Origin of the sequence: Bacillus sp. FJAT-22090, assembly GCF_007676755.1 — a bacterium.
Taxonomy (GTDB): Bacteria; Bacillota; Bacilli; order Bacillales_A; family Planococcaceae; genus Psychrobacillus.
This window is the reverse complement of record NZ_VEBK01000003.1, coordinates 346,029-436,151: the sequence shown is the minus strand read 5'-3', so window position 1 is coordinate 436,151 and position 90,123 is coordinate 346,029. Positions and strand designations below refer to the sequence as shown.

Annotated in this window: 91 protein-coding genes, 1 rRNA gene and 1 riboswitch; of the genes, 65 read left to right on the top strand and 27 right to left on the bottom strand. The window is 36.1% G+C overall.

Features of this window, described 5'->3' with window-relative positions; genetic code table 11:
• Positions 1–126: 126 nt before the first annotated feature.
• The 7 genes from rrf to FS486_RS07005 all read left to right on the top strand — a co-directional run bounded on the left by rrf (position 127) and on the right by FS486_RS07005 (position 7,526).
• Positions 127–242: ribosomal RNA gene (gene rrf, locus FS486_RS07035) — 5S ribosomal RNA — on the top strand.
• A gap of 549 nt (positions 243–791) precedes the next feature.
• A complete protein-coding gene (locus FS486_RS07030) occupies positions 792–1,469 on the top strand; it encodes a response regulator transcription factor (RefSeq protein ID WP_144510594.1) in 678 nt (225 codons plus the stop codon).
• Positions 1,466–2,833: a sensor histidine kinase gene (locus tag FS486_RS07025; RefSeq protein WP_144510593.1), complete on the top strand. Its 1,368-nt coding sequence runs from the start codon at positions 1,466–1,468 to the stop codon at positions 2,831–2,833. The genes FS486_RS07030 and FS486_RS07025 overlap by 4 nt, the downstream gene beginning before the upstream one ends.
• Positions 2,834–2,907: 74 nt before the next feature.
• Positions 2,908–4,878: an MMPL family transporter gene (locus tag FS486_RS07020; RefSeq protein ID WP_144510592.1), complete on the top strand. Its 1,971-nt coding sequence runs from the start codon at positions 2,908–2,910 to the stop codon at positions 4,876–4,878.
• A gap of 2 nt (positions 4,879–4,880) precedes the next feature.
• Complete coding sequence (locus FS486_RS07015) at positions 4,881–5,282, top strand: hypothetical protein (RefSeq protein ID WP_144510591.1); 402 nt, start codon at positions 4,881–4,883, stop codon at positions 5,280–5,282.
• A 366-nt stretch (positions 5,283–5,648) separates the two neighbouring features.
• Positions 5,649–6,935, top strand: a complete 1,287-nt coding sequence (locus tag FS486_RS07010) for an alpha/beta hydrolase family protein (RefSeq protein WP_144510590.1) — start codon at positions 5,649–5,651, stop codon at positions 6,933–6,935.
• Positions 6,936–7,007: 72 nt separating this feature from the next.
• Positions 7,008–7,526, top strand: a complete 519-nt coding sequence (locus tag FS486_RS07005) for a hypothetical protein (RefSeq protein WP_144510589.1) — start codon at positions 7,008–7,010, stop codon at positions 7,524–7,526.
• 204 nt (positions 7,527–7,730) lie between these two features.
• Here FS486_RS07005 and FS486_RS07000 read toward each other — a convergent pair whose 3' ends face one another.
• Entirely contained in the window at positions 7,731–8,633 is a 903-nt protein-coding gene (locus FS486_RS07000) for an EamA family transporter (protein ID WP_144510588.1), read from the bottom strand.
• A 13-nt stretch (positions 8,634–8,646) separates the two neighbouring features.
• Positions 8,647–9,219: a GNAT family N-acetyltransferase gene (locus tag FS486_RS06995; protein WP_144510587.1), complete on the bottom strand. Its 573-nt coding sequence runs from the start codon at positions 9,217–9,219 to the stop codon at positions 8,647–8,649.
• 170 nt (positions 9,220–9,389) lie between these two features.
• Here FS486_RS06995 and FS486_RS06990 point away from each other — a divergent pair, with 170 nt between their 5' ends.
• From FS486_RS06990 to FS486_RS06955, 8 genes are all read left to right on the top strand, one after another.
• Positions 9,390–9,587, top strand: coding sequence for a PLDc N-terminal domain-containing protein (locus FS486_RS06990; RefSeq protein ID WP_144510586.1), 198 nt, complete (start codon positions 9,390–9,392; stop codon positions 9,585–9,587).
• A complete protein-coding gene (locus FS486_RS06985) occupies positions 9,584–10,486 on the top strand; it encodes an ABC transporter ATP-binding protein (protein ID WP_144510585.1) in 903 nt (300 codons plus the stop codon). The genes FS486_RS06990 and FS486_RS06985 overlap by 4 nt, the downstream gene beginning before the upstream one ends.
• Positions 10,483–11,265 carry an ABC transporter permease gene (locus tag FS486_RS06980; RefSeq protein WP_144510584.1) on the top strand — a complete coding sequence of 261 codons (783 nt, stop codon included), beginning with the start codon at positions 10,483–10,485 and terminating at the stop codon, positions 11,263–11,265. The genes FS486_RS06985 and FS486_RS06980 overlap by 4 nt, the downstream gene beginning before the upstream one ends.
• A 25-nt stretch (positions 11,266–11,290) precedes the next feature.
• Positions 11,291–11,995, top strand: a complete 705-nt coding sequence (locus tag FS486_RS06975) for a CBS domain-containing protein (RefSeq protein ID WP_144510583.1) — start codon at positions 11,291–11,293, stop codon at positions 11,993–11,995.
• A 124-nt stretch (positions 11,996–12,119) separates the two neighbouring features.
• Positions 12,120–12,410, top strand: a complete 291-nt coding sequence (locus FS486_RS06970) for a hypothetical protein (protein WP_260858044.1) — start codon at positions 12,120–12,122, stop codon at positions 12,408–12,410.
• Between the two features lie 230 nt (positions 12,411–12,640).
• A complete protein-coding gene (locus FS486_RS06965) occupies positions 12,641–13,093 on the top strand; it encodes a helix-turn-helix domain-containing protein (RefSeq protein ID WP_144510582.1) in 453 nt (150 codons plus the stop codon).
• A 198-nt stretch (positions 13,094–13,291) separates the two neighbouring features.
• The gene (locus FS486_RS06960; RefSeq protein ID WP_144510581.1) at positions 13,292–13,915 is read left to right on the top strand and encodes an NAD(P)-dependent oxidoreductase; all 624 of its coding nucleotides are present in this window, start codon (positions 13,292–13,294) and stop codon (positions 13,913–13,915) included.
• 15 nt (positions 13,916–13,930) lie between these two features.
• Positions 13,931–14,728, top strand: coding sequence for a metallophosphoesterase (locus tag FS486_RS06955; protein ID WP_144510580.1), 798 nt, complete (start codon positions 13,931–13,933; stop codon positions 14,726–14,728).
• A gap of 32 nt (positions 14,729–14,760) precedes the next feature.
• Here FS486_RS06955 and FS486_RS06950 read toward each other — a convergent pair whose 3' ends face one another.
• The 7 genes from FS486_RS06950 to putP form a co-directional block, all read right to left on the bottom strand.
• Positions 14,761–14,970, bottom strand: a complete 210-nt coding sequence (locus FS486_RS06950; protein WP_144510579.1) for a CsbD family protein — start codon at positions 14,968–14,970, stop codon at positions 14,761–14,763.
• A 70-nt stretch (positions 14,971–15,040) separates the two neighbouring features.
• Positions 15,041–15,784 (bottom strand): hypothetical protein, encoded by a 744-nt coding sequence (locus FS486_RS06945; protein ID WP_186321384.1) that lies wholly within the window; start codon positions 15,782–15,784, stop codon positions 15,041–15,043.
• Between the two features lie 2 nt (positions 15,785–15,786).
• Positions 15,787–16,314: an RNA polymerase sigma factor gene (locus FS486_RS06940; RefSeq protein ID WP_144510577.1), complete on the bottom strand. Its 528-nt coding sequence runs from the start codon at positions 16,312–16,314 to the stop codon at positions 15,787–15,789.
• A 121-nt stretch (positions 16,315–16,435) separates the two neighbouring features.
• The gene (locus FS486_RS06935; protein ID WP_144510576.1) at positions 16,436–17,035 is read right to left on the bottom strand and encodes a response regulator transcription factor; all 600 of its coding nucleotides are present in this window, start codon (positions 17,033–17,035) and stop codon (positions 16,436–16,438) included.
• Positions 17,032–18,168 (bottom strand): sensor histidine kinase, encoded by a 1,137-nt coding sequence (locus FS486_RS06930; protein WP_144510575.1) that lies wholly within the window; start codon positions 18,166–18,168, stop codon positions 17,032–17,034. The genes FS486_RS06935 and FS486_RS06930 overlap by 4 nt, the downstream gene beginning before the upstream one ends.
• A 73-nt stretch (positions 18,169–18,241) precedes the next feature.
• Positions 18,242–19,294 carry a Delta(5) desaturase DesA gene (gene desA, locus FS486_RS06925; RefSeq protein ID WP_144510574.1) on the bottom strand — a complete coding sequence of 351 codons (1,053 nt, stop codon included), beginning with the start codon at positions 19,292–19,294 and terminating at the stop codon, positions 18,242–18,244.
• Between the two features lie 157 nt (positions 19,295–19,451).
• Positions 19,452–20,939 carry a sodium/proline symporter PutP gene (gene putP / locus FS486_RS06920; protein ID WP_144510573.1) on the bottom strand — a complete coding sequence of 496 codons (1,488 nt, stop codon included), beginning with the start codon at positions 20,937–20,939 and terminating at the stop codon, positions 19,452–19,454.
• Between the two features lie 221 nt (positions 20,940–21,160).
• On the opposite strand from putP, the gene FS486_RS06915 reads away from it, so the two are divergent.
• Together FS486_RS06915 and FS486_RS06910 are read left to right on the top strand one after the other, a co-directional pair.
• On the top strand, positions 21,161–22,327 hold the full coding sequence (locus FS486_RS06915) for an exonuclease SbcCD subunit D (RefSeq protein ID WP_144510572.1): 1,167 nt from the start codon (positions 21,161–21,163) through the stop codon (positions 22,325–22,327).
• Positions 22,324–25,404: an AAA family ATPase gene (locus FS486_RS06910; protein ID WP_144510571.1), complete on the top strand. Its 3,081-nt coding sequence runs from the start codon at positions 22,324–22,326 to the stop codon at positions 25,402–25,404. Before FS486_RS06915 ends, FS486_RS06910 begins: the two co-directional genes overlap by 4 nt.
• 50 nt (positions 25,405–25,454) lie before the next feature.
• On the opposite strand, the gene FS486_RS06905 is transcribed toward FS486_RS06910, so the two are convergent.
• Positions 25,455–26,762, bottom strand: a complete 1,308-nt coding sequence (locus FS486_RS06905) for a M48 family metallopeptidase (RefSeq protein ID WP_260858043.1) — start codon at positions 26,760–26,762, stop codon at positions 25,455–25,457.
• A 155-nt stretch (positions 26,763–26,917) separates the two neighbouring features.
• Here FS486_RS06905 and FS486_RS06900 point away from each other — a divergent pair, with 155 nt between their 5' ends.
• The 11 genes from FS486_RS06900 to FS486_RS06850 all read left to right on the top strand — a co-directional run bounded on the left by FS486_RS06900 (position 26,918) and on the right by FS486_RS06850 (position 35,481).
• Positions 26,918–27,739, top strand: a complete 822-nt coding sequence (locus FS486_RS06900; RefSeq protein WP_144510570.1) for an ABC transporter permease — start codon at positions 26,918–26,920, stop codon at positions 27,737–27,739.
• A 4-nt stretch (positions 27,740–27,743) separates the two neighbouring features.
• Positions 27,744–28,523, top strand: coding sequence for an ABC transporter ATP-binding protein (locus FS486_RS06895; protein WP_144510569.1), 780 nt, complete (start codon positions 27,744–27,746; stop codon positions 28,521–28,523).
• A gap of 48 nt (positions 28,524–28,571) precedes the next feature.
• Complete coding sequence (locus FS486_RS06890; RefSeq protein WP_144510625.1) at positions 28,572–29,621, top strand: ABC transporter substrate-binding protein; 1,050 nt, start codon at positions 28,572–28,574, stop codon at positions 29,619–29,621.
• Positions 29,622–29,720: 99 nt separating this feature from the next.
• Positions 29,721–30,167: a YaiI/YqxD family protein gene (locus FS486_RS06885; protein WP_144510568.1), complete on the top strand. Its 447-nt coding sequence runs from the start codon at positions 29,721–29,723 to the stop codon at positions 30,165–30,167.
• A 90-nt stretch (positions 30,168–30,257) separates the two neighbouring features.
• Positions 30,258–31,214: an oxygen-dependent tRNA uridine(34) hydroxylase TrhO gene (trhO, locus tag FS486_RS06880; RefSeq protein ID WP_144510567.1), complete on the top strand. Its 957-nt coding sequence runs from the start codon at positions 30,258–30,260 to the stop codon at positions 31,212–31,214.
• Positions 31,215–31,430: 216 nt separating this feature from the next.
• On the top strand, positions 31,431–31,877 hold the full coding sequence (locus FS486_RS06875) for a GNAT family N-acetyltransferase (protein WP_144510566.1): 447 nt from the start codon (positions 31,431–31,433) through the stop codon (positions 31,875–31,877).
• A gap of 16 nt (positions 31,878–31,893) precedes the next feature.
• Positions 31,894–33,198, top strand: coding sequence for a D-serine ammonia-lyase (locus tag FS486_RS06870; RefSeq protein WP_144510565.1), 1,305 nt, complete (start codon positions 31,894–31,896; stop codon positions 33,196–33,198).
• A gap of 196 nt (positions 33,199–33,394) precedes the next feature.
• Complete coding sequence (locus tag FS486_RS06865) at positions 33,395–33,781, top strand: GntR family transcriptional regulator (RefSeq protein ID WP_144510564.1); 387 nt, start codon at positions 33,395–33,397, stop codon at positions 33,779–33,781.
• A complete protein-coding gene (locus FS486_RS06860; protein ID WP_144510563.1) occupies positions 33,781–34,887 on the top strand; it encodes a DUF1648 domain-containing protein in 1,107 nt (368 codons plus the stop codon). Before FS486_RS06865 ends, FS486_RS06860 begins: the two co-directional genes overlap by 1 nt.
• Before the next feature lie 40 nt (positions 34,888–34,927).
• Positions 34,928–35,248, top strand: a complete 321-nt coding sequence (locus FS486_RS06855; protein ID WP_144510562.1) for a YbjQ family protein — start codon at positions 34,928–34,930, stop codon at positions 35,246–35,248.
• Positions 35,248–35,481: a hypothetical protein gene (locus FS486_RS06850; protein WP_260858041.1), complete on the top strand. Its 234-nt coding sequence runs from the start codon at positions 35,248–35,250 to the stop codon at positions 35,479–35,481. Before FS486_RS06855 ends, FS486_RS06850 begins: the two co-directional genes overlap by 1 nt.
• A gap of 40 nt (positions 35,482–35,521) precedes the next feature.
• On the opposite strand, the gene FS486_RS06845 is transcribed toward FS486_RS06850, so the two are convergent.
• Entirely contained in the window at positions 35,522–35,962 is a 441-nt protein-coding gene (locus tag FS486_RS06845; protein ID WP_142641837.1) for a peptidylprolyl isomerase, read from the bottom strand.
• Positions 35,963–36,135: 173 nt separating this feature from the next.
• Here FS486_RS06845 and FS486_RS06840 point away from each other — a divergent pair, with 173 nt between their 5' ends.
• From FS486_RS06840 to nhaC, 5 genes are all read left to right on the top strand, one after another.
• Positions 36,136–36,579, top strand: coding sequence for a MarR family winged helix-turn-helix transcriptional regulator (locus tag FS486_RS06840; RefSeq protein WP_260858040.1), 444 nt, complete (start codon positions 36,136–36,138; stop codon positions 36,577–36,579).
• A gap of 1 nt (position 36,580) precedes the next feature.
• On the top strand, positions 36,581–37,771 hold the full coding sequence (locus FS486_RS06835) for an MFS transporter (RefSeq protein WP_144510561.1): 1,191 nt from the start codon (positions 36,581–36,583) through the stop codon (positions 37,769–37,771).
• A 112-nt stretch (positions 37,772–37,883) separates the two neighbouring features.
• Complete coding sequence (locus FS486_RS06830; protein ID WP_144510560.1) at positions 37,884–38,090, top strand: YwbE family protein; 207 nt, start codon at positions 37,884–37,886, stop codon at positions 38,088–38,090.
• A 5-nt stretch (positions 38,091–38,095) separates the two neighbouring features.
• On the top strand, positions 38,096–39,199 hold the full coding sequence (locus FS486_RS06825) for an amidohydrolase (RefSeq protein ID WP_144510559.1): 1,104 nt from the start codon (positions 38,096–38,098) through the stop codon (positions 39,197–39,199).
• A 126-nt stretch (positions 39,200–39,325) separates the two neighbouring features.
• Entirely contained in the window at positions 39,326–40,729 is a 1,404-nt protein-coding gene (gene nhaC / locus FS486_RS06820) for a Na+/H+ antiporter NhaC (protein ID WP_395940842.1), read from the top strand.
• Between the two features lie 37 nt (positions 40,730–40,766).
• On the opposite strand, the gene FS486_RS06815 is transcribed toward nhaC, so the two are convergent.
• Positions 40,767–42,011 carry a hypothetical protein gene (locus FS486_RS06815; protein ID WP_144510557.1) on the bottom strand — a complete coding sequence of 415 codons (1,245 nt, stop codon included), beginning with the start codon at positions 42,009–42,011 and terminating at the stop codon, positions 40,767–40,769.
• A gap of 88 nt (positions 42,012–42,099) precedes the next feature.
• Between FS486_RS06815 and FS486_RS06810 the strand changes: the two genes are divergently transcribed.
• A complete protein-coding gene (locus FS486_RS06810; protein ID WP_144510556.1) occupies positions 42,100–43,212 on the top strand; it encodes a mandelate racemase/muconate lactonizing enzyme family protein in 1,113 nt (370 codons plus the stop codon).
• A gap of 12 nt (positions 43,213–43,224) precedes the next feature.
• Positions 43,225–43,914, top strand: coding sequence for a GNAT family N-acetyltransferase (locus tag FS486_RS06805; RefSeq protein WP_144510555.1), 690 nt, complete (start codon positions 43,225–43,227; stop codon positions 43,912–43,914).
• Between the two features lie 98 nt (positions 43,915–44,012).
• Here FS486_RS06805 and FS486_RS06800 read toward each other — a convergent pair whose 3' ends face one another.
• Complete coding sequence (locus FS486_RS06800) at positions 44,013–44,894, bottom strand: putative RNA methyltransferase (protein WP_144510622.1); 882 nt, start codon at positions 44,892–44,894, stop codon at positions 44,013–44,015.
• 298 nt (positions 44,895–45,192) lie between these two features.
• On the opposite strand from FS486_RS06800, the gene FS486_RS06795 reads away from it, so the two are divergent.
• The 5 genes from FS486_RS06795 to FS486_RS06775 all read left to right on the top strand — a co-directional run bounded on the left by FS486_RS06795 (position 45,193) and on the right by FS486_RS06775 (position 50,910).
• Positions 45,193–46,836 (top strand): pyridoxal phosphate-dependent decarboxylase family protein, encoded by a 1,644-nt coding sequence (locus tag FS486_RS06795; protein ID WP_144510554.1) that lies wholly within the window; start codon positions 45,193–45,195, stop codon positions 46,834–46,836.
• Positions 46,820–48,517: a methyl-accepting chemotaxis protein gene (locus tag FS486_RS06790; RefSeq protein WP_144510553.1), complete on the top strand. Its 1,698-nt coding sequence runs from the start codon at positions 46,820–46,822 to the stop codon at positions 48,515–48,517. Before FS486_RS06795 ends, FS486_RS06790 begins: the two co-directional genes overlap by 17 nt.
• Before the next feature lie 184 nt (positions 48,518–48,701).
• On the top strand, positions 48,702–50,042 hold the full coding sequence (locus tag FS486_RS06785) for an MFS transporter (RefSeq protein ID WP_395940838.1): 1,341 nt from the start codon (positions 48,702–48,704) through the stop codon (positions 50,040–50,042).
• 54 nt (positions 50,043–50,096) lie between these two features.
• Positions 50,097–50,196, top strand: a riboswitch (guanidine-I (ykkC/yxkD leader).
• Between the two features lie 58 nt (positions 50,197–50,254).
• The gene (locus FS486_RS06780; RefSeq protein WP_144510621.1) at positions 50,255–50,596 is read left to right on the top strand and encodes a DMT family transporter; all 342 of its coding nucleotides are present in this window, start codon (positions 50,255–50,257) and stop codon (positions 50,594–50,596) included.
• The gene (locus FS486_RS06775) at positions 50,596–50,910 is read left to right on the top strand and encodes a DMT family transporter (protein ID WP_144510551.1); all 315 of its coding nucleotides are present in this window, start codon (positions 50,596–50,598) and stop codon (positions 50,908–50,910) included. The genes FS486_RS06780 and FS486_RS06775 overlap by 1 nt, the downstream gene beginning before the upstream one ends.
• Positions 50,911–50,937: 27 nt before the next feature.
• On the opposite strand, the gene FS486_RS20090 is transcribed toward FS486_RS06775, so the two are convergent.
• Together FS486_RS20090 and FS486_RS06770 are read right to left on the bottom strand one after the other, a co-directional pair.
• Positions 50,938–51,111 carry a hypothetical protein gene (locus FS486_RS20090; RefSeq protein ID WP_186321382.1) on the bottom strand — a complete coding sequence of 58 codons (174 nt, stop codon included), beginning with the start codon at positions 51,109–51,111 and terminating at the stop codon, positions 50,938–50,940.
• The gene (locus tag FS486_RS06770; protein ID WP_144510550.1) at positions 51,108–51,578 is read right to left on the bottom strand and encodes a hypothetical protein; all 471 of its coding nucleotides are present in this window, start codon (positions 51,576–51,578) and stop codon (positions 51,108–51,110) included. The genes FS486_RS20090 and FS486_RS06770 overlap by 4 nt, the downstream gene beginning before the upstream one ends.
• Before the next feature lie 428 nt (positions 51,579–52,006).
• On the opposite strand from FS486_RS06770, the gene FS486_RS06765 reads away from it, so the two are divergent.
• From FS486_RS06765 to FS486_RS06745, 5 genes are all read left to right on the top strand, one after another.
• The gene (locus tag FS486_RS06765) at positions 52,007–53,671 is read left to right on the top strand and encodes a sulfite exporter TauE/SafE family protein (protein ID WP_144510549.1); all 1,665 of its coding nucleotides are present in this window, start codon (positions 52,007–52,009) and stop codon (positions 53,669–53,671) included.
• A 531-nt stretch (positions 53,672–54,202) separates the two neighbouring features.
• Positions 54,203–55,042 carry a MerR family transcriptional regulator gene (locus FS486_RS06760; RefSeq protein WP_186321381.1) on the top strand — a complete coding sequence of 280 codons (840 nt, stop codon included), beginning with the start codon at positions 54,203–54,205 and terminating at the stop codon, positions 55,040–55,042.
• A gap of 77 nt (positions 55,043–55,119) precedes the next feature.
• A complete protein-coding gene (locus FS486_RS06755) occupies positions 55,120–56,289 on the top strand; it encodes an MFS transporter (protein ID WP_144510620.1) in 1,170 nt (389 codons plus the stop codon).
• A 28-nt stretch (positions 56,290–56,317) separates the two neighbouring features.
• On the top strand, positions 56,318–57,049 hold the full coding sequence (locus FS486_RS06750) for an SDR family NAD(P)-dependent oxidoreductase (RefSeq protein WP_144510547.1): 732 nt from the start codon (positions 56,318–56,320) through the stop codon (positions 57,047–57,049).
• A gap of 78 nt (positions 57,050–57,127) precedes the next feature.
• Positions 57,128–57,949 carry a squalene/phytoene synthase family protein gene (locus tag FS486_RS06745; protein WP_395940837.1) on the top strand — a complete coding sequence of 274 codons (822 nt, stop codon included), beginning with the start codon at positions 57,128–57,130 and terminating at the stop codon, positions 57,947–57,949.
• Between the two features lie 331 nt (positions 57,950–58,280).
• On the opposite strand, the gene FS486_RS06740 is transcribed toward FS486_RS06745, so the two are convergent.
• The 4 genes from FS486_RS06740 to FS486_RS06725 all read right to left on the bottom strand — a co-directional run bounded on the left by FS486_RS06740 (position 58,281) and on the right by FS486_RS06725 (position 61,006).
• Complete coding sequence (locus tag FS486_RS06740; RefSeq protein ID WP_260858038.1) at positions 58,281–58,565, bottom strand: hypothetical protein; 285 nt, start codon at positions 58,563–58,565, stop codon at positions 58,281–58,283.
• Between the two features lie 24 nt (positions 58,566–58,589).
• Positions 58,590–58,916: a hypothetical protein gene (locus FS486_RS06735; RefSeq protein WP_144510546.1), complete on the bottom strand. Its 327-nt coding sequence runs from the start codon at positions 58,914–58,916 to the stop codon at positions 58,590–58,592.
• A 169-nt stretch (positions 58,917–59,085) separates the two neighbouring features.
• Positions 59,086–60,276: a class I SAM-dependent rRNA methyltransferase gene (locus FS486_RS06730; protein ID WP_144510617.1), complete on the bottom strand. Its 1,191-nt coding sequence runs from the start codon at positions 60,274–60,276 to the stop codon at positions 59,086–59,088.
• 376 nt (positions 60,277–60,652) lie between these two features.
• Positions 60,653–61,006 carry a hypothetical protein gene (locus FS486_RS06725; protein ID WP_144510545.1) on the bottom strand — a complete coding sequence of 118 codons (354 nt, stop codon included), beginning with the start codon at positions 61,004–61,006 and terminating at the stop codon, positions 60,653–60,655.
• Between the two features lie 236 nt (positions 61,007–61,242).
• Between FS486_RS06725 and FS486_RS06720 the strand changes: the two genes are divergently transcribed.
• The 6 genes from FS486_RS06720 to FS486_RS06695 are packed head-to-tail and all read left to right on the top strand — an operon-like array spanning position 61,243 to position 66,420.
• Entirely contained in the window at positions 61,243–61,962 is a 720-nt protein-coding gene (locus FS486_RS06720; protein WP_395940841.1) for an ABC transporter ATP-binding protein, read from the top strand.
• Complete coding sequence (locus FS486_RS06715) at positions 61,959–62,771, top strand: ABC transporter permease (protein ID WP_144510543.1); 813 nt, start codon at positions 61,959–61,961, stop codon at positions 62,769–62,771. Before FS486_RS06720 ends, FS486_RS06715 begins: the two co-directional genes overlap by 4 nt.
• 10 nt (positions 62,772–62,781) lie before the next feature.
• The gene (locus FS486_RS06710) at positions 62,782–63,549 is read left to right on the top strand and encodes a hypothetical protein (RefSeq protein WP_144510542.1); all 768 of its coding nucleotides are present in this window, start codon (positions 62,782–62,784) and stop codon (positions 63,547–63,549) included.
• A 3-nt stretch (positions 63,550–63,552) separates the two neighbouring features.
• Positions 63,553–64,254, top strand: a complete 702-nt coding sequence (locus tag FS486_RS06705; protein WP_313956979.1) for a response regulator transcription factor — start codon at positions 63,553–63,555, stop codon at positions 64,252–64,254.
• The gene (locus tag FS486_RS06700; protein WP_144510541.1) at positions 64,233–65,699 is read left to right on the top strand and encodes a sensor histidine kinase; all 1,467 of its coding nucleotides are present in this window, start codon (positions 64,233–64,235) and stop codon (positions 65,697–65,699) included. The genes FS486_RS06705 and FS486_RS06700 overlap by 22 nt, the downstream gene beginning before the upstream one ends.
• Before the next feature lie 13 nt (positions 65,700–65,712).
• Positions 65,713–66,420 (top strand): response regulator transcription factor, encoded by a 708-nt coding sequence (locus tag FS486_RS06695; RefSeq protein WP_144510540.1) that lies wholly within the window; start codon positions 65,713–65,715, stop codon positions 66,418–66,420.
• Between the two features lie 189 nt (positions 66,421–66,609).
• Here FS486_RS06695 and FS486_RS06690 read toward each other — a convergent pair whose 3' ends face one another.
• The 4 genes from FS486_RS06690 to FS486_RS06675 all read right to left on the bottom strand — a co-directional run bounded on the left by FS486_RS06690 (position 66,610) and on the right by FS486_RS06675 (position 73,298).
• A complete protein-coding gene (locus FS486_RS06690) occupies positions 66,610–67,977 on the bottom strand; it encodes a lanthionine synthetase C family protein (RefSeq protein WP_144510539.1) in 1,368 nt (455 codons plus the stop codon).
• 10 nt (positions 67,978–67,987) lie between these two features.
• Positions 67,988–69,826, bottom strand: a complete 1,839-nt coding sequence (locus FS486_RS06685; RefSeq protein ID WP_144510538.1) for an ABC transporter ATP-binding protein — start codon at positions 69,824–69,826, stop codon at positions 67,988–67,990.
• Positions 69,820–73,005: a lantibiotic dehydratase gene (locus FS486_RS06680; RefSeq protein ID WP_144510537.1), complete on the bottom strand. Its 3,186-nt coding sequence runs from the start codon at positions 73,003–73,005 to the stop codon at positions 69,820–69,822. Before FS486_RS06680 ends, FS486_RS06685 begins: the two co-directional genes overlap by 7 nt.
• Positions 73,006–73,118: 113 nt before the next feature.
• On the bottom strand, positions 73,119–73,298 hold the full coding sequence (locus tag FS486_RS06675) for a gallidermin/nisin family lantibiotic (protein ID WP_144510536.1): 180 nt from the start codon (positions 73,296–73,298) through the stop codon (positions 73,119–73,121).
• A gap of 491 nt (positions 73,299–73,789) precedes the next feature.
• Here FS486_RS06675 and FS486_RS06670 point away from each other — a divergent pair, with 491 nt between their 5' ends.
• Positions 73,790–74,020 (top strand): hypothetical protein, encoded by a 231-nt coding sequence (locus FS486_RS06670; protein ID WP_144510535.1) that lies wholly within the window; start codon positions 73,790–73,792, stop codon positions 74,018–74,020.
• A gap of 43 nt (positions 74,021–74,063) precedes the next feature.
• A complete protein-coding gene (gene recQ / locus FS486_RS06665) occupies positions 74,064–75,830 on the top strand; it encodes a DNA helicase RecQ (protein WP_144510534.1) in 1,767 nt (588 codons plus the stop codon).
• On the opposite strand, the gene FS486_RS06660 is transcribed toward recQ, so the two are convergent.
• Complete coding sequence (locus FS486_RS06660) at positions 75,815–76,036, bottom strand: DUF2187 family protein (RefSeq protein WP_144510533.1); 222 nt, start codon at positions 76,034–76,036, stop codon at positions 75,815–75,817. The two genes, recQ and FS486_RS06660, sit on opposite strands and share 16 nt — an antisense overlap.
• A gap of 127 nt (positions 76,037–76,163) precedes the next feature.
• Here FS486_RS06660 and FS486_RS06655 point away from each other — a divergent pair, with 127 nt between their 5' ends.
• From FS486_RS06655 to FS486_RS06630, 6 genes are all read left to right on the top strand, one after another.
• Positions 76,164–76,460, top strand: a complete 297-nt coding sequence (locus tag FS486_RS06655; RefSeq protein WP_144510532.1) for an AraC family ligand binding domain-containing protein — start codon at positions 76,164–76,166, stop codon at positions 76,458–76,460.
• A gap of 16 nt (positions 76,461–76,476) precedes the next feature.
• Positions 76,477–77,916, top strand: a complete 1,440-nt coding sequence (locus FS486_RS06650) for a DEAD/DEAH box helicase (protein WP_144510531.1) — start codon at positions 76,477–76,479, stop codon at positions 77,914–77,916.
• 1,096 nt (positions 77,917–79,012) lie between these two features.
• The gene (locus FS486_RS06645; RefSeq protein WP_144510530.1) at positions 79,013–80,092 is read left to right on the top strand and encodes an AI-2E family transporter; all 1,080 of its coding nucleotides are present in this window, start codon (positions 79,013–79,015) and stop codon (positions 80,090–80,092) included.
• A gap of 12 nt (positions 80,093–80,104) precedes the next feature.
• Entirely contained in the window at positions 80,105–80,548 is a 444-nt protein-coding gene (locus FS486_RS06640; RefSeq protein ID WP_144510529.1) for a PH domain-containing protein, read from the top strand.
• Between the two features lie 20 nt (positions 80,549–80,568).
• Entirely contained in the window at positions 80,569–80,955 is a 387-nt protein-coding gene (locus FS486_RS06635; RefSeq protein ID WP_144510528.1) for a DnaJ family domain-containing protein, read from the top strand.
• Between the two features lie 132 nt (positions 80,956–81,087).
• A complete protein-coding gene (locus FS486_RS06630) occupies positions 81,088–81,627 on the top strand; it encodes a biotin transporter BioY (RefSeq protein WP_144510527.1) in 540 nt (179 codons plus the stop codon).
• 116 nt (positions 81,628–81,743) lie between these two features.
• On the opposite strand, the gene FS486_RS20575 is transcribed toward FS486_RS06630, so the two are convergent.
• The 3 genes from FS486_RS20575 to FS486_RS06615 form a co-directional block, all read right to left on the bottom strand.
• On the bottom strand, positions 81,744–81,866 hold the full coding sequence (locus FS486_RS20575) for a hypothetical protein (RefSeq protein WP_313956978.1): 123 nt from the start codon (positions 81,864–81,866) through the stop codon (positions 81,744–81,746).
• A gap of 76 nt (positions 81,867–81,942) precedes the next feature.
• Complete coding sequence (locus FS486_RS06620; protein WP_144510525.1) at positions 81,943–82,257, bottom strand: DUF3243 domain-containing protein; 315 nt, start codon at positions 82,255–82,257, stop codon at positions 81,943–81,945.
• Between the two features lie 103 nt (positions 82,258–82,360).
• Positions 82,361–83,050: a hypothetical protein gene (locus tag FS486_RS06615; RefSeq protein WP_260858037.1), complete on the bottom strand. Its 690-nt coding sequence runs from the start codon at positions 83,048–83,050 to the stop codon at positions 82,361–82,363.
• 360 nt (positions 83,051–83,410) lie between these two features.
• Here FS486_RS06615 and FS486_RS06610 point away from each other — a divergent pair, with 360 nt between their 5' ends.
• The 6 genes from FS486_RS06610 to FS486_RS06585 all read left to right on the top strand — a co-directional run bounded on the left by FS486_RS06610 (position 83,411) and on the right by FS486_RS06585 (position 89,973).
• A complete protein-coding gene (locus FS486_RS06610) occupies positions 83,411–83,857 on the top strand; it encodes a MarR family winged helix-turn-helix transcriptional regulator (RefSeq protein WP_144510523.1) in 447 nt (148 codons plus the stop codon).
• On the top strand, positions 83,857–86,454 hold the full coding sequence (locus FS486_RS06605) for an MMPL family transporter (protein ID WP_144510615.1): 2,598 nt from the start codon (positions 83,857–83,859) through the stop codon (positions 86,452–86,454). Before FS486_RS06610 ends, FS486_RS06605 begins: the two co-directional genes overlap by 1 nt.
• Positions 86,455–86,716: 262 nt before the next feature.
• On the top strand, positions 86,717–87,583 hold the full coding sequence (locus tag FS486_RS06600) for a S16 family serine protease (protein ID WP_144510522.1): 867 nt from the start codon (positions 86,717–86,719) through the stop codon (positions 87,581–87,583).
• Positions 87,584–87,701: 118 nt separating this feature from the next.
• Positions 87,702–88,517, top strand: coding sequence for an SDR family NAD(P)-dependent oxidoreductase (locus FS486_RS06595; protein ID WP_144510521.1), 816 nt, complete (start codon positions 87,702–87,704; stop codon positions 88,515–88,517).
• Positions 88,518–88,605: 88 nt separating this feature from the next.
• Complete coding sequence (locus FS486_RS06590) at positions 88,606–89,007, top strand: TIR domain-containing protein (protein WP_144510520.1); 402 nt, start codon at positions 88,606–88,608, stop codon at positions 89,005–89,007.
• Between the two features lie 135 nt (positions 89,008–89,142).
• Positions 89,143–89,973, top strand: coding sequence for a sugar nucleotide-binding protein (locus tag FS486_RS06585; protein WP_144510519.1), 831 nt, complete (start codon positions 89,143–89,145; stop codon positions 89,971–89,973).
• The last annotated feature ends 150 nt before the right edge of the window (positions 89,974–90,123 follow it).

Genomic DNA, 90,123 nt, shown 5'->3' with positions numbered 1-90,123 from the left:
CGGGGTGGAAGCGTGGCGACACGTGCAGCTGACGAATACTAATCGATCGAGGACTTAACCAAAATGTATGTATTGTGAATATGTCGTTTATCCAGTTTTGAGTGAACAAGCACTCTGTTTAATAAGTCTAGTGATGATGGCGAAGAGGTCACACCCGTTCCCATACCGAACACGGAAGTTAAGCTCTTCAGCGCCGATGGTAGTTGGGGGTCTCCCCCTGTGAGAGTAGGACGTCGCTGGGCACACAAGAAGAAGTCGTTACCGAGTAATCGGTAGCGACTTTTTTGTATTTGTAGAATAGTTTAGTTATGGGAAAAACAGATCTCGGTAGATTAAAAAAGGACCAATCGCAGACCAACCCCATTTGGTTGCTTTCGGAGGGGAATTGGTTGTTCTCGTGATCAAACTGGTTGCTCTCCCAGCACAATTAGTTGCGTTGAGCCATTTATCTCCAAATCATCTCTTCTTTACTTAGACAAATGTACCCAATAAGCAGTTGCCCGCTTAGAAAAATTCGTAGCTGTTTATTAACAACTAAAGTCTGTTTTTTGTCGACGTATACACAAGTAGTAAGCGTTACTCTACTATTGATAACGCTCCTTTTAATTGCCGCATAATTTCTTATAATTCCTCAACTTTAACATGCAGCAAGTGGAAATAAGATAAGCAACAACACATAATAGTAATTGTACAAAAGCAAATAGTTACCCTACAGGGATTCACCATAATATAAACCACTTGCAGAATTAGAAAGAAGCAGACACAATATGAGATAAGAAGGGGGCTTGAGTGTGGTTGTAATTTTAGCGGTAGATGATGATGTGCATACGTTAGAGTTGATATCTATTTTTTTATCGAACACGGGGTATCGTGTCGTAAAGGCTAAGAATGGGAAAGAAGGATTGGCATTGATCGAAAAAGAAATACCTGATCTTGCAATAGTGGACGTAATGATGCCAGAAATGGATGGTTTAATGCTAACAAAGATTATTCGCGAACAGTATGATTTCCCGATTCTATTACTAACAGCAAAAGGACGCCTAGAAGATAAAGAAAAGGGCTATTTAGCAGGATCAGATGATTATTTAGTAAAACCCTTTGAACCGAAAGAGTTATTGTTTCGTATCCGTGCAATTCTCAGAAGATACGACAAAACAAGTGATGCCAATATACAAGTAGGTAATATGTTGATTAATAGAAAAAGCTTTGAGGTGCAAATTGGGGAAGAGCTAATAGTGCTGCCTTTAAAGGAATTTGAATTGCTTTCTAAGCTTGCATCGAAACCAAACCAAGTCTTTACTCGTGACCAATTAATTGAGGCTGTGTGGGGAATTGATTTTGAAGGGGATGAACAAACATTAAGTGTACATATAAAACGAATAAGGGAGCGTATAGCAAAAACTCAAACAAATGTACAGATTAAGACAGTTCGTGGAATGGGTTATAAATTAGAGGGAATGCATGTATGAAAACCTTATATAGTAAATTTGTCTGGATGACACTACTTATAATGTTTGCCAGTGGGACAATCGGTTTTATGATTGTAAATACGTTTTATCATCAAAACTTGAAAGAGAAAAATGATGATAAAAATATAGATGTAGCCAACTCTATAGTGGAGCTTATTGAATCATCTAACCTAGATAGCTTAACGCCACTTCTAGAGACAATTGGAGATACCGGGTACCAAATCTATATCGTAAATGAAGATGGCAAAGAGAAGTTTTATGGTGGGGATTTCAGGATTCGTGAAATAAATAATTCAATTGTGAAAAGGGTTTTACAAGGTGGGGAATACCATGGGATGCGAGAGTTCCCTAAAGAGACGTTTATAACTGGTTATTTTTCAAATGAATTAACGAATACAGTAGGAGTACCATTTACTTTTAATCATGAGAGATATGCCCTTTTTCAAAGACCTAATATTAAATTTCTATTTAATGAAATTCATCTGCTTTTAGGCGGTCTTGCGGGTGCAATGATAATCATCAGTGTTATTGCTATGTTGATCGTTGCGAAAAGGATGATTGATCCGCTAACAAAGCTGACGATTGCAACGAATAAAATTGCAAACGAAGATTTTCAAGTACCTATACTAGTCAATCAACGAGATGAAATTGGCCAACTGGCGGATAGCTTCCGGAATATGGTGAAGCAATTGGAAGCCAGTGACCGTTATAAAAAGGAATTTATCGCCAGAGTGTCACATGATTTTCAAACACCTCTATTAAATATACAGGGATATGCTACATTACTTGAGAATGGGGAACTAAATTCAAATTACGCAGAAATAATTCAAAAAGAAGCAAAGCGTTTGTCGAGTGTAATGAAGCAATTATTATTACTAACTTCATTTGATCAAGCAAATAATCGTACGAAAAAAGAAGTGTTTCAACTGGACGACCAGTTAAAACAAGTTGTGTTGAAATTTAGATGGCTATTAGATGAAAAGGATATCTCCATCCAATTGCAATTAAAAAAAGTGGAGGTAATGGGAGATAGAGAGATGTTAGAGTACGTTTGGGAAAACCTCATTTCTAATGCGATTAAATACAATTACTCTCCAGGAGAAATACAATTAAAAGTGACAGAAACCACGGAATATGTACAAGTTATGATACAAGACACTGGTATTGGAAACAAGGATACGGATTATGGGCAATGGACAGAGCGATTTTATCGAGAGGATGAAGCAAGATCCACTCAAATTGAGGGCAGTGGGCTAGGTTTGGCAATTGTAAAGGAAGTTATACATTCGCATAGTGGCATGCTTTCATTTGAAAATGTAGAACCTCATGGAACTAAGGTATACGTTCAACTAAAGAAGATGTAATCCCCCGTTCATCTTCCGTTCACTTTCGGAATGTATAGTTACCCCTGTAAAGAAATTTAAAAGGGGGTAACGAAATGAAGAATAAGCGTACTTGGCTTATAACTTTAGTAAGTTGGTTAGTTATAGTAGGATTACTTTCTTTTCTTGCACCATCCAGTAAAGAGGTCGCAAGCACATCCAAAAATGCTGGGCTTCCAGAAACAGCTTTATCCATTCAAGCTGATAAAGTAATAAAAGAAAACTTCACTAGCAGTGAGGGGATACCTCTCCTAATAGTTTTTGAAAAAAATAAGGCAGCCACAGATGAGGAAATACAAAGCATTCTTACATTAATGGAGAAGAATTATCCGGGTATACCGAGGTTTTCAAAAATACCTATGGAACATCGTGCATCATTTGTTTCAAAGGATAAAAAAACATTTTTTATTCCACTGATGTTAGAAGGGCAATTAGAAAGTAAAGAGATTCATGCAAAGGTGAAAGACATTAAAAAGAATGTATCTCACATTATCCCGAAAGATTTTACTATTTATTATACGGGACCAGCTGGTATAGCTAGCGATACAATTGAGCTATTTTCACAGGCTGATGTAGTTTTACTTCTGGCAACAGTAGGGATTATTTTTATCCTACTAATCGTGATTTATCGTTCATTCATTCTTGCAATCATTCCACTTGTTGGAGCAGGAATTGTGTACGGGGTAGTAGATAGAATGATTGGTCTTACCGGTAAGTTCACATCTATTACAATTGAAAACCAGGCATTATCAATTATGATGATTTTGTTATTTGCTGTGATTACCGATTATTCGCTATTACTGTATTCAAGGTATAAAGAAGAACTGGATATGAAAATAGCACTTGTTAAAACTAGAGAAACTATCCTCTTTAGTGGTGGTACCATTTTAGCGGGAGTAGCAACACTTGCGTTTGCCGTATACGAGCCATATCGTAATTTTGCTCCCGTATTTGCAATTGCAGTAGTGATCATGCTAATCGCGGGACTAACGTTATTGCCAGCTTTGTTTGCTTTAGTAAAAATACCAAAAATGAAAGAAAATACAACGAAGCTTTGGGCAAAAGCAGGAAATGTCAGTACGAAAAAGCCATGGAAAGTTGCTATACCGATTTTGTTACTATTAGGGATTGGTACATGGCATGCAACAACAATCATCTATTCATATGATCTACTAGCGTCTTTCCCAAAAGAGTTATCTTCAAGGGAGGGTTTTACAAAGCTAGGGGAGGCATTTTCAGAAGGTGAAATAGCACCAACAACGATTGTAGTAAAATCAAAAGACGAAAAAGTGGTTGCAGATATTCAAGAAAAGTTGGAAGATAGACCACTTGTAAGTCAAGTTCGGCCTTCGACTTCAAAAAGTGATCAGTACACACAGTTTTCTATCATATTTAAAGCGAATCCTTATAGTAAGGAAGCTTTGAATGAAGTAGAAGCAATAAGAGATGAACTAGTAAACCAACAAGTTTTAGTAAGTGGAGAGACAGTGAAACAAGTGGATATTCGGGATACTAACAATAGAGACACATTACTCGTAATGGGGTTAATGACAGTACTGATCGGATTAATGCTTACTTTGCAAACTAGATCGATTCGGGCATCGTTATTGATGATGGTATCCATTTTACTTTCATTTGGAGCGGCTTTAGGCTTCTCTACATGGATGTTCGATGTTTTCTTAGGATATACATCGTTTAGCTATCGAATCCCCCTATACACATTTGTATTTTTAGTGGCACTAGGTGTGGACTACTCGATCATGTTAATGAGTAGGTTAAAAGAAGAACGAAAACAGAGTGACGAACATGAAGCAATTGCGAAAGCAGTTGAAAAAACCGGCAGTGTTATTTCTTCGGCAGGATTAATACTAGCAGCAACATTTGCTGTTTTAATATCGCAGCCAGTCATGGAACTTAAATTATTTGGTTTTGCCGTCGCAGTTGGTGTTCTGTTGGATACGTTTATCGTTCGACCATTATTATTACCAGCGTTATTAACAATTACAACTAAAAATAGGGGGAAATGAAGATGCAAGAAAGATGGAGTTTACGACTAATACGTGCAGGAGCATTATTTGGATTGTTGGGGGCTTATCTTGGTTCTCATATGGCAGGGGCAGGATCTTACGCGCTTCGCCCAATTCATGCTCATATTTTACTGGTCGGATGGTTGTCGTTATTTGTTTATGGACTGTTTTATAAGGTATATAAGATTAAATCGCCTAAGCTTGTGGCAATTCATGGTTGGGCAGCTATTATTGGAGCGGTAGGGCTGACGTTAGGTATGTACTTACAATTCATCCACCCATTCCAAATAAATGAGACGGTTGCTTTAATCATGTATATTGTAGGTGGTACAATATTATTGATCAGTTTTGCTATATTTGTTTTAGTAACTTTTGGAGTAGAAAAAGGAAGAAGCACAGTTTAATCTGCGCGTCTTCTTTTTGTTTTTAAATTAATAGCCTTCCAACTAAGATATACTATATTGTTATTGCTTTTCAATTAGTTTTTTGGATTTTTAAGAGCAATCAAATAGTGAAAGTGACTTTTTGTATAATGGTAATTATATTCAATTATTATTTTTATAGTGTTAAAAGATTCGCCTACCAATGGTTTACATTTAATTTCATGTTCTTTGGGATACTAATAGCCTTTTCAATGACGATGACTTTTGAGAAAATCAAAACAAACGTGAGAAGTTTCTTGTCGAGGTTTAATATGAATCTTTCATCATTCTTTACACACCAATTACCCTCTGTTATATTATTGGTATAACAAAGGTGGAGGGGATTGTATGAGGAGATCGCTAAATATTTTTTCTTTAATAGCGATGGTCTTTTTGTTACTTGCTGCATGTAGTAAAGAAAAAGAGGAGGCATCAGAAGTGGACTCGTTAGAAAAAATAGAGGGTGTATGGGAAGGGTCTATTAATATTCCTAATCAGCCACTGCCAATTGTCGTTGAATTCGGAACAGAAAAAGGGATGATTAGCATTCCAGTACAAGGACTAAGCGACTATCCGCTCTCAGATGTGAAATTAAACGCATCGGACGTATTTTTTAATATGAATATTCAAGGACAAAAACTATCGTTTGTTGGCAAAGTGGAACAAGAAAAAATTTCGGGAACGTTTACCCAGCAAGGGCAGTCTTTTCCTTTTGAATTGGTAAAGGGAAGTAAAGAAGAGGAAGTAGATAAAGGTAATATGGTTGAAGTGAAGGTACACGGTGGAACGATGTCTGGTCAACTAGAAATTCCCTCAGGTGAAGGACCTTTTCCTCTTATGGTTATCATCGCTGGTTCTGGTCCCACTGATAGAAACGGGAACTCGATTGCATTGCCCGGAAAAAACAATAGTTTGAAAATGCTCGCAGAGGATTTGGCGAGTAATGGTGTGGCAACAATCCGCTATGACAAGCGAGGAGTTGGCAATAATACGAGTCTGGCCAGCAAAGAAGAAGATTTGCGATTTGATCAATTCATTGACGACGCGGCTGCATGGGTAAAATTTGCAAAGGACGATACACGCTTTTCGAAGGTTGGCATAATAGGCCATAGTGAAGGTTCCCTCATTGGAATGGTGGCAAGCGAAAAAACTGATGCGGACGCATTCATATCCGTAGCTGGTGCAGGAAGACCTATCGATCAGGTTCTCCTTGAGCAACTCCAAACACAGCTACCAGCAAACCTAATGGAAGAATCCACCATTATTCTGGAAAAATTAAAACAAGGTGAGCAAGTGAAAACGGTAAGCCCGGAATTACAAAGTGTGTTCCGCACATCGGTTCAACCCTATATGATTTCCTGGTTGAAGTATGATCCTACTCAACACCTGCAAAAGTTAAATTGCCCCGTACTCCTAGTGAATGGGAATGTAGATATTCAAGTCCCTGTAAAAGATGCAGAGCTATTGCATCAAGCAAAAAAAGACTCTGAATTACTTATTGTTGATAAGATGAATCATATTTTGAAAGAAGCACCTGCCGATCGCGAAGGAAATATTGCTACGTATTCAAATCCCGATCTTCCCTTAGCAAATGGGTTAGTGGATGGAATAGTTGATTTTGTGAAAAACAGGTAAAATGAAATAATGGTTGAATAGAAAATGCTGAACTTGTTGGAGTTCGGCATTTTTGTTATAGGAGGGGTAAAAATGAAAAAGTTTTTAATATTTTTAACCATTTTTTTATGCTTATTTGGTTGTTCGAATAGCGATGAAGCAGTTCAGAAGAAAAATGATATGGAAACGAAAGAACTTAATTTGGAAGAGCAGATAAAAAAAATCTTGAAGGAAAATCAGATAGATGCTAAATCTATAATTTATTATGAGATTAAAGATGCTTATATTTACACAGTTTCCTTGCTATATAATGAAGGTGTGGAACTAGCGATCCTAAAAAGCAATAGCGGTGAATTGAAATGGGTGGGAGGTGGAGAAGGTGCTACAATAGTTAGTGGCGAAGATTCAAAAGTATTTTCGATTATTAGACCAAACAACCAAGTTCCTGATATGAATAGGGTTAAGGAAGTAAAAGTTTTTGGTCGTCCTGCTAAATTACAAGTATATTATGAAGAAATTACGAATGATTTTACAAGTGAACTTAAATATTGGATATCAATCGATGAAAAACAACCGTCTTATACAGATATTGAATTTGTTACTGAAGGATGATTTATTTGCAAGTTTAATATAATAATTTGTCTGTCTTATTTAAACGTCTGATGTTAAGTATTTCTTAAGTATATCCGCCAATTTAGTGTTGAACAATGCAAAAGGCTGAACTAAAAAGGTAATTATGATTACCTTTTAGATCAGCCTTTTTAAATGCTTAACAGTAGCTTTATCTCAACCTCTTTTATTTGTATTCCTAATAAATTATGAAGCAGTTTGTCGTTTTTTACCTCTTCGAATTCCAGCAAGCGTCGGTATACACATACCAACTAATATAACGATTATTCCTAAAACCTGGAGCCATGATAGGGCCTCGCTCAATACGAGCACCGACACAATTACGGCTACAGGTAACTCCATCGCACTTAATATAGAAGATACCGCGCCTCCCACTTTAGGTACTGCAATGACAAAGAAGTAAATTGGGATGATGATACCTAATAATCCAAGAGCCAGTCCGTAAAAGAAAAGCTGTTCTGTAAATAGTTTTCCGTTCCAGATGATTTCAGGGCTTTGGAAGAAGGCGATCATAAGTGCTGCGATAAAGGAAACAAATAATAGGCGGGTTGTTGTATTCATCCCTTCTACTTGTTTCGTGTTTACATTCATATTTAAAGAGAATGAAACTGCAGCAGCAAAACCGTAAACCCAACCTCTCCAATCAATTCCACTCAAATCGACATCAAGAACGCCAGCAGCTAAAATAGTTCCGACAAATAAAATAATGAGAGAGATGACTTCTGGTCTTGTCGGTAATCTTCTTCTCAAAATACAATCAATTAGCGTTCCTATCCATGTAAACTGGAATAGCATTACAACTGCAAGAGAAGCAGGCAAGTAGATAAGGGCCATCCCGTAAACAATTCCTGTAGTAGCCGTAAACACACCAGCTAATAAAATAATTTTAAAGCCTCCATATAAACGTGGAAGTTTTCGTTGTGTAATTAGATATAAAACAAATGCAAGTAAAAAACCTACAATATATTGACTTGAAACTGCTTCGGAGGCGGTATATCCGTCTCCTATGGCGAGTTTTACCATTGTAGATAAAGTCCCATAACAGCTGGCTGCAAAAACAACCATTAAGGGATAAATCCATGATTTCATATATATTTCTCCTTTAATTCGCTTCGACGGTTTTGACCATATGATAAAAAGGTTCTCCAATAATTGTCCAAGGACATACAGTATCAAAACTTAGTCGATTATATAAACTGATAGCTGCATACTTTTCTGTTTCTACATTTAAGGAAAGTTTTCCACCTCCAAAGCTTCTCACTAATTGTTCCGCATAATTTAAAAGCTCGGTTCCGATTCCTTTTCCTCGATAAGTGGGATCTACCACTACTGTGTCTATATACCATTCTCCAGGTAATGTTTCGGGATCTATTTTAACCTTAGTCCCTTTTTTATCAGACAAATATTGTTCCAAATTGGCATCAAGTGTAATTGCTTGTTCTGCAGAATAGAACACAAGAACGCCAGCAACTTTTTCTTCGATTTCCGCGATATATGTATACAGATAAGAATGACGGTTATCTGTACGTGTAAATAATCTCACGAATTCCTTCGTGACTTCTGTTTCCTCTGTTTCCCCAGTTATTTGCATGGCGATATCGCCTATAGCTTCCATAATAAGTGGGACTGCTGCATGTGCATCTTCTGCACGTGCATTTCTAATGTTTATGTCCATTTTGTTCACCTTCCAGCTTTTTATTATAACATAACAAAAGCGTAGGTTCCTATTTCCTACATCGTTCTGTTTGGCAAGAGAAAAAAGTTTATATTTTCTGTTAAACATTTTGAAACCTTTTTGTTCTATATATAGTAGAATAGAGGTAGACAAATAAAGGAGGAATTATTATGGATTTTGATTCTATACCATGGATGCTGATATTACCAATCGCGGTCATCCAATTTGTTCTGATGCTTGTTGCTATTATTGACTTAATCAGAGTAAAGAATACGAACGGTCCTAAATGGTTGTGGGCAATTATCATTATTTTAGGGAGTATTATTGGATCTATTATTTACTTCATTGTTGGGAGACGAAATGAATGAAAAAAATACTTCATATGCAAGGGCTAACAAAAGAATATGGAAAAGAAAAAGCGGTAGAAAATGTTACGTTTTCGTTGAATAAAAATACTTCCACCGCATTAATAGGGCCCAATGGCGCAGGAAAAACGACCACGCTTTCTATGCTAGCAGGACTTCTAAAACAAACGTCGGGGTCAATTATATTGGATGAAGAGATAACAGAGGATATCCGAAAAGTAATTGGATTCTTACCACAGTATCCTCAATTTTATACTTGGTTGACAGCATTAGAATTTACAGAAATGACAGCAAAGTTAAGTGGGGTGGATCCGAAAATTGCAAGAGTTGAAGCAGAAAAAACTCTTGAATTTGTAGGACTTGGAAATGCTAAAAAGAATAAGACGGGTACATTCTCAGGGGGGATGAAACAACGCTTGGGTTTAGCACAAGCAATCGTTCATAAACCTTCATTACTTCTCTTAGATGAACCCGTGTCGGCTTTAGATCCTATTGGGCGAAGAGAAATTATGAATTTGCTTAAAGAATTGCAAGAGACGACTACCATTTTATATTCAACTCATATTTTAAACGACGCAGAAGAAATGACTGATCAGTTATTATTTTTACGAAAAGGAAAATTAGTGGAACAAGGCTCTATGCGCGAGGTAAAGGAGAAATATGCCAATCCTATGTATAAGATGTTTTTTTCCTCTAGTGAAGAGGCAACATCGTTTGTAGAAATGTCTCCTTGGCAAGCAAGACAGGAAGGTCCGATTGCATTTATTCATATGGAGGATGTAAAACCAACGATGAATGAAGTATTACACTTACTAGCAAACAGTAATTTAAATTTATCGAAAGTTGAACGGGCAACTGCCAGCTTGGAAGAAATCTTTTTACAGGTGGTGAATAAAGGATGAGTAACTTTTCAGTTTTATTTCAAAAAGAATGGCGTGAAAATGTTCGGAATTTCAAAATACTTTGGATACCACTAGTGTTTTTATTGTTTGGCATTACGGAGCCCGTGATGAATTATTACTTACCACAAATCTTGGAAGCAGTAGGGAATATGCCAGAAGGAGCAGTTCTCTCTTTTCCAGAACTTACACCTGAACAAATTTTAATGTCCACTATCAGTCAATATCAATTTATAGGAATGTTGGTAGTAACGCTTGGATTTGCTGGAATTATATCAAGAGAACGAAAAAATGGAACAGCAACTCTTTTATATGTTCGACCGATTTCGTTTTCTAGCTATGTAAATAGTAAATTAGCGATAATGAGTATTATTGTGATTGGTAGTGTAATTATAGGAATTTTGGCAAGCCTATACTATACGTATATCCTATTTGGTGCAGTCGACACTGTAGCATTTTTGGGATTCTTAGGAACGTATATTGTTTGGTTATTATTTGTGATTAGCATTATTCTCTTTTTTAGTGCTGCATTATCAACAGGAGCTGCCTCAGTCATTTCACTTGTACTAGTCTTGTTTGTGCAGATTATTGATTCAATAATAGGAACGTATTGGACAATATCCCCTTGGAAGCTGCCAATGTATGCAGGAATTATACTAAATGATGGCGTGGATAGAACACCATATATCTGGAGTATGCTCATCACTTTATTCATAATAATTGTCCTGGTTATTGGCGCTGTCTATTTTGCAAAAAGAAACGTTGCAAAGACAAAAATTTAGAAAAATTCTTAACGAGGTGATAGAGATGCCTACTCGTAATTCCGATCGATTTGTAACTGCTTATAATAGAATCGACCAATTATTAAAAGATATTATAGGGACGCAAGAGCATATGGCGTTTTTTCGATTAATAGACTTTTCCAAGAAAAAGAACGCCACTGTTAGAAGGTACGAAGCAGATTTGCGTGAATACGGTGATCTTCGAAACGCAATCATTCATAATCGTACATCGCTGGAATATGCGATTGCAGAGCCTCATGATGATGTAGTAAAGAATATAGAAGAAATAGAGACAGCCCTCAAGATCCCGGTTACGGTAGGAAGCATGTTTCGAACAAACGTTACAATGTTTCAACAAACAGATTCATTGAGTTATGCACTAAAAGTAATAAAGGACAAAAAGTACAACCAGTTTCCTGTGTATGACGGAACAGAGTTTAAAGGACTAATTACACCCGTAGGAATTACGATGTGGATGGCCAGTACAGTAGAAGCGAAAGATTTTTCAAGAAAAAGATCTACATTGGGTGAAATTCTTGCACATGAAAATAGTAGAGAGAATCATCAATTTATAAACCAGCAAGCATCTGTATATGAAGCATTGGAAATCTTTAAAGAAGCTGTAACGAGAGGCCGTCGTTTAGAAGCACTTCTTATTACAGAAGATGGGAAGCCAAATAAAAAACTTATAGGAATAGTTACTCCAATGAGTTTAATGAAGATAAAGTGAAACTTTCCCTAGTATGGGTATTACAGCATGTTATATCGGAATAAAATAAAAACTTTCGAAAAAGACGACTTTTCTCATGACCTTTTAAGTAAGATAGAAATGGTTATATATTTTGGGAAAAGGAGTGTTTCCGATAGAATCTTTAGAAAAAGAGCAGCTACAAGACAATGCTAATGAGGTAGTAAACAAAACAGCGGGTGAGATGTCGGTAGGGGAATGGCTACTTACGATGCTTATAATGATCATACCTATAGCCAATATTGTCATGTTATTTGTTTGGAGTTTTGGAAGTCCAGACCCGCGTCGCAATTATGCTCGTGCATCACTTATTTGGATGGCTATTAGTATTGCATTCATTATTATTTTCTATGGTGTCATAATAGCATTTATTATTTCAATGAGTTCTTACCAATAAGTTATTTCCCGGGAAATAACAAAATTCGACATCGTAAAGTTTACCTGTAGTCAAATACAGGAGTGCTTTTATAAAAGAAAGCATAAGTTCTGAAGGCGCCACATCCCAATGGGGTGTGGTATTTTTAATATGGTTTTTAAATACGCAACGATTAGTTTACATAGTAGCTACTATACGGTTCTTTACGTTTATGTAGTAATACACATATATTGGAGTAAGGAGATGAAGAAATGTATTTTCCCCAAAAAATTAAAGAAGAACGTCTAAAACATGAAATGTCGCAACAACAGCTTGGTGAATTACTTAGGATTAGTAGACAATCAATCTCAAAATGGGAACGTGGAGAAGGTTATCCTGGAATTGAATCGCTTATTAAACTAAGTGAAGTTTTTGACATTACAATCGACGAATTATTGAAAGGAGATAATCATTTGAAGGAAAAAATCATTGAAGACGGAAAGCAATTAGCTTATCCAAAACTAAAACTATTCTTCGACATACTTCTGATCATCGGTTTACTTTTAGTAGTCGCCAAAATCTTTCTAGCAATCGGAAATAAATTTTGGGACTTCGATATTACATTCTTTCGAGGATCCATACTGTACATGGCAATTCCATTTACTACTTCAATTATCGGAGCAATAGGAAGTGAAACTTTTTCTAAAAAATATAAAGAAAAATAAATGGAAATAAGCTAAGAATTACCTTTTTTAAAAGATAAGAAAGTTTATGAATAATGGAGACTTGTTCAATCCTTTTAAAAGTGAGTAATACTACTGATTTTCGTTGCAGGTGGACACGTTCTACGGGGGAAGCCATAAATCTTGCGTTCAAGTATTTTTGTTATGTTCGTTATAATAGTGAGAGAGGAGTAGATTGGTATGAAAATTGCTTTATTTGGAGCTACTGGTCGGGTAGGAAACGCTATTCTGGCATTGCTTTTGGAAAGTAACCTAGATGTGGTAGTGCTTGTAAGAAATCCAGACAAGTTGCAACCTCATGCAAGGTTGACCGTCCTAGAAGGAGATGCAAGGAAAGCATCGGATATAGAGAATACACTGGACAATGTAGATGCAGTTATCAGTGCCCTTGGAACAGATCAAACTACCGTTTTAACGGAAGCTATTTCACATATCATTTTAACAATGAAGAAAAAGAATATCACTCGTATCATTACGATTGGTACAGCAGGTATATTAGAAAGTAGAGTGGATCCTGGTATTCTTCGTTATAAGTCATCTGAATCTAAACGGAGATCCACTGTCGCTGCAAAAGAGCACCATAAAGTGTTTAATATGTTATGTGAGTCTACACTAGATTGGACAATTATATGTCCTACCTACTTGCCTACCGGAGATGCCACAAATGCATATATAATTGAGCGAGATATGCTACCTATTGGAGCGAAAAAAACAACAACAGGTGATACTGCTTTATTTGCAGTTAAAGAACTAATGGAGAATAAACAAATAGGATACAGAGTTGGAACTATGAGTCCAGAATAATTTAGGAGTCAATATATGAAAAAATGGTTTGTATTAATAATTGTAGCAGCAATTGTGTTATACACTGGAAACAAGTGGGTTAAAACAACTGAAATCACAGTGGAATCGAATGACATTCCCGCTGCTTTTAATGGCTTAAAGATCGTGCAAATTTCTGATTTACATGATGCTACTTTTGGAGAAAAACAAGAGAAGCTTATAGAAAAAGTAAAAAAAGCAAAACCCGATCTAATTTTTATAACGGGGGATCTTATTGATAGCAATCGGTATGACTTAGAAAATAGTTTAGATGCAGTGAGGCAGATTGTATCACTTGCGCCTATTTACTATGTGACAGGAAATCATGAAATTGCTACAAATGACGTCGAGCATATTAAAGCATCATTGACTAATATAGGGGTAGTCGTATTATCCAATGAAGAAAGGATAGTAAAAAAAGATGGAGAACAGCTGCGGATTATAGGGATAGAAGATCCACTGAATGGTGTAACGGTTGCAGATGCATTAAATAGTTTGAAGAAAACAGAGGATTTTACTTTAGTGCTCTCTCATCGACCTGAGACCTTTCAGGATTATGTCGATCGGGATTTAGATGTCGTATTTTCTGGACATGCACATGGAGGTCAATTTCGGATTCCAGGTTTAGGAGGTTTGGTGGCACCAGGTCAAGGCTTGTTTCCAAAGTATACAGCCGGTGTATATGAAGAGGAAAATACGAAAATGATAGTTAGCAGAGGACTTGGGAACAGTGTTATACCAGTGAGAATCTTTAACACTCCAGAGATTATTGTGGTTACGTTAAAGGCTACATAAAAACCCCCTGCATTTTTACAGGGGGTAAATCACTAACTATTATCTTTTCTATCCAGGTTTTCTTTGAATTTACCGGCTTCCTCTTGAGCTTCGCCTTTTAACTTATTTAACTGCCCTTCAGCCTGTAATTCAGCATCGTGGGTTGCTTTTCCGATTTGGTCTTTTGCTTCCCCTTTTGCTTTGTTTACCGTACCTTTTGCTTTGTTTACCGTACCTTTTAATTTGTCTGCTAATCCACTCATGTGTATTCCTCCTCAAACTATGGGTCTATTACGTGTATACCCGAGTGCTAATGTTATGAAACTTTGTAACTTACTCAACGATTTCAAATTGCAGTAGCATTGCATAGAATCTTGCTCCATGACCCTCTGCCGCTTCTAAGAAGTATTTCTCGGTGATCACAAAACTTCCACCATTTCGGTTATCAACGACATATACGTTTGTTACCGGACTATCCCATTCAGAGCCACTAATACCATGTAATTTAAATCCTTCGATTGGTTCTGTCACTGTCTCTGTTTCGGTTACTTTTGTATATTCAGTCGCCAACTTTGTCTCCAAAGACGCCACCATTTCTTTTGGAGAGGTATCTTTAAATTGTTTAATTTCCATTGAAACTTCAGGATATTTATCGTCCAGTGGCTCTTTCGTCGTAATAATATCAGAGCTTTCTCCTTTTATGAGTTTGTATCGTTCTTCATCTATATAAATAATATATTTTGCATCTTTGCCTTCTTGTAAACTAACATCTGTTTTTTCATCTGTTCCTTCAATACTCTGTGTGATTTGTTTCTCGGGTACGAATATGTCTTTAAGTTGTTTTATAAAAGCCAATCCTGTGTCTGTTTGGGTAGTAAACAATAGGAGGATTGCGGCTGCTGCGGCAATCATAATTGGTATAAACTTAGACTTCTTTTTCATCTTTTTTCCCTTCCTGCTTTTTTCCTGAAAAAGCTCTTGGTCTATTTTGTTCCAAATATCTTCCTTTAGTTGATCATCCTTATCCAAGGTGTGCTCAAAAATTTCTTTTCTTACTCGTTCATCCATAGGCTCCATTCTCATTTTCCCTCCATTTCCATCATATTGAGATGCTCTTTTAACAAACTTCTCCCATTAAATAACCGTGATTTGACCGTGTTATGATTCAAGTTTAAAATTCCAGCTATTTCTTTTTCAGAAAACCCTTTTATATATTTCAACAGAAGGGGTATTCGGTATAAGTCCGCCATATTTTGTATGACTGCATATAAATCAGTGGCACTTTCCTTTGAATGCTCCATTAGCTGAGCATTGTTCTCCAGTAGAGAAGTGTCGATCGATATGTTTTTCTTCTCTTTATTTAAAAGTCGATTGCATTCATTGACTAAAATTCTGTAGAACCAAGCACCAAACGAAAGAGCGGAGTCATAAGAAGAAATATGGCGGTATACGCGAATAAAAGCTTCCTGGACCGCATCTTTGGCCAACTCATCATTTCGAGTAATCGCTTTTGCCGTTCGAATTGCGTATCCAGCATATTCTTCGTACAAATGTCGAAAAGCATCCCTATTCCCTTTTTTTATTTCGTTTATAATATCCTCATGCATGAGGTTTGCTCACTCCTTTCCCGGTTTAATACCTTTACTTATATATACCCTTCAAAGGAGGAAAAAGTTTAGTGGATATAAAAAAACTGCTTAAAGTGTTTACTTTAAGCAGTTTGAACGATTATTTAAACCAACCTTTCTCTTTAAAACGGGCAATTGCTTCTATACGATTACCGACATCCAATTTATCCAATATAACAGAAATATAGTTACGAACAGTACCCGTAGTAATGTACAGCTCACCCGCAATTTCTTTAGTATTTTTGCCGTTAGCGATTAGCTCCAGTACTTGGCTTTCGCGTTCTGTTAAAGGATTATCTTCTTCGAATGCCATATCCACTAGTTCAGGTGCATAAATACGGCGACCGTCCATAATTATACGAATAGAGTTAGCAAGCTCCTCACTAGGACTATCCTTCAGTAAATACCCACTGACTCCAGCTTTTCTTGCTCTTTCGAAATAGCCGGATCTTGCAAACGTAGTTAAAATAATGATTTTACACTTATCTTCTTTCAATTGCTCCGCTGCATCTAACCCACTTTTCACAGGCATTTCGATATCCATAATGCAAATATCAGGCTGCAGTTGCTTTATTTGCTTTATTGCTTCTTCCCCGTTGTTTGCTTTCCCGACAACTTCCATATCGTCTTCCAAATCTAAAAGAGAACCAAGAGCACCAAGTACCATTCGTTGATCTTCCGCAATGACAATTCGAATCATGTATTTTCCTCCTGACCTGTTTGTTGAATAACTATGGGAACACGTACATTAAGTGTTGTACCAGTTTTAGAATGAATGTCTAAACTACCATTCACAAAGTCTAGTCGCTCTTTTATACCACGAAGCCCATGCCCTTTAGACCAATCATGGTCCAGATTTAATCCGATGCCATTATCATGAACTTTAAGCAATGTTTCTTTCGTAGATTGTTTAATCGAGATAGAACAAGAGGTAGCACCACTATGTTTGACAATGTTTGTTACCGCTTCTTTTAAGCACATACTCAGTACATTTTCGACAAGTAGTGGGGTGTTTCTGAGCTCTAACGTTCCGCTTATTTTACAAGAAATATCAGCAGCATGTAGTATATGCTTCACGCGAAAGAGCTCATCTTCAAGTTTATTACCTCGCATATTCGCTACTAGTTCCCGTACTTCTTTTAAAACGGAGCGAGCCGTTTGGTTAATATCGTTTATTTCTTCCTTTGCAGCTTCGGGATTCTTTTCGATAAGCCTGCCTGCTAAATCACTTTTTAATCCGATAAGGGAAAGTTTTTGGCCAAGTGTATCGTGCAAATCACGTGCAATCCTTTCTCTTTCCTCAATAATAGTGAATTGGGAAATACGCTTTTGTGCATCTTCTAGTTGTCCTTCTAGTAGCTCCCGTTTATTTCGGTTATATGCGTTGAAGGGCAATAAAATAACGCCGATTAAGCAAATTATTAGAAAAGGTAGATGTGATAGAAAAAGCACTGTTTGTGAAAAGAAACCAATGATAACAGCGGCAATCGTAGCTGCTAAGTGAATACTATAAATGACAAAGAAACTAATCTTTTGCTTTATGTTCCCTATAAAAAAAGACAAAAAAATGGCAAAGTAAATATAGCCAAAAAGAAAAGTCATCGTGACACTTATCGCAATTTCAATGACCATAATCACATATAAAAGCCAGCCATGGGAGGTGAAAGTTAATCGGTAAGCGATAAAAAATAATAGAGTTAAACTTAATCCAACGACAATTTCGAGTGGAGCACTAGACTTAAAAATGAAAAAGAAAGGAAAAATGCAAAAAACTATCCACGCATAAATACTTAGCCAAGGATACTTTGGGAAAATCTGATACCATTTCTGCAACGACGCCACCTACTTTTCTTCATTATAAATCAAAAACCATTCCATTTTACACTGGAATGGTTTTTGCATGGTTTTATTTTCCTTCTAGTGTTGCGTTTTTAGAGTTTAACTTCACTCTTGAATTTGGTTGTTTAAGTAGGTGTTTAATTTCTTTAAAGCTTACAAAGTTTTTGTTCTCTTCATCGAATAAACGAAAGCGAATGGATTGTAAGCTTGTGCGAAGATTAATCGTTGTTGCTTTTTGTAGAGGTGGGGTCGATTCATGTGCTTTTTCCAAGTTATAGTTAGGAACTCTTGGACTTAAATGATGCACATGGTGAAAGCCGATATTGCCTGTTACCCACTGTAAAACCTTTGGCAACTTATAATAAGAACTTCCGTCGACGGCTGCTTTTACATAATCCCATTCTGACTCGTCTTCAAAATAGGAATCTTCGAACTGATGTTGAACGTAGAATAACCAAATTCCTAAAGAACCTGCTACAAATAATATGGTACCTTGAATAATAGCAAATGCTTGCCATCCGATTAGAAAGATCATAAGAGTATATATAACAACCACTAAAACATTGATCAAGTAAGTGTTATTGCGCTCTTTTGGTCGTGCATCTTTGCGATTCACTCGATTACTTACTAGGAATAATAAGGCTGGTCCAAGACCGAACATAACAATCGGATTTCTATATAAACGATAGGAGAGGCGTTTCCAAAAAGTTGCTTCCACATATTCCTCGACGGTCATCATCCAAATGTCACCGACACCACGTTTATCTAGATTTCCACTTGTCGCATGGTGGATATTATGTTCACGTTTCCATTTTTCATAAGCAAATAATGTAATAATTCCAGTGATAGTACCTGTAATATTATTTGCTTTTTTATTTTTAAAGAAAGAACCATGTGTACAATCGTGGAAAATAATGAAAATGCGTACTACAAATCCAGCTGCTATTATAGAAAAGGCGACTGTTAGCCAAACTGAAACATCTAAACTTAAATAGGCTAAGAACCAAAGGATAAAAAACGGTGGAATCGTATTAATCAGTTGAATTATACTTTTTTTCAACTCGGAATTTTCAAATGGCTTTACATTTTTACGTAATTCAAGCGTTTTTTCTCTACTCACTATTATTCCTCCTAAAGAGAATTATTAACCTTACTATAAATGGTCAGAATTATTAGGAATAGGCATAAACGTCAAGTTACAAGTATGACAAGTGTCATATAGGACATTTAGGACAAACAAAAAAAGCTGACCGAAGTAGTCGGTCAGCAATAACTATTTATGATCGATCACGTTTTAACAAACGCAATGTTTCATCGAACTCTTTGTCAATCTCAGGGTTTGGTTTATAAGTCATTAAGCTGACTACGACAGTAACTATTAAAGCTAGAACGAAACCAGGAACAATTTCGTATAATGCACTTGAAAGAGCATCTACCGATCCCCAGATAACTACTGTCACAGCCCCAACTACCATACCTGCTAATGCACCAGATGATGTGATTTTTCTCCAATATAGGGAAAGTAAAATAACTGGACCAAAGGATGCTCCGAACCCAGCCCAAGCAAATGATACAAGCTTCAAGATGGTATCATGATCTCCCCATGCAAGAATTGCTGCAATAATAGAAACTACGAATACAGCAAGACGTCCATAATTTACATATGTTTTGTCAGATGCATCTGTTTTAATAATTGCTTTGTATAAATCCTCGATCAGTGCGGAAGAAGTAACGATCAATTGAGAAGAAATTGTACTCATTACTGCTGCTAAAACTGCTGCAAGCACTAGACCTGCTATAAATGGATGGAAAACAATTTGTCCAAGAGCGATGAAAACAGCCTCTGGATCGGTTAAATTAGCATCTGGATTTTGTGCAAAATATGCTACACCAACTAAGGCAGTAGCTGTTGCCCCGACTAAACTTAAAATCATCCAACCAATACCGATTCGACGAGCTTGTTTTGTTTCTTTTACTGAACTGATTGCCATAAAGCGAACGATAATATGAGGTTGACCAAAGTATCCCAGACCCCATGCAACCGCAGAGACAACCCCTACAAAAGTAGTTCCCGCAAAAAGACTCAGATGTGTTGGATCTACTGATTTAATAGAGTCTACTGTTTCTCCAATACCACCTGTTAAAAACACGCCAAAAACAGGTACACAGATTAATGCAAGAAACATTAAAAGACCTTGTAGGAAGTCAGTATAACTAACTGCTAAAAATCCTCCAAATAGTGTATACGCTACTACAACAGCAGATACAACTAAAAGGCCTGTATGATAGTCAAGACCAAATGAGCTTTCAAAGAAAACTCCCCCTGCTACCATCCCTGAAGATACGTAAAACGTGAAAAATAATAAAATAATTAGACCAGATGCAATACGTAATAAACGTGACGATTGTTTCAGGCGGCTCTCCAAGTAACTAGGAATTGTAATCGAATCATTTGATACTTGTGTGTATACTCGTAGTCTTGGTGCAACGAATAACCAGTTTAAATACGCACCAACCGTTAATCCGATTGCAATCCAAACTTCACCCATTCCTGAAAGATAGATTGCGCCAGGTAACCCCATTAATAACCAACCAGACATATCCGCTGCACCTGCACTTAATGCAGTAACCGCCGGTCCTAATGAACGACCACCAAGCATGTAATCTGTTAAATTTGCAGTTTTTCGGTAAGAATACCAACCGATAACTAGCATTGCGACCATGTAAATAGCTATGGCTGTAATTTGATAAGCTTCTGATGACATATACATCCTCCTCCCACAGTCATCATACCATGTCAAGTAATCTGCTGTAACGATAATTTTAATATTACATAATTTACTAACAATTCTTCTGGTAAAATTGATTTATCATTTCCGTGTTGGGGGTAATACCCATTAATTGAGGATAGCTAAAGCTGGTCAATCATGATATATTTAGAACAAACGTTCTTTTGGTCGAATGAATTACGAAAGGAGATTTTCAATTGAAATTTTTTCATACCGCAGATTGGCATTTAGGTAAACTAGTGCAAGGCGTTTATATGACAGAAGAACAACGCTTTGTACTAAAACAGTTCATTGAAGCAATTGATATTGAGAAGCCAGATGCAGTTATTATTGCAGGTGATTTATATGACAGAGCAGTTCCGCCAATGGAGGCAGTCAATCTACTCGATGAACTTCTTGCTGAAATTGTATTGAAGAGGAAAACTCCTGTCTTAAGTATTGCTGGAAATCACGACAGTCCAAGTCGACTGAACTTCGGAAGTAAACTAATGCAAGAAACGGGATTACATATAGTAGGACGATTAAGTAAGGAGCCGAAAACGGTTATTTTAAATGATAAATACGGTGAAGTACATTTTCATTTGGTTCCGTATACAGATCCCTCTCAAGTACGCTATCTATTTGAAGATGAAACCGTTACAAGTCATCAAGAAGCGATGAGAAAAATTGTAGAAGAAATAAACAAAAATTTAGATACAACAAAAAGACATGTATTCATTGGACATGCGTTTGTAACCCCTTATGGGCAACAGGAGGAAAACACTAGTGACTCTGAACGTCCATTAGCTATTGGTGGAGCAGAATACGTGGAAGCTGCACTTTTCAAGGATTTTCACTATACAGCACTTGGACATTTGCACCAGGCACATTATGTGTTAAATGAGACAATTCAATATGCAGGTTCTCCATTAAAATATTCGATTTCTGAAGAGCATCATAAAAAAGGCTTTTATATAGTTGAATTAGATGGAAATGGGAAAGTGAACTTAGAAAAAAGAATGCTAACTCCTAACAGAGATATGCGTACAGTAGAAGGATTTTTAAATGATATATTACAGCAGCAGCTAAGTGAAGATTTTGTATTTGTAAAATTACTCGATGAAACACCCATTATATCTCCAATGGAACAAATTCGAACCGTGTATCCGAATGCAATGCATGTAGAAAGAAAAGTATTGCAGTCCAATATCCACAAAAACGGTAAAGAGCTGGAAAGCCGACGAAAAATGGATGACTTTACGTTGTTTCAAGCATTTTACGCGGAAGTAAGTGGGAGCTTGCCAACAGAGGAAACAGAGAAACTTTTTAAAGAAGTATTAGAGGACTCAATGGTAGAGGAACGAGAGGAGGGGAATAGAGCATGAAGCCACTTCAACTAAAGATGACTGCTTTCGGCCCTTATAAAATGACAGAAACCATTGATTTTACAAAGTTACAAGACAACCGTTTGTTTGTCATTTCAGGTGCCACAGGAGCCGGGAAAACTACTATATTTGATGGAATTTGTTTTGCATTATATGGATCAGGGAGTGGCGAAGATCGTCGTGACACGAAAATGATGCGAAGTGATTTCGCAACAGACGATGCGCACACATCTGTCGAGTTGTTATTTGAGATAAACGGCCGCCAATATCGTATTTTACGACAACTTCCTCATGTGAAAAAAGGAAACAAAGGCGCTACAGGTGAGCGCTATGAATTTTTTCAAGTAGTAGAAACAAAAGAGGTTCCTGTTGTAGAAAGACAAATTATTTCAGAAATCAATAAAAAAGTAGAAGAAATAATTGGCTTATCACAAGACCAATTTAGTCAGATTGTTATGCTTCCTCAAGGAGAATTTAGAAAACTGCTCACTTCCCACACGGAAAATAAAGAAGCGATTTTACGTAAAATATTCAAAACAGAGCCATACAAAATGATTAGCGAGAAGCTGAAAGACAAAAAAGTGGCTGCGGAAACAGACCTAAAAAAAGAGGAAATGATACGAAATAGTTATACGGAACAAATTCTAGCGTCTTTTCCCGTCCGAGAGTCCAGTGTATTTGAATTGATTGAGTCAAGCAGCTTTAATACGTATCAATTAGTCGAGGCACTAAGCGAAGAAACTAATTTTTACAAAGAAAAGATTCAAAGAGACGAACATACCTACAAAGAGGCATACAACACACACAAAACTAAACAAGCAGCTTTTTATGAAGCTAAGACTATAAATGAGCAGTTTTTAGAGTTAGAGGGCAAAGAACAGAAACTCGAAAATTTAAAAGGGCAATCGGAAGAGTTTGTGAATAAGCAAAACATGCTAGAAGCAGCCGAACGAGCAAGCACGATTGAAGCGGTTGAAAGCTATTATATGGAACTGCAGTTGGAAAAAAACAGTAAGAGAAATTTCCTTGAAGTTGCTAGAAAAGAATTGGCAATAGCAGAAATGGCTCTAAAGCAAGAGGAAGCAATGTATGCAACTGAGGAGAGTAAAAAAGAAACACGTGAAAAAAGTGTAGAAACAGTTATTCAACTGCATGGATTGTTGCCTTTGTTTGAAGAGCTAGAATCGAAAAAAAGTGAAATGAATGCGTTAGAGAAGAGTACAGGCTTGTTAAATAGTCAACTGGAGGAGAAAATAGCATTCTTCTTAAAAGTAAAAGAAGAAAGTGCTGTCCAAAAAGAAGAAATGGATAAGCTTGAAGAGTTAGTAGAGCCACTTGACATAAACGTACAGAAACTAACTGAATTAGAAGCTCAACTCACAGTACTCCAAGAATATAAAACATATGAAACAGAACTAAACTCCCTTATAGAAGAAGAAGCTTACCAGCAAAAAACATTTGTCGAAATGAAACATGCATATATTATAGAAGAACAAAAATGGATGGGTAACCAAGCTAGTATTCTTGCCTCTAAACTAGTATCAGGTGAACCCTGTCCTGTTTGTGGGAGCAAAGAGCATGAACCAATAAGCACTTCTGCTCATGAGCAAGCTGTGGATGAATCTGCCTTACAACAACTAAAAGAAAAATTGAATAAACAGGAAACGCGTTTCTTAACGATTCATGCTCAAAAAGAAACATCTGAAAAACAACTTCAAAAACTTACTGAACGGATCGAAGAGCTTCAGATAGGTATTTTGCAAACAGAGCAGTTGAATGAGCGTGTAAAAATTATGCAAGATGATGTTAAAGCACTCCGATCGGCGAAAAACAAGCTACTACTATTAAAGCAACCATATAAAGAGCATGTTGCTAAATTGGCAATACTGGAACAAGATAGAAAACAGCTCGAAATGACCTATCAACAACAACATAGTCTGTTCGAGCAAGCAAAAGCAGTGTATGAATCGAAAAATGAATCCATTCCTGCACATATACCAAACTTACAGGAGCTTCAAAGACAGCTAGCTACCGCAAGAAAATATAGAACTCAGCTGGAGCATGCTTGGGAAGAAGCACAAAAAAGGTTAAAGGCCGCTAATGATTCATTTATGAAAGCTAGCTTAACCGTTGAGCATGCAGTCACTGCCGAACAAGAAATCACGAAAAAAAGAGATAAGGCAGCGATCAACTTCCAAGAGGCATTAACAAAAGCTGCGTTTGAATCTACTGAAATATACTTAGCTGCAAAACTAACCGAAAAAGAACGGACATTGCTAAAAGAACAATGTACAGAGTATAGACAAACGATGCATACATTAGAAGAGCAAGTAAAAGAACGACGGGAACAATTAGCTTCGAAGGTGAAAGTAGAACTAGTCCCACTCGAGGCTGAGCTTGTACAGTTAAAAGAAACGTACGAACAAGCTTTAACGGCTTTAAACAGTACGAAAGAATATGAAAAGGCTGGCCGTATCTTAGAAGAGAAACTTGCATCCTCAAGTGAACGAATTGCTGCTTTAGAGCAATATGTGCATCGAATAATCGATTTATATGACATATTAAGAGGTCAAAACCCCTTGAAAGTTTCATTCGAGCGATATGTTCAAATTGAATATTTGGAACAAATCGTTGCTGCAGCAAATGAAAGGTTAAAGCATATGTCGAATGGACAGTTCCAACTAATCCGAAGTGAACGTCAAGAAACCCATGGTAAACAAAGTGGACTGGGTCTAGATGTGTATGATGCATATACAGGTCAAACAAGAGATGTTAAAACTTTATCTGGTGGAGAGAAATTTAATGCATCTCTTTGTTTAGCACTCGGAATGGCAGATATTATCCAAAGCTTCCAAGGAAGTATTCGGATTGACACTATGTTCATTGATGAAGGATTTGGATCACTTGATGAGGAATCATTGAACAAAGCGATCGATACACTAGTTGACTTACAAAAGTCAGGCCGCATGATTGGTGTTATTTCACATGTGGCAGAACTTAAAGCTGCTATGCCGGCCATTTTAGAAGTCGAGAAGCTTAAAGAGGGGTATAGTAAAACAAAGTTTTTCATAAAATAAAAAGGGAAGTCTATCTACTAGACTCCCTTTTTCTATACTCGTGTTTCTTCTTAATAACTATTAATAGTATTTAAAAATTCCTCTTCGCTATACACACTAAGCATGTTTAAAGCGGTATAGCCTTGCGGGTCTTCAATTGTTGGATTAGCTCCATATTCATAAAGGAGCGAAGCCATCTCAAAGTTTTCGCTTTCCAATGCAGCTGTTAACGCATTCGTGTAATCATCCACTGTATTTGGATTAGCTCCTGCCTCCAATAGTATTTCTACCATTGCTATATTGTCTCCGTATATTGCATAATGGAGGGCAGTTGTCTGCTCCGAATCCATTTCCTCTAAATCAGTACCATTAGCTAGGAGATATCTAACTTTTTCCTCATCTCCATCTGAAACAGCTTCCATTAAAGGGGTTAATGTTAATGAATAATCGGTACTTAAGTAATCCTCCTCGGAAGATTGTTCATCAAATACGCTTCCGGAAAATAAACTTGCATACGTGAAAGCCCCAGCCGTAATAAAAGCTATAACCGCAAAATAACAAACAAAGAAAATGCCGAAAAATGCACCAATACCAAGAGCAATTTTGCCTGAGTTGGAGTAGTAATTAGGTGTACCTTCTATTTGCATAAAGCTTCCAACAGATTGGATTCGTTTAGGTAAAAGTGGATGACTGGATAATATTTCGCTTAACCATACAGCAACATTCGATTCCGTATGAATTTGCTCCAAATATGCATCTTCGTTTACCTCTGTGTATAATTTTTTTCCAACTCCAAGAATCGTAAGAGCTTTTTTAGCAGCCACTCCATTTTGTATATAGTAGGCCGCTTCCCGATCACAAGTATATTCACAGGATCTACTATATGCTTGAGAAAGAAATGGAATAAACTGTGCAGGCATGATTAAAATGTTCTTCCACACATGTCTTCTTTTTACATGGGAAAGCTCATGCGCGATGATAAAATCAAGCTCTGCTTCTCCCTGTTCTCTAGCAAGCTCAAAAACTTCCGAATAAATAACTACCATATTTCTACCTAAAAATCTTGTTGCGAATGCGTTAAAGGCACCTTCCGAATGAATAACGAACACATCAGGAACTTTCTTTAAGTTCATTTTTTCGGCTAAAGACACAACACGTTCATAAACGTCAGGGAACTGCTTTTCACTAATACGTATCCCATTGCCACGAATGGATCCAAGCATAATAACATTTGCATACAGCAAAAGAGCGAACAGAACTAGTAAAATAGCAATCCCGAATAAAGATACGATAGCGAGTATGTATAATAGCAAACTAAAAATAATGCTAATAACGAAATATGGCATTTCCCTATTAGATTGTAACCCTATTGGCGTCAAATTTATAACCTCCCTAAAAATATTTATAAACTTACCAAATTATGTGTATTTTGTCAAATTGAAATATTGAATAAAAAGGATATTTTCAAGTGTTTAGAGCGTCTTTCACACATTCCCCACACCCGACATATTATTTTGAGAAGAGGTGGTGAAAAATGCGCGATGAAAAAGGGAATGTACTCTATGATCCCTATGAAACGGAACAACAAGAATGGAAGAAACAGCAAGTAAAAGAGCGGGCAAAACAGCTATTGACGATCATCTCTCCTATTTTTCTACTATTGCTTTGGGAAACTTGTTCACGAACGGGAATACTTGATATTCGATTTTTTCCACCACCGTCAGCAATTGTAACGACATTTTTCGACCTAGCAGCGAGTGGTCAGCTATGGACACATATATCGGTATCTTTATATAGAATCGCGGCAGGTTTCTTACTCGGTGTAATCCCAGGAATCATAATTGGTCTATTAATGGGATTATATGCACCGATCCGTCACTTCATTTCCCCTATAGTGATGGCTCTTATGCCAATACCTACACTTGCATTATTACCAATCATTATTATTTTCTTTGGGATCGGAGACTTTTCAAAAGTAGTAACAATAGCTGGAAGCGTATTTTTCCCAGTTGTCATAAATACAGTCGCCGGGGTTATGAATATAGAAAAAGTACATTTAGATGTAGCAAAAAATTATGGAGCAAGTCCAAAGGATTTTTTCTTCAAAATTGCATTTCCAGGGGCTCTTCCTGTGATGCTAGAAGGTATTCAAATGGGGCAGGCGATTGCATTACTAACAATAGTTGCGGCGGAAATGATGGGAGCCACATCTGGAATAGGGTATTTAATATGGACTTCTTACAAAGCGTTTATGCTAAAAGAAATGTTTGTTGGTTTAATACTCATTTCCTTTTTTGGATTTCTATTCTCCCTTTTCTTACGTGGGCTGCAAAAGAAAATCGTCCCATGGAGGTGAGTGATTGAATAATAACGTGAAAATTTCCATTGATGACTTAACAAAAGTATTTTATAAGAAAAATAATAGTGTGACAGCGATTAAAAACGTATCTCTTGAAGTAGAAGAAGGGGAATTTGTCTGTATAGTTGGACCAAGTGGTTGCGGTAAGACGACCTTATTACGCATATTGGCAGGGTTAGAGCATCCAAGTTCTGGTGAATTTACAATTGCGACGGAGTCAGATTTTCGTCCCTTACAGTCGATGGTTTTTCAAGAAAAAGGGGTTATCCCTTGGTTAACAGTAGAAGAAAATGTGGCATTTGGTCTCCATATGCGACATCTTCCGAAAGAGTTTATTCATAAGCAAACAAATTACTATTTAAAAAAAGTGGGACTAAGCAACTTTTCCAAGCTATATCCGAAAGAGCTTTCAGGGGGGATGAAGCAGCGGATAAGTATTGCAAGAGCATTTGCAAATGACCCTGAAATTTTACTCATGGATGAACCGTTTGCAGCACTCGATGAACAAAATAAATTCATTTTGCAGGAAGAATTGCTATCTATTTGGTCGGAAACGAAAAAAACGGTGTTGTTTATTACACATAGCATTGATGAAGCATTGCTACTAAGTGACAGAATTATATTAATGAGCGCGCATCCTGGAGAAATTGTAAGAGAGATAAAGGTACCTATCCCAAGACCGCGAACGATGGAACAAGTGCGTGCAAACGCAGAGATGGCGGAGCAGTTCATCATTATATGGAATCATTTACAACAAGAAGTACAGCGATCTAGAGGATAAGGGAGGAAATTCGTGAAAAAGCGTTGGTTGATACTGCTTGCATCCGTAATGCTTCTATTAGGTGCGTGCAGTTCAAAGGAAAAGGAAAGTTCGAGTGGAGTAGATAACGAGGTAAATAAAGATAATCCGTCAGGAGATTTAGCGCCACTGGAAAAGAAGACTAAAGTTATTATTGCAGAAGATGGGGCTGCATCTGGAGCTGGCTTTTATATTGCAAAAGAAAAAGGGTATTTCGCAGACTATAATATCGAAGTAGAATTTGCACAGTTTGCAAATAGTGACGAAATGCTTCCAGCCCTTGCGTCTGGCGAAGTAGATATTGCAGGAGGGGTATCGACAGCATCTTTTTTTAACGCCATAGCGCAAGGGATCGACGTAAAAATCATCGCTGATAAAGGACATAATGTTCCAGGAAAATCGTATTTTACATTCGTAATCGGCAATCATATGAAAGATGAGATTAAAGAATACAAAGATTTTAAAGGTAAACGTATTGCCATATCTTCTAAAAACTCAATAGACGAATATATTTATTTAGAAATGTTAAAACACGCTGGCTTGACGCAGGACGATGTAGAATTTGTGTTACTTGGGGATTTCGGAAGTATGCTAGGTGCTATTGAAAATGGTTCAATTGATGCAGCACTACAAATTGAGCCGTTGATTGCACAAGGTATCGAAAATGGGTTTCATGTACGTTTTGGTGATGCAACCGACTATGCTCCGGAATCACAAATTGCGCTCGTCCTTGGATCTCCGAAGTTCATGAATGATGAGCAAGATGTTTCTCTCCGCTTTATGGCAGCTTACCTAAAAGGTGTTCGTGATTACAATGATGCTTTTATTAAAGGAGAAGGCAAAGAAGAAGTCATCGACATTATGACAAAGCATACATCGTTGAAAGATGCAGCATTATGGGAAAAAGTATTTGTAACAGGTTTAGATCCAGATGGTAAAATGTTTTTAGATGATATCGTAAAACAATACGATGCATATAAAGCTAATGGTGCAATTAGTGGTGATATTGACTTTGATAAGGCTGTTGATACGTCTATCACCGAAAAAGCAGTAGAGATTTTGGGAGCATACGAGCGATAAAGCGTCCGGTTATATTGGGCGCTTTTTTCTTACATTGTACTTTATTGGAAAGAGTATAATACAATGAGGTCAAATGACGTATGAATGAGGTGCGTGAAAATGGTGAGTGTTTTAGTAGATGCGGATGGGTGTCCAGTAGTAGACTTAACAATTGCGGTTGCGAAAAAGTTTAATCTAAAAGTTACTTTGCTATGTGATACAGCACATTATATGCAAAGAGAAGGTGCGGAAACGGTCATGGTCTCTAAAGGTGCCGATGCGGTCGACTTTGTTCTTGTGAATAAAGTAAAAAAAGGAGATATTGTCGTTACGCAAGATTACGGACTTGCCGCCATGGTGTTAGCGAAACGAGGATTTGCAATAGACCAAAACGGACGCTGGTATACAACGGAAAATATCGACCAGCTGTTAGATAGTCGCCATATCTCGAAGAAAATCAGACAAGCAGGAGGTCGGTTACGAGGACCGAAGAAGCGTCAAAAAGAAGACAATGAGAGATTTGAGAAAGGCTTTACAGAATTGTGTAAAGTTGTAATTGAAAACTGACTGTTTTGAAATCTATCGAAATAGTTAACATCCACCTGTAATTTTGTTACACTATAAAATGGACAAAATTTTGAAAAGGTGGAGTAAAAAATGGAAACAAATGCATACAGAGTATTACTTTACTATAAATATGTCCCAATTGATGATCCAGTAACATTTGCGCAAGAACATCTTGCTGCTTGTAAGGAAATTGGGTTAAAAGGGCGTATTTTAGTATCAGATGAAGGAATTAACGGCACATGCTCAGGAACGATTGAACAAACCGATGCATATATCGATATGATGAAAGCGGACGAACGTTTTGCTGACATGGTGTATAAAATAGATGAAGCGGAAGGACACGCATTCAAAAAAATGCATGTTCGTCCGAAAAGAGAAATCGTTCATTTAGGATTGGCGGAAGACATTAATCCAAATGAATTGACAGGGAAATACCTTTCTCCGAAAGAATTTTTTGAGCAAATGCAAGCAGAGGACACGGTTGTGATCGATGCACGTAATGACTATGAATTCGACCTAGGACATTTCCGCGGGGCTATTCGCCCTGATATTCGCAACTTCCGTGACTTACCAGAGTGGATGTTAGAGAATAGAGAAATGTTCGAAGGTAAAAAAGTCTTAACATATTGCACAGGTGGAATTCGCTGTGAAAAATTCTCAGGATGGCTTGTACGCGAAGGCTTTGAAGACGTTGCTCAACTGCATGGTGGTATTGCAACCTACGCAAAAGACCCAGAAGTTCGCGGACAATTATGGGATGGTCAAATGTACGTATTTGATGAGCGTATTGCTGTACCGATCAACCAAGTAGAACATGTAGTGGTAGGGAAAGATCATTTCAGCGGAGAGCCTTGTGAGCGTTATGTAAACTGTGCAAACCCAGACTGTAATGATAAAATTCTTTGTTCGGAAGAAAACGAACATAAATACCTTCGCAGCTGTTCACACGAATGCCGTGTACATCCACGTAACCGCTATATCGTAGAACACAATTTAACAGACGAAGAAGTAGAAGCAAGATTAGCTGTTATTCAAGAAACCGTATAAAAAGTAAAATCTCGCCTTGCCCAAAAGCAACGCGGGATTTTTTTATTACGGTACTGTTACTGGTGCCAAGTACCAGTAACAGTACCGTAATAATAGAGGGATACGAGGATAGAGGTGTGAATATAATTTTTATAAAGGGGAATTGCTTATACATATCGAATAGTAGTATAGAGTTCGTTTTTAACGATGATTGATAATTAGAATGGGGGAACGTATATGGCAATCGAAGTGAAGAAAATTTCAGATTTGAAAGAAGTCGACGTATCCAAACTAATTCAAGAAAGTGAAAAGGAAGGATATCGTTTTGTATCAAGGCTTGTATCAGAATATAAGGACGGTACGAATCGATTTAGTGAACAAGGAGAAGCACTTTACGGAGTGTGGGACGGGACAGATCTAATTGCGATTGGTGGATTAAATAGAAATACAACAGGTACAGATGACAACTCGGCAAGGCTGCACAGGTTTTATACGCTTCCAGACTATCGTAGAAAAGGAGTTGGAAGTGAATTGTTTAAAGTGATTTATGATAACGCAAAAGGACAGTTCAACGAAATCACGACTAAAACAGAGTCCTCAAAGGCTGATGCTTTTTACCGAGCAAATGGATTTGCATTTGATGAACGATCGCCTGACACTACACATGTGTTGAGCTTAGAATAGAAGGGATCTTACAAACTTGAATGTACAACAATTGAACAAAGAATATCCTTTAATTGAAAAACTACAAAAAAACGAAGAACTAATTTGGTTCAACCCAAATCTAGTTAAAACGGAGGATGCATTACGAAATGTGTCTTTGACAAGCGAAATGGTAAAGGAAGCAAGTGATCGTCTAGACAGATTTGCTTCGTATTTACAAATTGCTTTTCCCGAAACGACGAAAACAAGAGGAATAATTGAATCTCCACTAGTAGCTATACCAGCAATGGCAACTGCGATACAAGATTTCTTTCATATAAATTTCGACGGGGAGCTTTTATTAAAATGTGATAATGATCTGCCTATTTCCGGTTCTATTAAAGCTCGTGGTGGTATTTATGAGGTGCTTACAATTGCAGAGAAACTTGCAATTCGCGAAGGTCTATTAGTGGAGGCAGATGATTATGCTGTTCTTGCAAATGAACAAATGAAAAAGTTTTTCTCATGTTATTCAATCGCAGTCGGGTCTACGGGAAACTTAGGCTTGAGTATTGGAATAATAAGTGCAAAACTTGGTTTCCGAGTAACCGTTCATATGTCAAGCGATGCAAAGCAATGGAAAAAAGATATGCTTCGTGACAAAGGGGTAGAAGTCATCGAATATGCTTCAGACTACAGTGCTGCTGTAGAAGAAGGTAGAAAACAGGCGGAAAGAGATTCGACATGCTTTTTTATAGATGATGAGAACTCGATTGACTTATTTATGGGCTATGCAGTTGCAGCGAGTAGGTTAAAGAAGCAGTTGGATGAGCAAGGGAAAAAAGTAGACGCAGAAAATCCGCTATTTGTTTATCTACCCTGTGGAGTTGGCGGAGGTCCAGGTGGAGTTACATTTGGGTTGAAGCTGATATTCGGTGATAATGTACATTGTTATTTTGCTGAACCAACTAATTCCCCTTGTATGTTACTAGGGATGATGACAGGCTTACATGATAAAATAGCGGTAAGTGAGATTGGATTGAACAATAAAACAGACGCGGATGGTCTGGCAGTGGGACGCCCATCTGGTTTCGTCGGGAAAACAATCGAACAGCTTTTAAGTGGAAGCTATACGATTAGTGACGAGACAATGTATATATTGCTTTCTTTACTCACAGACACAGAGAAAATCCAGCTAGAACCATCTGCGCTTGCTGGAATGTTGGGGCCGATCCATCTAACAAAAAATGATATCGACTTGAAGAAGGCGACACATATCGTATGGGCGACTGGTGGGGGAATGGTGCCTGGGCACATAAAAGAAGCTTATTATGAAAAGGGTCGTCAGTTTTTAAATTATTAAGTATATTTTCTATGAAAGCCTACTTTCCTTGGAGAGTGGGCTTTTTTAGTGAAAAAATTTTGAGGAGATATTGTAATCGCAAGATCTACACCCAAAATCGTAACTTTCTGCATTCTAAACAATCTTTGCTCTACAAAATATAGAACAAATGTGTTACACTGTAGATAGAACAAAAGTGAATAGAGGAGGCAGCAATATGTTTATCGAAATACAAACCAATTCATCCGTGCCAATCTATTTACAATTAGCGCAGCAACTAATAGAAGGTATAGCAAGGGGAGAGTTAAAGCCGGGCGACTCCTTACCATCCGTCCGAGCATTCGCGGCAGATCTTGGGATGAATATGCATACGGTGAATAAAGCTTATCATTATTTAGAGGAAAAAGAATTTATACAAATCGTCGCAAAATCAGGCGTGATCATACAGCCAAATGGAATACCAAAAGCATCTGAAAAGCAGAAACAACAATTGGCAGATCAAATCCGACCACTAGTAGCAGAAGGATTAGTATTAAAACTCTCGGAAGAAGATATGGTTAAAATGGTGCGTGAGCTTGCTATAAATATTAGGGAGGGGAAATAATGATTGTTTTCTTATTTGGATTCATTCTTTTATTTATCACGATATTACAAGCTTTTATGCCAAGATTTTTGAAGCAAACAGAAGCATTCGGTGTTTACGTACCGGAGAAATATGCACATGAACAAACAGTTGGTCGGTTAAAAAAGAGATATACAAAGGTTGTTCTTTCCACGGGGCTACTGATACTCGCTGGATATCTATTGTGGACATTGACGAAAAAGCCAAACGAGGAAATGCTCGCTCTTATAAGTATCGGTGTTCAATTCACTACTATTTTTATATCCATTGGTTATTATTTCGTAATGCATATTCGAATGAAGAAGCTAAAAGGGGAACAAGGTTGGACAGTCGGTAAAAATGAAGTGCGGGTAGTAGACTTACAGTTCCAAGAAAAACTTCAATTGTTACCACGAATTGTGTTTATCATTCCCATGATTATAACGGTTGGTCTAATCATATACACCTTCATGAAATATAACCAAATGCCTGATATGATTCCAACACATTGGGGTCCTTCAGGACAGCCGGATGCATTTAGTGAAAAAACATATTTCAGTGTTATTTCGTTACCACTCATTTTACTAGTCATGCAAGGGATGTTCATGATAATGAGTGAAGGGATGAAGTTTTCTGGGGCAAAGATTAATCCTGCGAACAGGAAAACATCCGTATCCCAACAGCTTGCCTTTCGAAAATATAGTAGTTGGTTTGCGCTCTTCATCACAATCACGATAACACTTATGATGGGATATTTTCATCTGCAGACGATTCACCCAGAAATTACTTCGGCATGGATAATGTTTGCTCTTCCAATTATCTTTCTAGTCATTACCTTTGTCGGAGTAGGGATTTATGCAGTGAAGGTTGGGCAAAGTGGATCTCGTTTAAACACGGGTGATGAAAGTCCTCTTATGGAAGAACGTATTGCTGTGGATGACGATAAGTATTGGAAAGGTGGAATTTTTTATATTAACAAAGATGATCCAAGCATTCTAGTAGAAAAACGTTTTGGTGTTGGGTGGACCCTTAACTTCGGAAGACTAATTAGTTGGGTCATTTTTATACTACCCATTCTTATCATTATAGGAATAGCTTTTAGTCTGTGATGGATGAAGAACGGAGTACAATAAGTTGGAGGTGATGAGTATGTTAGTAGTGACAACTGAAAAAATCGAAGGATATAAAATTGTTGAAGTAAAAGGACCTACTTTTGGACTGATTGTAAGAAGTAGAGGCCTTGGCGGAGATATTATGGCTAGTTTAAAAGGGTTAGTTGGCGGAGAGATTAAACAATATACCGCTATGCTGGAGGATTCAAGAAAAGAAGCAATGGATCGAATGATTAAGAATGCCAACCAAATGGGTGCGAATGCTATTATTATGATGCGATATGATTCTGGTGAAATTGGTAAAAACATGAGCGAGATTGTGGCGTACGGAACAGCAGTCGTTGTGGAGAAAGCCTAATGGGGATACTAATAGTCATCGGTATATATGTCTTACAAATAATAGCTGTAATCGTATGTATTCTTCTTGGTTACTTTATATATGACAAGCGATTTAAACGTAATCATGGAAAGGAAGTTCCTACAGACTTTACAGCTACAGAAGAGGTTAATCTTGACCCTGTTACAGGTGAAAAAACAAGAGTGTATTATAATGCCAAAACAGGTGAGCGTTTTTATAAAAATGAAAAGTAGTAAAAAGCAGCTTCCATCTAATCGGAAGCTGCTTTTTAAATTATTCTGCGTCAAATACTTCTACTTTTTCCATTTTTGCACCGTTTGACATAGCTTTCGCTACTTCAAGGCCGCTTGTCACTTTACCGAAAACAGTGTGAACACCATTTAAATGCGGTTGTGGTTCGTGGACGATAAAGAACTGACTTGAGCCTGTATCTTTACCAGCATGTGCCATAGAAAGGCTGCCTGCTTCATGTTTGTGTGGGTTGCCAGCAGTTTCACATTTAATCGTTTTACCGCTTCCACCCATACCTGTACCAGTTGGGTCTCCACCTTGACTTACAAAACCAGGAATTACACGGTGAAAAATAACCCCGTTGTAAAAACCGCTGTTTGCTAACTCTTCAAAGTTTGCAACTGTGTTTGGTGCTTCATTCGGAAATAAATCAAATTCGATTTTCTCTCCAGAATCCATTAAAAAATAACCTTTTTTAGCCATTCTAAACACTCCTTTTTCAAATAAATCCTTCATCAGTATAGCATGTATTTTGAAATTATAGTAACGATGCAAGCGTTAGTAAGTAAAACATCTTTTCAATATATCCTTTTTCTGCTATACTATTATAGTTACCTTAGTTAACTATTACTCAAGATAACTAATTTTAATGAGGAGTGGTTATTATTTCTACTACATATCGAGATTTCTTTCATCAATTTTTGCTACTGTACCGACCTTTTGAACATCATTTAAATATCGAATTAGCAAAACACGATTTATATAGAGCTCAGTGGTCCATACTGTTTTACCTATTCAATAACGGATCTTCGACACTCGTCGAACTTTCTCATTATCAAAGCGTGGAAAAACCTACTGTAACAAGAACGATCAATCGTTTAGAGGAACTTGGCTATGTGGAGCAGTTGCCTAGCAAAGATAAGCGTGAAAAAAGAATGCGACTAACGCCACTTGGCACAGAAGTATATGAAAATGTTCGGGTTACGGTTGATGCATACGAAGAAAGTATTTTAAAAGGAATTTCTGAAGAAGAACAATTAAGAGCAATTCAACTCATGGGAGAAATTCGACACAATATTTTAGAGAGAGGAGACAAGTAAAATGGATTCAACTAAAAGTAAGCTATGGACAAAGGACTTTATTGTCGTATCATCCATTAACTTTTTATTAACATTAATTTTTTATTTGCTGATGGTGACGATTGCAGTATACGCGGTGAATGAATTTGATGCCTCTACTAGTCAAGCTGGATTAGTAACAGGGATTTTTATTATCGGTACTTTAATCGGGCGTCTTTTCATCGGACGTATTATTGACGTGATTGGTCGCAAAAAAACTTTATATATAGGACTAATTTTATTTACGATAACAACGTCGTTATATTTCGTGAACCTTGGACTATCTTTTCTTTTACTCAACCGATTTCTTCATGGGTTAACTTTAGGTATAGCTAGTACAGCGACTGGTACGATTGTCGCTCAAATAATACCAGTAACGAGAAAAGGAGAGGGCATTGGATATTATAGTATGAGCGCAACACTTGCTACAGCAATTGGGCCGTTCATTGGACTGTATATGAGTCAGCATACAAGTTTCCAAGTAATTTTTGGATTTTGTCTTGTGCTAGGAATCCTTAGCTTTATCACCACCTTCTTTGTATATGTGCCTGCAATAGAAAAAACAACGAAGGTACAGCAAACAAAAGGGTTCAAACTATCAAACTTTGTTGAACCAAAGGCATTGCCTATTGCTTTCATTACATTGGCGGTTGCATTTTGCTACTCGAGTGTTTTATCTTTTATCAACTTTTACGCGATTGAAATTGATTTAGTAGAAACAGCTAGTTTCTTCTTTATCGTATATGCATTGGCAGTATTAGTATCAAGACCATTTACCGGACGCCTGATGGATATAAAAGGGGCAAACTATATTATGTACCCTGCATTTATATTATTGGGTGCAGGAATGCTAATTCTAAGCTTCGCGCACACTAGTTTTACTTTACTATTGGCAGGCGTACTAATCGGTCTAGGATTCGGTAATATGCAATCTACCACTCAAGCTGTTGCGGTAAAACTAACGCCGCCGCATCGAATGGGTCTTGCAACATCCACATTTTTTATCTTTTTGGATGCGGGGCTTGGTTTTGGACCCTATATACTTGGATTTATCATTCCATTAACCGGCTACAGCAATCTTTACGTCATTTTAGGGATACTAGCAGTTATTACGATTATCCCTTACATCTTTTTACATGGACGAAAAGAAAAAGCAAGCTTAGTTACCGAATAACATACAGAGGGGCTATCCACTTAGGGTAGCCTTTTTGTGATTTTGCTAAGACATAAAACTATTAGTGTAAGAATAATGAGAAAGTGGTACGATACAAAAAGAGGTGAGTGGGATGAACGGACAAAATAGAAAAGATATAAAACCAGGGATAGAAGTTTATATCATTTTGAAAAAAGATCAACGCACAGGAGAAAAGACAAGAGGAATTGTAAAAGACTTGTTAACAAACTCTTCCTTCCATCCGCACGGCATAAAAGTACGGTTAAGCGATGGGCAAGTAGGAAGAGTATGTGAAATTATCAAGAACGAAGGAGTGTAAAAAAAATGGACGTAGAATCGCAAATATTACTATGGTTTGACCATTTTCACCAATATCCAGAGGTGAGCTGGAAGGAATATGAAACGACCAACAAACTTGCAGAAATACTAGATGAGCTACAAATACCTTATCGTCGTTTCGATGATGTAACCGGATTACTAGCTGAGATTGGAAAAGGCGACGAAGTCATTGCTGTTCGTGCAGATATAGACGCACTTTGGCAGGAAGTAGACGGCGTGTTTCGAGCCAATCATTCATGTGGACACGATGCCAATATTTCAATGGTTTTAGGTGCTTTATTGTTGCTGAAAGACGAAAAATTAAATAAACGTATTCGCTTTATATTCCAACCAGCAGAGGAAAAGGGAAATGGTGCAAATGCGATGATTGATAGGGGTGCATTAGAAGATGTAACTCATCTATTTGGCGTACATTTACGACCAATTGAAGAGCTTCCTTTTGGAAAGGTTTCACCAGCTATTCACCACGGGGCTGCAATGTTTTTAGAAGGAAAGATCACTGGAATTGATGCGCATGGAGCACGTCCACATCAAGGAAAAAACGCGATTGATGTTACTGTAGCCATTCATCAAGCGTTGAAAAACATATACTTTTCCCCATTCGAAGCTTACTCCGCCAAATTGACTAAAATTCAAGCGGGTGGTGAAAGTGCGAATATTATTCCAGGAACTGCAACATTTTCGATCGATGCTCGTGCTCAAAAGAATGACATTTTATTTAAAATGAAAGATCAAATTGAAAAGGATTTACAGTCCATTAAACAATTATTTGATATAGAAATGGAATGGACTTGGGAGGATATTACCCCAGGGGCAGAGGTTTCTAAGGAAGCAGCTGCTATTGCAAAGGATGGCATTATAGAAATTGTTGGAATGGAGAACTTGGCCGAAGAAGTGATTACTTCCGGAAGTGATGACTTTCATTTTTATACGATTAGGAATCCAGAAGTAAAAGCCGCAATGATTGGAATCGGAGCAGACCTTACACCGGGATTACACCACCCAAATATGACATTTAACCATGATTCACTTGCAATTGGGGCAAAAGTTATAGCGAAAACGCTTTCAAATAGTGCAAAAAACAATTGACGACTCACCTTTTAGTCTATATTATTTCCTTTAACGACTATTAAACGGCAATTAGGAATTATCGTAATAGTTCACAAAGGAGGAAATAAAATGGGAGAAAAAGATAAAGCGTCTACTAAAAAGGAAATGTCGCTAATTTGGGCGATTGTTCCTTTACTGGTTATGATAGTTTGCATGTACGTAGCGGTAGTGAAATTAGAACAAGGTCCACATATTCCATTAATAATAGGAACATCTGTCGCGGCGTTAGTTGCTTGGAAACATGGATTTAGATGGAACGATATTGAAGAAATGATGTATAAGGGGATTAAACTAGCTTTACCAGCCGTAGTTATAATCATGTTGGTAGGTTTGACAATCGGTTCTTGGATTGGTGGCGGAGTAGTAGCTACAATGATCTATTATGGACTTAAGATTATTACACCAGCACTATTTTTAGTGACAATCTGCGTAATTTGTATGATCGTATCATTAGCTATCGGTAGTTCTTGGTCCACTATGGGGACAATCGGTGTTGCTGGAATGGGAATTGGACTTAGTATGGGAATTCCTGCACCGATTATAGCGGGGGCGGTTATTTCAGGATCGTATTTTGGTGATAAAATGTCGCCGCTTTCGGATACAACAAATCTGGCAGCAGGACTGACAAACACAGATTTATTTGTACATATCAGACATATGTTTTATACGACGATACCAGGAATACTAATCGCTTTAGGTGTATATGGCTTTTTAGGCATGAAATATAAAAACAGCAATATTGATCAAGAGAGCATACAGCAAACAATCTCCATGTTAGAAAAAAGCTTTGTCATTTCTCCTTGGTTATTGTTAATACCAGTAGCTGTAATTGTCCTGGTTGCATTAAAGGTACCAGCAATACCAGCTTTAGTTATAGGAATTATATTGGGATCTTTATCGCAAGTAATTGTACAAGGGGGAAGTCTTTCAGAAGCGCTTGGGGCCCTTCAAAGTGGATTTGTTATTGAAACAGGAAATGTAATGGTTGATGATTTATTTAATCGTGGTGGTTTGGATTCCATGATGTATACAGTATCTATGACACTTGTGGCGATGACATTTGGTGGAATACTAGAATACTCTGGTATGTTGCAATCGATTATGAATCAAATTCTTAAGTTAGCAAAATCAGCCGGAACGTTAGTAGCATCTACCATCCTAGCTTGTTTTACAACAAATGCGACCTGTTCCGAACAATATATTTCGATTGTTGTTCCCGCTCGAATGTTTGCGAATGCTTACACGAAAATGGGATTACATTCGAAAAATCTATCCCGTTCGTTAGAGGACGGAGGGACACTTACTTCTGTCTTTATTCCATGGAATACTTGCGGAGTATTTATACTGGGAACTTTAGGGGTAGGGGCGTTTGAGTATGCACCTTATGCAGTATTAAATTATGTAGTGCCACTTCTTTCTATTGGTTACGCTATTACTGGCTTCACTATTCAGAAACTGACGAAAGCTGAAATGGCGGAAATACAAGAGAAAGGGGCCTTACAAGGATAAATAAAAAGGAAAGTTCACTAAGTATGAACTTTCCTTTTTATGAATAGGTCGGAAAATTAAGTTTGTATATTGCACGAGGGCGTCCTTGTTGATAGGTCATTTCTTCTCCGACAACTTGGGCATACCCTTGATCCACAAGCTTTTTCAGCAAACGTTCGGTTGTCCGTCTACTCACTTGTAAATGGGCTTCTAAATCTGGTGCAGTAAATTCAACAGAACTAAGGGAACGACTAAACTGAATTATTTTAGATAGATTAGCCGGACTTAGCGTCGTTTCTTTTGCTAATTGTACAAGCTTTGGATCATTCGTCTTAAGTTGTATATGCTGTTGGTTATTAGGATATGGTCCAACGAGTTCTTTATGATCCGTTATCAGAAAAGCAGTATTGTCAGTCGTATATGACAAGGCATCTTTGGCATTTTGAGTTGCTTCTATAACTGTTTTGCCATAGCCAAAAGCCACTCGGATCGGTGCAGAAAAAAACTTGAACCATTTTTGGACTGTATTATTTTCAAGTGCTACCTGAACATTACCTAAAGTTGAAAAAAACGTATACAGTTGGGGATTCGTTTGAACGAAACTTGCTTGAATGGTACCTGCTATTTTTTTTAATATTTCGTCGGTGACTAAGGTATTCGGAGATAATTGGATATATCCAACAGAAATTTTAGCAGATTCACTTTTTGCTAGAAGAGCAATGGACCTAGTATCTTCGAGTCCTTTTAAAATAGAATTTTTGGGATCTAACATACGAATGACTGGGATATTCATAGACCGTAACGCTTGGTAAACTGCATGGATACTTGTAACAGCTAAAGAAGTTTTTCCACCGTTATGTAATTCAGCGTGAAATTTGATGGTTTCTTCCAAATCATAAGTAGGTTCAATTTTAAACATAAATGGATAAGAACTATGTTGTCCAATATCATCCAAAACGTTTTGAATTAATGTAGGTTCGATTAGATCGATTGATATCTGGGCCATTGGTATATGATTAGAATAATAGATAGATAGCAATGTAGTTGTGATAACTGCCACGTCTTGTTTTAAATAATAGGACGGTATGGGCAATCGGTTTATTGCATCTTTTGCATATATGTACGGAAGCGAACCTGAGAAAAAAACGGCATCACAAGGATTTATATTTTTTACTATTTCGGTTGCATCGACTGGTGTTTGATAGATATAATAATCCAAACGAGTATAAGCTAACTCTTGTTCGAAGCTCTTTAAGCGCTCGATAAAAGTAGCAGAACCTAGCACAGCTATACGAATATCCATAAGAATCTCCTTTTTTTAAAATATTAACGTCTATTTAACGACAACTATAACTGTTCACAATAAATTTGTAAAGAAAGTAGGAATTAGAATGAAAATTAGAGAAATTGATATTTATGCTATAAGATTACCATTAGTAGATCCATTTATCATTAGCTATCATACATATGATGATATGCCTTCAATTATTGTAAAGCTGACAACTGAAGAGGGGATTGTCGGATATGGCGAGGCAGTTGCGGATGAGCATGTGACGGGGGAAACTTGGGAAAGTACTTATGCTATGTTGAAAAATACATTGGCACCTTTATTAATTGGGGAAAATCCAATGGAGTTTGAACGTTTACATGAAAAGATGGACAAAGCAGTGTATCAAGCCCCTGCTGCCAAAGCAGCGATTGATATCGCATGTTACGATATTGCCGGAAAAAAATTAGGTGTACCAGTCTATCAGTTACTTGGCGGACGTTACCACGAGAAATTTCCGATTACACATGTATTAAGTATCGGGTCACCCGAATCAATGGCAGAAGAAGCCGCTACTCGTATGAAACAAGGCTATTCGTCGTTTAAAATGAAAGTAGGAACTGAGGTACAAGCGGATGTACAACGTATTCAAGCGGTACGTGATAAAGTTGGGGAAGGCATTGCGATTCGCGTCGATGTGAACCAAGGTTGGAAAAACAGTGCAAATACAATTATGGCGATGCGTCAGCTAGAGCATGCAGGGTTAGACTGGTTGGAGCAGCCAGTAGTGGCAGACGATTTTAATGGCATGGTTGAGGTAAAGGCAAAAACAAGTACCCCACTTATGATGGACGAGGGATTAAGAGGACTACGTGATATGCGTGAGTTGATTGAAAAACAAGCTGCACATAAAGTAAATATTAAGCTTATGAAATGCGGTGGTATATATCCTGCGATGAAGCTTGCCCATATGGCTGAAATGGCTGGTATAGAATGTCAAATAGGCTCCATGGTGGAATCTTCAATTGGTTCCGCAGCCGGATTTCATGTAGCATTTTCGAAAAAAGCTTTTACAAGTGTTGAGTTAACGGGACCATTAAAATTCTCGAAAGATGTTGGAAACCTGCATTACGATGTGCCATTTATCCAATTAAACGAACGCCCGGGATTAGGAATCGATGTAGATGAAGCTGTTTTACAAGAACTAACGGAGTTTTCAACGAAAGTGACAAAGTAAGGAAGTGCTCGTATGAAGGAATGGAAAGGCTATCTCGGAGAGAAAGAATATGTCGTTCGTATGTTAACTAAAGATAGTGTAGGAGCTATTTTGAGTCTTCAAGAGGTTGTTTTGGGAACTCTTATAAACAATGACTTCTTATCTCCATTAACGAAAGAAGAATACGAAGACTCTATTGCGAAAAACTTAATGATTGGTGTATTCGTGGAGGATGAGTTAATCGCATTTCGTGCACTCGCACTACCTGAAATCGATGAACAGCATCTTGGTTATGATATCGGACTTCGGACTGAACAATTAGACAAAGTCGTCTATCAGGAGATTACAAATGTACATCCAGATTATCGTGGTTTTGGTTTACAAAAAAAGTTAGGAATTATCATAATGGAACTCCTAGATGCTTCTCCTTACACGCATGTGTGTGCGACCGTAGCGCCATTTAATATTGCTAGCTTAAAAGATAAACTAAGCCAAGGTATGGTGGTCGGAGCATTGAAAAAGAAATACGGGGAAATGTTGCGCTATGTGTTTTATAAAAAGCTTCATGAAGACCGAAAAGTCGGTGGAGAATTAATAGACATCGACATGGGCGATACGGAGAAACAACAACGACTTTTAGCAGAGGGCTGGATCGGCACCGGTATTTTCCAAAAAGATGATCTTTGGTATGTAACCTACGAGGAAAAAGGGACGTACATTTAAAATAGTTAATTTAACGGTAAAGGGAAATCAAATAGTACTTAATAATAGAAAAACACACCTAGTGCGATTAACGTCACTAGGTGTTTTTGAGTTTACCCTTAGCTAACTTTTTTCCCAATCAAAATCTCTAAATCCACGGTTATTTCTGCTGACTCTTGTTTCAGAAAATCCGCCAATTTTTCTTCTGATGCTCCCCATGTTAATGGAGTCATACGAACTAATGCTTGAATTAGTGGATTATCAAGTTTCATCGTGTAGTGTATTCGAGATGAGTGTACAAGTTGAAAGTTTTCTTTAAACAGATCGACTGTATCTGCATTGGAATACGATTGCTTTTCGGGTTCATTATAAACAATTTCTCTTAGTTCTTTTAAATAATCCGTTTGAGGTACTACTTTTATCACTATACCATCGTCTTTTAATAGGCGATTAAACTCTGCGTAATTGGAAGGTGATAGGATATTAAGAATGATGTCAAATTGTTCTTTCTGAAAAGGCGTATTGGCAAGATCTGCAACTAGCCAGACGTTATTCGGATAGTTTTTAGCTGCTGCTAGGACACCTTCTTTGGAAATATCAATGCCCACTCCATGTACAGGCATCTCCAAGGCAGCTTGAACATTATTACATATATGAGATAAATGCGAACCCTCTCCACAACCCGTATCTAGTATAAATGCAGCGCTCTTCATAGTAAGTTGCGTTTCGATGGTTTCCGTAATTGCTTGACTCAAGGGTTGGAAAAAAGCTCCTTCGGCAATCAGCTTTCTTCGCGCCTCAAAAAGATCATTTCCATACTTCGTTTTTATGGGGTGTGCGAGCAGGTTAATATATCCCTGTTTACTAAAATCATATGTATGATGATTAGAGCAAACTAAGCTTTGCATATTATAAACGCTCATAGATGCATCGCAAATTGGACATTTAAAGATGGACTCCAATTCACTTACATATTGCGCACTTCTAATTCTGTTGGTCATTTTAGACAAAATAACACCTCTTATTTTCTATAAAAAGTGAACAATACCTCTATGGATAATTGTCCATAAATAGTGTAGCAATGCTCATTTCTAATTGCAAATGAAGGTAAATAATATAAAAAACAAAACCTCTCATTCTCTAAAAGAATATTAGGAAAATTACAAAATTATTACTTTTATGCTAAATGGTTTAATTATTTATAGTTTTTATAGGGAATTGTGTTTATAATAGGTGTTGGTAATATGTACTATTAGATAAATAAATTCAAGGTAAAAATATACTACTAAGGGTGAGGAAATGAAAAATATACAACAGCTTTTCCAAAGTGAAGATGGTAATGGAAAACAGAGAAAACAGCTATTAGGTTACGTAGAAAAAATATTAACATCCATGGACGAGTTAAAAGATCCAAATAAAACGATGCTTGGACCAATACAAGAACGATCGGCAAACTTTTATAAAGAGTTGATGGAGGATTATGAAGTACCATTAGATAGTAGAGGAATGGACGAAGTAGTTGGTGAATTGACTGATTTGATGAAAGGTCATCCATATCATACACGAAACTTCGTAACAAATGTTTTACCAATGGCTAGTATCCCGGGCGTTCTTGGACAACTAACTAATTCCTTATTGAATGGTAATAACTTATGGGATGTTTATGGACCAGCGGCAGCTGAATGTGAAGTAAAAGTGGTGTCCATGATGTCGAAGCTAGTTGGCTATGACTTTACGGAAAGCTTTGGGTATACAACTTGGGGCGGGCAAGGGGCTGTGTTCAGCGGCTTGCGTATGGCAATAGCAAAACAGTTTCCAAATGCTAAAGAAGAAGGAATTCCCAATAATCTATACTGTTTCGCATCTGAGAATGCACATTATAGTTTATTAAAATCTGTGGAAGCTGTTGGGATTGGAAGCAATCACCTAGTGCGCGTAAAAGCAGGTGCAGATCATTCGATGGATATGGAAGATTTGAAATTACGCTTAACGGAAGTAATTGAAAAAGGTGGCATTCCTGTATATATTGTTGCTACTACAGGTGCAACAGATAACTTTGCTATTGATGATGTAAAAGCAATTAAAGAAATGGCAACAGCTTTTGAAGGAAAATATAATTTGAAACCTATACATATTCATGCGGATTCAGCACTTGGTGGATTTTATGCTTTCTTTAATGACTATGATTTTGAAAATAACCCATTACAATTTGAGCAAGAAGTTCTTGTTAGTCTTCAGCGTATTCGTGAACGTATGCAGTATATTTCTTTGGCGGATAGTTTATGTTTTGATTTCCAAAAGCTTGGACAAACTCCTTACTTAACGAGTCTGTTTTTAGTGAAGGAAGGTAAATACTTAGGCTTATTAGATCTTGAAGACTTTGATACGCCGTATGTTGGAAATCGTGGCTATGGTTCTTACCACACGGGTTATACATTAGAATGTTCACGTATGGGTAGTTCAATTGCTATTTATGCTGCATTGTTGGCTTTTGGTAAGACGGGATATCAACAACTACTAGCAAACTATGTTCGTGTGAATTTAGCGTTCCGTGAGCAATTGGCAATAAAGATTCCTTCTTTATATGTAGTGAACGAACCTAATATTGGACCAATCACGGCATTCCGTTATTACGAAAAAGGATTAAATTGGAGAGCCGAACAAGCAGGCCGATATTCACTGGCACAAGTAAAAGAAATCAATGCGTTAAATGCATCGTTATTTGAAGTGTTAGGAAAACACCGCGATGATGTATTTTTCGGTGATACAACTCGTGTATGCACGGTAGCTGTTTGTGATTCAGATGAGCTTGTTCCGGTTGCAGCAGCGAAATTCTTTTCTATTTCGCCATATACCGAAGTAGAGCATATACCAGCTATGATAGATGCCCTTTATCATTCAATCGAAACATTGGAGGGGTCACAAGTTGAATTTGTTCACTAAATTAAAGAGTTCTATGTTATATAAATACATTTTAAGTTTTATAGTTCCAATCGCAATATTTTCTCTTATCTTTAGTACGATACTATTTACTTACTCTAAAACAATTATAGACAATTACGTAATTGAACAATTTGAAACTACTCTGCAACTAGTGTCGAATGACGTGTTTGACGAGCTAAACACAGATCAAGTTGTACGGGCAGATAGTAATAATGATGAACAATACAGTACGCTATTAGAAAAACTTAATAAAGCAAAAGAAAAACACGGCGTGGAAAATGTTTATGTACTTTCACGTTCGAATGGTAAAGAACATATTGTTGCATTAAGTGGTACAGATGATCGTAATGCCGCGTATACATTTGATGAAAAAATGAATGAGGCAATTGACCAAGGGCAAGTGAAAATTAGCGATATTTATACAGATGAGTATGGAATTCACAAATCTATTTTTACCCCTTTTCAGAAAACGGATATCATTTTTGGATTAGATATGGATGCATCATTCATTACTAAATTACAAAGCCAAATTATTTGGGTATCTATAGCGATTACTTTAATCTTTGTCGCATTAGGTACGTTGATCGCTTATATAGTAAGTAAACGTATTATAAATCCAATTAAAGCTGTTACCGGCTTTGTGGACGAAGTAGCAAAAGGAAACCTAGCGGTAGAACCTTTACGTATTAAGGGAACGGATGAAGTCGCCCAGCTATCGCTTGGTATTCATAATATGACCGACGACTTACGTTCTTTAATTACACAAATTGGGGAGAATGCCGAACAAGTAGCGGCGACGTCGGAAGAATTATCAGCGGGATCTGAAGAAACAAGTGCTTCGATTCAGCAAATAACTTCTTCCATGCAAGAGGTCTCCTCTGGTTCAGAACAACAAACAATGGCTATAGAAGAAGTGGAGAAAAATGTCTCGGCCATTTCAGAAGCTATGAATAAAGTGGCGGTAGACGTTAATAGTGTGTCCGATAAAGCTTCAAATGCTTCCGAAATTGCTGCAAAAGGAAACGATACAATCCACGTGGCAGTACAAAAAATGGATACGACATCAGAGGCTATTCAAACAACTTCCGATGTAGTGAAACGTTTAAGTGAGTATACACAAGAAATCGGTGACATTGTTTCGTTAATCACTGAAATAACAGATCAAACGAACCTTCTAGCATTAAATGCTTCTATCGAAGCAGCTAGAGCAGGGGAACATGGCAAAGGATTTGCCGTAGTCGCGGAAGAAGTGCGGAAATTAGCTGATCAATCCCGTGAAGCGGCTAATAATATTAGTACACGTATAGATACGATCAAAGCAGAATCCTCCCATGCGGTACAATCGATGGCAATTAGCTACGATAATTTAAGAGATAGTGTTACAACATTTGATGAGGCAGGCGTAGCCTTCAATGAAATCTTTACAGCTGTGACAGAATTGACAGAACAGATGAACGATGTTAACCATGTTATTGAAAGAATGAATGATGGTGTTGGTAAAATAGCAGGCTCAATGGAACAGGTGAGTGTTATTTCGATACAAACATCAGGTAATATCCAAAGTGTAGCAGCAGCTTCTGAGGAGCAATCAGCCAGCATGGAGGAAATTACAGCTTCCTCTAATACTTTAGCTGGTATGGCAGAACGATTACGTGATGCAGTAAATAAATTTGACCTCTAGTATATTGGAAAAGGTTGTCACCCAAGTGTGGGGACAACCTTTTTCTTATAAACTATAGAGTTTGTTGGATAAAGTTGGTTAGAAAACACTTGGTGAAAGCAAAATTCACTGGGTGTTTTTTTGTCTTTGCACTTTAATTTCTTTCTAATAGTTCAGTAATTAGTAGGAGACTGACTCAAGACTTATGACTGAATTCAAAATAAGGAAATTGAAATATAGTGAGAGTATTAAGAAACTTGATGAAGGAAACTTTGGATCCGAGTTAACTTCAAAATTGAAGGAGTTCATTAAAATGAAAAGGTTATATAACGACTCACGATTCCGACTAATTATTTTTGCCAATATTGCTTCATCTATTGGATCTGGCATTACCATGATTGCAATACCTTGGTTACTCGTATCAAGTAATAATGGAAGTGAAGTATTTGGATATGTCACGTTAAGCATGACTATCATTAGCTTTCTGATTACTCCACTAATAGGTAGCCTGATTGATAAAACCTCTCGGAAAAAAATGCTTTTAACAAGTAAAATGATATGTCTGATTGTGTTGCTGTTGTTTGCACTCATCGGATTTGTCGGTCTATCTTATGAAGTGTGGCATTATATTATCATTTATATGATTGGAAGCTTATATTACACTATTTTTTTTCCTACGATGTTTGCTTTAAATCAGGAAATATTTCAAAAAGATCAATATAAAGTGCTAAATGGAACAATGGAAGTGCAAGGACAACTATCTAGTGTAATAGCAGGTGCTTTAGCAAGTATCTTATTATCCAAGTGGGATTTACAATACATATTACTGCTTAATGTATTGACTTATTCGGCGGCGATGTACTTTTACTTCAAAATTCCTTATGTAAGAGATAGCATAGGTAGAACGAAGGAAGCTTTCAAACCGAAAAGTACGGAAGGTTTATTGTACATGCTAAAAAGACCGGCCATGTTTTTATTTCTATTTTTCTCTATCATGCCATTTATCGGTGTTATGATTACTAACTACTTGTTTCCTGTATATTTAGCAGATGTTCTAAAAGTTTCGGGAAGTTTTTATGGTATACAAAGCATGGTTTATGGAGTGGGAGCAGTGGTTGCAGGTATTATTGTGCCAATCATAGCCCGTAAGCTAGGAGACGAAAGGACGATAATTTATAGCGTGATTACTTACACCATCGCTATTTCACTAATTATATTGGCCAATATCCCTTTCTACCTATCACTTATGTTTTTGATCGCACTAGGAAATAGCGGGTCTAGGGTAGCTAGAAACTCTTTCTTAATGGACCAAATTCCTAACGAAATAATAGGAAGAGTGGATAGCTTATTCCGTACAATTGGACTTTTACTTAGAACTGGACTACTGGCAATCTTTACGGGTATGGCATCCACGGGCTTAATTATATATTGCTTTATCATACTTAGTGGAATACTAGTCATCTCTTCTATATTCGTGACTGTTTCTTCGAGAAAAGGCTTTGAGACAAAAGGAAAGGCTACGAAACTTACGATGAAAATAAACTAATATAGAAAACTTGATTCAATCACCAAAATGTGTATAATATAAATCAATTGTATACGAAAAGTTTTCTAGGGTTCCGCAACGAGTTGGTTGGTCTGTGACCGAGAGAAAACGCGCAGTATTTACTGTGTCACGGAAGGATAAAAGCCTGGGAGAAACTGTTTTTTACAGTTCTCTTGGGCTTTTTTTATTTTAATAAATAGGGGGTTTGTATGGTGAATAAAGAATGGTTGAAAGTATTCATTGCGGCTTTTTTTGAAGTGTTTTGGGTTATCGGTTTAAAACACGCCGACGATTTTTGGACTTGGGGAGGAACAGTTATTTCTATTGTGATCAGTTTCTATTTAATGATCATAGCTGGCCGGAAACTGCCTGTTGGAACGGTATATGCCGTTTTTGTTGGTATGGGTACTGCAGGAACAGTTATTTCCGAAGTCTTATTCTTTGGAGAGGCATTTAAAATGAGTAAAATGCTTTTAATTGTTGTCTTATTGGCGGGTGTAATTGGATTGAAAGTAGTTACAAAAGACAAAGTTCAGGAAGGGGATGTGTCCTAATGGCATGGATTTCTTTAGTTGTTGCCGGAGTATTTGAAATGTTTGGTGTCACAATGATTAATAAATTGCATAAAGAGCGAACTTGGCAATCCTTCATGCTTTTGTTCTTCGGATTCGGGGGAAGTTTTCTCTTTCTTGCATACGCGATGAAGACACTTCCGATGGGTACTGCTTATGCAATTTGGACAGGGATTGGCGCATCTGGAGGAGCTATTTTAGGCATGTTGTTATATGGGGAGGAAAAAGATTGGAAGAGACTTATTTTTATCGCAATGGTCTTAGGTGCAGCGATCGGATTGAAGCTAGTCTCTTAACACTTTCTAGTGTTAAGAGAGGTACTTCTACGAACGATTTGCTTTACGATTCATTAAGAAAAATGTGGTACCAGCTATAAATAGACCGGTACTTAACCACATCGCTATTCCGTTCCATTCTCCATTAAATAATGTAATATTGGTGAGCGTGATAAATTGCATTAAAACAATGATAATATACAGTCCAGTTATTGCTTTCATAAAATCCTCTCCTTTTGTATATACTTATTTCTTCGTTCTAATAGTTGATAATCTTTTGTTTTAGATGTTGGAATTTCATGATTATATGCAAACGTAAGTAATTCACGGAAGATCTCAGAAGGTGAAAAAAGAACAAGTCGCATATTAAAACCTTTTTTTACACGAACGAGAGCCCCTGGAGTGCTCCATCCATAACGTTTGAACTCAATTTTGTTTAATTGATGAGGATAAATTACTCTTTTGTAAACACGAGTAGTCAAAACGGAGACTTCGTAAGTCAAACGATCACTCTGAATAGTGAAAGTATAATTGATAAAAAATGCTGTAATGAGGAATAGCGCAAGCAAAATATAGTAATAGAATAAGCCACCAAAAGAATTCGTGATAACACTATATACAATATTTGTTATTGGAATTAAAAATAATATGGCTAAAAACGACCTTTGAGTTTTAGCATGGAAAGCCATTTGATTTCACCTCATTAAAGTAAATAATCTTTAATCAGCGTAAGTAAAGTCATATATATGATGAAAAGACCTAAAGAAAGACTAATAGAAAAGTTTAAAGGATCATGTTTCCTTTGTTCGTAGAAATTAGTTATCGATTGAGTGCATATCAAAAGTAAAATTAGACTAATAGAAGATGGTGCCATGATAATAGGTATGAATAATAAGGAGACTATTGTTACTTTTGAGATGGGATGTTCGTATAAATAACTCAAGAAGTCAACAGCTCCCTATCTGATGGTTATATATGTTAATAACATAACATTTGTGGAAGATAATAACCAACTATTTCGGAAAGTTCTGTATATTATTTGTGGGATATATTCCTGAAACCATTTTTTCTTAAATCCGTATACTAGTTAAGTAGAAAAAGGAAGAAGGATGATCGTATGACGTTTGTTTTTATTATTTCGGCAGTTGCAGCAATTGTTACTGCATTACTAGTCGTACCATTGACAGCTAAAAGAAAAGACATGGTCTCTTCTTTAATCAGCCTAGCGGTTTTAACATTTATCGTATTAGCGATTGTATATTATATGACGAATTTAGATCGGAATTGGCTGGCTTTATGGCCAATCGTTGTACTTGCCACATTAGCGGGTACTGTTTTGTCAAAAGGGGTAGAGCAAAAAGCAAAAGGTATACTGTTCTTAGCAAGTTTAGTCATGGCCATCTATATGCTATCCGCCTCTGTTTGGAATGCTGATGAAAAATTTGAAGTAGCTAAAATGGATGAGCAGGTAGAAATCGAAGCGTTTGATGAAACAAAAACGCCTGCAAGTGTACCACCAAAGTTTGCAAGAAACAAAATGAAAAAAGCATTTGGGCAAGTTCCAAATACAAGCTATTATGAATTAGGTAATCTACAAATTCAAAAAGTGAAAGATGAATACGTTTATATTGCGCCTGTAGAGTTTTCTGGATTTTTCAAATGGTGGAATGGAGATGTGACTCCTGGTTATTTTACAATGAGTGCAACAGATTCCTCGGATAATCCTGAGTTCATAGAGGCGGATATGAGTTACACGCCGTCTTCTTACTTTCATAAAAATTTAGAAAGACATATGCGTATGAAGCATCCAACGAAAATTTTCTATGGGGATGTTCAGCTAGAAATAGATGAGGATGGTAAACCCTATTATATCCGTTCATACGGGAAATTCATCTCTGCGCGTAACGGTTTCGATGTAGAAGGGATTGTTGTAGTAGACCCTGCTACAGGTCAAACAGATGCTTATGCCCTGGCAGATGTTCCTGCTTTCATAGATGGAGCAGTGTCGCCGGAAACGGTTAGCCTGCAAAATAGCTATTACGGGAAATATATACATGGTTTTATGAATAGTTTATTTGGTAAGAAAGATGTGAAGCTACCATCTGATGAAGGAACAGAAGCAAATGTGAGTCCGATTTTCGGTGAAGATGGAAAAATGTATTACTTCACAGACTTTACGAGTCCAAAAGAGGGTGTCGATTCGATGCTTGGGTATTCTTTGACAGATGGTCGGACTGGTAAAGCCACTTACTATACTGGAAATCTAGAAGATTCTTATATGGATTCACAAGGGGCACTACAAATTATTGAAAAGAAATTTATCGAGAAAAAGTGGCAAGGTGAAATGCCTGTACTGTACAACTTCTACGGGGAAGCTAGCTGGTTAACGCCTGTACTTGATTCGAATGGGTTTTTACAAAACTATTTCATCGTATCAGCTGCAAATCCAGAAATCTCCGTGTACGGAAATACGCCGAACGAAGCACTGAAATTGTATAAAACAGCGATTCAACGCGGAGGAAGCTCAGTAGACGGAAGTTCCAATGCAGAAGAAAAATCAGTAGCTGGCACAGTTGTCAGAGTGTTTAAAGAGCGTATCGGAGACTTCACACAAATTTCGTTCTTGCTAGACAACAAACAAAACTATATTGTTTCTTCGGAAGTAGCTCCACTTGCTGTTTATATGGCAGAAGGAGATAACGTGCAAATTAAATTCCTGAATACAGGAGAATTATTCTTACCAGTTAAGGAACTGACAATACAAGGTATTGAGCAGGAATAAATAAGAATGTCGACAAGTCCTAAATTATTGGACTCGTCGACATTTTTTTGTATATCAATTTAAAACTTTATTTGTCTTCTATTAGAAAATATAATTCCTCGTCGTCATTCATGACAGTTATATTAGGCTTTATATCTGGGGCTGTGTCATAATAGTGGCTTTCTACCTGATTTAAAGCAAATTGAAGGTAATAGAATAATTGTACCATCTATTTTGATAAATGCTTGTATCTGTTCCTTTTATTTAGTTGAGAAACTATCACCAGTATTCCCATCTAATATTTCTATTTTCGTTACTTTTGTAAGAATTCCTTTATATTTATCTTCTATTAATGTAGTTTCCATTCCACAACCTGTATAGGTAAGCTTAGAAATAACAACGCCAACAGAGTGTGTTTCTCATGCTCCCTCTTATCAGTTAAACTTTTAGACGTTTTGAGATATAAAGTGTTACAACTGCTCGGAAAAGAATAAAAAACCTTATAGGGTTTGTATTATAATAATAACCAAGCAAAGCAGAAGGAGGGATTCCTTGAAAGTTCATTATTTAACAATAGGTGAAGTGGCAAAACTCAGTAATATATCCATTCAGACGTTACGTTTTTATGATCGAATAGATTTGTTTAAGCCAATAAAGATTGATCCGAAAAATCAGTATCGATATTATCAAAATACCCAATTATACTATTTGGATATTATTAAATCATTAAAATATCTTGGGCTATCCTTAGAAGAGGTTAAATCTGTATTAACATTAACTCCAGATGAATTAGTTAGTTATCTAGCGGAACAGGAAAATAGGATTGACGAGGAATTTCGAAGACTGATTGAAACAAAAGAAGTATTGAAACGAAAAAAAGAACAAATACAATCATTTGCAGTTGAGTCTACTAGGATGAATATAAGTGAAAAAAAAATGCCTGCACAAAAAATAGTGAAAATAAAAACTTCCAACATAAGCATTAATGATATTCCAAATAAGGAATATGGTCTTATGAGCAAAGTACTTGAAGACATGGGCAGTGTGTTTGATACGTTATACGGGGGGGCATACTCCTTGAATAGGTATGAGTCACTAGACGATATTCATTACGACTATCTATTTACGCACATAGTGACGGATAAAGATATAGACGTGGACTTGGAAGATGTAGAAATAAGCTCGATACCTGAAGGGACGTATCTCAGTATCACCTTTGCTTTAAAAGAGGATGCATACGAAATTTGTTATCGAAAATTGATGGATTATATTGATCAGCACCAGACGAAAATAGAACCGATTGTATATGACGTTTGGATGCCCATAAATTTCACCGCTTCCAACGAGGATGAATTCTTAATCGAATTAAAAATACGCATTCAAGCTGCTTGACCCTATAGTTACTATAGGGTTTATTTTTATAAACGGAAAGAATTTTTGACTAGATAGTAAGGAGCATGAAAATGGTTATGCAAAAAAGTAGTTTAAATAAGACAATATATTTAGTACTTGTAAATTTATTTGTAGTGTTTTTAGGAATAGGACTAGTAATTCCGGTAATGCCCTCATTGATGAGAGAAATGGATCTGGAAGGTGCTACAATGGGGTACTTAGTGGCAGCCTTTGCATTTATACAATTATTAGTATCCCCTATTGCAGGTAAATGGGTTGATATGTTTGGACGCAAAAAAATGATTGTGATTGGTATGCTTCTTTTTGCGTTATCCGAGATGCTTTTCGGATTTGGGAAAGATGTAACGGTGCTATATATTTCTCGGATGTTAGGTGGAGTTAGTGCTGCATTCATTATGCCAGCAGTAACGGCATTTGTAGCAGATGTCACCTCTTTAAAAGAAAGACCAAAAGCAATGGGCTACTTAGCAGCAGCTATTAGTACAGGTTTTATTATAGGTCCTGGAATTGGTGGATTTTTAGCTGAATATGGAACAAGACTTCCTTTCTTTTTTGCAGCAGCATTAGGGTTCTTGGGTTCTGTTTTTTCCCTTATTATATTAAAGGAACCTAAACGACCAGAAATAGAAGAAAAGAAAACAGATAAACAAGCAGCAAAATCAGGGTTCCGTAAATTATTGGAACCAATTTACTTGATTCCTATGTTGATCATTCTAGTTTCCAGTTTTGGCTTGGCAGCTTTTGAAACAGTCTATTCTTTGTTTGTTGATCATAAGTTTGCATTTACACCAAAAGATATCGCGTTAATCATTTCAGTTAGCGGAGTACTCGGTGTTATTGCACAAGTGTTGTCTTTTGACCGTATCGTCGGAAGAATTGGAGAGATTAGGCTAATACAAGTTTGTATGGGTGTATCGGCGGTATTCATATTTGCTATGATTAAAGTATCGGCGTATTGGTCAATATTGCTTGTGACTTTTGTCATTTTCTTGATGTTTGATCTAATACGTCCTGCATTGACAACGTATTTGTCCAAAATGGCTGGGGATGAGCAAGGCTTTGTAGGGGGATTGAATTCTACTTTTACGAGTGTAGGAAATATAATAGGCCCTGGGATAGCGGGAATTTTATTTGATGTGAATGTCAATTATCCATATGTACTAGCCATGTTCGTCCTTGCACTTAGCTTTGGGATAACGTTGTTTTGGAAAGAACGAGCTAATTAAAGCTTCATAAATTGAAAGGAGCAAAGAAATGCATATTTATATAATTACCGGTACTACGAGCGGGATAGGTTTAGAGCTTACCAATCAATTATTAAAATTGGGCAAGACGGTTTACGGGATTGCAAGAAGAGAAAATGGGATTGAGCATGAGAATTATCACCATGTTCTATTTGATTTAGCGGTAACTTCGAAACTCGGGGACACAATGGAAAAGATCGTTTATGAGACAGTCGAGAAAGCAACTTCCTTCACCCTCATCAATAATGCGGGAACAATTGAACCAATAGGAATGGCTGGAGAGCTGGACAGTGATCTTGTTGCTAAAAGTATTGCCGTTAATTTAGCAGCACCAATGATTTTAACGAATGCATTTATTAAAATGTTAGCGGAAAAGGCTATTCCGAAAAAGGTTATTCAAATTTCATCTGGAGCCGGTCGCAATGCTTATGAAGGCTGGAGCAGTTATTGTGCTGGAAAAGCTGGACTAGATCGATTTACAGAAGCAGTGCACTTGGAAGAATTGAAAAAGGAAAATGGAGTAAGGTTAATTTCTATTGCTCCAGGAATAATTGACACGAATATGCAGGGAACAATACGTCAATCTAAAGAATCAGCGTTTCCTCTAGTTGACCGATTTAAAGATTATAAAACGACTGGAAAGTTAAGTAGTCCAGAAGACGTCGCTGCGACACTTATTCAACTAATCGAAAGTGATCAATTCTATCAAATAGATGTGCTAAGTGATTTACGTAATCTATAAAGGAAGTCATTTTGTCTTTTCATGAAAATCCGATACAATAGTACGTAGAGTATTTGATTGTGAAATGGAGGACTAGTAGTGCGTGAAGGAACAGCCTTACAAAAAGAAGCAATGGACATGCTAAAAAAAACAAGCAGAACATTTTATATCCCAATCACTTTTTTGGAACCGAAACTAAAGAAGGCCGTAGCTTCAGCTTATTTATGCATGCGAGCGATTGATGAGATAGAGGATCACGAAGCACTAGGATCGAAGGAAAAACAAGCATTATTGCGTGAAACGAGTAAAATGTTGAAAACAGAATTTGATGCCGAAGAATACAGACAGCTAGTGGAGCCTTATAAGGATATACTTCCAGAGGTATCTTTGAGACTAGGAGATTGGCTAACTATTTGTCCAACCGACTTAGTAGATAAGGTAAAAGAATCTACAAGTGAAATGGCCGAAGGGATGGCCAAATGGGTAGAAAAGAATTGGCAAGTGAAAACGAAAGAAGATCTTGATGAGTATACATATTATGTCGCAGGTCTTGTAGGCGTGATGCTTTCTGACTTATGGAAGTGGAATGCAGATATAGATACGGACCGAGAACTGGCAATTGCATACGGTCGAGGACTTCAAGCAGTAAATATTCTGCGAAACAAAGACGAAGATAGCGAAAGAGGAGTACAGTTTTTCCCAGAGGGCTGGACCCGTGAAGACATGTTTCACTATGCGGAAGGCAATTTAGCAAGGGCAGACGAATACATTAAAAGTATTAACCGAAAAAGCATTGTCCTGTTTTGCAAGCTACCACTAGCACTTGCACATAAAACTTTAAAAGCTTTGAAGAGTGGAAAAGAAAAAATGACTCGCGCGGAAGTAGAAGCAACTGTGGAAGAAGTGCAGGCCGAGGTTTAATGATAAAAGTCCCTAGGAGGTTATATTTTCTTCTAAGGACTTTTCCTTTTTATATACAATCTCCTTGCCTTTCAAATACCAATACTTATAAGGTTTGCTGTTATTCTCCCGTATTAAAATTTATAATGTCCATTGTTCGATTTCTTCTAAAAAGGCATATGTAAAAAACAACCACATATAAAACTAAAGCAACTATTCCAATTAGATGATTAATAATAAATTGGATGGAGCGAATATTCTCTCTTTTTTCAATCAATATGCGACTTGGCAAGCAACCATATAGGTAATGACTTACTTAATGCAACATAGGTAGCTGGAAGTCTAACATAGGTTAAAAAGCTTCTTTTCTAAAAAAACCTACAATCAAAAGAACTATACCAATGATAAAAAATGCAGGGAACAACAACATCATCATTCCAACCGCTGCAAATCCGTCTCCTTCTATAATTCCAATAGTAATGCTAATGATCCAACCGAAAAATGGAGTAAAAATAAAAATGGTAATAAGTCCCCAAATGATTAACTTTCTTTTAATGCTCTTTTTCAAAGTCAAAATAAATCCAAGAAATACACCACCAAAGATTATTAAACTAGCAAGAACAATTGCATTGCTCATTTTAAAACTCCATTCTGTTTTGGTTTAACTTAAAAAGTAAGGATAATACATAATAATAGTTATAAAAAAACTGATTCCTGCAAATATTAAAAGACCCAAAGTGATGGGGGACATTTTGAAATGAAATTGCTTTATACCACCGCTGTTTTGCCCAGTCCATCCCTTTGTATAGCCATTAAATTGATTATTGTTTTGGTTAAAATACAACTGAGACAACCAAACACAACCGAATATAGCAATTCCCCCTAAAAATATTGTATCAATGAAACCCCATTCGAAAAAAAGCGAAACTCCCCAAAGTACCACTGTTTCGATAGCTATTGTTGTTAACACAATATAACTTTTTTTCATAAGAACTACCCCTCCGAAAATTTATTTGTGTATCTGAAATCTTTTGTTTAAGTTTGGACAATTCTAAATACATAGTAATTTTACGTAGGTTAATGATAATAGTTTCATTTATTTTACAAATGTAAAAAGCGCCAGAAGATATCTTCAGGCGCTGCGTAAAGGATTTATATTATATTGCTCTCACAAACAATACTTTCAAATAATTTCCTTCTTTGAAAAGAGGGGAGGTTCTAAAATCACTAGGAAGTGAAAATTCTTCTTCAATTGAATATTTACGATTAATGTCTTTAAAAGCTTTTTCTACAAAAGTTTTAAACTTTTTCATTCCAAATGTTGCATTGTTTGTAGATGCTACGATGATCCCGTTCTTCTCTGTAATAGCGATTGCGTCTTTTAAAAGATTAGTGTAATCCTTCGCAGAGCTAAATGTATATTTCTTTGAACGTGCAAAGCTTGGAGGATCAAGAATTACCATATCAAAGGCTAATTCTTTTCGTTTAGCATATTTGAAGTAATCGAATACGTCCATAACAATAATGTCTTGGTTTGCTGCATCGATACCGTTCACTTCAAATTGCTCGGTCGTTTTGCTTAAGCTTCGTTTTGCAAGGTCCACACTTGTTGTTTTTTTTGCACCACCTGCTGCAGCAAAAACAGAAAAAGCCCCAGTGTAAGAAAAGGTATTAAGGACATTTTTTCCTTTCGCATAAGAGTCTCGAATTGTTTTACGAACATCACGTTGGTCTAAAAACACGCCAACCATTGCCCCGTCGTTCAGATAAATAGCAAAATTTTGTCCATATTCTTTTACGATCAGTGGAAACTCACCACGTTCTCCTTTAACAAAATCATCATCCTCTAAATATTGCCCTTTCGTATCAAAACGTTTCTTCTCATAAATTCCTTTAAAGGAGACAGCTGTCTCCAAAGCCTCCAAAATCGTATCTTTAAAGGAATAGATCCCTTCGCTATACCAGCTAATTAAGTAAAACCCGTCGAAATAATCAATCGTTAAGCCACCAATACCATCACCTTCTCCGTTAAATACACGGAAGGCAGTTGTATCCTTATTATCAAAGTAATCTGTACGCTGTTTAATCGCTGTAGTTATTTTCTTATGAAAGAAAGCAGTATCTATTGGCTCATTTTCATTTTTAGTCAAAAGCCAGCCTATCCCTTTATTTTGCTTTCCGACATATCCTTTTCCAACAAACTTGTCGGAAGGGTTACGTAGTTTTATAATTGCTCCATCGTTTAAGGAATCTATGTCGGTAAAACCGTCTTTCAGTAGGATCGGAACTCCTTTCTGTAAATCTTGTGCTAGGGAGTCTTTTACTTTTATATCTAGTTCTTTTCGCATCATAGGTATCCTCGAATTTCATTTTTCTTTCATTATCACATATCAAACCATTTAAAAAAAGAAAAGCGCTAAATTGAATAAATAATTCTCAACGCAATAAAAGTGCTATTGTGTCCTTTTATAATTCTTTTCCCAAGACATCAGTAGAAACTTCTATGTTGGTCTAAATATCCATGCTAATTTAGGAGGTATTTTTAAATTTCTTAACTATAGCAGCATGCCTTCGATAATATTATTATATATAGTGTATGCTGCAACGTACATGTCATCACTCTGTAAATGATAAATTAGAAGGGTGTCCCAGTAGTTTTTCTTTTTATATCATATTTGTTGTTGGCGTATGGATATCTACATTTTCAAATGTAAAACTGTCAATTCACACCTTCCCCCTTCCTCTGAGGAGTACACCAAAATGGATAAAAGAACTTTCTTTTGGCACATCTAATACAATCGAATATTGGTTCCATTCCGTTGAACCTTTAATGCTGCGTTGATTCATATTATCGAATTGAATAATATCGCCATCTTGATTGTCAATCTGCATCCAAACAATACATTTTGTAGCATTTTCAGTTTTTAAATACCCAGACAATTTAATTCGCTTTCTTTTGTATTTCTTTGCTTGAAAGCTCTGCATCATTGTTGCAAATTCCTTTTCTGTGACATTTGCTATTGCCTTTAATAAACCAGATTTTCCTCCTGAGCGAAAAGTTTTTGTGTCAACTTTCATTTCATAATACTCAGGGTGGTTCCCGCTCAATACCTATCCTATTTTTTGTTTACGAAAATCATCTATTAAAACAATTTCTACATAAAAGCTCCTTTATAATTGTGTAATTTCCAATAAACAATTAGATGAATTTGATTAATCAGGGGGCGTGTTTGTATTATTTTTGTTTCTTTATACTTTTTTTATATTTGATGGTTACTCTGTAAAAAAAGGAGGAGATTATTCTGGTGAAGAAAATGTTAGAAATTAATAAAGTTAGCAAGAAAGTTCGAAACCGCATACTGCTTAATAACATATCTTTCAGTATTGATACGGGTGATATCTGTGGTTTTGTGGGTCCAAATGGTTCTGGAAAAACAACATTAATAAGAGCGTTGACAGGTCTTATTAATCCTACAAAAGGTGAAATCTTTGTAAATGGAGTTAATGTTCAAACCAACAAAAGGAAAGCACTGCAACAAGTTGGTGCTATTGTGGAGTCCCCTGTATTCTTTCCATACATGTCTGGACGTAGAAATCTAATGAATCTCGCCCGATTAACGGAAGGAATCACTTCAGAAAACATAAAGGAAAAAGTAAACGATGTGCTTAAAGCGGTAGGTCTAGAAGGGAGAGCGGATGATAAAGTAAAAAACTATTCACTTGGTATGAAACAACGGTTGGGTATAGCACAAGCACTTTTAGGTGATCCGCTCTTCATTATCCTTGATGAGCCTTCAAACGGATTAGATCCTATGGGGATGAAGCAACTAAGAGAAATCATCCTAGAGTTGAGGAACAACCAAGGTATAACTTTTTTAATATCAAGTCATTTTATAAAAGAATTAGAAATGATCTGTAATTCCTGGGTGATGATTAAAGATGGGTCAATTATTTGGAATGGACAGACGCAGGAGCTTAAAAAAGGAGATAATAAAAATCTAGAAGATATGTTTTTAGAGATGATGAGCGGATGAAAAAGCTTATTTTTGTCGAATTAGAAAGGTTATTTCTTAAAAAAAGCACATGGTTATTTTTGGTTAGTATTCCTTTAATTCTCGTATTTTCCGCTAAATATTACAGAGAAAATAACCATTTTGTTTCGGAAAGTGTCCCTGAATTTACCACTGCAAACTCATTTCCCATTATGGGTTTATCAGAGCAGTTAATGTTGACATTTAATGTTGTAGCCTTAGTAGTTGTAGTTTTACTTTTTGCACAGGAATACCATACAGGCCAACTAAGACTCGTTCTTCAAAAATCTTATACTTATCGGAGCATTGTATTGGCGAAAGTATTAACGACCGCCATTTTCCTTTTTATTTTTATGTCCATATATTTTTTGCTTAGTTATGTTATTGGTTTTATTGTTTTTGATTATAAGGAAGAAATACTATTATTTTTTCACTCAAAAACTACATCTGGGATTGGTGTGATATTTTACAATATAAAATACTACATTCTTGCTTATATTAGTTTATTAACTATGACTAGTGTATATATAATGCTCTCCTCTTTAAGTAAGTCTATTACGGGAGCGATAGGTCTTGGTATGGGTTTCCTAATAATTTCATTACTTTATCCTACAGTTTTACAAAGCTTTAATATGGCTATCCCTTATGTAATGTTTTCTTCTATAACGATGATCCAACACCAAGGACTGGTTCTGATGTTAGCTGGAAACAATCACATATTAATTTGGAACATAGCCGTTTTATTACTTTACTCGTTTATAAGTATGTTCGTTTCAATTGTCTTATCAAATAAAAAGGATAATTTTATATGAGGTGATTATTATGCTAAAAGCATTGACAATAAGTGAATTAGAAAGAGCATTATTTAGGAAAAAGACACTGGTTTTATTTATAGCTTATCTAATTATAATAATTGGAAGTAGTGCTTTTTTATCATTTTTTGATATGGGCTTCTACAATCGGGAAACGCAAGCACCGTTAAATAATTTAAATTTACCGGTACTTGTAGCCAAAGAAGTCTATATTATCCTCAGTTTATTGATATTCCCCCTATTATTCATCGATAGTTTTAGCGGTGAAGTAAGTTCAGGTTCTTATCGAATGGTCATGATAAAGCCGGGTAAGAGAATAGAATTTGTAATTTCCAAAATAATATCTCAACTCATTATTGTTTTGTTGTTTTTAATTTCTGGGTTCGTTGTTAGTTTTATCTATGGAAGTTTTAGTGCCGAGCAAGTAAAGTCTGTATCAATACTTAATCATGAAAATTTAAATCAAATTGGAGCGCTTTTATATACGGCTAAGTATTACGGTGTATTATTCGTAATTTTCATGTCAATTATGATCATTGCACATGTTGTATGTTCCATTTTTTCAAATACAGTTCTAAATTTTATAATCATATTAGCTTTAATTGTTGGTTCACTTTATATAAGTGATAACTTTTCTTTTTTTCTAATAGCTGGTGAATACACATTCAATCTAATAAATAATGGGAATATAACGTTTTTTGTTATTAATGGTATTATAATAACTATAGGGTTCTTTATAACTATTTTAATTTGGAGTAAAAAAGATGTATATGATTAAGGGGTGATTCAAATTAGTGGTGGAAAAACGATACTAATCGTAGATGATGAACTAGAAATAATTAACTTTTTGAAAAATGCATTAATGCTCGAGGGGTATGATGTAATAGTTTCTTTTAATGGAACTGATGCACTTAAGCAGCTTAAGGAAGAAATAGACCTAATTCTATTAGATGTCATGCTACCTGACATAAACGGTTTTGATTTGTGCCTGCAAATTAGGGAGTATTTCAATTGTCCAATTATTTTTATTAGTGCTGATAGTAGTGAAAACTCTAAAATTGAAGGACTAATGATTGGTGGAGATGATTTCATAAACAAACCTTTCAGCATTAAGGAGCTCAAAGCACGAATTATAGCCAACTTAAGAAGAGCAAAAGAAGATAGTGTAATTGAAGAAGTCTTAATATTTGGTAACCTGAAGATTGATATGAAAAAGTATGAAGTGACAATTAAGAATGAAGTAGTTCCCTTTACAAAAACTGAATTTCAATTATTAAAGACACTTGCTTTGCATCCAAAACAGGTCCTCACAAAAGAGCAATTGTTTAATCAAGTATGGGGCTATATGAATGATTCTGATCTAACAACAGTAGTAGAACATATAAAAAAGATAAGATTCAAATTAGGTACCGCAGATTCAAATTATAAATACATTGAAACCTCTTGGGGAATAGGATATAAGTGGGTATTAGTGAAGTGTTGAAAAATAAATCTATAAAGACTCAATTAATTACGGGATTTTTAACTATTATTATAGCCAGTGTTTTTTTTACCATATTAACTCTCATTTTAAGTATCACATGGTGGGTCAAATATGGACAGGACATAATATTACCTGCTAATTACTACGAAAAGAAAATTCCTATTATTGAAAGTTATATTGACGATACCGGGGCAACACTTTTAACCCTAGTTGGACAAAAAGAATTAGAGGAAATCATACCAGAGGAAGGTATAAAATATCAGGTACTTGATGCTAGTGGGAAGTTTAAATATGGAACTTTAAAAGAAACCTACATCAACGAACAAAATCCACTTAAAAAAAATCTGAACTTAAAAGTTCAGAAAGGCAATGACCCTAATGAATTTATTTATTATATTCCTATATTTAATGAAGCAGAGGAATTACGAGGTGCTGTGGGCCTAAACTATAAGATTAAGCTATCGTATAATTCATTAACTCCCTTCATATTAGCTCTTTTAGTAATCTTTAGTCCTTTTATTTATATTGTATTATTGACTATCCTCTTTGCATCTATAATAGGTAAAAGAATATCAATACCAATTAAAGAATTGATAGCAGCGTCAAACCATATTAAAAATAAAAACTTAAATTTTAAACTAAATTATAAGAGTAATAATGAGATCGGAGATTTAATATTTGCTTTTGAACAGATGAGATATGAATTGGAAGAGAGTTTATTTCAAACATGGAATTTAGAACAAGAAAAAAGAAACTATATTACGACGATATCTCATGATTTAAAGACGCCCCTAACCATAATAAAAGGACATTCTGAAGGATTGATGGAGGGCTTATGGAAAGACCAAGAGTTATTGTTCGAATACTTACAGATAATAGACTCAACTGCAGATAGAATGTCTGCATTAATTAATAGAATAAACGTTATTAATGAATTGGGTAACTTATCACTGAGTTCTTCTTTCAGTCAAATAAGAATCGAAGAGTATTTTACTGAGAAGTTGGAAAGTTTTAAATACATTATTCAAGAGAAAGATATTGCATTTAAATATTCTATTAAAAATTCCAAAAACATAAGAGACTTTTTTATGGACTCAGAACAAATTCACCAAGTAATCGACAATATTTTGATAAATAGTCTTCGTTTTACTCCAAAAGAAGGTAGAATTGAAGTAATTGTAATTTTGGAAGAAAATGGTTTGATGTTTCATGCTTACGATTCGGGTGTAGGTTTTAATGAAACGTCTATCGAGAATATATTTTTCAAATTCTTTCAGGAATCAAAGAACAAGGAACTTAACAAAAATAACTCAGGGTTGGGTTTGTACAGCGCTAAAATGATTATTGAGAAACATAAGGGGACTATTCATGCAGAAAATAGTAGTAGACTTGGAGGCGCACACGTTTACTTCATGATACCTAATGATTTAAAAAATAATAAATAAAGGGGATATTATCTTGATAGCTCCAGAAAAAAAAATACTAATAATAGATGATGAACCTAGCATCACTTCTCTTCTATGTAAAAGTTTTGCAACAGATGGGTACTCGGTGGAATACTCCAATACAGGTGTAGAAGGAATCATTCAAGCTAGAAGATTTCATCCTAACCTCATACTTATTGATATTATGTTACCTGATTTAAGTGGTTATGAAGTCATTAAAATTCTGCGTGAAGAGATTGATATTCCTTTAATACTATTTAGTTCAAAAAATAAAGAAGAAGAAAAAATTCACGGATTTAAAGTAGGTGCCGATGATTATATAGTTAAACCTTTTAGCTTAAAAGAGTTAAAAGTTAGAGTTGATGCGCATATGAGAAGAATCAATAGAGTATCAAATAAATATGAAACTAGCACTGAGAATGTCATAAGTTATGAAAAAATAAATATCAACTTACTTGAACATAAAATTTTTTACGAGAACGAAGAAATCAAGCTTACAAATAGGGAATTTGAAATAATTAAATTATTATGTCGGAACCCTGGCAGAGTGTTTACACGTGAGGAAATTTATAGTGGTATTTTGGGAAGTAACTCCCCTTACTTTGAAAATCATATGGTAACGGAGCATATTAAAAAAATTAGAAAAAAGTTAAAGTATTTTAATTGTTCCAGTTATATTCAAACGGTTTGGGGGGTAGGTTATAGATGGGGTGGAAATTAATCTTATAGACAATGAGAGCGGTACGTATTTGAACCAGAGCGAGGCACAACACTCTTTATTTCCTTCATTTTAAAAATGGATTTCTACCTAGTGAAATACATAAGCAAAGCAAATTTTCATATGAAGAAAGCCGATAATTTCCAAAGAATATCGGCTATTTTTTTTGAATAAGAGTGTGCAGCCTGTTTGTTAATTTAGTAAGAACAAAGAATCCCAATCTGTGTAGCTTTTTTTATTTTTATAAAATAAAAGCGATAATAATATTCCAGTTGTCCCGTCTAACATCCCAGCCTTATTCATATACTTTGCCTTTGATCCAATATACTCAATATCTTGAAAACCAAATGGCGAAGACTCATTGTACCCATTAATTATTGTTTCTTTCAGTTTTTCACATTCTAGGAAAAGATCCTTGTCTTGAAACTCATTATTCATTATTTCGGTTATATGTAATAACCCACTTAGACCATGGCAAAAGGTTTGAGAAGTCAAATCTCTTTCTGATTCACTTCTTTTAAATATTGAACTAATTCCTTGTTGCGATATGTTAATATATGCTTTATTATTTAAGGCTTTTCCAGCAAGATAAAGAGCTCTTGCTACACCAGGTGTTCCGTAACACCAAGCATCTCTATTTGGGGATTTTATTTTTTCTCCTGTAATTTCTGCTTCCCAGCTAACATGCGTTGGAAAGTAAATTATGCTGTTATCATCGATTACTTTTTCAATTAGCCAATCTCCTATTTTATTTATTGCTTCTTTTTGACCATCTATTTCTAATCCGGCGATCATAGATAGAGATAGAAAAGCCATAGGACCAGGAATTCCATGTGAAAGTCCACAATTAAAATTACCTATAGGGTTTTCTTCTTTATCTGCATCCAAAAACTGATTAGAATTTGAAATAAACCAACCTGGAACTTGGTGACCATCAATAAAAATCTCTTTTGTAAGACCAATTAAATATTTTTGTATTTCATGAACGATGTCCCTAATATTGGGTTCATCGCTATAAAATAACAGGTATCTTCCAATTCCGGATAATCCTTCAATAGCATCATAATCATTCATTACAGCGCCAGTGGAGGAAAGTTCATTTTGTTGTGTTATATAGTCCAGTTTCATCTTAACTTGCTCAACAATTATTTGATTAACTTCTTTAATAAACTTTTGATATCTAGTTCCGTTCCTTGATAGAGCTCGTGCAGCAAAGCCGATTCCTGCCCATCCACTAAAAGTAGAGGAAGAAATAATAGGTTGCTCTTCGATTCTTTTCTGAATTTCAACCATCAAAGAGTGTCCCACTACATCCCATTCATCATTAGGAAACATATTATCTAGTTCTCCAAATAAAATACAAAGCCCTGGTAACCCATGGGAAAGACAAGTATCGTTCCACGGTAATAATTTTCTACCTTCGATTTCTATAATATTCTCTTCTGCGTTAGAATATTGCCTGACTATATTTGAATCAGACATCTTTGTAGCTGTATCTAAAACTAACGTCATTAATTGACTATGCTGCTTATGACTTTTTTCAGTAATTACATTATTCAATTATTAAAACCTACCCTTCTATAAGATGGAAAGAATTTTCATATAGATATGGAGATGCTTGTAAATTATATAGTTCTGCATATACCCCATTTTGTTTCATAAGGTTTGTATGAGTATCATTTTCAATAATTTTTCCTTCGTCAAATACAAGAATCCTTGTAGCGTTTTTAACAGTAGAAAAGCGATGTGAAATATAAATCCCAATCTTTCCACTTATTAATTTGTGAAAGCTTTCGAATAAGTATTTTTCTGCATTAGGATCTAAAGCTGAACTTGGTTCATCTAAAATATATAAACTAGCATCTCTAACAATAGCTCGAGAAATACCTATTTTTTGCCATTCACCACCGGACAATTGTTGACCTTCAGCAAACCATCTTCCCAATTGAGTATCTAGCTTTTGTGGTAAATCATTTACTTTATCATAGATACCCGATTTTCGTATTGCTTCAAATAATCTTTCATTATTTTGAAGGCTTTCTAATTTGCCAAATCCAATATTTTCTCTTGCCGTAAGTTCATATTTTATAAAGTCTTGAAATAAGACGCCAATATTATCCTGAAGACTCTTAGTAGAATATTGGTTTATTGGAATGTCGTTAATTAGAATTTCTCCTGAATAGTCCATGTAGAGTTTGGTTAGTAATTTAACTAAGGTTGTTTTCCCCGAACCATTTTTCCCGACAATAGCTATTACCTCATCTTTTTTGATAAGAAAAGATACGTTTTCGAGTGAATACTTTTCTTGGTAAGGGTACTTAAAAGATACATTCTTAAATTCAATTGAATTTATATTATTAAGTTCAATCTTACTAATATTATCATCTTGATCATGGGCTTCTTCTTCAATATCTAAAAATGAAAATAATTGTTCCATATATAAATTATTTTCATACATTGAAAAGATTTGATTTAACAAGGTGCCAGTTGTACTCTGGGTTGAAGATAATGCTTGAATGTAACTAACCATAGTTCCAATCATAATTTGATTGCTCAGAGCAGCTATTAAAATGTATAGAGTTAAGAGTGTAACTACAATTTGATTTAAAATATTAATAGCAGAAGTCAAAATAGTACGTCGAAAAAGTAATTTTTTATCGACATTTACGAAATCGGTATTAATTTTTTTGTATTGTTTTAAAAGATGCTCTCCTAGGTTAAAAAGCTTTATTTCCTTAATGTTTACATCTTTAGTCAATAAGAAACTCATGTACCATGATTTCCTTCGAGTTGGTGCTCTTTCCCATTCTACATTAAATTCTTTTTTTCCTAATCTTAATAACGATAATGACGACAACAAAGGAATGATTAATAGTAATAGAACTAGCCACCATTTCCAAAGTATTAAAATCATAGCAGTAGAAACTAACGTAACAAAACTGCTTAGGATAAAGAGAATTTGATTAAATATTGCAAAGGGTCTGCTGGATGCTTCCATTTGTGCTCTTTGGAGTTGATCATATATACTAGCATCTTCAAAATCTTTTAGAGTAAGTTTTAAAGATTTTTCCATAATAATAATATTAACATGATTAGCCAGTTTTAATGCAAAAACACCTTTTACATATTCATTTATTTGTAAAATTATTAACTGCAATATATAAATACTTGCTAGTAATACCAACCCTTTGATGACTAAGTGAAAACCTTTTTCCCATCCAATCGAAACACTATTAATTAAGAACTGATTTCCTATCAAAATTAGGGAAGGACTAAGCCCTCCCAGGACACTTAACATAAGAATTATAATTAGGGATTTTTTTTCGGTTTTCCACAAAAGCTTGAAAACTCTAGGCCAGTTTTTAAAAGATGCTATGACTTCTTTAAAATTTACATCTGAATTTACCATGTTATAGCTTTTCTTTCTCTTAGATACTTGGAATTATACAAAGTATGCCTAGCAAGAGTCATTACTTTTTTCTCTCTTTCTCTATCTACTCCGAGTAGACGATTTAGATGCATGTGAATAACACTTCCAAAAATGTCGAACAGTGAATTTAGTAAGGTATTTTCTTTATCATGTATATATACATCATCTATATATATTTCGAGAGCGTCTTTTCTAAGGTTTATTGCTTTCAATATTTCTCTTAAGCCTTCAATATTCAGGTTTGGTTCCTCATATAAATCTAGACTCAGGGGAATGAGTGTATCCTTTATTTCTCTAAATTCCTTTAGGTATTCCTTTCGGGTTTCTGTATTGTCTAACCACTCCAATTGTTCACTAAAAGATAAACGGAAACTCTTTAAATAATGAAGAACACTAACAGTAGCTATTATGTCCAAATCTAAATTTGTATGGCTAAACCTATGGAGATAAAGTAACCCCTCTACAGATCTACTATCATGATAAAATAGTGTTTCAGCTTTATCTATTAACGATATTCCACCGTATCTTTCTACTTCTCGGTCATAAGTTGCAATAGATACATTGGTTAGTAGACCCTCATTTGTTAGAGATTTGAAAAAGTCATGTAATAAAGGAAGTAATTTCTGATATAACATATCGCTATCACCATTCAATCTTAGCCTTATATGTTTATCAGGATCAGCATATCTCATAAAAAAATACTTCTCCACAAGATTTTGTTCAAGGATTTCATCACAAAAATTCTTCAAATAATAACAAATTAGGTCATTTTCTCTAGAGCTACTTCCATATAGTTTTACATACAACCAGTCTCCTCCTGGATACTTTCTTACTACATTGTTAGCACTACTTATCGGCTTTATTATGTTATTATGTTTATCCAAGTTTAATGAAGGTAGATCATAAGTTCGTACTAAAGGGAATACATATTCAACATTATAACTATTACCATCCGTATCTTTTATCCAGCTTATAATGCTATTATCTTCCTTTTCAAACAAGGTAACGTTTTCATCCATTTTTAGAGTTCCCATTTGCGTATATAAATCTTCTAGATGAAGTGTATTCTCTAAATCAAGTAATATTCTATTATCACCAATAGTTTGATAAACCCATCGGGGCATATTCCATTTATCGGACCACTTTTTAAAGGATTGCATCCACTCAGTAAATTTCATTCCCTTATACATCGATATATGTTGTTGATTAATGTTCCATGTAGCAGGAGAAATTATCGATTTCCCCACTTTTATTCTTGGCAAGAAGGTCGAGTATTCTAATGAATACCAATAAAAAGGTGACCATTGTTTTATTCCATCATTCGATATTTCAGAAAGAAATCTATAAATATTTGGCGCTGATCTATTATTAAGCATATGATTGACTGTAATTACAATTTCCTTCCCTAAGCTTTTTGATTTCAAATACATTCTTTTAAGAGTTGAGCCAACTATTATATCAGAAACTGGAATTGTGTATTTAGATTCCTTAGAAGAATTTGTACCAATAACTACTTCATAATTACATAGATTTTTTGTTAAAATTACATTTGCTGATCTACCTACAGTAGGTAAATAAACTAACTCCGCATAAACTTTATCATCATCATGATTATTAGTTGAAAATGATTCTTCAATTATTGGATTATCTATAATATCTAAAAACCTTCCAAATGTTTTGCCAGCACTATCTGAACCTGAATTAGTGCCCATAACAAAATTAAATTCTCCATTATCGATATCTTCCTGATTTTTAGCAATTATATTCCCATACAGTTCCATAGAGTTAGGAGCTACTTTTTTCTCAGCATCTTCATATTCAAGTTCTTTTAAATCTTTTTCATTTAAGCATATTTCTATTTCGTTTAAATTTATCGCTTCTATTAATTTATTTAGCAAATAGTTTTGCTTTCTTTCAAATATTGAATTATTACCGCCGCTTAATTCTTTACTACTCATTGGGTTTGTATAAGTGGCTGGAGCCCCAAGTCCTTGATCCTCATCAAGTAATTCAAGAACAGGGACCTCTCTGTATATCCCATATTTTTCGATAAATTCATTTCTATATTGTTGTATATGTTTTAAACCTATACTGTTCGGTGAAATTTTCCAAAGCGTTTCAGCAAGTTTAGAAATCTCCTCGCTAACTTTATAATTTAGTTTTACTGTTGAAGTATTTATTCTTGTGTCAACTTGTAACAAATTCTTAGTTTTTTCTATTTCATTCATTTCATTATTTATTTCTTTTAATATATTTAAGCCATCACCTATTTTAGTATTATCATAGTCTGTTATTAGCTGTAATATCTTAATAATTTTTTCTGTTAATTCTTCTTTTCCTTTAATTTTTTTCAATTGGTCAATTAAATATAAGAAAGGCGCTTTATCTGTAAGAGGTGGTCGTAAGTTGGTTAGTAAATATTCCTTTTCAATTAACTGTGAAATTAATTTTAGAATCTTGTCTTTTGAAGCTATCGGATATTTTTCAATAGCTAAACTAATTATTTCACGTGTATCAATGGACTCTTCAGTTAAGTTAAAAATGAATTCAATTAATTCATTCTTATTAATAGAGATACTTTCAATCGAGTTTACAGTTGTTTGTCGCCCCCCTTGAGAATTATATGGATTCTTATATCTAGAACCACTAGAATAAGTGATTGAATTTTTATGTATCCGTAATTGTTCTATAACAGTGGGTTCAGTTTCTAATTTACTTATAATTGATAGGAGCCATGCCATATCGGGTCTAGTTCTTTTTTGATGTTCCTTAATGTTACCTATATTGAAACTTGTTGAATTATCGAAAGATCCATAACTTATACCGGAAAACAGCCCAAAAGGTGTTGGTCTTGTAGACATTCTAATAAGGTATCTATTTAGGGAATGTATTATTTTTTTGTCTCTTTTGGGATCGGTTATTGACTCCCAATTAGCAATTGAATTGTACAGGGAACCACTCGAAACTAGAATTGCCTCTTGAATAAACGATGTTGTAGAGAAATTCTTAATATTTGAAACTACCTTTGAATAGTCTAAGGGGTTATCAGAGGAATCGGAAAATAAGTTATGATAAAAATTTAAGGATAGTAATGGTGAGCGAACCATAAAAAAGTTTAGTGGTTGAAATGTATTTTTACTGATTAGTTGTTGAGTCATTTTATCCTCCTATATTCATAAATATAAATATCAGATTCTACTGGAAACGATAAATACAGAAGAAGTTTATTTGCTTCTTCTGTATTTATCTTTTGAACTATTTTTTTGTGTGTTTATGCACAAGTAACGCTTGTCTTACCGATACAGCAATTTGAGTTTAGTGTTGCATCGCCTTTACAAGTTTTCCAACATGTACCTGGAGTACATAACATATAACTTGTAATTTGTGGTGTTACAGTACCATCCGTTTTAGAAACTTGTAAATCTAAATCAAATAAGTCTTTGTTTGCCATTCTCATTTCCTCCTTTTTTCTATTTTGACGGGCCATCACAGTTATTATAGTTTACTAAAAATACACTAGTATAGAAAATTTAGAATATTATATTTTTCTTTATATTTCTTTACAAAATTACACTTCTGTTAAATTATAGAAATTACTAAAAAGGACCCTACAACTACTAATAGAATTATAGACTTAACATTTTCTATTTTCGTTTAGAACATTTAACTGACAAATAAATAGCCAGTATCTTTAGAAACGTTGAATAGGTCCCTTTCGTTATTAAAGGTCCCTTCAAATATTTTTCAGACTGAGTAGAACCAACACTCAACTTAATGCCTCAGCTATGACTGGTGCTACCTGTTTAAACTATTTCGGTAGTCTCCAAGGATAAACAATATAAAACGTGACAAAAAGTTGCGATTTTTACGCAGTTCAACTCCCTTTCTAACTCTATTCTTGTGGTACAATATACTATACATGTGTAAGGAAGGAAGTTCGTCGTGAAAAAATCGAAAGTTGTTATTCCGATTATGGTTGTAGTGGCTGTGCTTGCTACTTGGATTCTCCAAAAAGATCATAGTGAAGTACCATTTTTACATAAATTACTGATCACGGTAGGAGCTTGTATTGTATCGGGAGGATTGGGATATGTACTTTTAGGGTCTGATGTACAAAAAGTAGACCCGAAACCAAATCAGCAGGACGTAAACAAAAAGGGAAGCAGAAAGTAAAATCTGTTTTCCTTTTTTTCTTAACAAGATAGGAGGTACTAGAATGCTGGAAAATGCACGTAAATTACTACAAGATTACTTTGGGTACGATTCGTTTCGAGAAGGACAAGAAACGATTATTAACTTTGTGTTAGATAATAAGTCAAGTCTTTGTGTCATGCCTACAGGTGGTGGGAAATCACTCTGCTACCAAATTCCATCGCTCCTATTAGATGGGACGACAATTGTTATTTCTCCTCTAATTTCTCTTATGAAGGATCAAGTAGATACATTAATACAAGCAGGCATTTCAGCGACTTTTATCAATAGTACATTAACAGTAGAAGAAGTAAGAGAAACGATGGAAGAAGTACAAAATGGGCAATATCGTTTACTTTATATAGCACCTGAAAGATTAGAGTCTCCAAGCTTTTTGAACCAATTAAAACATGTAAAAGTACCATTAATCGCAGTTGATGAAGCGCACTGTATTTCCCAATGGGGTCACGACTTTAGACCAAGCTATCGTGCCATTCATCGATTAAAGGATGTATTTGAAACGGAGCCGGTTGTTCTAGCGTTAACAGCTACTGCGACTCCAGACGTTCGTGCAGATATATGTCGTTTGCTTCAAATAGAAGAGGATAATACAGTGATTACAGGTTTTGCGCGTTCCAATCTATCCTTTTCGGTCGTGCTTGGACAAGATAAAAATAAATTTCTAAAAGAATTTATTAAAAAGAATGCTCAAGAGGTAGGTATTATTTACGCTGCAACACGGAAAACGGTGGATCAGCTATATGAATTATTAAACAAGGCTGGGGTACGAACAGCGAAATACCATGCGGGATTACCAGAAGCTTTTCGTAACAAGGAGCAGGAGCGGTTTCTGACGGATGAAGCACAAGTAATGGTTGCTACAAATGCATTTGGAATGGGGATCGATAAATCGAATGTGCGATACGTCATTCATTATCAGCTTCCTAAAAACATGGAAAGCTATTACCAGGAAGCGGGTAGGGCAGGTCGTGACGGTCTTCCGAGTGAATGTGTCGTGTTATATGCATCACAGGACGTGCAAACACAACGATTCCTAATTGATCAAGCTTTAGATCGGGAGAGAATTCCAGGGGAGCTAGAAAAGCTACAAGGGATGGTCGATTACTGCCATACAGAAAATTGTCTACAGCAGTTTATCGTCACCTATTTCGGAGAACCAGATGCGGAGTCATGTGGGCGTTGTGGAAATTGTACAGATGCAAGAGAAGTGCAGGACGTTACAAAAGAAGTACAGATGGTATTATCTTGTGTCGTTCGGATGGGACAAAAATTTGGGAAAACAATTACGGCCCAAGTTTTAACAGGTTCTCAAAACAAAAAAGTAATGGATTTTGGTTTTACGAAACTATCGACTTACGGAATATTAAAGAATCAGTCATTAAAAGAAGTTTCTGGATTAATGGAGTTTATGATTTCGGAAGGTATACTATTAGTTAACCATGGAAGTTTGCCTACAATATACGTTTCGGATAAAGGAAAAGATGTATTGCTTGGAAAGAGGCAGGTAATGCGTAAGGGAGTCGCAGTAACGAAACAAATTGCGAAAAGTGATCCGTTATTTGAGGCATTAAGGATACTTCGGAAAAAAATTGCGGACGAGGCAAGTGTACCACCGTTTGTTATTTTTTCTGATAAGACACTACAAGATATGTGTGTAAAGCGTCCGCAAACCGAAGAAGAATTATTAGAGGTGCACGGTGTAGGTGCAAATAAAAGAGATAAATACGGAAAAGCCTTTCTGGAAGAGATTAATCGTTATATCACCGTATAATTTTTATGTGATACTACTGTTAAATTAGAAGGAACATTAATCTTCTTCGCATCTTCCGTAGATATTTCGACAATAACTGAGTGTTCTAGAATTTTGAAAATAGTACCTTGTACTTCGTGATCGTTGCGAGAAAAAGAGATCTTCTCATCAATTTTCCGTGCTGCTACGAAGTCTGAAACTTCTTTTGGTTGACGTTGGAAACTCATGTATTTGCCTCTTTTCTAGTTTTATTACGCAAATAGCGATATTTCTATTATACCATAGATATCTTGCTATTATATGAAAAAGGGGTTATTAAAAGAAGAATACGAAGTAGATGGGGGTAGAATTCGAATGCAATTAGTCGAAACGCCATATTTGTTGGAAGAAAAAGAGAAACTTGTGTCGAAAGTTATTCAATTCGATCAACATCATGTGATGAATATTCAATTGCGAACAGGAGAAGAAATAAAAGAGCATGATGCAAAAGAATATGTCCTGATTGTTGTGAGAAAAGGAAAAGTGCTATTTACAGTTGAAGGTGTAGAACAGCTAGTAACAACTGGAAACATTCTTCATATGAATCCGTTTGAAAAACACGCACTAAAAGCGGTAGAAGACTCAGATATAATAGTAATTAAAATTAGTTAGTAAGAGGAGATTATGCATAGTGCATTTTAAAGAGTTAAAGTTAGATGAAAAGATTTTACATGCCATAGAACAACTAGGCTACACAGAGCCAACTGAAGTACAACAGAAGGTTATTCCTATTGCCTTAGAAAAGCAAGATATACTTGTGAAATCTAAAACGGGTAGCGGAAAAACGGCTGCATTTGCAACCCCATTATGTGAACTTGTCGATTGGGAAGAAAACAAACCACAGGCACTAGTCCTCACACCTACACGGGAGTTAGCTGTTCAAGTACAAGAAGATATAACGAATATCGGACGATATAAACGGATAAAAGGACTAGCCCTATACGGGAAATCGCCATTCGCTAAACAAAAACTAGCACTAAAGCAAAAAACACATATTGTCGTTGGAACGCCAGGTCGCGTCCTAGATCATATCGAAAAAGGAACACTAGATGTATCCAAAATAGAATATTTAGTGATCGATGAAGCAGATGAAATGTTGAATATGGGCTTTTTAGAGCAAGTTACATCAATCATTAAATTGCTTCCTACAAAACGCACAACGATGTTATTTTCAGCTACTTTGTCTGATGAGATTAAAAAGTTGAGTAGTAAGTATATGAAGCAACCCATTTCAATTGAAATCAATGCTGCCGAAGATAATGCTCCTAATATTGAGCATGTGAAGTATGTAGTGCAGGAGGAACTTAAGGTTTCATTCCTCGAAAAACTAACGATTATTGAAAACCCAGACAGTTGTATCATCTTTTGTCGAACAAAAGAACGAGTGGAACAACTTGTAGATATATTAGACGAAAAAGGGTACACGGCAGATAAAATTCATGGTGGAATGATGCAGGAAGATCGTTTTGAAGTGATGGATGATTTCAAAAGAGGAGATTTCCGTTACTTGATCGCTACAGATGTTGCAGCTCGAGGTATCGATATTGAAGACATCACACATGTTGTTCACTATGACGTTCCACTTGAACAAGAAAGTTATGTCCACCGAACTGGAAGAACTGGTCGTGCGGGGCGTAGTGGGAAATCGATTATGCTAGCAACGCCATATGAAGATAAATTTGTAAAAGAAATTGAAACATTCATAGGCTTTGAAATCCCGAACGGTCCCGAGTTATCCGCGGAAACAGTATCGAGAAACCGTGCTGCATTTGACTTGAAGATGCAAGAGCAACCAGAATTAAAAAAATCTAAAAGTGAACAGCTTAATGCCAATATTACAAAACTATACTTCAATGGCGGTAAAAAGAAGAAGCTTCGAGCAGTGGACTTTGTAGGGACCATTGCCAAAATAAATGGAATGACTGCAGATGACATTGGCATCATTACAATCCAAGATAATGTGACATATGTCGAAATTTTGAATGGCAAAGGTCCGCTTGTTTTAAAGACGATGAGAAACACTACGATTAAAGGTAAACAGCTCAAAGTGCATATAGCACATAAATAGAATAGTGCGTCGTAAGGAAGTGTCCGCTTGGATTTCCACTGAAGGTCCGACGCTTTCCGTGGGGTGAGCGATGAGTCTTCACCGTCCGCATACGCGGCCGCCTGTGAAGTCTCATCTTACTCACTTAATCCCACTGGAGCCGCCGCCCTTTTCGCTTCAATCCATCAAAATAGAGGCTTTTATCTGTATTTATTAGCCATTAAAAGTAAGGAAATGGCTTAGCGAGACCAATTGTCACTTGAAAGCAACCAATTCAGTAGGCAACGCAACCAGTTTGCGCTTGGAAGCAACCAAATCGACAACGAGCGCAACCAATTCTCTATGTAAAGGCTAGTGGACACTGATTACCATGCACTTCCTCTATAGTATCCGCTTAATCAACATGAATAAGATGGTCCATTCAATATTGCGCAACATTTTGAATAGATGGAACTTTTATGCTGGGATAGCAACCAATATGCGACACATTGTCCCTATCATGTCGGGAAATCATAATCTGCTTTCTCTACTTTAAACAACCGATTGGTTACCCAAGTTTATTTATCGGATTCTCCCGTACGAGAAAAAGGTATATTTTTTAGCAAGTCGATACTGGAAGATAAGCAATTTTCTTTGATTTTCTCTGCTGGAGGCGACTCCTGCCGAGGCCAACAAGATGTTGGTCGAAGGTGTTGCCACACGATGTGACGATCTTAGCCTTTGTTCCGCTGTGGGCAAATGAGACACACCAACGACGCTTAAGCGGCGAGGGGGGGCTCATCGCTCACTCGGCGGAAAGCGTCCACAAGCAGAGAAAATCATAGCGGTTGCCTGTTAAGTCGCATTTTCCCTATAAAGCGCAATATTCCTATGTCAACGCATTACGTGTAGGGTTGCAACAGAGAAACGATTAGTTCACTAAAACGAGCTTGGAGCTAACTAAACTCCGAGCTCGTTTTCGATAAATGTTCGATCAGACGGTAATATACCATTTGGCAATCTGGTTGTTACATACAGCTTACAGTTAAAAATGGTAAGATACATAATAAAGTGAAACCTCCATAGTGGAGAAACGTAATAACTATTAAGTAAGGAAAAGGAAAGGATGTGAGCATGGATGGCAAACAAGCGTTGGTTTCAAGTAGGCGTGGCAATACTATTGACATTATTAATCATTTTTATGTTTATGAAAGTGAAAAGCATTTTTTCACCACTAGTTATTATTGGACAAACAATCTTTATGCCTTTACTGATAGGTGGCGTATTATTTTATTTAACAAGACCGCTTTTAAAGTGGTTAGAGTCTAAAAAAACTCCGAGATGGGCGAGTATTCTATCTGTGTTTATTGTGATTGGTTTATTAGGTTGGGGATTCTATGCATTAGTTGGCCCACCTCTTACAAAGCAAGTGAATACACTTGTTAAAAATACACCAGAAATTGTGAAAGATGTAGAACAACTAACGCAATATGTATTTGCTCAACAAGATAGATTTCCAGAGTCATTGCAAAAGACAATTGATGAAGTGTCGGGCAGAGTGGATACGATCGCCGTGGCAACAGGCTCTTTATTGATCAAGTTTATACAAAACGTATTCCAAGGAGTATTCTTGCTTGTCTTAGTACCGTTTTTCCTAGTGTATATGTTAAAAGATCATGAAAAATTTGCTCCTTTTGTTGCCAACTTTTTTAAAGGAGACAAAAGAACTTGGATCCGCAAGACTTTAGCTGATATAGACGATACATTACGTTCTTATATTCAAGGTCAGTTGTTTGTCAGCTTTTTAGTTGGTGTTATGCTCTTCATCGGTTATTTTGCAATTGGTCTTCAGTACTCATTATTGCTCGGTTTATTTGGCATGATGATGAACGTTATTCCTTTTTTAGGGCCGTATATTGCACTTGTACCGGCCATTATTATTGCGTTAATCCAAGAGCCAAAAATGGCGATATATGTAGCGATTATTATGCTTGTTTCGCAACAGATTGAAAGTAATTTCATCACACCGAATGTAATGGGGAAATCTTTAGATATTCATCCATTAACCGTTATTACGATTATTTTAGCAGCAGGTAATATTGCAGGGCTATGGGGAATTATTTTAGGGGTACCAACTTACGCAGTAGTGAAGTCGGTATTAAAAAATATTTATGTCCATCGGGAAAGTATTAAGGATGCGGCAACGGAATCCGTCTAGCGAGGTGGAACGATGACGTTTAGGTCAAAACGAGATAATACTTTTATAACCTTTATATCGGTAGCAATTGCAATAATTGGATTGGCAACACTCTTGCCAGCAGTATTTGAATTATTTTTTACAAAATCGCCTGATATGACTGCGGTTTGGATAACGGTTGGATTGTTTCTTTTATGTGCAGGTTTTATAGTATGGATTTCCTTTGACATTGAGTATACATTTACAGATGAATACCTATTTGTTCGAGGTGGTCCATTCCGTAGTAAAATTCCATATGAGGATATAACAAAAGTGAATCCAACAACGAATATTATTGCAGGATATCGTATTCTTTCATCAAAGGATGCACTTGAAATTCATTATAAAAAGGCTTTAATGGGAAGTGTGATAATATCACCTAAAGAGCAAGTAACATTTTTACAGGTTTTAACTGAAAAAGCACCGCATATTCATTGAAAGAAATGAGGTTTCGGCAAATGGATAAAGACAGCTTCAATAAACCAAGTAATGATTTAATCGGGGATATCTTAAGAGAATATGAAAAAACAGGCGGCATGGATAATTTAAAAGGGCAAGGAAAGCCATTATCAGAAGAATACTTGTCCGGAGACGTGTTTCAACATTTTCAGAAAATCGCAAAAGATGCTGGGTATAAACCACATTGGTTAAAACTTCAGCACTCGATACGCGATGAGTTACAAGACATTGCTGAAAAATATACAAACGGTAGTAAGGAAGGCTTGCAATTTCGCGTAACAAAAGTAAATGAAAAAATAATTGAATACAATAAATCTTGTCCACCTCCTATGCAAAAAGGTGTCGTTCGATTGGAAACAATCGAAGCAGCAAGTAAGTGGTGGTAAAAAATAGAGTTCTCAGTTCGATGAGAGCTCTATTTTTTTTGTATTGACGAAAAGAAATATATTTATTATGATGAATTTGAGTTAACTTTATATATTAAATTGGTTAACTCATTATACATAGGGGGAAATAAGATGAGAAATGATCGTTTAAAAATGATGATTGTCGCAGCTTTGTTTGCAGCGATTATAGCTGTAGCCGCACAAATAATGATTAATATCCCGCCTGTCCCATTTACGTTAATGACGATTGCAGTTATGCTAACAGCAACTATACTTGGGGCAAAATATGGAACACTTGCAGTTGCGGTTTATGTATTAATGGGCGTAATCGGGATTCCAGTGTTTGCAGGGATGAAAGGCGGGTTTGGAATTGTTATAGGGCCAACCGGAGGCTACTTGTTAGCCATTATTCCTGCCGCTTTATTTGTTGGTTGGTATTTAGAAAACTTTGGTCATACAAAAGTACAAGCAATTATAGCAAATATGATTGCCGTGTTTATTATTTTAGTTTTTGGAACGATTTGGTTAAAGTTGGTTGCGGATCTTCCATGGGATGGAGCATTTAAAGGTGGAATGCTTCCATTTGTTTTACCTGACTTAGCAAAGGCAGTTGTTGCCGCTATTATAGGAGTGCTCATAAGAAATCGTCTGGTAGCCGCGAAATTAATATAAAAAGCTTGCTTCCACTTCCTTTCGTTCAGCTCCGCACAAAAAAAGCTTGCTCCTGCGCAAAGCTCGTCGCACAAAAAAAGCTTGCTCCGAAGGGGATTCGGGCAAGCTTTATTGTATTAGGGGTATCGTTCCTCACTAAAGGAGCGATCTTTTGTGTGGTGGTGGTATTGCTCATCCTGTACTTGCATATTGAGATCCTCTACTGAAATTGCATCTACAGTTTGCATGTCTTCATGCATATCGAACAGGCTTTCCTTGGTTGTTCGCACTCCGTCGGGATTATCGAGGAAGCGACCTTTTGCATCTTTTCGGATTTTATCCTTCATTTTTTACAAGGTTCAGAAGCATGTGACTAAGAGCATGCTGTTGCTCCTTGTCTCCACTTTTCCAAAGTTGTTGTAAAAGATGTTCCTCGCGGTTACGTGGTTCCTCATGTTTTGCTAGGTAACCAGCGACTTTTTCAGTAGCTTTAGCTAGAACTTCCTCGCTTAACCCCATTTTCTCTCCCGCAGTAACTTTACTTGCTAAATACGATTTAAAGTTAGTGAAGTTTTTTAGAATTTCTTCTTTTTCTTCTGTACCGATACTGTTTAACTTTGCCTCTACGCGTTCATCTATGTTACTTGCCAATTTTCCTCACTCCTTTTTTTATGGAACTGTTATTAGCTATATCCAAGAAGTGTGCAATCATGCGTATTATTTATTAGGAATAATGTGGTTAGATGAGAGCAGACTAGTTAAGAGGGCAAAAACCACACTTTTGCAAGCCAGGAATATCTTTTGAAAAGCAGCAAGTTGTTCGTACTGGGGTATTTATGAGCTCTGATGGACTTTTTCCTTTCAAATAGTTGGCTAGATGAGATTTAGTTGTAAAAGCAGTCCAAATCGTTTCATTTTGCATTAAAGCCCAATCCTGTTTTGCCTGATCTACGATGGTGGGATTTTGGAAAAAAACATGATAGTGCCAAAGCAAATAGCCAAATACATTCTCCCAAAGTGTAAGAGGGGAGACATTGCATTGTGATCGGAGTTGCTGGATGATGGAATAACATTGGTGCTCCCAAATCAACTGCACATCTTCTTCACGATTTTCACTCACATCTCGAAAATGTTCTTGTTTTATATATGTGCTGATTGTCTTATTACCATACTCCGTCGTTGCAAAAAAATTTAGCTCTTCTAATGGGCCATCCCAAATTTCATCGTACATTGTCATCATATAAAATTGCATAGAAATGAACATACCCACTCTCCGCATGAAAAAAGATGCTGCAATAGGATCATTTGGAGCTCCTGAGATTAATTTAATTAAAGAAAGTGAACTATCTACATTTTTTGCGTTAAAAAGCGGAGTTCCTATTGGATTTACATACACACTATAATTATTCAGTTGTCTGATTTGATCATTTGATAAAGTTGTCATACAACTAGTATACATTTTTTTATCGAAATTGTTGACATCTTAAATGAAAATGATTATCATTTTCATATAGAGAATTACTCTTTATGTGAGAAGATTCTTAACAGCGACTTTTCTCCCAATTGTGGCTGATTATTTTGCACACTTAACCCCCCTCAAACGTTAAGTTAGTGCATTCATGTGTATCGGTAACCTACTTGGTTGCCGATTTTTTTTTATACATAAGGTGCCGATGGAAAGCATAGTGAAAACGATAGATACTTTTCTAAACAGATTTGTGACACAGGTTTGCCACTTGTATATAGTTGACTTTAACTAGTTTACCCCCTAAACTAAAGACAATTGTTTAGGGGGTAAACTAGTTTGGAAAAGCAAATACAAGAAGCGGTTGAGTTATTTGAAGAGGTGCTTATCTATGGAACAGAACGTGTATTACGAAGCGTGGATGAACAACTTTGGAAAGAATATTCACCAGAACAAATACAAGTGTTGAAGCTGATCGGAAAAGAGGAAATGGCAACTGCCGGAAGATTAGCTGTACTTCAAGGGGTTCATAAGAGTGCTATTTCTAGCAGGTTAAAAAAGTTATTGGAGAAAAACTTAGTGAAGCAAATTCCTTCTGAGGATAAACGTGAAAAGTTGCTTGCGTTAACTGATGATGGAAAAGAAGTGATTAAGAAATCTGATTATGTAATACATTCTTATATTGAAAAGTTATTGTCTGACAAAGTAGATGCATACGAGGTTGAACAATTTTTACAAATGTTTCGCAAGTTAAAAGAAATATTGAAAATGGATGGAGTGAAATGATGAAAACTGTATTAAAACTTAAATGGCCGATTACGATTGGTCTGCTAGTCTTAGCAGTCGTGTTGTTTTTAATAGCACCAGATTTAGCAAATCAGGCGGAGGATGCAGGTTCGTTCCAGTTAGCAGAAGATGCTTCTTCACAAGTGGCATCAAAGGTTTTAGAGGATGCAGGTGCTAGTGACCAGACAATCTCTGTTGTAGTTGAGTTAAAAAGTAGTTTAACAGAGGACATTCGTGATCAGCTAAATCAGATTGCAGAGGGCGTCGAATCGCTAGGAAAACCTGTTACAAGCGTATTGAATCCCGTGGCCAATAAAGAGTTAGAGAAACAACTCATATCTAAGGATCGAAAAACAATTCTTATTCCTATAACGGTAGATGGAACGGATGAGACAGTCAATGAGTTGGCATCGACTATTCGCAAAAACATAATCCCGTCAGACTTGACGGCTTATATAACAGGAGAAGCGATTATTAATAATGATGTGAATGTAAGTGCACAAGAAGGATTGAAACGTACGGAAGTAATTACAGTTGTCCTCATATTCGGATTGTTACTGGCAGTTTTCCGTTCTATTGTGACTCCATTTATTCCTTTAGTAGCTGTTGGAATAACTTATTTACTGAGCCAATCTGTTGTAGCCTATTTTATCGATTGGTTTGGCTTTCCAGTTTCCAACTATACGCAAATTTTCTTAGTAGCCATTTTATTTGGTATCGGTACGGATTACTGTATTTTATTGTTAAGCCGATACAAAGAAGAACTTGCAGCTGGAAGACAGGTAGAGGAAGCTATTGTCAATACGTATAAAACGGCAGGGCGCACATTGCTTATTAGTGGCGTAGCTGTATTTATCGGATTTTTTGCTATTGGTTTTGCAGATTTCCCTATCTTTAAAAGTGCAGTTGCTGTGGCAGTCGGAATAGCAGTATTACTGGTCGTGCTATTTACGGTTGTGCCTTTCTTTATGGCTGTATTAAAAGAAAAACTATTTTGGCCAACCAAAAAGTCGGTTTCTCATAATGACAGTAAATTATGGATTTGGATGAGTAAGTTATCTGTGAAACGACCACTAGTTTCTATATTAGTAGTCGCTATTCTAACGGTCCCTTTGCTTTTGACTTATGATAATTCTCTATCATTTAACACAGTGGATGAAATAGGATCGGAATATGAATCGGTAAAAGGGCTTAAAGCAATCGAAAAAGGATTTGGTAAAGGCGATTCCCTGCCTGTTCAAATCGTTATAAAATCTAGTGAAATATTAGCAGATGAAGAGACCATCCCATACGTGGAAATGTTAAGCAAAAAGCTTGAAAAAGTAGAAGGGGTCGAGAAAATTCGTACGGTAACACGTCCGACTGGGGATATTATAGAAGATTTATATGTTGATAAACAAATAGGTTTATTATCGGATGGTTTAGTAGAGGCTCGTGATGGGTTGGATGAAATAAGTGCAGGACTTGAGCAAATAACAACAAGTCTCGGTGGAGCCAGTGCCAATGAAGGAATGACTAATCTAGGTGCAGGTATTGGGCAAATAAATGGTCAATTACAGCAAGTAGCACAAGGCTTACAACAATCAGGAAATATAAAACAATCGGTTGGAGCATTAAATGCGATTAGCGATCAACTTGGCCAAATAGAAAAGGGTTTGACTTCTACATCCGGAAATATGGAAGGCTTGTCTCAGTTAGCAGGAGGAATAGCTGCTTCTAAAGAAGGAATAGTACAGATATCCGACGGTTTATCCAAAGCAATCGATATGATGGATGAAATGAGCTCCCTAAAAAGTGTTCGGGATACTGGCCTATTCATCCCCACTGGAACGCTTGAAAATGAAGAGTTTACACAAGTATTAGATCGATATACCTTTGCAGATGGTAAAGGGCTGATGATGGAAGTCATGCTAAAGGACGATCCGTATTCTCCTGATGCCATTCAAACTGTGCATCGTCTGAAAGCTGCAGCAACTGCTGAAGTGAAGGGAACTCCATTAGAAGATGCGACAATTGCTTTTGGAGGGATATCGAGCTTGAACAGTGATTTAGCGGATATTTCATCTAGTGATTTTACAAGTACTGTCGTTATTATGCTCGTTAGCTTGTTTATTGTATTAGCAATTTTGTTCCGTTCCTTTATCATGCCTTTGTTCATGATTGGTTCGTTACTGCTGACATACTACACATCTATTGCTGTGTCAGAGCTAATTTTTGAAAATATACTTGGATACGATGGAATTAGCTGGGCTGTCCCATTCTTCGGATTTGTGATGCTCGTAGCACTGGGTGTAGACTATTCAATTTTCTTACTCGATCGTTTCCGTGAAGAGGCGCAAAAAGGTATATCAGTAAAAGATGCGATTGCTTTATCGATGGCGAAGATGGGAACGGTAATTATTACTGCAGCGATCATATTAGCAGGAACATTCGGTGCTATGATGCCATCCGGTGTGCTTAGTTTAGTACAGATTGCTTCCATCGTTATTATTGGATTACTGTTATATGGACTCATCGTATTGCCATTATTAATCCCGGCAATCACAGTGTCATTTGACCGTGGAGTATGGTGGCCGTTTGGTATAAAGAAGAAATAACAAATAGATTTGCTAAAACCCTTCGGAGAGTACTTCGAAGGGTTTTCCCATTGAATTAACAGTTTCTATAGGTAGAAATGTAATTTTCAAAGGAATATGGTTACTAGATGGAGAATAGAGAGTATTAGTTGTAATTCTGGAAAAGCTTATCTTAAATAATAGTTTCTGAGCTAGTTTAGAAGTATTTTAAACGTTTTAAAGTAACATAGCAGGTTATGAAAGAAGAATAAACAATAGGGTGTTTTGGGAGAATGGTTACTAAATGAATAAATTAAATATCATTACTAGTGTTTTATCTATTCTTTTTTATCTTGTACTTCTACTATTATATCTTCAAGATGTTATTAATGAATGGATGTTTCTATGTATATTATTTATCGGCATAATAATTTTGCTATGTATATTAATCGTATTTAGAAAAAAACGAGCGAGCAAACGGAAAATCTCAATGGCTATAATTATTTTATCCCTTCTATTTAGCTATGAATTTTTACTTTTAGGTTATACAACACCATCACATTTTATGCACTTATATATTGAACCTACACAAGCGTTAAAAGATTCGGGAATATATTTGTTAGGGGTTAAAAAGATAACTTTACATAATAAGCAAGATGAGGATATTTTAACAAACCAAAATGATGATATATTAACTATTACTAAAATCAATAATCGTATGATCTATGGAGTTAAAAACGACCAATTATTATTGTGGCTTCATCTTCAAAAAGAGCCAATAGAAGAGACTGAAGATAATGTGAAAAAATATTTGGGTCTGGAAGAGGAATGGCTCAGTGAATTTTTTAAACATGAACAAATTAGTGGAGATAGTGCAGGGCTAGGCTTGGTTCTATCTGGCTTATATAAAAGAGGAACGTTAAAAAATCGATTGCCAATCGCTGTTACAGGAGCAATTAACGTAAGAGGGGATGTTCTACCTGTCGGCTATATTAAAGAAAAGATACAGATCACAGAAAAATCTGGCATACCATTTATGATTATCCCTAGCGAAAATGCCGAAGAAGTAACAAAAGTTCAAAACGAACTAAAGACAAAAGTGGAGATTTTTGATGTTTCAAATGTAAGTGAAGCTATTCAATTAATTAACGACTTAAATGAAAAACATTAAAATAAGTAGCATCTATGGCAGAAAAGAAACAGCCTTTTTTGTTCTTCGTCTAAAGGGGCAATTAATATAAATACTTTTCTACTTATAAAATTGAGAGCGATAAGGGAGTTAGGAAAATATGAAACCATTACAAGGGAAAATTGCTGTTGTTACAGGAGCATCTCGTGGAGCGGGTAGAGGAATTGCTTTTCAACTAGGTAGTGCAGGAGCGACAGTGTATGTGACAGGTAGGAGTGTAAAGGGAGCTACAACTGATAATCGACCAGAAACCATTGAGGATACTGCCCATGGTGTTACTTCGCGAGGAGGTAAAGGCATCGCAATACAATGTGACCATACAAGCGACAAGGACGTAAGGAAACTATTTGAGCAAATTGAAAAGGAACACGGACGGATTGACATTTTAGTTAATTGTGTATTTGGTGGCTCTGAAAGTTCTCTACCATCAGGAAATGGGAAGCGTTTTTGGGAACGGCCACTGGAGCATTGGAATGCTATGATGGTTGCTGGACCGCAAGCTTATTTGCTGGCTACTCGTTACGCTATGCCCCTGATGGTACAACATCATAAAGGCTTAATTGTAAATATCACATTTTTTATCAAAGACAAAGTCTCAAGTAATTTATATTACGATTTAGCTATGAATGCTATCAATCGAATGACAATAGGAATGGCTAAGGAATTAGAGACCCACAACGTTTCAGTAGTTGCAGTTTGTCCAGGTTGGATGAGAACAGAAAGAGTTATAGATTCAGGTTATGGTCCTGAGGATGGAACAACCGAAACAACAGTGTATGTTGGTCGTGCGGTTGTGGCATTGGCATCGGACACTACGGTATCTAAGTTTTCCGGAGAAACAATGATGGTAGCAGAACTTGCGAGAAAATATGGCTTTACCGATGTCGATGGAACTCAACCATTGCCGTTTAAATAAGGGTCTGCTTCCTAGGTCTATAAAAGAATGATTGTATGTTTCACACGGCAGCTAAGTTGAAGAAGGGGAAGCAAAAAGGAGAGAAATTATGAAATTTTATATTGCATCTAGCTTAAAAAATATAGATCAAGTTAGATATGTTAGTAAAAGGTTGAAAAATAAAGGATTTATCCATACATATGACTGGACTGTAAATGAGAACGTAAAAACTTTGGAAGAACTAAAGGAAATAGGTCAAAAGGAGAAAAATGCTGTAATAGAAGCGGATTTTATTGTTGTTTTATTACCAGCAGGAAAAGGAAGCCATATTGAATTAGGTATTGCTCTTGGAAATAACAAAAAAATTTATCTTTACTCACCGAACAAAGAAATCGATAATATGGAAACGACCAGCACATTTTATCATTTACCTGAAATCAAAAAGTGCTTTGGAACAATAGATGAGTTAGTAGATAGTATAGAATTAAAATCAAAAATTTCTTTAAGCTAACGAGAAGTTTCTTTCGTAAAAAACTTAGAAGGTAGGTTTGTTGAACAAAATCAATTCAATTTGATATTGAAAAATACATAAAAGTTGGGGATTGTGGCGAATACAAAATAAAATAAACTAAAAAAGGAAGTTTATATGAGAATACTTATATTAGGAGCAACTGGCTTTTTGGGATCAAATTTATTCCAATTGGCTTCAGATAACAAAAACCTAACAGTATTTGGTACCTCACGTTATCAACATGAAAACTCTAATATTATTCAAGTAGATGTCACAGACAAACAATCCATTGGAAGGGCCATTCAAAAAATAAGGCCAGAAGTAGTTATATGGTCACTCATGAGTTTTGAAGATGAAACCCAATTAATCAATTTAGGGCTCCAAAATTTATTATCAGAAATAGAGAGTACAACAAAGCTTATATTTCTATCAACGGATGCAGTTTTTGTTGAAGGAATTGGTGGTTACAAAGAAACTGACCCAATTGGGACGTTGCCTAAAGAAGCACGTTTAGCTGATTATGTGAACGGTAAACATATTGGAGAAAATTTAATTCTCAATAAACATCCAAATCACGTGATACTTCGAACTGGACCATTGTATGGTAGTAATGGTGATCAAGGTATTGAAAAACGAACCATACAAATAATCGATGACATTAAAGAGAATCAGTCATTTGATGCATGGACAAATGTGTATAGAACTTTTGTGAATGTTAATGATTTATCAAATATGATTATTGAATTGACTAATATAAATTTTAATGGAATTTTGCATGCTGGACCCATACATAAAGAAAGCTATTATACGTTTTATAAAAAGAGATTAGTACAACTTGGATGGAATAATAGCATTCTCCGTCCAACTATAAGATCAAAAGAAGATGCTCCTTATCTATCTTTTGATACGTCTTTAAATACCCAAAAAGCTCACCAATTACTTAAAACAAATTTTCGCTCAGTTTGACTAATTTTTGTTTTTTTCTGTGTGTTTGAAAAGACACGGTAGTTGGTATTCAACTAATATAGCAGTTTAGTTGAAGAAGTGAACCTTTGATAATTCCGATGGAAAAGCATGGTTAGATAGCCACGCTTTTAGCAAATGATCTTATATTAA

Coding starts and splice junctions, on each gene's coding strand:
- FS486_RS07025 (WP_144510593.1), top strand. CDS start 1,466: ATGAAAACCTTATATAGTAAATTTGTCTGGATGACACTACTTATAATG.
- FS486_RS07020 (WP_144510592.1), top strand. CDS start 2,908: ATGAAGAATAAGCGTACTTGGCTTATAACTTTAGTAAGTTGGTTAGTT.
- FS486_RS07015 (WP_144510591.1), top strand. CDS start 4,881: ATGCAAGAAAGATGGAGTTTACGACTAATACGTGCAGGAGCATTATTT.
- FS486_RS07010 (WP_144510590.1), top strand. CDS start 5,649: ATGAGGAGATCGCTAAATATTTTTTCTTTAATAGCGATGGTCTTTTTG.
- FS486_RS07005 (WP_144510589.1), top strand. CDS start 7,008: ATGAAAAAGTTTTTAATATTTTTAACCATTTTTTTATGCTTATTTGGT.
- FS486_RS07000 (WP_144510588.1), bottom strand. CDS start 8,633: ATGAAATCATGGATTTATCCCTTAATGGTTGTTTTTGCAGCCAGCTGT.
- FS486_RS06995 (WP_144510587.1), bottom strand. CDS start 9,219: ATGGACATAAACATTAGAAATGCACGTGCAGAAGATGCACATGCAGCA.
- FS486_RS06990 (WP_144510586.1), top strand. CDS start 9,390: ATGGATTTTGATTCTATACCATGGATGCTGATATTACCAATCGCGGTC.
- FS486_RS06985 (WP_144510585.1), top strand. CDS start 9,584: ATGAAAAAAATACTTCATATGCAAGGGCTAACAAAAGAATATGGAAAA.
- FS486_RS06980 (WP_144510584.1), top strand. CDS start 10,483: ATGAGTAACTTTTCAGTTTTATTTCAAAAAGAATGGCGTGAAAATGTT.
- FS486_RS06975 (WP_144510583.1), top strand. CDS start 11,291: ATGCCTACTCGTAATTCCGATCGATTTGTAACTGCTTATAATAGAATC.
- FS486_RS06965 (WP_144510582.1), top strand. CDS start 12,641: ATGTATTTTCCCCAAAAAATTAAAGAAGAACGTCTAAAACATGAAATG.
- FS486_RS06960 (WP_144510581.1), top strand. CDS start 13,292: ATGAAAATTGCTTTATTTGGAGCTACTGGTCGGGTAGGAAACGCTATT.
- FS486_RS06955 (WP_144510580.1), top strand. CDS start 13,931: ATGAAAAAATGGTTTGTATTAATAATTGTAGCAGCAATTGTGTTATAC.
- FS486_RS06950 (WP_144510579.1), bottom strand. CDS start 14,970: ATGAGTGGATTAGCAGACAAATTAAAAGGTACGGTAAACAAAGCAAAA.
- FS486_RS06945 (WP_186321384.1), bottom strand. CDS start 15,784: ATGGAGCCTATGGATGAACGAGTAAGAAAAGAAATTTTTGAGCACACC.
- FS486_RS06940 (WP_144510577.1), bottom strand. CDS start 16,314: ATGCATGAGGATATTATAAACGAAATAAAAAAAGGGAATAGGGATGCT.
- FS486_RS06935 (WP_144510576.1), bottom strand. CDS start 17,035: ATGATTCGAATTGTCATTGCGGAAGATCAACGAATGGTACTTGGTGCT.
- putP (WP_144510573.1), bottom strand. CDS start 20,939: ATGTCATCAGAAGCTTATCAAATTACAGCCATAGCTATTTACATGGTC.
- FS486_RS06910 (WP_144510571.1), top strand. CDS start 22,324: ATGAAGCCACTTCAACTAAAGATGACTGCTTTCGGCCCTTATAAAATG.
- FS486_RS06900 (WP_144510570.1), top strand. CDS start 26,918: ATGCGCGATGAAAAAGGGAATGTACTCTATGATCCCTATGAAACGGAA.
- FS486_RS06890 (WP_144510625.1), top strand. CDS start 28,572: ATGCTTCTATTAGGTGCGTGCAGTTCAAAGGAAAAGGAAAGTTCGAGT.
- FS486_RS06885 (WP_144510568.1), top strand. CDS start 29,721: ATGGTGAGTGTTTTAGTAGATGCGGATGGGTGTCCAGTAGTAGACTTA.
- trhO (WP_144510567.1), top strand. CDS start 30,258: ATGGAAACAAATGCATACAGAGTATTACTTTACTATAAATATGTCCCA.
- FS486_RS06875 (WP_144510566.1), top strand. CDS start 31,431: ATGGCAATCGAAGTGAAGAAAATTTCAGATTTGAAAGAAGTCGACGTA.
- FS486_RS06865 (WP_144510564.1), top strand. CDS start 33,395: ATGTTTATCGAAATACAAACCAATTCATCCGTGCCAATCTATTTACAA.
- FS486_RS06860 (WP_144510563.1), top strand. CDS start 33,781: ATGATTGTTTTCTTATTTGGATTCATTCTTTTATTTATCACGATATTA.
- FS486_RS06855 (WP_144510562.1), top strand. CDS start 34,928: ATGTTAGTAGTGACAACTGAAAAAATCGAAGGATATAAAATTGTTGAA.
- FS486_RS06850 (WP_260858041.1), top strand. CDS start 35,248: ATGGGGATACTAATAGTCATCGGTATATATGTCTTACAAATAATAGCT.
- FS486_RS06845 (WP_142641837.1), bottom strand. CDS start 35,962: ATGGCTAAAAAAGGTTATTTTTTAATGGATTCTGGAGAGAAAATCGAA.
- FS486_RS06835 (WP_144510561.1), top strand. CDS start 36,581: ATGGATTCAACTAAAAGTAAGCTATGGACAAAGGACTTTATTGTCGTA.
- FS486_RS06830 (WP_144510560.1), top strand. CDS start 37,884: ATGAACGGACAAAATAGAAAAGATATAAAACCAGGGATAGAAGTTTAT.
- FS486_RS06825 (WP_144510559.1), top strand. CDS start 38,096: ATGGACGTAGAATCGCAAATATTACTATGGTTTGACCATTTTCACCAA.
- nhaC (WP_395940842.1), top strand. CDS start 39,326: ATGTCGCTAATTTGGGCGATTGTTCCTTTACTGGTTATGATAGTTTGC.
- FS486_RS06815 (WP_144510557.1), bottom strand. CDS start 42,011: ATGGATATTCGTATAGCTGTGCTAGGTTCTGCTACTTTTATCGAGCGC.
- FS486_RS06810 (WP_144510556.1), top strand. CDS start 42,100: ATGAAAATTAGAGAAATTGATATTTATGCTATAAGATTACCATTAGTA.
- FS486_RS06805 (WP_144510555.1), top strand. CDS start 43,225: ATGAAGGAATGGAAAGGCTATCTCGGAGAGAAAGAATATGTCGTTCGT.
- FS486_RS06800 (WP_144510622.1), bottom strand. CDS start 44,894: ATGACCAACAGAATTAGAAGTGCGCAATATGTAAGTGAATTGGAGTCC.
- FS486_RS06795 (WP_144510554.1), top strand. CDS start 45,193: ATGAAAAATATACAACAGCTTTTCCAAAGTGAAGATGGTAATGGAAAA.
- FS486_RS06785 (WP_395940838.1), top strand. CDS start 48,702: ATGACTGAATTCAAAATAAGGAAATTGAAATATAGTGAGAGTATTAAG.
- FS486_RS06775 (WP_144510551.1), top strand. CDS start 50,596: ATGGCATGGATTTCTTTAGTTGTTGCCGGAGTATTTGAAATGTTTGGT.
- FS486_RS20090 (WP_186321382.1), bottom strand. CDS start 51,111: ATGAAAGCAATAACTGGACTGTATATTATCATTGTTTTAATGCAATTT.
- FS486_RS06770 (WP_144510550.1), bottom strand. CDS start 51,578: ATGGCTTTCCATGCTAAAACTCAAAGGTCGTTTTTAGCCATATTATTT.
- FS486_RS06765 (WP_144510549.1), top strand. CDS start 52,007: ATGACGTTTGTTTTTATTATTTCGGCAGTTGCAGCAATTGTTACTGCA.
- FS486_RS06755 (WP_144510620.1), top strand. CDS start 55,120: ATGCAAAAAAGTAGTTTAAATAAGACAATATATTTAGTACTTGTAAAT.
- FS486_RS06750 (WP_144510547.1), top strand. CDS start 56,318: ATGCATATTTATATAATTACCGGTACTACGAGCGGGATAGGTTTAGAG.
- FS486_RS06740 (WP_260858038.1), bottom strand. CDS start 58,565: ATGAGCAATGCAATTGTTCTTGCTAGTTTAATAATCTTTGGTGGTGTA.
- FS486_RS06735 (WP_144510546.1), bottom strand. CDS start 58,916: ATGAAAAAAAGTTATATTGTGTTAACAACAATAGCTATCGAAACAGTG.
- FS486_RS06730 (WP_144510617.1), bottom strand. CDS start 60,276: ATGCGAAAAGAACTAGATATAAAAGTAAAAGACTCCCTAGCACAAGAT.
- FS486_RS06725 (WP_144510545.1), bottom strand. CDS start 61,006: ATGAAAGTTGACACAAAAACTTTTCGCTCAGGAGGAAAATCTGGTTTA.
- FS486_RS06720 (WP_395940841.1), top strand. CDS start 61,243: ATGTTAGAAATTAATAAAGTTAGCAAGAAAGTTCGAAACCGCATACTG.
- FS486_RS06715 (WP_144510543.1), top strand. CDS start 61,959: ATGAAAAAGCTTATTTTTGTCGAATTAGAAAGGTTATTTCTTAAAAAA.
- FS486_RS06710 (WP_144510542.1), top strand. CDS start 62,782: ATGCTAAAAGCATTGACAATAAGTGAATTAGAAAGAGCATTATTTAGG.
- FS486_RS06685 (WP_144510538.1), bottom strand. CDS start 69,826: ATGGTAAATTCAGATGTAAATTTTAAAGAAGTCATAGCATCTTTTAAA.
- FS486_RS06680 (WP_144510537.1), bottom strand. CDS start 73,005: ATGACTCAACAACTAATCAGTAAAAATACATTTCAACCACTAAACTTT.
- FS486_RS06675 (WP_144510536.1), bottom strand. CDS start 73,298: ATGGCAAACAAAGACTTATTTGATTTAGATTTACAAGTTTCTAAAACG.
- recQ (WP_144510534.1), top strand. CDS start 74,064: ATGCTGGAAAATGCACGTAAATTACTACAAGATTACTTTGGGTACGAT.
- FS486_RS06660 (WP_144510533.1), bottom strand. CDS start 76,036: ATGAGTTTCCAACGTCAACCAAAAGAAGTTTCAGACTTCGTAGCAGCA.
- FS486_RS06655 (WP_144510532.1), top strand. CDS start 76,164: ATGCAATTAGTCGAAACGCCATATTTGTTGGAAGAAAAAGAGAAACTT.
- FS486_RS06645 (WP_144510530.1), top strand. CDS start 79,013: ATGGCAAACAAGCGTTGGTTTCAAGTAGGCGTGGCAATACTATTGACA.
- FS486_RS06640 (WP_144510529.1), top strand. CDS start 80,105: ATGACGTTTAGGTCAAAACGAGATAATACTTTTATAACCTTTATATCG.
- FS486_RS06635 (WP_144510528.1), top strand. CDS start 80,569: ATGGATAAAGACAGCTTCAATAAACCAAGTAATGATTTAATCGGGGAT.
- FS486_RS06630 (WP_144510527.1), top strand. CDS start 81,088: ATGAGAAATGATCGTTTAAAAATGATGATTGTCGCAGCTTTGTTTGCA.
- FS486_RS20575 (WP_313956978.1), bottom strand. CDS start 81,866: ATGCATGAAGACATGCAAACTGTAGATGCAATTTCAGTAGAGGATCTC.
- FS486_RS06615 (WP_260858037.1), bottom strand. CDS start 83,050: ATGACAACTTTATCAAATGATCAAATCAGACAACTGAATAATTATAGT.
- FS486_RS06605 (WP_144510615.1), top strand. CDS start 83,857: ATGAAAACTGTATTAAAACTTAAATGGCCGATTACGATTGGTCTGCTA.
- FS486_RS06600 (WP_144510522.1), top strand. CDS start 86,717: ATGAATAAATTAAATATCATTACTAGTGTTTTATCTATTCTTTTTTAT.
- FS486_RS06595 (WP_144510521.1), top strand. CDS start 87,702: ATGAAACCATTACAAGGGAAAATTGCTGTTGTTACAGGAGCATCTCGT.
- FS486_RS06590 (WP_144510520.1), top strand. CDS start 88,606: ATGAAATTTTATATTGCATCTAGCTTAAAAAATATAGATCAAGTTAGA.
- FS486_RS06585 (WP_144510519.1), top strand. CDS start 89,143: ATGAGAATACTTATATTAGGAGCAACTGGCTTTTTGGGATCAAATTTA.